95 protein-coding genes, 1 tRNA gene and 1 pseudogene (1 of these 97 only partly in view) are annotated in these 90,116 nt (G+C 63.2%); 41 read left to right on the top strand and 56 right to left on the bottom strand.

All coding sequences use genetic code 11. The features are described 5' to 3' along the window. The first annotated feature begins 380 nt into the window (after positions 1 to 380). Positions 381 to 2,495, top strand: coding sequence for a TonB-dependent siderophore receptor (locus L610_RS17080; RefSeq protein WP_024847096.1), 2,115 nt, complete (start codon positions 381 to 383; stop codon positions 2,493 to 2,495). Between the two features lie 51 nt (positions 2,496 to 2,546). Here L610_RS17080 and L610_RS17075 read toward each other — a convergent pair whose 3' ends face one another. Continuing rightward, positions 2,547 to 3,533, bottom strand: coding sequence for an amidohydrolase family protein (locus tag L610_RS17075; RefSeq protein WP_024847097.1), 987 nt, complete (start codon positions 3,531 to 3,533; stop codon positions 2,547 to 2,549). A gap of 331 nt (positions 3,534 to 3,864) precedes the next feature. On the opposite strand from L610_RS17075, the gene leuD reads away from it, so the two are divergent. The 3 genes from leuD to leuB all read left to right on the top strand — a co-directional run bounded on the left by leuD (position 3,865) and on the right by leuB (position 6,611). Then, positions 3,865 to 4,470, top strand: coding sequence for a 3-isopropylmalate dehydratase small subunit (leuD, locus tag L610_RS17070; protein WP_024847098.1), 606 nt, complete (start codon positions 3,865 to 3,867; stop codon positions 4,468 to 4,470). A gap of 131 nt (positions 4,471 to 4,601) precedes the next feature. Then, complete coding sequence (locus L610_RS17065; RefSeq protein WP_024847099.1) at positions 4,602 to 5,417, top strand: hypothetical protein; 816 nt, start codon at positions 4,602 to 4,604, stop codon at positions 5,415 to 5,417. Positions 5,418 to 5,504: 87 nt separating this feature from the next. Continuing rightward, positions 5,505 to 6,611 (top strand): 3-isopropylmalate dehydrogenase, encoded by a 1,107-nt coding sequence (leuB, locus tag L610_RS17060; RefSeq protein ID WP_024847100.1) that lies wholly within the window; start codon positions 5,505 to 5,507, stop codon positions 6,609 to 6,611. 72 nt (positions 6,612 to 6,683) lie between these two features. Here leuB and znuA read toward each other — a convergent pair whose 3' ends face one another. Continuing rightward, entirely contained in the window at positions 6,684 to 7,673 is a 990-nt protein-coding gene (znuA, locus tag L610_RS17055; RefSeq protein WP_144706515.1) for a zinc ABC transporter substrate-binding protein ZnuA, read from the bottom strand. Positions 7,674 to 7,768: 95 nt separating this feature from the next. Here znuA and L610_RS17050 point away from each other — a divergent pair, with 95 nt between their 5' ends. The 4 genes from L610_RS17050 (at position 7,769) to L610_RS17035 (ending at position 10,387) form a co-directional block, all read left to right on the top strand. Beyond that, positions 7,769 to 8,665 (top strand): metal ABC transporter ATP-binding protein, encoded by an 897-nt coding sequence (locus L610_RS17050; RefSeq protein WP_144706513.1) that lies wholly within the window; start codon positions 7,769 to 7,771, stop codon positions 8,663 to 8,665. Continuing rightward, complete coding sequence (znuB, locus tag L610_RS17045; RefSeq protein WP_144706533.1) at positions 8,655 to 9,467, top strand: zinc ABC transporter permease subunit ZnuB; 813 nt, start codon at positions 8,655 to 8,657, stop codon at positions 9,465 to 9,467. The genes L610_RS17050 and znuB overlap by 11 nt, the downstream gene beginning before the upstream one ends. Next, entirely contained in the window at positions 9,464 to 9,877 is a 414-nt protein-coding gene (locus L610_RS17040) for a Fur family transcriptional regulator (protein WP_144706511.1), read from the top strand. Before znuB ends, L610_RS17040 begins: the two co-directional genes overlap by 4 nt. Positions 9,878 to 9,964: 87 nt before the next feature. Next, positions 9,965 to 10,387: a metallopeptidase family protein gene (locus L610_RS17035; RefSeq protein WP_144706509.1), complete on the top strand. Its 423-nt coding sequence runs from the start codon at positions 9,965 to 9,967 to the stop codon at positions 10,385 to 10,387. Positions 10,388 to 10,420: 33 nt separating this feature from the next. Here L610_RS17035 and L610_RS17030 read toward each other — a convergent pair whose 3' ends face one another. Beyond that, positions 10,421 to 10,627, bottom strand: coding sequence for a DUF1737 domain-containing protein (locus L610_RS17030; RefSeq protein ID WP_024847106.1), 207 nt, complete (start codon positions 10,625 to 10,627; stop codon positions 10,421 to 10,423). A gap of 12 nt (positions 10,628 to 10,639) precedes the next feature. After that, a complete protein-coding gene (locus L610_RS17025; protein WP_144706507.1) occupies positions 10,640 to 11,512 on the bottom strand; it encodes a CoA ester lyase in 873 nt (290 codons plus the stop codon). A gap of 123 nt (positions 11,513 to 11,635) precedes the next feature. On the opposite strand from L610_RS17025, the gene L610_RS17020 reads away from it, so the two are divergent. Next, positions 11,636 to 12,805, top strand: a complete 1,170-nt coding sequence (locus L610_RS17020) for an FAD-binding oxidoreductase (protein WP_144706505.1) — start codon at positions 11,636 to 11,638, stop codon at positions 12,803 to 12,805. A gap of 7 nt (positions 12,806 to 12,812) precedes the next feature. Here L610_RS17020 and L610_RS17015 read toward each other — a convergent pair. From L610_RS17015 to L610_RS17000, 4 genes and pseudogenes are all read right to left on the bottom strand, one after another. Next, positions 12,813 to 12,889 (bottom strand) — tRNA-Thr (locus L610_RS17015). 5 nt (positions 12,890 to 12,894) lie between these two features. Beyond that, on the bottom strand, positions 12,895 to 13,398 hold the full coding sequence (locus L610_RS17010) for an HPr kinase/phosphorylase (RefSeq protein ID WP_144706503.1): 504 nt from the start codon (positions 13,396 to 13,398) through the stop codon (positions 12,895 to 12,897). Next, positions 13,398 to 15,150: pseudogene (locus tag L610_RS17005) on the bottom strand (stimulus-sensing domain-containing protein). Before L610_RS17005 ends, L610_RS17010 begins: the two are co-directional and overlap by 1 nt. Before the next feature lie 16 nt (positions 15,151 to 15,166). After that, positions 15,167 to 15,868, bottom strand: a complete 702-nt coding sequence (locus L610_RS17000; protein WP_144706501.1) for a response regulator transcription factor — start codon at positions 15,866 to 15,868, stop codon at positions 15,167 to 15,169. Positions 15,869 to 16,220: 352 nt separating this feature from the next. Here L610_RS17000 and L610_RS16995 point away from each other — a divergent pair, with 352 nt between their 5' ends. The 5 genes from L610_RS16995 to L610_RS16975 all read left to right on the top strand — a co-directional run bounded on the left by L610_RS16995 (position 16,221) and on the right by L610_RS16975 (position 22,065). Further along, positions 16,221 to 17,831 carry a phosphoenolpyruvate carboxykinase gene (locus L610_RS16995; protein WP_144706499.1) on the top strand — a complete coding sequence of 537 codons (1,611 nt, stop codon included), beginning with the start codon at positions 16,221 to 16,223 and terminating at the stop codon, positions 17,829 to 17,831. Positions 17,832 to 18,093: 262 nt separating this feature from the next. After that, entirely contained in the window at positions 18,094 to 20,337 is a 2,244-nt protein-coding gene (locus tag L610_RS20790; protein ID WP_305765057.1) for a methyl-accepting chemotaxis protein, read from the top strand. Positions 20,338 to 20,419: 82 nt separating this feature from the next. Continuing rightward, the gene (gene arfB / locus L610_RS16985; protein WP_024847114.1) at positions 20,420 to 20,851 is read left to right on the top strand and encodes an alternative ribosome rescue aminoacyl-tRNA hydrolase ArfB; all 432 of its coding nucleotides are present in this window, start codon (positions 20,420 to 20,422) and stop codon (positions 20,849 to 20,851) included. 82 nt (positions 20,852 to 20,933) lie between these two features. Then, positions 20,934 to 21,392 carry a peptidoglycan-binding protein LysM gene (gene lysM, locus L610_RS16980; RefSeq protein WP_024847115.1) on the top strand — a complete coding sequence of 153 codons (459 nt, stop codon included), beginning with the start codon at positions 20,934 to 20,936 and terminating at the stop codon, positions 21,390 to 21,392. 58 nt (positions 21,393 to 21,450) lie between these two features. Then, positions 21,451 to 22,065 (top strand): alpha-ketoglutarate-dependent dioxygenase AlkB, encoded by a 615-nt coding sequence (locus L610_RS16975; protein WP_144706529.1) that lies wholly within the window; start codon positions 21,451 to 21,453, stop codon positions 22,063 to 22,065. On the opposite strand, the gene L610_RS16970 is transcribed toward L610_RS16975, so the two are convergent. The 8 genes from L610_RS16970 to hisB form a co-directional block, all read right to left on the bottom strand. Further along, positions 22,031 to 23,005, bottom strand: coding sequence for a phosphatase PAP2 family protein (locus L610_RS16970; protein ID WP_144706497.1), 975 nt, complete (start codon positions 23,003 to 23,005; stop codon positions 22,031 to 22,033). The genes L610_RS16975 and L610_RS16970 overlap by 35 nt on opposite strands. A 62-nt stretch (positions 23,006 to 23,067) precedes the next feature. Continuing rightward, on the bottom strand, positions 23,068 to 24,039 hold the full coding sequence (gene coaA, locus L610_RS16965) for a type I pantothenate kinase (protein ID WP_186441567.1): 972 nt from the start codon (positions 24,037 to 24,039) through the stop codon (positions 23,068 to 23,070). Between the two features lie 13 nt (positions 24,040 to 24,052). After that, positions 24,053 to 24,376, bottom strand: coding sequence for a phosphoribosyl-ATP diphosphatase (locus tag L610_RS16960; protein ID WP_144706495.1), 324 nt, complete (start codon positions 24,374 to 24,376; stop codon positions 24,053 to 24,055). A 12-nt stretch (positions 24,377 to 24,388) separates the two neighbouring features. Next, entirely contained in the window at positions 24,389 to 25,174 is a 786-nt protein-coding gene (gene hisF / locus L610_RS16955) for an imidazole glycerol phosphate synthase subunit HisF (protein WP_144706493.1), read from the bottom strand. Continuing rightward, entirely contained in the window at positions 25,171 to 25,905 is a 735-nt protein-coding gene (gene hisA / locus L610_RS16950; protein ID WP_024847121.1) for a 1-(5-phosphoribosyl)-5-[(5-phosphoribosylamino)methylideneamino]imidazole-4-carboxamide isomerase, read from the bottom strand. The genes hisF and hisA overlap by 4 nt, the downstream gene beginning before the upstream one ends. Then, positions 25,902 to 26,552: an imidazole glycerol phosphate synthase subunit HisH gene (hisH, locus tag L610_RS16945; protein WP_144706525.1), complete on the bottom strand. Its 651-nt coding sequence runs from the start codon at positions 26,550 to 26,552 to the stop codon at positions 25,902 to 25,904. The genes hisA and hisH overlap by 4 nt, the downstream gene beginning before the upstream one ends. A 2-nt stretch (positions 26,553 to 26,554) precedes the next feature. After that, positions 26,555 to 27,025 carry a DUF2628 domain-containing protein gene (locus L610_RS16940; protein WP_144706491.1) on the bottom strand — a complete coding sequence of 157 codons (471 nt, stop codon included), beginning with the start codon at positions 27,023 to 27,025 and terminating at the stop codon, positions 26,555 to 26,557. 8 nt (positions 27,026 to 27,033) lie between these two features. Beyond that, positions 27,034 to 27,633 (bottom strand): imidazoleglycerol-phosphate dehydratase HisB, encoded by a 600-nt coding sequence (hisB, locus tag L610_RS16935; RefSeq protein WP_024847124.1) that lies wholly within the window; start codon positions 27,631 to 27,633, stop codon positions 27,034 to 27,036. A 149-nt stretch (positions 27,634 to 27,782) separates the two neighbouring features. Here hisB and hslV point away from each other — a divergent pair, with 149 nt between their 5' ends. The 5 genes from hslV (at position 27,783) to L610_RS16910 (ending at position 31,938) form a co-directional block, all read left to right on the top strand. Further along, positions 27,783 to 28,331, top strand: a complete 549-nt coding sequence (gene hslV / locus L610_RS16930) for an ATP-dependent protease subunit HslV (RefSeq protein ID WP_144706489.1) — start codon at positions 27,783 to 27,785, stop codon at positions 28,329 to 28,331. Next, a complete protein-coding gene (locus tag L610_RS16925) occupies positions 28,321 to 28,851 on the top strand; it encodes a GNAT family N-acetyltransferase (RefSeq protein ID WP_144706487.1) in 531 nt (176 codons plus the stop codon). Before hslV ends, L610_RS16925 begins: the two co-directional genes overlap by 11 nt. Positions 28,852 to 28,908: 57 nt before the next feature. Next, on the top strand, positions 28,909 to 29,499 hold the full coding sequence (locus tag L610_RS16920) for a DUF2585 domain-containing protein (protein WP_144706485.1): 591 nt from the start codon (positions 28,909 to 28,911) through the stop codon (positions 29,497 to 29,499). A 2-nt stretch (positions 29,500 to 29,501) separates the two neighbouring features. Further along, positions 29,502 to 30,812, top strand: coding sequence for an ATP-dependent protease ATPase subunit HslU (gene hslU / locus L610_RS16915; RefSeq protein ID WP_144706483.1), 1,311 nt, complete (start codon positions 29,502 to 29,504; stop codon positions 30,810 to 30,812). 166 nt (positions 30,813 to 30,978) lie between these two features. Then, complete coding sequence (locus L610_RS16910; RefSeq protein WP_024847129.1) at positions 30,979 to 31,938, top strand: DUF1402 family protein; 960 nt, start codon at positions 30,979 to 30,981, stop codon at positions 31,936 to 31,938. Between the two features lie 3 nt (positions 31,939 to 31,941). Here L610_RS16910 and L610_RS16905 read toward each other — a convergent pair whose 3' ends face one another. From L610_RS16905 to L610_RS16890, 4 genes are read right to left on the bottom strand one after another with little or no spacing between them, the layout of a single operon-like run. Beyond that, on the bottom strand, positions 31,942 to 32,304 hold the full coding sequence (locus L610_RS16905; RefSeq protein ID WP_024847130.1) for a helix-turn-helix domain-containing protein: 363 nt from the start codon (positions 32,302 to 32,304) through the stop codon (positions 31,942 to 31,944). Beyond that, on the bottom strand, positions 32,301 to 32,858 hold the full coding sequence (locus tag L610_RS16900) for a Smr/MutS family protein (RefSeq protein WP_144706481.1): 558 nt from the start codon (positions 32,856 to 32,858) through the stop codon (positions 32,301 to 32,303). Before L610_RS16900 ends, L610_RS16905 begins: the two co-directional genes overlap by 4 nt. Beyond that, positions 32,855 to 33,952: a murein transglycosylase A gene (locus tag L610_RS16895; protein WP_144706479.1), complete on the bottom strand. Its 1,098-nt coding sequence runs from the start codon at positions 33,950 to 33,952 to the stop codon at positions 32,855 to 32,857. The genes L610_RS16900 and L610_RS16895 overlap by 4 nt, the downstream gene beginning before the upstream one ends. Positions 33,953 to 33,975: 23 nt before the next feature. Beyond that, positions 33,976 to 34,680, bottom strand: a complete 705-nt coding sequence (locus L610_RS16890; protein WP_144706478.1) for a Tim44/TimA family putative adaptor protein — start codon at positions 34,678 to 34,680, stop codon at positions 33,976 to 33,978. Between the two features lie 154 nt (positions 34,681 to 34,834). Between L610_RS16890 and L610_RS16885 the strand changes: the two genes are divergently transcribed. Next, positions 34,835 to 35,332, top strand: a complete 498-nt coding sequence (locus L610_RS16885) for an FxsA family protein (protein ID WP_024847134.1) — start codon at positions 34,835 to 34,837, stop codon at positions 35,330 to 35,332. A gap of 97 nt (positions 35,333 to 35,429) precedes the next feature. Further along, the gene (secB, locus tag L610_RS16880) at positions 35,430 to 35,939 is read left to right on the top strand and encodes a protein-export chaperone SecB (protein ID WP_024847135.1); all 510 of its coding nucleotides are present in this window, start codon (positions 35,430 to 35,432) and stop codon (positions 35,937 to 35,939) included. 83 nt (positions 35,940 to 36,022) lie between these two features. Here the strand turns inward: secB and dnaQ are convergent, their stop codons facing one another. Genes dnaQ through L610_RS16855 form a run of 5 tightly spaced genes read right to left on the bottom strand, consistent with a single transcriptional unit; the run spans position 36,023 to position 39,674 of the window. Beyond that, positions 36,023 to 36,748, bottom strand: coding sequence for a DNA polymerase III subunit epsilon (gene dnaQ, locus L610_RS16875; protein WP_024847136.1), 726 nt, complete (start codon positions 36,746 to 36,748; stop codon positions 36,023 to 36,025). 53 nt (positions 36,749 to 36,801) lie between these two features. Next, a complete protein-coding gene (gene coaE, locus L610_RS16870) occupies positions 36,802 to 37,392 on the bottom strand; it encodes a dephospho-CoA kinase (RefSeq protein ID WP_144706476.1) in 591 nt (196 codons plus the stop codon). Then, positions 37,392 to 38,234, bottom strand: coding sequence for a shikimate dehydrogenase (locus tag L610_RS16865; RefSeq protein ID WP_024847138.1), 843 nt, complete (start codon positions 38,232 to 38,234; stop codon positions 37,392 to 37,394). Before L610_RS16865 ends, coaE begins: the two co-directional genes overlap by 1 nt. Next, positions 38,227 to 38,826, bottom strand: a complete 600-nt coding sequence (locus tag L610_RS16860) for a Maf-like protein (RefSeq protein WP_024847139.1) — start codon at positions 38,824 to 38,826, stop codon at positions 38,227 to 38,229. Before L610_RS16860 ends, L610_RS16865 begins: the two co-directional genes overlap by 8 nt. A 26-nt stretch (positions 38,827 to 38,852) precedes the next feature. Further along, positions 38,853 to 39,674, bottom strand: coding sequence for a pyruvate, water dikinase regulatory protein (locus L610_RS16855; RefSeq protein ID WP_024847140.1), 822 nt, complete (start codon positions 39,672 to 39,674; stop codon positions 38,853 to 38,855). Between the two features lie 406 nt (positions 39,675 to 40,080). On the opposite strand from L610_RS16855, the gene hemE reads away from it, so the two are divergent. From hemE to rho, 3 genes are all read left to right on the top strand, one after another. Continuing rightward, on the top strand, positions 40,081 to 41,106 hold the full coding sequence (hemE, locus tag L610_RS16850) for a uroporphyrinogen decarboxylase (RefSeq protein ID WP_024847141.1): 1,026 nt from the start codon (positions 40,081 to 40,083) through the stop codon (positions 41,104 to 41,106). Positions 41,107 to 41,109: 3 nt separating this feature from the next. Continuing rightward, positions 41,110 to 41,631 carry a protoporphyrinogen oxidase HemJ gene (gene hemJ, locus L610_RS16845; RefSeq protein WP_024847142.1) on the top strand — a complete coding sequence of 174 codons (522 nt, stop codon included), beginning with the start codon at positions 41,110 to 41,112 and terminating at the stop codon, positions 41,629 to 41,631. A 222-nt stretch (positions 41,632 to 41,853) separates the two neighbouring features. Then, on the top strand, positions 41,854 to 43,119 hold the full coding sequence (gene rho, locus L610_RS16840) for a transcription termination factor Rho (RefSeq protein WP_024847143.1): 1,266 nt from the start codon (positions 41,854 to 41,856) through the stop codon (positions 43,117 to 43,119). 63 nt (positions 43,120 to 43,182) lie between these two features. On the opposite strand, the gene L610_RS20620 is transcribed toward rho, so the two are convergent. Continuing rightward, a complete protein-coding gene (locus L610_RS20620; RefSeq protein WP_144708602.1) occupies positions 43,183 to 43,803 on the bottom strand; it encodes a thioredoxin domain-containing protein in 621 nt (206 codons plus the stop codon). Between the two features lie 19 nt (positions 43,804 to 43,822). After that, positions 43,823 to 45,172: a thioredoxin domain-containing protein gene (locus L610_RS16835; protein ID WP_246659043.1), complete on the bottom strand. Its 1,350-nt coding sequence runs from the start codon at positions 45,170 to 45,172 to the stop codon at positions 43,823 to 43,825. 38 nt (positions 45,173 to 45,210) lie between these two features. Between L610_RS16835 and mnmE the strand changes: the two genes are divergently transcribed. The 5 genes from mnmE (at position 45,211) to L610_RS16810 (ending at position 50,944) form a co-directional block, all read left to right on the top strand. Beyond that, positions 45,211 to 46,536 (top strand): tRNA uridine-5-carboxymethylaminomethyl(34) synthesis GTPase MnmE, encoded by a 1,326-nt coding sequence (gene mnmE, locus L610_RS16830; RefSeq protein ID WP_024847145.1) that lies wholly within the window; start codon positions 45,211 to 45,213, stop codon positions 46,534 to 46,536. Between the two features lie 162 nt (positions 46,537 to 46,698). After that, positions 46,699 to 48,570 carry a tRNA uridine-5-carboxymethylaminomethyl(34) synthesis enzyme MnmG gene (gene mnmG / locus L610_RS16825; protein ID WP_024847146.1) on the top strand — a complete coding sequence of 624 codons (1,872 nt, stop codon included), beginning with the start codon at positions 46,699 to 46,701 and terminating at the stop codon, positions 48,568 to 48,570. Beyond that, the gene (gene rsmG, locus L610_RS16820; RefSeq protein WP_024847147.1) at positions 48,570 to 49,214 is read left to right on the top strand and encodes a 16S rRNA (guanine(527)-N(7))-methyltransferase RsmG; all 645 of its coding nucleotides are present in this window, start codon (positions 48,570 to 48,572) and stop codon (positions 49,212 to 49,214) included. Before mnmG ends, rsmG begins: the two co-directional genes overlap by 1 nt. Before the next feature lie 22 nt (positions 49,215 to 49,236). Then, positions 49,237 to 50,034: a ParA family protein gene (locus L610_RS16815; RefSeq protein WP_024847148.1), complete on the top strand. Its 798-nt coding sequence runs from the start codon at positions 49,237 to 49,239 to the stop codon at positions 50,032 to 50,034. A 40-nt stretch (positions 50,035 to 50,074) separates the two neighbouring features. Continuing rightward, entirely contained in the window at positions 50,075 to 50,944 is an 870-nt protein-coding gene (locus L610_RS16810) for a ParB/RepB/Spo0J family partition protein (protein ID WP_144706474.1), read from the top strand. Between the two features lie 15 nt (positions 50,945 to 50,959). Here L610_RS16810 and holA read toward each other — a convergent pair whose 3' ends face one another. Then, positions 50,960 to 52,000 carry a DNA polymerase III subunit delta gene (gene holA, locus L610_RS16805; protein ID WP_144706472.1) on the bottom strand — a complete coding sequence of 347 codons (1,041 nt, stop codon included), beginning with the start codon at positions 51,998 to 52,000 and terminating at the stop codon, positions 50,960 to 50,962. 130 nt (positions 52,001 to 52,130) lie between these two features. Between holA and L610_RS16800 the strand changes: the two genes are divergently transcribed. Beyond that, on the top strand, positions 52,131 to 52,517 hold the full coding sequence (locus L610_RS16800) for a hypothetical protein (protein ID WP_144706470.1): 387 nt from the start codon (positions 52,131 to 52,133) through the stop codon (positions 52,515 to 52,517). A 3-nt stretch (positions 52,518 to 52,520) separates the two neighbouring features. On the opposite strand, the gene lpdA is transcribed toward L610_RS16800, so the two are convergent. The 15 genes from lpdA to rimM all read right to left on the bottom strand — a co-directional run bounded on the left by lpdA (position 52,521) and on the right by rimM (position 69,748). Continuing rightward, a complete protein-coding gene (lpdA, locus tag L610_RS16795) occupies positions 52,521 to 53,927 on the bottom strand; it encodes a dihydrolipoyl dehydrogenase (protein WP_144706467.1) in 1,407 nt (468 codons plus the stop codon). Between the two features lie 295 nt (positions 53,928 to 54,222). Continuing rightward, positions 54,223 to 55,392, bottom strand: coding sequence for a 2-oxoglutarate dehydrogenase complex dihydrolipoyllysine-residue succinyltransferase (gene odhB / locus L610_RS16790; protein WP_144706465.1), 1,170 nt, complete (start codon positions 55,390 to 55,392; stop codon positions 54,223 to 54,225). Between the two features lie 42 nt (positions 55,393 to 55,434). Then, entirely contained in the window at positions 55,435 to 58,422 is a 2,988-nt protein-coding gene (locus tag L610_RS16785) for a 2-oxoglutarate dehydrogenase E1 component (protein WP_144706463.1), read from the bottom strand. A 147-nt stretch (positions 58,423 to 58,569) separates the two neighbouring features. After that, on the bottom strand, positions 58,570 to 59,472 hold the full coding sequence (gene sucD, locus L610_RS16780) for a succinate--CoA ligase subunit alpha (RefSeq protein ID WP_144706462.1): 903 nt from the start codon (positions 59,470 to 59,472) through the stop codon (positions 58,570 to 58,572). Between the two features lie 6 nt (positions 59,473 to 59,478). Further along, the gene (gene sucC, locus L610_RS16775) at positions 59,479 to 60,675 is read right to left on the bottom strand and encodes an ADP-forming succinate--CoA ligase subunit beta (RefSeq protein WP_024847156.1); all 1,197 of its coding nucleotides are present in this window, start codon (positions 60,673 to 60,675) and stop codon (positions 59,479 to 59,481) included. 9 nt (positions 60,676 to 60,684) lie between these two features. Continuing rightward, positions 60,685 to 61,653, bottom strand: coding sequence for a malate dehydrogenase (gene mdh / locus L610_RS16770; RefSeq protein ID WP_024847157.1), 969 nt, complete (start codon positions 61,651 to 61,653; stop codon positions 60,685 to 60,687). Positions 61,654 to 61,860: 207 nt separating this feature from the next. Further along, complete coding sequence (gene zapE / locus L610_RS16765; protein WP_144706460.1) at positions 61,861 to 63,054, bottom strand: cell division protein ZapE; 1,194 nt, start codon at positions 63,052 to 63,054, stop codon at positions 61,861 to 61,863. Positions 63,055 to 63,148: 94 nt separating this feature from the next. Next, positions 63,149 to 63,700: a protease inhibitor Inh/omp19 family protein gene (locus L610_RS16760; RefSeq protein ID WP_144706458.1), complete on the bottom strand. Its 552-nt coding sequence runs from the start codon at positions 63,698 to 63,700 to the stop codon at positions 63,149 to 63,151. A gap of 157 nt (positions 63,701 to 63,857) precedes the next feature. Continuing rightward, positions 63,858 to 65,054 carry a GGDEF domain-containing protein gene (locus L610_RS16755; RefSeq protein WP_144706456.1) on the bottom strand — a complete coding sequence of 399 codons (1,197 nt, stop codon included), beginning with the start codon at positions 65,052 to 65,054 and terminating at the stop codon, positions 63,858 to 63,860. A gap of 148 nt (positions 65,055 to 65,202) precedes the next feature. Beyond that, complete coding sequence (gene leuC / locus L610_RS16750) at positions 65,203 to 66,612, bottom strand: 3-isopropylmalate dehydratase large subunit (RefSeq protein ID WP_024847161.1); 1,410 nt, start codon at positions 66,610 to 66,612, stop codon at positions 65,203 to 65,205. 225 nt (positions 66,613 to 66,837) lie between these two features. Beyond that, positions 66,838 to 67,359, bottom strand: coding sequence for an MgtC/SapB family protein (locus tag L610_RS16740; protein ID WP_024847162.1), 522 nt, complete (start codon positions 67,357 to 67,359; stop codon positions 66,838 to 66,840). Positions 67,360 to 67,496: 137 nt separating this feature from the next. After that, a complete protein-coding gene (gene rplS, locus L610_RS16735) occupies positions 67,497 to 67,988 on the bottom strand; it encodes a 50S ribosomal protein L19 (protein ID WP_024847163.1) in 492 nt (163 codons plus the stop codon). Between the two features lie 169 nt (positions 67,989 to 68,157). After that, a complete protein-coding gene (locus tag L610_RS16730) occupies positions 68,158 to 68,511 on the bottom strand; it encodes a DUF4260 domain-containing protein (RefSeq protein WP_024847164.1) in 354 nt (117 codons plus the stop codon). Continuing rightward, positions 68,508 to 69,203, bottom strand: coding sequence for a tRNA (guanosine(37)-N1)-methyltransferase TrmD (gene trmD, locus L610_RS16725; protein WP_144706452.1), 696 nt, complete (start codon positions 69,201 to 69,203; stop codon positions 68,508 to 68,510). The genes L610_RS16730 and trmD overlap by 4 nt, the downstream gene beginning before the upstream one ends. Further along, positions 69,200 to 69,748: a ribosome maturation factor RimM gene (gene rimM, locus L610_RS16720; RefSeq protein WP_024847166.1), complete on the bottom strand. Its 549-nt coding sequence runs from the start codon at positions 69,746 to 69,748 to the stop codon at positions 69,200 to 69,202. The genes trmD and rimM overlap by 4 nt, the downstream gene beginning before the upstream one ends. Before the next feature lie 98 nt (positions 69,749 to 69,846). Between rimM and L610_RS16715 the strand changes: the two genes are divergently transcribed. Genes L610_RS16715 through L610_RS16705 form a run of 3 tightly spaced genes read left to right on the top strand, consistent with a single transcriptional unit; the run spans position 69,847 to position 72,558 of the window. Continuing rightward, positions 69,847 to 70,785, top strand: coding sequence for a tyrosine recombinase XerC (locus tag L610_RS16715; protein WP_024847167.1), 939 nt, complete (start codon positions 69,847 to 69,849; stop codon positions 70,783 to 70,785). Positions 70,786 to 70,840: 55 nt separating this feature from the next. Next, entirely contained in the window at positions 70,841 to 71,275 is a 435-nt protein-coding gene (locus tag L610_RS16710) for a DUF1801 domain-containing protein (protein WP_024847168.1), read from the top strand. Continuing rightward, on the top strand, positions 71,272 to 72,558 hold the full coding sequence (locus L610_RS16705; RefSeq protein ID WP_245263655.1) for a TraB/GumN family protein: 1,287 nt from the start codon (positions 71,272 to 71,274) through the stop codon (positions 72,556 to 72,558). The genes L610_RS16710 and L610_RS16705 overlap by 4 nt, the downstream gene beginning before the upstream one ends. A gap of 49 nt (positions 72,559 to 72,607) precedes the next feature. Here the strand turns inward: L610_RS16705 and L610_RS16700 are convergent, their stop codons facing one another. The 6 genes from L610_RS16700 to L610_RS16680 form a co-directional block, all read right to left on the bottom strand. Beyond that, positions 72,608 to 72,859, bottom strand: coding sequence for a GlsB/YeaQ/YmgE family stress response membrane protein (locus L610_RS16700; RefSeq protein WP_024847170.1), 252 nt, complete (start codon positions 72,857 to 72,859; stop codon positions 72,608 to 72,610). A 116-nt stretch (positions 72,860 to 72,975) separates the two neighbouring features. Beyond that, entirely contained in the window at positions 72,976 to 74,010 is a 1,035-nt protein-coding gene (locus L610_RS16695; RefSeq protein WP_024847171.1) for an aspartate-semialdehyde dehydrogenase, read from the bottom strand. Between the two features lie 169 nt (positions 74,011 to 74,179). Further along, entirely contained in the window at positions 74,180 to 74,308 is a 129-nt protein-coding gene (locus L610_RS20765; protein ID WP_256366561.1) for a hypothetical protein, read from the bottom strand. 84 nt (positions 74,309 to 74,392) lie between these two features. Continuing rightward, the gene (locus tag L610_RS16690; protein ID WP_024847172.1) at positions 74,393 to 74,818 is read right to left on the bottom strand and encodes an OsmC family protein; all 426 of its coding nucleotides are present in this window, start codon (positions 74,816 to 74,818) and stop codon (positions 74,393 to 74,395) included. A gap of 69 nt (positions 74,819 to 74,887) precedes the next feature. After that, positions 74,888 to 75,346: a YbaK/EbsC family protein gene (locus L610_RS16685; protein WP_024847173.1), complete on the bottom strand. Its 459-nt coding sequence runs from the start codon at positions 75,344 to 75,346 to the stop codon at positions 74,888 to 74,890. A 40-nt stretch (positions 75,347 to 75,386) separates the two neighbouring features. Continuing rightward, the gene (locus tag L610_RS16680; protein ID WP_024847174.1) at positions 75,387 to 76,631 is read right to left on the bottom strand and encodes a ubiquinone biosynthesis hydroxylase; all 1,245 of its coding nucleotides are present in this window, start codon (positions 76,629 to 76,631) and stop codon (positions 75,387 to 75,389) included. Between the two features lie 116 nt (positions 76,632 to 76,747). Here L610_RS16680 and tesB point away from each other — a divergent pair, with 116 nt between their 5' ends. From tesB to L610_RS16650, 6 genes are all read left to right on the top strand, one after another. After that, positions 76,748 to 77,623 (top strand): acyl-CoA thioesterase II, encoded by an 876-nt coding sequence (tesB, locus tag L610_RS16675; RefSeq protein ID WP_024847175.1) that lies wholly within the window; start codon positions 76,748 to 76,750, stop codon positions 77,621 to 77,623. Positions 77,624 to 77,839: 216 nt separating this feature from the next. Then, complete coding sequence (locus L610_RS16670) at positions 77,840 to 78,178, top strand: P-II family nitrogen regulator (RefSeq protein ID WP_024847176.1); 339 nt, start codon at positions 77,840 to 77,842, stop codon at positions 78,176 to 78,178. Positions 78,179 to 78,209: 31 nt separating this feature from the next. Next, the gene (locus tag L610_RS16665; RefSeq protein WP_144706450.1) at positions 78,210 to 79,556 is read left to right on the top strand and encodes an ammonium transporter; all 1,347 of its coding nucleotides are present in this window, start codon (positions 78,210 to 78,212) and stop codon (positions 79,554 to 79,556) included. Between the two features lie 201 nt (positions 79,557 to 79,757). Beyond that, positions 79,758 to 82,409 (top strand): DNA translocase FtsK, encoded by a 2,652-nt coding sequence (locus L610_RS16660; protein ID WP_144706448.1) that lies wholly within the window; start codon positions 79,758 to 79,760, stop codon positions 82,407 to 82,409. Positions 82,410 to 82,520: 111 nt separating this feature from the next. Then, complete coding sequence (locus tag L610_RS16655; protein WP_051473097.1) at positions 82,521 to 83,171, top strand: outer membrane lipoprotein carrier protein LolA; 651 nt, start codon at positions 82,521 to 82,523, stop codon at positions 83,169 to 83,171. A gap of 121 nt (positions 83,172 to 83,292) precedes the next feature. Continuing rightward, positions 83,293 to 84,096 carry an exodeoxyribonuclease III gene (locus L610_RS16650; protein WP_024847180.1) on the top strand — a complete coding sequence of 268 codons (804 nt, stop codon included), beginning with the start codon at positions 83,293 to 83,295 and terminating at the stop codon, positions 84,094 to 84,096. 15 nt (positions 84,097 to 84,111) lie between these two features. Here the strand turns inward: L610_RS16650 and L610_RS16645 are convergent, their stop codons facing one another. Together L610_RS16645 and L610_RS16640 are read right to left on the bottom strand one after the other, a co-directional pair. Then, a complete protein-coding gene (locus L610_RS16645; RefSeq protein ID WP_144706446.1) occupies positions 84,112 to 84,567 on the bottom strand; it encodes a cyclic nucleotide-binding domain-containing protein in 456 nt (151 codons plus the stop codon). 113 nt (positions 84,568 to 84,680) lie between these two features. Further along, complete coding sequence (locus L610_RS16640) at positions 84,681 to 85,364, bottom strand: response regulator transcription factor (protein WP_024847182.1); 684 nt, start codon at positions 85,362 to 85,364, stop codon at positions 84,681 to 84,683. Between the two features lie 108 nt (positions 85,365 to 85,472). Here L610_RS16640 and L610_RS16635 point away from each other — a divergent pair, with 108 nt between their 5' ends. Next, on the top strand, positions 85,473 to 86,027 hold the full coding sequence (locus L610_RS16635) for a L,D-transpeptidase (protein ID WP_246659042.1): 555 nt from the start codon (positions 85,473 to 85,475) through the stop codon (positions 86,025 to 86,027). Here the strand turns inward: L610_RS16635 and L610_RS16630 are convergent. The 5 genes from L610_RS16630 to tsaD form a co-directional block, all read right to left on the bottom strand. Continuing rightward, the gene (locus L610_RS16630) at positions 86,019 to 86,657 is read right to left on the bottom strand and encodes a methyltransferase (RefSeq protein WP_144706444.1); all 639 of its coding nucleotides are present in this window, start codon (positions 86,655 to 86,657) and stop codon (positions 86,019 to 86,021) included. The two genes, L610_RS16635 and L610_RS16630, sit on opposite strands and share 9 nt — an antisense overlap. A gap of 420 nt (positions 86,658 to 87,077) precedes the next feature. Continuing rightward, the gene (locus L610_RS16625; RefSeq protein WP_024847185.1) at positions 87,078 to 87,503 is read right to left on the bottom strand and encodes an EVE domain-containing protein; all 426 of its coding nucleotides are present in this window, start codon (positions 87,501 to 87,503) and stop codon (positions 87,078 to 87,080) included. A 4-nt stretch (positions 87,504 to 87,507) separates the two neighbouring features. Continuing rightward, on the bottom strand, positions 87,508 to 87,801 hold the full coding sequence (locus tag L610_RS16620; RefSeq protein WP_144706442.1) for a YciI family protein: 294 nt from the start codon (positions 87,799 to 87,801) through the stop codon (positions 87,508 to 87,510). Next, positions 87,798 to 88,805, bottom strand: a complete 1,008-nt coding sequence (locus L610_RS16615; protein ID WP_144706440.1) for an NAD(P)H-dependent glycerol-3-phosphate dehydrogenase — start codon at positions 88,803 to 88,805, stop codon at positions 87,798 to 87,800. The genes L610_RS16620 and L610_RS16615 overlap by 4 nt, the downstream gene beginning before the upstream one ends. After that, positions 88,802 to 89,893: a tRNA (adenosine(37)-N6)-threonylcarbamoyltransferase complex transferase subunit TsaD gene (tsaD, locus tag L610_RS16610; RefSeq protein WP_144706438.1), complete on the bottom strand. Its 1,092-nt coding sequence runs from the start codon at positions 89,891 to 89,893 to the stop codon at positions 88,802 to 88,804. Before tsaD ends, L610_RS16615 begins: the two co-directional genes overlap by 4 nt. A gap of 57 nt (positions 89,894 to 89,950) precedes the next feature. Here tsaD and hemC point away from each other — a divergent pair, with 57 nt between their 5' ends. Further along, a protein-coding gene (gene hemC, locus L610_RS16605) for a hydroxymethylbilane synthase (RefSeq protein ID WP_024847189.1) crosses the window boundary here: on the top strand, positions 89,951 to 90,116 show its start. The gene runs 764 nt beyond the window's last position; 166 of the gene's 930 nt are visible here — the first part of the coding sequence; its start codon is at positions 89,951 to 89,953; its stop codon lies beyond the right edge, outside the window.

Below are 90,116 nucleotides of genomic sequence, written 5' to 3'. Positions count from 1 at the left end.
ACACGATCGTGGATGAAGGAGAAGTCGATCACCGCGTCGATCTTGCGCAGCAGGTGATCTGCTGGAACAAGGCTCTCGAGCGTCACCATCTCGATCGCCGTCTGWWCKGGAGCAGGYTTCTTCARCATGCCYCACTGAATCAAAAMCCTCCGGCCGAAGCCAGAGGTTTGTCAGCAGTCTGAGCCGCGCGAAAGCGCGGCTTTCGTGTTTGTGGGCCTCGCTGCGGCTCATCGCACTCCTGCAGCAACCACCATCGGGTTTTCCGATTCCTGCGACTGCTTCGCAACCTTCGCTGGCAGTGCACGCCATTGACACGCGTGTGTTTCCGAATAAAGTTGAGTTAGTTTCTCATCTTTATTTATTGACGTCGGGGATTTTGAATGTCGAGGGGACGCAATCGAATCGCATCGCTCCTGGTTTCCACTGCCTGCGTGCTCGTAGCCCAGGCGGCGCGGGCTCAGGACGAGGCCGGAACGACGGTGCTGCCGACCATCTCGGTCGAAGGATCCAGCTACGAGACGGAAAGCACCGGCAGCTATGCCAGCGACCTCGTCAGCGTCGGCGAGAAGGACGTGCTGCCACAGCGCGAGATCCCGCAGTCGACCACGATCGTGACCCGCCAGCGCCTCGACGACGGCGGCTTCACCTCGCTCGACACGGCGCTGCGCAAGACGCCGGGCATGATGGTGCTGACCAATGATGATGGCCGCTCGAGCCTCTATTCGCGCGGCTTCGAGTTCGACACGCTCTATTTCAACGGCCTGCCGGCACCGCTGTCGTCGATCTACGGCACGCAGCCCGACATGGCGATCGTCGACCACATCGAGATCCTGCGCGGCCCGGCAGGCCTGTTCGGCGGCGCGGGCGAGCCCGCCGGTGCGATTAACATGCGGCTCAAGCAGGCAAGCGACCAGTTCATGGCCCGCATCACCGGCACGGGCGGTTCCTGGAACAGCTGGCGCGGCGAGGTCGATGTCGGCGGCCCGCTCAACGAGGCCGGCACGATTCGCGGCCGCATCGTCGGCGCGCTCGGCCAGAAGGACAGTTTTGTCGATGTCGTCGATAACCGCGCCGCGGTCGGCTACGGCACGCTGCAATTCGACATAACCGAAAACACCACCGCGACCGTCTCGATCAGCCATCAGAAGCGCGACATCACCCCGTTCAACGGCCTGCCGACGCTGGCGGATGGCACGCTGCTCGACCTCGACCGCTCGACCTTCACCGGCGCGGTCTGGAACGACTTCAACAGCGCCGTTACCGACTACATCGCCGAGCTCGAGCACCGCTTCGATGATGGCGGTCACGTAAAGGCCTCGGCCCGCTATTCAACACGCGATGTCGACTTCCTCTATGCCTATGCCGCCAACGCCGCCTCGCCGGCGCTGACGGTCAACGGCATGCGCTGGCTGTCGCGCGACTACGACGAGAATTCGCTCGCGCTCGACCTTCATGTCAGCAAGCCGTTTGAGATCGGCGAGATGGAGAACAACATCATCCTCGGCGCCGACCATCGCCGGGTTGATTCGACGCTTTACAATGCGACCGGCGTGATCACCGGCACCTGGCACCTGCTCGACTGGAACACTGCGGTTGCGAAGCCCACGGTTACCTATGGCGCGGCGACGGACACGAAGCTCACCCAGACCGGTATTTACGGCCAGTGGCGCATCAAGCCGGTCGACAGGCTGACGCTGATCGGCGGCGCGCGCGTCACCTGGTACGCCACAACGTCGAGCACCAGCGAGGTCTCGGCCGACGGCGAATGGACGCCTTATGCCGGTGTCGTCTATGACCTCACCGACGACGTCTCCGCCTATGCGAGCTACACGGAAATCTTCCAGCCGCAGTCGGCACTCGACGCCGGCGGCAACCTGCTCGATCCGCGCAGCGGCCGCCAGTTCGAGGTCGGCCTCAAGGCAGAGCTGTTCGACGACGTGAATGCGACCGTTGCCTATTTCAACCTGCGCGACAAGAACCGCGCCGTCAGCGACCCGGACAATCCGGGCTCGTCGCTGGCGCTTGGCGAAGCGCGCATGCAAGGCATCGAGCTCGAGGTGAACGGCCAGATCAATCCGAACTGGCAGGTCGCGGCTGGCTACACCTACACAGATACCAAGTTCGTCAACACGCGCTATGCGGCCGGCTCCGAGTTCTACACGCCGGAGCACATGTTCCACCTGTGGACCACTTACAGCTTCGACGAGAACCACGGCGTCCTCGATGGCGCCTTCGTCGGCGCGGGCCTGCGTGCCTACAGCTCGTTCAAGAACATCAGCCGCACAGCGGCCGGCGGCGCGACAACCATCGAGGCGCCGGGCTATGCCGTCGTCGACCTGCAGGCCGGCTACAAGTTCAACGAGCACCTGACTGCAGTGCTGAGCGTCAACAACGTCTTCGACAAGAAGTACTACGAACGCGTCGGCGGCACGTCGGTGTTCAACTTCTACGGCGAGCCGCGCAGCTTCAACTTCAAGCTAACCGGCACGTTCTGATGAACGACGGGGCCGCGTCACCCGCGGCCCTTCTTGCTCTACCAGGAACGCCTAGAGACTAAATAGCCGGACGGCGTTTTCGCCCCGGATCTTTTTCGCCGTTTGCGGGTCGAGGGCGTCGACGCGGGCCAAAATGCCGGTCATGTCGCCGATGTTGTGGGGGTAGTCGGAGCCGTAGAGGACGTTCTGGGGGCCGACGGTTTCAACGCAGAGGTTGAGTGCGCCTTGCGTGAACACTACTGCATCGAGGAAGATGCGGTCGAGATAGGCCGATGGCGGCTTCGGCGCGCCTGAGGCGCAGGCCGGTATGCGCTCGTAGCAGAAGTCGAGACGGCCGATCAGGAACGGCAGCGCGCCACCGCCATGGGCAGCAATGATGCGGATGTTCTTGTAGCGCTCGAAGAAGCCATCATAGAGCATGCGCGAGACAGCCAGCGTCGTGTCGAAGGTGAAGCCGATCGGCGGCGACAGCTGATACTTCTTCATGTCCATCACGTCGCCGCCCGGCGGTACGGACGGGTGGATGAAGACGGGAATGTTCATCTCGTCGATCGCCTGCCAGATCGGGGCAAACTGGTCGGCTGTGAGCGACTCTTCCTCGATGTTGGCAATGACCATGACGCCGACCGCGCCCATCGCGCGGGCGCGCTTCAATTCGGCAATCGCGGCGTCCGCGTGCTGCCACGGCAGCGAGGCAAACCAGCGGATGCGGTCGGGCCAGGTTGCCTGCGCTTCCGCAAAGGCGTTGTTCATCAGCTGCGCGGCCTGCACGGAAATGTCGAGATCGCCGAGATAGGCATTGGGCGAGGTCAGCGACACGACGGCGACGTCTACGCCCGCGGCATCCATCGCGGCGATGCGGGCGGGAAAATTCCACATGTCCGGCAGCAAGGTGAAGAACGGCGTGCCGAACTTGTCGATGCACTCGAAGCCCGACGGCAAGGTGCGGAACGTGTATTTCGGGGCACCCTTTTCACGCAGCAGCGCGAGATACTCCCGCGTCACCATGTGGGTGTGGACATCGACGACAATGCTCATGTGACTTCCGCCTCCCTAGAAATGACCAGTCGGAAGGTTTTGTCGGTGAGCAAGCATGCGGACGGATGCCGCATCGATGCCGCAAGCCAGCGCTACTCCCTCGCCAGCCGGTCAACCGGTCCGAACTCCACCTCCCAGAGAGCCGGACGAGCATTGTTTAAAAGGTTTCCTGATATTGTGTCGACTGCAAGATGCGCTCATCGGCTCAAAGTGGCGATTTCCGCCATTCGGCGGCTAAGTGTACCGGGCGTTACGACACGGCTTTGAAATTCGCAGCTTTATGTGTAAAGCGAGGCGGAAAGATTTCCGAGGCCGAGAGACAGGCAGGACCATGGACAAGTTTACGAAGCTGACGGGCGTTGCCGCGCCGCTGCCCATCGTCAATATCGACACCGACATGATCATCCCGAAGGATTACCTGAAGACGATCAAGCGCACGGGTCTCAGCGTCGGCCTGTTCGCCGAGATGCGCTTCAACGAGGATGGCTCGGAAAACCCGGACTTCGTGCTGAACAAGCCGGCCTACCGCAATGCGCAGATCCTGGTCGCCGGCGACAATTTCGGCTGCGGCTCCTCGCGTGAGCACGCCCCGTGGGCGCTGCTCGACTTCGGCATCCGTTGCGTCATCTCGACGTCGTTCGCCGACATCTTCTACAACAACTGCTTCAAGAACGGCATCCTGCCGATCAAGGTCAGCCAGGAAGAACTCGACAAGCTGATGGACGACGCTTCGCGCGGCGCCAACGCAACGCTGACCGTCGACCTCGAGGAGCAGGAAATCCGCGGCCCGGACGGCGGCGTGATCAAGTTCCAGATCGATGAGTTCCGCCGTCACTGCCTGCTGAACGGCCTCGACGATATCGGCCTGACCATGGAGAAGGCTCCGTCGATCGCCTCCTTCGAGCAGAAGATGGCCGAAAACCGCCCTTGGCTCTAAGCCCCACGGGGCACCACGATTTCAAAAGGACGGGCCGCAAGCCCGTCCTTTTTGCTTTTGACGAGCCGCGCATCCCGGTTCCGGCTTACCGCGAAAGCGGCTAGATTTCGCGAAGCATCCGGGAGGAATTCATGCCGATATCGCTTAGCCGTTCGCTTCTCGCTGCCGTTACCATGCTCGGCGCGCTGCCCGCGCTGGCGCAAGAAAACGAGCGGGCGGAATTTGCTGGCGGCGTGCTGACCATCACCGAAACCGAGGACATGGACCGGGTGCTCGCCTTCGACGGGCAGGAGCTCGCGCGAGACTATTTCGTTCATATCGACCAGATCGCCGATGTGGCCGGAACGGAGGTTGCCTTCGTCAGCGTCGGGCCGGGCGGAAATGCCTGCTCTCCGGGTACGCTGATGCTCTGGAAGGACGCGGACGGTAGGCTCCAGACGCAGAAGGCGGGCGAGGAGTGCGACGCGCCCACCGTCGCGGTCAGCGACTACGGCGTCTTCTTCATCCGCTACCTGCTGCCGGGCGAAAGCGCCGACATGATGTTTTGGTCTCCCGACGAGGGCATGAAGACGTTCGCGGCGACGACCTACACGCCGGAACCCGGCACCGGCTGGGAGACACTCGACCTCGACAAGATCGGCCATCCGATCGACCTTTTCCGCAATGCCGGCATTTACGCCGCCGCCCAGAAACTGCTCGGCGATGAGCTGAGTTCGGTTGTCACCAGCCTGGTTGTCTCCGGTCAGCCCGATCTTTCCGGCAACCTGCTTTCGGCGCGCGGTTGCGTGCCGCATGCCTGCGGCTCGGCCGACGGCTTCATCGTCGTCGACAAGGCGGCGAAAGCGATCTTCATCGCCCAGATGGGAGAGGATGGCGTCACCCGGTTCTGGCCCGATCGCGCCCGGTGGCCCGATGCCGCGGCGGCACTGCTTCCTCAAGGTTTCTGAGCTTCTTTTCCTTGCGCAGCGGCATTCTGGCGGCTAGCAAGGCGTCACTTCGCATTCTTCATGCATCGCTTTTCGAAAGGCACGTCCATGGCTTCGCGTAAACTTCTCCTTCTTCCTGGCGACGGTATCGGCCCTGAGGCCATGACCGAGGTGAAAAAGCTGATCGCAGCAATGAATGCCGACCTCGGCGCCGGCTTCGAGACGGAAGAAGGCCTCGTCGGCGGCAGCGCCTACGACGCGCATGGCAAGGCGATCTCCGAGGAAGACATGGCCAAGGCGATGGCGGCCGACGCCGTGCTGTTCGGCGCCGTCGGCGGCCCGAAGTGGGATGGCGTGCCGTATGACGTGCGCCCTGAGGCTGGTCTGCTGCGCCTGCGCAAGGACCTCGAGCTGTTCGCCAACCTGCGCCCGGCAATCTGCTACCCGGCTCTGGCTGCTTCCTCCTCGCTCAAGCCGGACGTCGTCGAGGGCCTCGACATCCTCATCCTGCGCGAGCTGACCGGCGGCGTCTATTTCGGCGAGCCGAAGGAGATCACGGACCTCGGCAACGGCCAGAAGCGCGCTGTCGACACGCAGGTCTATGACACGTTCGAGATCGAGCGCATCGCCTCGGTCGCCTTCGAGCTGGCGCGCACGCGCGGCAACAAGGTGTGCTCGATGGAAAAGCACAACGTGATGAAGTCGGGCGTGCTGTGGAAGGAGGTCGTGACCGAGACCCACAAGGCCAAGTATCAGGATGTCGAGCTGACCCACATGCTGGCCGACGCCGGCGGCATGCAGCTCGTCCGCTGGCCGAAGCAGTTCGACGTGATCCTTACCGACAACCTGTTCGGCGACATGCTGTCGGACGTTGCCGCGATGCTGACCGGTTCGCTCGGCATGCTGCCGTCGGCTTCGCTTGGCGCTCCGGACCCGGTTTCGGGCAAGCGCAAGGCTCTGTACGAGCCGGTGCACGGCTCGGCTCCGGACATTGCCGGCCAGGGCATCGCCAACCCGATCGCGATGATCGCCTCGTTCGCAATGTGCCTGCGCTACTCGTTCAACATGATCGAGGAAGCCGACCGCCTCGAGAAGGCGATCGCGGAAGTTCTGAACGACGGCCTGCGTACGCCGGACATCATGTCGGAAGGCATGACCAAGATCGGTACCGCGCAGATGGGCGACGCGATCATCGCCAAGTTCCGCGCGCTCTAAGCGCTGCGAATAAGGAAGCGTGCCGGCTTGCACGCTTCCGAATTTCAGACGGCTCCTATTCGGGAGCCGTTTTCATTTGGACAGGCAGTCTTTGAACGACTTCGCCATGTTGCGGATGAGCTCGATGTAGAGCTGCGGCCCGTCGGCGAGTTCGGCACCAAGCGGATCGAGCACGCCGGTGCGCGCGCCGGTTTCTTCAGCCACGACCGTTACCAGTTTCGGCTCGAACTGCGGCTCCGCGAAGATGCAGGTCGCACCAGAGCTTCTTACCCGCTCGGTGATCTCGCTGAGGCGCTGCGCACCCGGCATGACTTCCGGGCTGACTGTGATCGAGCCGGCGACGTTCACATCGAAACGGTGTTCGAAATACTGGTAGGCGTCGTGAAAGACGATCGACGGCTTTTCGCTGACACCTTGCAGCTCCTTGCCGACTTCCGCCACCAGCTGGTCGAGCCGCTCGCCATAGCGACGCGCGTTCTCGGCATAGGCGGCGCGGTTTTCCGGATCGGCCTCGCTGAGGACAGTCTCTATTTTCTGGACCAGAACCTTCGCGTTCAGCGGATCGAGCCAGAAGTGGAGGTCATGGTGTCCCTCCTCGTGCGCATGACCGGTGTCATGGTGATGGTCGCTATGCGAGTGATCGTGCCCTTCCTCGTGTTCGTGCCCGTCTTTGTGACCGTCATGATCGTGTTCATGCGCCTCGAACGGCCCGCCTTCGCGCACCGGCAGCTTTTCGAGGCCGTCGGTGTCAGCCAGCGCAACAACCTTCGCATCGGACGACAGGGTGCCGAGTGGCGAAACCAGATAGGTCTCCATCCCCTCGCCAATCCAGAAGACGACGTCGGCGTTTTGAAGGGCCTGGGCATCAGACGGGCGCAGCGAGTGGACGTGTTCCGAGCCGCTGTCGGATACGATCAGTGCCGGCTCGCCGACGCCTTCCATCACCGCCGTCACCAGCGAATGCACCGGCTTGATCGACGCAACCACGTCGAGCGCGAAGGCGGGCGAAGCCGTGACAAGCGCAGCCGAAGCGATGAGCAGGGAGCGAAGGTGGTTTGCCATGCAGGGTTTCCTCTCAAGTCATGTAATGGTATTACATTGCGAAACGGTATAACGTGTGCGATACGCCTTTGGCAACCCGGGGATCGGAAACGCGAATGCAGCTACGCGATCATCATTCGCCGCATGGGCCGCTCGTGCGGCTTGAGGGAGTGGGCGTCGAGCGCGACGGCCGCTGGCTGGTGCGCGGCGTCGATCTGTCGATCTCGCGCGGCGAGATCGTCACCCTGATCGGGCCGAACGGTTCGGGAAAAAGCACCACTGCGCGCACCGCGATCGGCGTGCTAAAACCCTCGGAAGGCACCGTCTTCCGCCATCCCGGCCTGAAAGTGGGCTACGTGCCGCAGAAGCTCGCAATCGACTGGACGCTGCCGCTCACCGTGCGCCGGCTGATGACGCTGACGCAGCCGCATTCGCAGGCCGCGATCGATGCAGCCCTCGATGCGGTCGGCGCCGCGCATCTTGCCAACGCGCAGGTGCAGGCACTTTCCGGGGGCGAGTTCCAGCGCACGCTGCTCGCCCGAGCCATGCTCGGCAAGCCGGACCTTTTGGTGCTGGRCGAGCCGGTGCAGGGCGTCGACTTTTCCGGCGAGATTGCCCTCTACGAATTGATTGGGCGCATTCGCGACGAGACCGGCTGCGGTATCCTCCTCATCTCCCACGATTTGCATGTCGTGATGGCGGCGACCGACACGGTGGTCTGCCTCAACGGCCATGTCTGCTGCCGCGGCACGCCGCACTCGGTCGTCACCAGCCCGGAATATATGCGGCTCTTCGGGGCGCGGGCGGAAGGAGCGCTCGCGCTCTACCGGCACAACCATGACCACACCCACCTGCCGGATGGGCGGGTGCTGCATCAGGACGGGTCGATCACCGACCATTGCCATCCCGATGACGGGCACCATCACCACCATGGCGACGGGCACGATCATCATCACCATCATCACGATCACGACCACGTGCATCCGGAGGGCAGCGGCAGCCATGCTCGATGATTTCTTTACCCGCGCGCTCGTCGCCGGCATCGGGCTTGCCCTCACCGCTGGCCCGCTCGGCTGCTTCATCGTTTGGCGGCGGATGGCCTATTTCGGCGACACGATGGCCCATTCGGCGCTGCTCGGCATCGCACTCGCCTTCCTGCTCGAGATCGACCTCACCGTTGGCGTCTTCATCATTGCCGCACTCGTGTCGCTGGCGCTGATCGGGCTGCAGAAGCGTGGCGGGCTATCGGCTGACGCACTGCTCGGCATCCTCTCGCATTCGGCGCTCGCGCTCGGCCTCGTCATCATCGCCTTCATGAGCTGGGTGCGTGTCGACCTGATGAGCTTCCTGTTCGGCGACATCCTTGCAGTGTCGAAGACCGACATTGCCTTCATCTGGGCGGGCGGCGCGGCCGTGCTTGGCATCCTCGCCTGGCTGTGGCGGCCGATGCTGGCAGCAACGGTCAGCGACGAGATCGCCCTTGCCGAAGACATGGCGCCCGAGCGCACGCGGCTGATCTTCATGCTGCTGATGGCGCTGGTGATTGCGATCGCCATGAAGCTGGTCGGCGTGCTGCTCATCACATCGCTGATGATCATTCCCGCAGCCACCGCGCGCCGCCTTGCGGTCACGCCGGAGCAGATGGCGGTGCTCGCCTCGATCATCGGCGCGCTGGCGGTTACCGGCGGGCTGTTCGGATCGCTGAAATTCGACACGCCGTCCGGGCCTTCGATCGTGGTCGCGGCACTTGGCCTGTTCCTCCTGACGATGATTTTCTATGCTAGGCGCGGCGAGACGGGGCGATCGGCATCATGACCAGCGAACACCATCACCACCATCACGAACTTACCCGCAACCAGTCGCTCGTGCTCGACACGCTGGAGAAGGCCGACGGTCCGCTTTCCGCCTACACGATCCTCGACCGGCTGCGGGACAATGGTTTTCGCGCGCCGCTGCAGGTTTACCGCGCGCTCGAAAAGCTGCTCGGAGCCGGCCTCGTCCACCGGCTTGAATCGCTCAATGCGTTCGTTGCCTGCGCGCACCCCAACTGCCACAAGCAGGGTATGATCGCCTTCGCGATCTGCAGCGAATGCGGCAAGGTTGATGAGTTCGCTGACGATGTCGTCGAGAACCGCCTTGGCTCCTGGGCGCGCGACAACAGCTTCAAGGCCGAGAAGACGATTATCGAGCTGCGCGGCACCTGCGCGGCCTGCCTGCAGAGCTGACCCCCAACCATCTTCTTGAGTCATGATTCCGTGTCAGGGGTCGAAAGTCCCCCCTGAACGGTCTATATGGCGGCCAAAGGAACAAGCATGGCCCGCATTTTCAAGACCCGAGACTGGAGCGATCAGCTCTCGCCTTCGCTGGAAGAGTTCGAACTTCTGGCGATGGACATCTACGCGCATCTTCCCCAGGACTTCAGGAAGCTGACCGGCGAGATCATCATTCAGGTTGCCGAGTTTCCGAGCGAAGAGATCATGGACGATCTGGCGCTGGAAACGCCGTTCGACCTGCTGGGACTGTTCGAGGGCCGCGGGATCGCGGAACGCTGGAACCCATCAACGGGCGAAGGCCCGAACCGGATCACCCTCTACCGGCGCGCGATCCTCGACTACTGGGCTGAAAACGAGGAAACGCTGGGCGACATCGTCGCCCATGTGCTGATCCACGAGATCGGCCACCATTTCGGACTTTCCGACGACGACATGGCGCGGATCGAGGAAAGCCAGAGCTGAGGGCGCGCTGGCGCCCTCTGAGAAGAGCGAGCCCTACTGCTCGCCGAGCTTCATTTCAGGATCGTAATCCTTGCCGTGAACTTCCTTCACCACGGCCTGGCCGCAGCGCATCGTCTTAGTTTCCGGATCGAAGGCGTAGGTGGGTGAGCCGTGCAGGTGCCAGCCCTTGCTGAGCGCCAGCGACACCTTGTGGCAGAAGCTGGAGTCGTCCGGTCCGGTGAGGAAGCGGTAGAGTTTCATGAAATCTCCTGTCTAAAGGCCGGCCTTGGCCAGCAGGCGCTCTGCCTGCTGGAGGTGGAGACGCTCCACCATCTTGCCGTTGATCGAGATGACGCCTTTCGCCTGGTTTTCCGGCAGGGCGAATGCCTCGCGGATGGCCAGCGCCTCCGCGACCCCGTCTTCGGCCGGCGAGAAGGCCTGGTTGGCCGGCGCGATTTGCGCCGGATGGATCAGCGTCTTGCCGTCGAAGCCCATGTCGCGTCCCTGCGCGCACTCGGCCGCGAAGGCTTCGAGGTTGGAAAAGTCATTGCTGACGCCGTCGAGGATGTCGACGCCGCCCGCACGCGCGGCCAGCACCATCTGCATCAGCCACGGCACCAGCCAGCGCCGGTCGGGCGTAGCACGAATGCCGGTGTCCTTGACGAGATCGTTGGTGCCGGCGACAAGGCAGGAAAGGCGCGCGCCCTTGTCACGGCCAAGTGAAGCGATCGCGGCGATCTCGACCACAGCGCGCGGCGTCTCGACCATTGCCCATAGCTGCAGCTCGGGATCGGCACCCGCCTGATCGAGCAGATCGTTGACCTCAAGAACGTCGCGTGCGGTTTCGACCTTCGGGATCAGGATCGCGTCAGGGTTGCAGGCAAGCGCGGCTGCAAGGTCGTCCCTGCCCCACTCGGTCGACAGCGCATTGATGCGCACGACGATCTCCTTGCCGTCATCCTCGTGCGCGGCGAGAAACGCTTTCAGCGCCTGCCGCGCCTCATCCTTGCGCGCGGGCGCGACCGAGTCCTCAAGGTCGATGACGACGGCGTCGCAAGCAAGGCCGGGAAGCTTGGCCAGCGCCCGCTCGTTGAGGGCAGGCACGTAGAGAACCGAGCGGCGGCGGCGAAAGGGCTGTGCGGTCATGTAAGCTTTCTGGCGCAACAGATTCTCCGGCGCAAGCACCAGCTTTGCCTCAGCTTGCCTCTTGCGGCTGCCAAACGAAGCTGATTCCTTGCAGCTGCAAGTATCACATTCGAAAGGTGCGACATGGCGGGCTACGATATCGTCATTATTGGCGGCGCTATCATGGGGGCATCCGCGGCTTATTTTCTGCGCGAGGAAGGTTTTACCGGCTCGATTGCGGTGATCGAACGCGACCCGCAGTTCACCGGCTCCTCGACCACCCTCTCAGCTGCCTCCATCCGCCAGCAGTTCTCGATCCCCGAAAACATCCGCCTGTCGCGCTTCACGCTCGACCTGTTCCGCAACCTCAAGCAGCGCTTTGGCGATGATGCGGACATCGGCTTTCGCGAGAAGGGATATCTGATCCTTGCCGGTGACGAGGGTTTGCCGATCCTCGAGGCGAACTACGCCGTGCAGATCCACGAGGGCGCCGACGTGGTGCTGGAGAAACCGGACGAGCTGCGCCAGCGCTTCTCCTGGCTTTCTACCGAAGGCATCACCGCCGGCACCTATGGCCGCTCAGGCGAAGGCTGGTTTGACGCGCACGCCCTGCTCGGCCTCATCCGCAAGGCGCTGCGCAGCAAGAATGTCGACCTGATCAAGGACGAAGTCATCGCCATCGAGCGCAAGGGCGACCGCATCGTCTCCGTCACGCTGGCCGAGGGCGGCCGCATCGAAACCAGGCGCGTCATCAACGCGGCCGGGCCGAATGCCGGCAAGGTGTCGGCGCTCGCCGACATCAATCTGCCGGTCGAACCGCGCAAGCGCACGATCTTCGTCTTCGAGGCACGGGACATCTATGACGACATGCCGCTGATGGTCGATCCGGGCGGCGTCTGGGTGCGCCCGGAGGGCTCGGTCTATATCGCCGGCGGGGCCGAACACGAGCACGACGAGCTTGCGGCCGATCCCAACGATTTCGAGCCGGCCTGGGACCTGTTCGAGGAGGTCGTGTGGCCCGCGCTCGCCAACCGCGTTCCGTCTTTCGAGGCAATCAAGCTCACCCGCGCCTGGGCCGGGCACTACGACTACAACACGCTCGACCAGAACGCGGTGATCGGCCCGCATCCGGAGTTGTCGAACTTCATCTTCGCCAATGGCTTCTCCGGCCACGGTCTGCAGCAGGCGCCGGCGGTAGGCAAGGCGCTCGCGGAGCTCATCATCCACGGCAGCTACAAGACGATCGACTGCAGCACCTTCGGCTACCAGCGCATCGTGGAGGAGCGGCCATTCCGCGAGCTGAACGTCATCTGACGAAGAGTGGAGGACCAGGGAAGGAGTTGAACCTTCCGCGCTGACGATTACAACTCGCCTGCTCTGCCGCTGAGCTACCGGTCCACGCGCTAATGACTACCACTGGAAATACTAACAGATGGTAGAAATGGCTGTTTAACTAAACTGCTAGTTGTGGAAAACCGCGCTCCGCGCAGCAGCGAAAGCAGGACGTGGGTCGCCTGCGGAAGGTTGCGCCCCGCAACCTCGAACCTCGGCAGGGTCACGCGTTCGATGGTATCGGCTGCCGGCTCCTGGTAACGGGGCGGTTCGGGGACGAGGTCGGCAATCAGGTCGATGACCGCCGCAGGCTCATGGCTGATGCCAACAGGGCCGAGCCCGCGGATTTCGACCAGACCCGCGATCGCCTCCGGGGCGCGGGCGACGAGACGCCCGGCGTGCTCACTCAAAAAGACCTGGTCATCGGCAACGAGAATGGCGAACATTCCCTCCGCCTTCGCCTGTTGCAGAAGCGCCAGCGCCAGTTCCGACTTGCCGGCACCGGACGGGCCCCGGAGCAAAACACCCTTCGACCCCACCACCACGACCGTCGCATGATGGTTCTTCGCCGGCATCAGGCTTCAGCCGGCAGGGTGACGATGAAGCGTGCGCCGGCAATCTCGCCGGGCTTGGAACCAGCACGATTTTCCGCTGTCAGGCGGCCGCCATGCGCCTCGATGATCTGACGGCTGATCGACAGGCCGAGACCCGAATTCTGGCCGAACGCCTCGTTGGACGGCCGGTCGGTGTAGAAGCGCTCAAAAATGCGGTCGATGTTCTCGGCGCGGATGCCGGGACCGTTATCGTCGACGGTGACGACGACGTGACGGCCATGGCGCGCAAGCGTCACCGTAATGCGGCCGGTATCATCCGGCACGAAGGAGCGGGCGTTCTCGATCAGGTTGGTGAAGACCTGGCCAAGGCGAAGGTCGTGGCCGGAAACATAGAAGTCACGGCCGTTCTGGCCCTTCTTCTGCGTCTTGACCTGAATGTCGACCGCCTTGCGGTTGCGGCCTGCCTCGCGCGAGGCGCTGGCGATGTCGTTGATCAGCTTGAGGAGCTCGACTCGGGAAGCGTCCTCGCGGGCAAGCTCGGCATCAAGGCGCGAGGCGTCGGAAATGTCGGTAATCAGCCGGTCGAGGCGGCGCACGTCGTGCTGGATGACTTCCATCAGCCGTGCGCGCGATTGCTCGTTCTTGGCAAGCGGCAGGGTCTCGACCGCGCTGCGCAGGGACGTCAGCGGGTTCTTGAGCTCATGCGAAACGTCGGCAGCAAAGCTCTCGATCGCCTCGATGCGCGCGTAGAGGGCATTGGTCATGTCGCGCAGCGCGACGGAAAGGTTGCCGATCTCGTCCTGGCGGTCGGAGAAGTCTGGTATTTCCTCGCGGTTCTTGACGCCGCGCCGCACGCGAACGGCTCGGATTGGCGATGGTCGATGCGAGCAGCATCGAGAGGATGGTCACGACCAGCGCCGCAACGCCGAACACCCGCAGGATCGCGCTGCGCTCGGCCGCAACGATCTTGTCGATGTCGCCGCCCTGGGTCGACAGCATCAGCGCGCCAAGGACGGCACGGAAGCGCTGGATAGGGACCGCGACCGAGACGATCTGCTCGCCCTGTTCGCTGACGCGCACCATGGTCGCGGCACTGCCCTGCAGCGCGCTCATCACTTCCGGATAGGCGGTGCCGCTCCCGCCCGGCTGCTCGTGATAGACGGGCAGGTTGGAGCGCTGGAACAGGCCGATGATGAACTTCTCGATGCGCTTGAGGACGCCAACTTCCTCGTCCGCCACCGGCGGCAGGCTGTAGCGCAGGATCTGGCCGCGCGAATAAAGGTGGCGGGAGTCGAGGAGGAGCGAGGCGTCACGGTCGAAGATGCGCGCACGCGTCAGCGTCGGCGAAATCAGCCGGCGCAGGACCGGCGCGACACGCTCGGGATTGATCGGAAACTGCAGGTCCAGATTGTTGGTGCCCGGCGGCAGGCTTTCGCCCGCCTGCAGCTCAAGCAGCTTTTCCGGGTCGATGGTGATCGCGTCGGTCTCCACCGTCGCCGACGCGGCAATCGCGCCGGCGATGATTTCGCCCTGCGTCATTAGGCTGTCGATGCGTGCCTGCACCAGGCCGTCGCGGAACTGGTTGATGTAGAGAATGCCCACAACCATCACGCAGAGCGCGGCAAGATTGAGGAACAGAATGCGGCGCGTCAGGCTGGAAAAGACATAATGGCCCAGCACGCGGCGGAAGGGCAGCAGCCGGCCCCATCTCCTGAAACCGCCCGTCGTTCCGGCGCGCGCCGACGCCGGTCCTGTTCTGCTGGTATCCGTCATGCTTTCCTTCGGGCTTTCACGCCTCGCGGAAGCGGTAGCCTACCCCGTAAAGCGTTTCGATCATGTCGAAGGTTTCGTCAACCGCCTTGAACTTCTTGCGCAGGCGCTTGATGTGGCTGTCGATCGTGCGGTCGTCGACATAGACCTGCTCGTCATAGGCCGCGTCCATCAGCGCGTCGCGGCTCTTCACCACGCCCGGGCGCTGCGCCAGCGCATGCAGGATAAGGAACTCGGTCACCGTCAGCGTGACGGGCTCGCCCTTCCAGGTGCAGGTGTGGCGCTCCTGGTCCATGACAAGCTGGCCGCGCTCGAGCGAACGCGACGGCTGGCCGGGCGCCTTGGCGTTGACGTCCCGGGCGCTTGCCCGGCGCAGCACGGCACGCACGCGCTCAACCAGCAGGCGCTGCGAGAACGGCTTACGGATGAAGTCGTCCGCGCCCATCTTCAGACCGAACAGTTCGTCGATCTCATCGTCTTTCGAAGTCAGGAAGATGACGGGGATGTCACTCTTCTGGCGCAGGCGGCGCAGCAGCTCCATGCCATCCATGCGCGGCATCTTGATATCGAAGATCGCAAGGTTCGGCGGGCGGGCCATCAAACCCTCCAGAGCGGAGGCACCATCCGTATAGGTCTCGACGCGATATCCCTCGGACTCAAGCGCGATGGAGACGGAGGTGAGGATGTTCCGGTCGTCGTCGACGAGCGCGATCGTTGCCATATCAAGCGTCTCCCTCATAAGCGGGTGTCCTTCCTGCTGCTGCAAGTTGCGGCACTTGGCGGACAAATTAGGTACAAATTGTGGCACGGCCACCCCCGCGCGTCCAGTTGCGTCAGCAAGCCGCCCTCCTCCCAAATAGGGATGCTGCGCCTTCCTTTTCCACATTCGGTCACGCCCTCGCCGCGGATTCACGCCGATACAACCGATTTAAAAATCTTTGAATTTTTTTAAATCGATTAATGATTTGATATTGCTGATTTTTTCTGTTTTGAGGCCAGCAAGGCTTCTGGTCGGGGACGCAACGTCATCACCAGGCGTCGCTTTTGTGTTGCTCCGTTCTTTGGTGGTGAGGATGACGGAAACTGGCCTTCGCAATCCTAACAATGGGATTGAGACCTGCGGTCTGACGACTTCGGGCAACGTCTACTACAATCTCGGCCCAGCCGAGCTTGTCGAACATGCACTGCGCCGCGGCGAGGCAAAGCTGACCGCGCATGGCGCGCTCGTTGCCTATACCGGCCAGCACACCGGTCGTTCGCCCAAGGACAAGTTCGTGGTGCGCGACGCATCCACCGAGCCGCATGTCTGGTGGGACAACAACAAGCCGCTCAGCCCCGACCACTTCCAGGTGCTCTACGAGGACTTCCTTAAGCACGCACAGGGCATGGACCTTTACGTCCAGGACCTCGTTGGCGGCGCTGACGAGTCCAACAGCCTGCCGACCCGCGTCATCACCGAGTACGCATGGCACTCGATGTTCATCCGCAACCTGCTGATCCGCCCCGCCCGCGAGGCGCTGGCGTCCTATCAGCAGAAGATGACCATCATAGACCTGCCGTCGTTCAAGGCCGATCCGGCCCGCCACGGCACCCGCACCGAAACGGTCATCGCCATCGACTTCTCTCGCATGCTCGTCCTGATCGGCGGCACCTCCTATGCCGGCGAGATGAAGAAGTCGGTCTTCACCGCGCTAAACTACCTGCTGCCGGCGAAGGGCGTGATGCCGATGCACTGCTCGGCCAATGTCGGCCCGGCTGGCGACGCGGCCGTGTTCTTCGGCCTGTCGGGCACCGGCAAGACGACGCTTTCCGCCGATCCGAAGCGCACGCTCATCGGCGACGACGAGCACGGCTGGGGCGAGAACGGCATCTTCAACTTCGAGGGCGGCTGCTACGCCAAGACGATCAAGCTGTCGGCCGAGGCAGAGCCGGAGATCTTCGCCACCACCCGCCGCTTCGGCACGGTGCTCGAGAATGTCGTTCTCGACGAGAACCGCGTCCCGGACTTCGATGACGGCTCGCTGACCGAAAACACCCGCTGCGCCTACCCGCTCGACTTCATTCCGAACGCGAGCGAGACGGGCCAAGCAGGTCATCCGAAGAACATCATCATGCTGACCGCCGACGCCTTCGGCGTGATGCCGCCGATCGCGCGCCTCACCCCGGCACAGGCGATGTACCACTTCCTGTCCGGCTACACCGCCAAGGTCGCCGGCACCGAGAAGGGCGTCACCGAGCCGGAAGCGACATTCTCGACCTGCTTCGGCGCGCCGTTCATGCCGCGCCATCCGTCGGAATACGGCAACCTGCTCAAGGAGCTGATCGCCAAGCACGGCGTGACCTGCTGGCTGGTCAACACTGGCTGGACCGGCGGCGCCTACGGCGTTGGCAAGCGCATGCCGATCAAAGCGACCCGCGCGCTGCTAACCGCGGCCCTCGACGGCTCGCTCAACAACGCCGAGTTCCGCATCGACCCGAACTTCGGCTTCGAGGTTCCGGTCGAGGTCCCGGGCGTCGACAGCTCGATCCTCGACCCGCGTTCGACCTGGGCCGACAAGGCCGGCTATGACGCGCAGGCCCGTAAGCTCGTCGGCATGTTCATCGACAACTTCGCCAAGTTCGAGGCCCATGTCGATGCGACCACGCTCGAGGCTGCGCCACGCATCGTCGAGGCTGCCGAATAGGCAACGGCACACAATTTGATCAGGAGAGGCCCGTGTTTACGCACGGGCCTCTTTTGTTTCTGCGCAGACCATCCGGCAAAATGTATACGCAGGCGATGACGTTAAGTCAGCCTTAACAGTTCTCACGCTCCTGTTGCGCCGGGGGCCTTGCTTCGGCGAGGGACATGACGTCTTCCCTCAGCCGGTCCGGCATTTCCATCAGGTTCATTCAGAGCGCATTTGCCCATTTTGGCCGGGCAGGATGTGCGTCGTGGGTTCTCGCATGAAGTTGCCGTCACTTCGTATTTCCCATCGCATCGGGCTTATCGCGGCTGCGGGCGTACTTGGCATGCTCGCCGTCACAGGGATGTTCGTGTACGAGCGCTACGCCCTGAATGCGCTCGAGCAGACCGAAGCGGAAGCGCGCGCCATGGAGGCTCTCGCCGACCAGCTGCAGAGGAACTTCATCCATCTACAGGGTCTCGAAAAGGATTTCTTCCTGAACAAGAAGGAAGAGGTGCTGAAGGAGCACAAGCGCAAAGTCGACGAGCTCAGGGGCGAGATCAAGGAGATCGAGGCGGTCATCGCCACGCATGAGGGGCGCAACTTCCCGCAGCCTGGCCGCCTGATGGATGTCTTCAAGGACTATGAGGCTGCCTTCGCGCTTGCCGCCAATACCTACAAGCGGCTTGGCCTCAGCCCGGACCAGGGCCTGCAGCGCGGCCTGCGCACCGCCGGCGGCTACCTCGCCGAGAAGCTCCAGCGCGTGCCGCTAACCCAGCTGAAGCTCGATGCGACGGAAATCTTCCTGAACGAGCGCAACTTCATCCTGAACCCAACCAGCGAAAACGAGAAGTTGCTCAACAAGGCGATGGAGCAGCTGCGCAAGCGGCCCGCAAGCCTGTTCGGCTCACCCGAGGCGCACGCCGCCGCGATGTCGACGCTCGATACCTACGAAAAGATCTTCCAGAACTTCGCTCGCGAAGCAGCGCTCAGCGTCGTGCTGCAGAGGGACGTTGCGAGCTCCTTCACGCAGGTCCAGCCGATCTTTGCCCGCATCCACACCGAGGTCGAGAAGATCCGCGAGGAAGTTGCCCAGCAGCAGGCGGCGACCTCGGAGACCATCCGGCAGCTGTTGATCGTGGTCATCGGCACCCTGCTGGTCCTGATCGCGGCCGCCGGCTTCCTGTCGTGGCGCTCGGTTGCACGGCCGATCACCCTGACCGCGCGCTCGATGCGTGAGCTTGCCGATGGCGCGCTCGACATCCAGGTCCCGGGCCTCGGCCGCCGCGACGAGATCGGCGAAATCGCCACCGCCTTCGAACGGTTCCGCGAAAACACCATCCGCCGCGTCCGCGAGGAGCGCGAGGCCGAGGAAGCACGCCAGCGCGCCGCCCTCGAGCGCGAGGCGCGGGAGAATGCGGAGAAGGTTCAGCAGGCACAGATGCTGCAGGATGCCGTCCATCGCCTGGCAGAGGGCCTCAGCAGGCTCGCCGACGGCGACGTGACCCAGAGCATCGACGAACCGTTCACGGAGTCGATGGAGCAGCTGCGCCACGACTTCAACAACTCGGTCGCAAAGCTGCGCGCTGCCCTTGCCGCGGTTGGCGAAAACGCCACGGCCATCCACGCCGGCTCCGAGGAAATCCGCCAGGCCGCCGATGATCTGTCGACGCGTACCGAGCAGCAGGCTGCTTCGGTTGAACAAACGGCTGCTGCACTCGAGCAGATGGTCGCAACCGTTCAGGACTCCAGCCGCCGCGCCGAAGAGGCAGGCATGCTCGTCTCCCATACCCGGGAAGGCGCGGAACGATCGGGCGTGATCGTGCAGGATGCCATCGCCGCCATGGACCGCATCGCCGCGTCCTCCGACGAGATCAGCAACATCATCGGGGTCATCGACGAGATCGCCTTCCAGATCAGCCTGCTTGCCCTCAACGCCGGCATCGAGGCCGCACGTGCGGGCGACGCCGGCCGCGGCTTCGCGGTCGTTGCTCAGGAAGTGCGCGAGCTTGCGCAGCGCTCGGCCAATGCCGCAAAGGAGATCAACGCGCTGATCAGCCAGTCGGGCGAACACGTCCGCTCGGGCGTCTCGCTCGTCGGCGAGGCAGGCAAGGCGCTGGCGACGATCGTTGCCGAAGTGCAAGAAATCAGCACGAACGTCACCGCGATCGTCGAGGCAGCACGCGAGCAGGCAACCGGCCTTTCGGAGATCAACATCGCCGTCAACCGCATCGACCAGGGCACGCAGCAGAACGCGGCCATGGTGGAGGAGACGACTGCCGCCAGCCACAAGCTCGCGGCAGAGGCATCGGCGCTTCAGGACCTCCTCGCCCAGTTCAAGCTCGGCAACGATCGGGACTACGTCCAGCCGGTTGCTACGCGCGGCCGTGCGCCGGCGCGGCCTTCTTCCCACGCTGCATCGGCTGAGCCGCGGGCAGAGCCTGCACGGATGGTCGCCGGCGGTGGTYCATCGGCTGCCGCGCTCCTCGCCGCCAGCGAGGAGGACGACTGGGAAGAGTTCTAAGCAACTCCTTCCCTGCGGGTTTCGTCCGGCACCGGGCTACTCTATCTAGGAGAGGTTCGCCCGGTGCATGGAACGGCCCGAAATGGATAAGACGATCAGAATCGGCCCCGGGGCCGTCATCAGCGAGGACGAGCTGGAGGAAAACTTCATCCGCTCGTCCGGTCCCGGCGGCCAGAACGTCAACAAGGTGGCCACCGCAGTTCAGCTGCGCTTCGATGCCGCCTCCTCTCCCGGCCTTTCAGAGCGCGTCCGCGAGCGCGCAATCAAGTTCGCCGGCTATCGTGCCACCAAGGATGGCGTCATCGTCATCGAGGCCTCGCGCTTCCGCACCCAGGAACAGAACCGCGCCGACGCGCGCGCCCGGCTGATCGAAATTCTCGCCAAAGCCGCCGAGCCGCCACCGAAGCCGCGCAAGAAGACCAAGCCGTCGAAGGGCGCGGTCGAAAGACGTCTCAAGGAAAAGGCCGGGCGCTCCAGCATCAAGAAGATGCGCGGCAAGGTTGCTGCCGACTGATTGATGCTTCCCATTTGCAATTTCCGATGCGACAACTCGCATGGGGGCGTAAGCATCAACTACCAGCGCAAGGAGAGGCGGTATGGGTCTGTTCAGTTTCGCAAAGTCCATCGGCAAGAAGCTCGGTTTCGGTGACGATGAGGAAGAGCCGAAGGTCGACGCGATCGAGCAGGAGCTCGCTTCGCACAAGCTCGGCACCGAGGACGTCAAGATCGAGATCGTCGGCAACAAGGCGGTGCTGAAGGGCAAGGTCGCGGATCAGGCTACGCTGGAAAAGGCGATCGTCGCTGTCGGCAACACGATCGGCATCGCCGAGGTGGAAACCAAGGTCGAGGTGGAGGAAGCTCCGGACAAGGCCGAGAAGGAGCCGGTCTTCTACACCGTCAAGAAGGGCGACAACCTTTGGAAGATCGCCGAGGCGCACTACGGCAAGGGCAAGGGCGCCAAGCACACGCTGATCTTCGAGGCAAACACGCCGATGCTGACGCATCCGGACAAGATCTATCCGGGCCAGGTGCTGCGCATCCCGCCGCTCGACTAATTTTCTTGGTGCGCCCGGCGCAAAGCGCTGCCGGGCGCCATCCCGAGGCGCGATGATGGTGCAGGTTCTGCCGCGCGGCGTGCGCCACATTCCCGGCTATCTCGACCGGCCGCAGCAGGAAAAGCTGCTCGAGGAGATCCGCGCCGTCGTCAAGGCCGCGCCGCTCTACGTGCCGACCATGCCGCGCACCGGCAAGCCGATGAGCGTACGGATGACCAATTGCGGCGCGCTCGGTTGGGTCACCGACAAGGAAGGCGGCTACCGCTACCAGCCGCATCACCCCGTCACCGGCGCTCCTTGGCCGCCGATCCCCGCCATGCTGCTCGATATCTGGCGCGAGATCGCGCAATACCCACACGAGCCGGAGGCCTGCCTCGTCAACTTCTACGAGCCCAACGCGCGCATGGGCCTGCATCAGGACCGCGACGAGCAGGATCTAGCGGCACCCGTTCTGTCGGTTTCACTTGGCGATGACTGCCTGTTTCGCGTCGGCGAAACCACCCGCTCCGGCCGCACGGTCTCCTTCCGCCTTCGAAGCGGCGACATCGTCGTCCTCGGCGGCGAAGGCCGCCTCGCCTTCCACGGCGTCGACCGCATCTATCCCGCCACCTCGACGCTGCTGAAGAACGGCGGTCGGATCAATTTGACGTTGAGGCGGGTGAGGAAGGTGTGACCAATACGTCGAAAGGCGACCAGGCGCGCGCGGCGATGCGCCTATAGAAGATCGCCGTCGCGATACTGATCGACAGACCGGCGATCCCGATGCCGGCTATCACATCCACGAGGTAGTGGTTTGCGTGGGAAATCGCCGAGACAGCCATTGCCACATTCAGCAGCAGTGCCGGGACGCGCAGCCAGCGAAGGTCCCAGCACGCCCACGCGCACAAGGCAGCCACGGCAGCATGTACCGAAGGGAAAGTTACGATGCCCGCAGCCTCGTGAAATTTGATCACGAAAGGGCCGGGCTGCCTGACGGCGTGAAACTGCTCCAGGAACACGAACCCGAACTTTGCATTGATGGCCTGCAATTGTTCCTGGCTGACGCCATAGACGACGTAAGTGCCCAGAGCCGGATACCAGATAAAGACGATGCTGGAGATCAGGCAAAGGAGGCAATAGGCCACAACCATGGTGCACGCCCGTTGAGGGCGACCAAATAGAGCCAGCACCGCTGGAACGAGGAGAAGCTGCAGGAAAAAGGAGGAGTATGCTTCCGCCAGAAGGTTCGCCAACGCGGGCCAGCCGTCCACGAACTCGATGAACCTGCGCCAGTCGAAGCCCAGGGCCTCATCCATTGCCACCAGCTGAGCATCGGCAAGGGGCATGTTCAGCCGCATCGCCGCATAGGTCCACACGATGACGGGGACGCAAAGGGCGAGGATGGCAGTGAAGCAGGTCAGCGCTTCGGGAATGAAAACCATTCTCCGCCAACATGCATAGGCGATGAATGGCAAACCCATGCTGAGAACAAGAGCGAAATCGCGTATTGACGCGAAGTCGATCGACATATTGGCTGCATGAAGAATGGGGATCATCGAGAGGTATGACAGCGCGACGGTTAATATAACGCCGCCGATCGCAAACTCGCGTCTTACCGCAACCAGCTTTGACATGGAGCCCCTCCTATTGCTCCATGTAGTTCATACGGGGATAAAGTTTTTCTTAATCAGCCGGCCTACAACTTCCGCAGTGCCACTTCCTCGACCAGATGATCTGCGCCTTTGCGCAGAACGAGGTCAGCGCGCGGGCGGGTGGGCAGGATGTTCTCGCGCAGGTTCTTGAGGTTGATGTTGGTCCAGAGGCTCTCGGCAATTGCCAGCGCGGCGTCTTCCGACAGCTGCGAATAGCGATGGAAGAAGGATTCCGGGTTGCGAAATGCCGTCTCGCGCAGTCGCATGAAACGGTCGATGTACCACTCGTGGACCAGCTCCTCCGGCGCATCGATGTAGATCGAGAAGTCGAAGAAGTCGGAGATGAACGGCACGAACTTGCCGTCCTTCGGGAGTTCGCGCGTCTGCAGGACGTTGATGCCTTCGAAGATCAGGATGTCGGGCCGGTCGATGGTGACGTAGGCACCGGGAAGCACGTCATAGGTCAGGTGCGAGTAGAGCGGCGCCTTGACGTCGCGCTCGCCCGACTTGATGGCCGAAAGGAAGCGCAGAAGGGCGCCGACGTCGTAGCTCTCCGGGAAGCCCTTGCGCTCCATCAGATTTTCGCGGCGCAGAACATCGTTGGGCAGCAGGAAGCCGTCGGTGGTGACGAGGTCAACCTTCGGGCTCGTCGGCCAGCGCTGCAGGAGCTCCTTGAGCACGCGCGCGGTGGTCGACTTGCCGACCGCCACGGACCCGGCGATGCCGATAATGAAGGGCGTCTTCACCGAGCCATTGGCGCCAAAGAACAGCTGCCGCTGGCGATAGAGAAGCTGCGTTGCCTCGACATGCGCGTAAAGCAGGCGCGACATCGACAGATAGATGCGCCGCACCTCGTCGAGATCGATCGGGTCGTTCAGCGAACGCAGCCGGCGGACTTCATCCTCGGTCAGCGTGAGGGGCGTGTCGGCGCGAAATTCTGCCCAGCGCTCGGCAGTGAACAAGCGATAGGGCGAGTATTTTTCGGTCGCGACGAGGTGGTCCAGAGCGATCGACATGGTGCCTCGGCGGCTAGTCAGCGGGACGTGCCGCTTTTTCGGCAATACCGGACTGGCCGGTGCGGCGCTGCAGCTCAGCCATCACCTCATCGAGAGGGACGCCGGCGAGCGCGAGCGTAACCATGAGGTGATAAAGAAGGTCCGCGCTTTCGCTGACAACGCCGGCGCGGTCGCCACGCACTGCGGCGATGACGGTCTCAACCGCCTCCTCGCCCAGCTTCTGCGCCGCCTTGTCGATTCCCTTCGAGAACAGCTTCGCCGTCCAGGAGTTGGTGTCGCCCGAACGGCCGCGCTCTGCAACGATGCGTTCAAGCTCCGAGAGCGTAAAACCGGACATGGCTCCTCCTCCTCAGGCCACGGGATCGAGCCGCATGGCAAGACCCGCTTTTGCCATGTGCTCCTTGGCCTGCGCAATGGTGTAGGTGCCGAAATGGAAAATCGATGCGGCCAGCACCGCAGTCGCATGCCCGTCGCGGATGCCCTCGACCAGATGGTCGAGATTACCGACACCGCCGGAGGCAATCACCGGCACGGTGACCGCATCGGCAATCGCGCGGGTCAGCGGGATGTCGTAGCCGGCCTTGGTGCCGTCGCGGTCCATCGAGGTCAGCAGGATTTCGCCCGCGCCACGCTTCACCATGTTGACTGCGAACTCGACGGCGTCGATGCCGGTCGCGTTGCGGCCGCCGTGGGTGAAGATTTCCCAGCGGTCCGCTTCGCCCGGCCCTGACACCTTCTTGGCGTCGATCGCGACGACGATGCACTGGTTGCCGAACTTGTCGGCAGCTTCAGAAACGAAGTCCGGATTGTTGACCGCTGCGGTGTTGATCGAGACCTTGTCGGCGCCGGCAAGCAGCAGCTTGCGGATGTCGGCGACCTGGCGCACGCCGCCGCCGACGGTGAGCGGCATGAAGCACTGCTCGGCGGTACGCGCGACGATATCGAAGATCGTCTCGCGATTGTCGGACGAAGCGGTAATGTCGAGGAAGCAAAGCTCGTCAGCACCGGCAGCGTCATAGGCACGGGCAGCTTCCACCGGGTCGCCCGCGTCGATCAGGTCGACGAAGTTAACGCCCTTGACGACGCGGCCGTCCTTGACGTCGAGACAGGGAATGATGCGGGACTTGAGCGTCATGCGCGGGCTCCCTTGAGCACGGCGAGCGCCTTCGCCGGATCGATGCGGCCGTCATAAAGCGCACGGCCGGAAATCGCGCCTTCGAGGATCGCGGCATCCGGCTGGGTCATGCGCTCGATGTCGGCCATGGAAGCGAGGCCGCCGGAAGCGATCACCGGGATCGAAACCTCCCTCGCCATCTCGATGGTGGCGTCCCAGTTGATGCCGGCAAGCACGCCGTCGCGGTCAATGTCGGTGTAGATGATGGCGGCAACGCCAGCGCCCTCGAACTTCTTGGCGAGTTCAATCGCGCCGAGTTCGGACGCTTCCGCCCAGCCCTCGACCGCGACCTTGCCGCCGCGCGCGTCAATGCCCACCGCAATCTTGCCCGGAAATGCCTTGCAGGCCTCGATGACGAGCTGCGGGTTCCGTACCGCGACGGTGCCAAGGATGACACGGGCGAGACCCTTCGAGAGCCAGGCCTCGATGTGGTTCATGTTGCGGATGCCGCCGCCGAGCTGCACCGGGTTCTTCGTCGACTTCAGGATCGACTCGACGGCATCGCCGTTGCGGCTCTCGCCAGCGAAGGCGCCGTCGAGGTCGACCACATGCAGCCATTCGAAGCCCTGCGCCTCGAACTGGGCGGCCTGCGCGCCCGGATCCTCGTTGTAGACCGTCGCGCTCGACATCTCGCCCAGCTTCAGGCGGACGCAGCGACCTTCCTTGAGATCAATGGCGGGGAAAAGGATCACGGCTTCCACCTCAGGAAATTGGCAATCAGGGCAAGGCCCAGCTTCTGGCTCTTTTCGGGATGGAACTGGGTTCCAGCCATGTTGTCTCGCGCGACCGCAGCCGTGACAACGCCGCCATAATTGGTGGTGGCGATCACGTCCTGCTGGTGCTTCGCATCGAGAAAATAAGAATGGACGAAATAAGCGTGCAGGCCGTTGTCGCCGGTCGGGATGCCGGCGAACAGCGGATGGTCCTGTTTCACGTGAATCGTGTTCCAGCCGATCTGCGGAATCTTCAGTTCCGGGTCGTCCGGCTGCATGAGACGGACGTCACCCTCGATCCAGTCGAGCCCCTCGGTCACGGTCTTCTCGAGGCCGCGCGAGGACATCAGCTGCATGCCGACGCAAATGCCGAAGAACGGATGGGCCTTGTGCTCGACCACCTCGCGCAGCGCCTCGACCATGCCGGGAACGGCATCAAGGCCGGCGCGGCAGTCGGCATAGGCGCCGACGCCCGGCAGGACGACCCGGTCAGCGGTGCGGACGCGCTCCGCGTCGGCCGTCAGTTCGATCTCGGCGGCAATGCCAGATTCGCGGGAGGCACGTTCAAATGCCTTGGTGGCGGAGCGGAGGTTACCCGATCCGTAATCTATGATCGCAACGCGCATCGTCATCCTCTTCCGGGATAACCCAGCATGCCGAGAGCCGGCACCGCCGTGGCAGCGGCCCGTGCGGGCCTGTTGGTTTGAAGGGCAGGCACGGTGTCGTCCTGCCCGTTAAAGTCCTTCGCCTCGAGATAGCGCACTTCAGCGTCCCCGGAATTGTCCGCCTCGACGACGCCCCACTCGCGCCAGCCGCGACGCAGCAGTGCGGCGACCTTCAGCGCCGGGCCTTCCAGCCCGATGAAGATGGCGACAGCCAGCCCGGCAACCAGCGCCAGCCAGTCGTAGCCGAGATAGGAAGCCACGGCACCGATGGCGAGGCCGACGGCGAAGACGGCAAGCGCCTCCAGCCACAGACGGTGGAACAGCAGCCAGAACACCGGAAAGACGAAGGCGAGAAAGTGGAAGCCGTCCCGCACGAGGACGGCGCGCTCGGCGCCATCGCGTACAGGCGGCTCCATCACCACATAGCTGGCCATCGCCGCTCCTATCCGTTCAGCGTTCCCTTGGTCGAGGGAATGGCGCCTTCCTGGCGCGGATCGAACTCGATCGCGGCGCGCAGGGCCCGTGCCACCGCCTTGAAGCAGGTCTCGGCGATATGATGGTTGTTGGCGCCGTACTGGTTGCGCACGTGCAGGGTAATGCCGGCGTTCTGCGCCAGCGCCTGGAAGAACTCGCGCACCAGCTCGGTGTCGAAGGTGCCGATCTTCGGGGCCGAGAAATCGACGTGCCAGACAAGGAACGGTCGGCCGGAGACATCGATGGCTGCGCTCGTCAGCGTCTCGTCCATGGCAAGGTCGATCGAGGCATAACGGCAGATGCCGCGACGCTCGCCCAGCGCCTTCGAGATCGCCTGGCCGATCGCAATGCCGGTGTCCTCGACGGTGTGGTGATCATCGATGTGCAGGTCGCCCTTCGCCTCGATCTTCATATCGATCAGCGAATGGCGCGACAGCTGATCCAGCATATGGTCAAAGAAGCCCACGCCCGTGGAAATCTCGGAGCGGCCCTTGCCGTCGAGATCCACGGAAACCGAGATCTGGGTCTCCTTAGTGCTGCGGGAAACGCTGGCTGTGCGCCCGGACATGATCATCACCTTCCAGTAAAGAAGAAAAGCGCCTGCGTCTTACCAGCATGGCCGTTTAATGGAAAGCACTGCTGCGAAGCATGATTGCATTCGCGTATGGCGCGCATACATAAGCGACAAGCGCTTCGGCGCAGGAGATCGGAGCAATTATGTCGAACGAACTGACGATGCACGCGACAACGATCGTGACCGTGCGAAAGGCCGGCAAGGTCGTCATCGCAGGCGACGGCCAGGTAAGCCTTGGCCAGACAATCATGAAGGGTAATGCGCGCAAGGTGCGCCGCATCGGCAAGGGCAACGTGATCGCGGGTTTCGCGGGTGCGACCGCCGACGCCTTCACCCTGCTCGAACGGCTCGAGGCAAAGCTCGAGCAATATCCGGACCAGCTGACCCGCGCGGCGGTAGAGCTCGCCAAGGACTGGCGCACCGACAGGTACCTGCGCCGGCTGGAAGCGATGATGCTGGTTGCCGATAAGTCGGTGACGCTGGCGCTGACCGGCACGGGCGACGTGCTCGAACCCGAGCATGGCGTGATGGCGATCGGCTCTGGCGGCAACTACGCGCTTGCGGCCGCCCGCGCGCTGATGGACACCGACAAGACGGCCGAAGAAATCGCCCGCAAGGCGATGGAGATCGCGTCGGAGATCTGCGTCTACACCAACAACAACTTCGTCATCGAAACGCTGGATGCCGAATAGCGACCGCGCCATCGACTTCATTTCGGTGCAGCGGGAACATTACCCGCTGCTCGCGGCGTGGCTCGGTGAACCGCATATGCGGGAATGGTGGGGCGATCCGGACGAAGAGCTGGAGCACATCAGGAACATGGTCGAGGGGACGGACACGACCCGTCCCTTCCTGATCCGGCTTGATGGTGAGCTGGTCGGCTACATCCAGTACTGGTTCGTCGGCCACCACCAGAACCGGGAGTGGATCGAGGAGCATCCGTGGCTCGCCGAACTTCCCGCTGATACCGTCGGCGTGGACCTTTCCATCGGGGTGGCAGAACAGCTTTCGCAAGGCATCGGCTCTGCCGCCCTCGCAGCCTTCGTCGCGAAGCTGAGGAGCGAAGGGCACCAGACCATCATCATCGATCCGGATCCGGCTAATCTTCGCGCCGTGCGTGCCTATGAAAAGGCTGGCTTCCGGCCGATCCCCTCGCTTGTCGGGCGAACCGGAAGCGATGTACTGCTCATGCAGCACGTGGCTGGGGAGTGACTCTGAGGTGATCGTTTCTCGTGCCGCATATCATCACCCTGGCGACGAAAGCTGCGCATGACATTAGAACCCGACCGGTCTTCAACCAGCCGCTGGCAGACGATCGGTCTGCTTCTTGTTCTCGCATTCATCGCCGCGCAGGCGGTGACGCTCTACCGGATGGGCCGGGTGCCGATCTGCGAGTGCGGCTACGTCAAGCTGTGGCATGGCGTGGTGATCAGCTCGGAGAACTCGCAGCACCTTTCCGACTGGTACACGCCCTCGCACATCATCCACGGCTTCCTGTTCTACGCGCTGACCTGGATCCTGTTTCCGCGCGCGCCGATCCTGATGCGGCTCGCCATCGCGACCGGCATCGAGGTCGCGTGGGAGATCGTCGAGAACAGCGACTTCATCATCAACCGCTACCGCGAGGCGACTATCTCGCTCGACTATTTCGGCGATTCCATCGTCAACTCGGTGGCGGACACGCTCGCCATGATCGTGGGCTTTGCGCTCGCCTGGCGGCTACCTATATCTGTGACCGTAGCCATCGCGCTCATTTTCGAGATCGGCACCGGCTACGTCATCCGGGATAATCTGACGCTCAACGTGATTATGCTGCTGCATCCGTTCGAGTTCATTAAGCAGTGGCAAAGTGGGTTATAGTGATGAGCACTTTTTCTCCTCGCGAGATCGTTTCCGAACTCGACCGCTACATCATCGGCCAGAAGGAGGCGAAGCGCGCCGTGGCAATCGCCCTGCGCAACCGCTGGCGGCGGCAGCAGCTGTCCAGCCCGATGCGCGAAGAGGTGATGCCGAAGAACATCCTGATGATCGGGCCGACCGGCGTCGGCAAGACGGAGATTTCGCGCCGTCTCGCCAAGCTCGCAGGGGCTCCGTTCATCAAGGTCGAAGCCACCAAGTTCACCGAGGTCGGCTATGTCGGCCGGGACGTCGAGCAGATCATCCGCGATCTCGTCGAGGTTGCGATTGGCCTGACCCGCGAGAAGATGCGCGAGGACGTGAAGGCGCGGGCCCATCTTGCCGCCGAGGAGCGCGTGCTCGAGGCGCTGGTCGGCAAGACCGCGAGCCCGGCTACCCGCGACTCCTTCCGCAAGAAGCTGCGCGACGGCGAACTCGACGACAAGGAAATCGAGATCGAGGTTGCCGACAACAGCGGTGGCGGCATGCCGACCTTCGATATTCCGGGCATGCCCGGCGCCGGCATCGGCGTCCTCAACATCAGCGACATGCTGCAGAAGGCGATGGGCGGCCAGCGCACCAAGCTGCGCAAGACCACCGTTAAGGATTCCTACGAGCTGCTGATCAACGACGAGTCGGACAAGCTGCTCGACCAGGAAGAAGTCGTGCGCCGCGCGATTGCCTCGACCGAGAACGACGGCATCGTCTTCCTCGACGAGATCGACAAGGTGGCGGCCCGCTCCGACATTGCCGGCGGTCCTTCGCGCGAAGGCGTGCAGCGTGACCTGCTGCCGCTGGTTGAAGGCACCACCGTTGCAACCAAGTACGGCCCGGTGAAGACGGACCATATCCTCTTCATCGCCTCCGGTGCGTTCCACGTCGCCAAGCCGTCGGACCTGCTGCCTGAGCTGCAGGGCCGCCTGCCGATCCGCGTCGAGCTGCGTGCGCTGGAGAAGGAAGACTTCCGCCGCATCCTGACCGAGACCGAGGCGAGCCTGATCAAGCAGTACATCGCGCTGATGGAGACCGAAGGCGTCAATCTCACCTTCACCGACGACGCCATCGACCGCCTGGCCGGCATAGCCGTCGACCTCAACGCCACCGTCGAGAACATCGGCGCGCGGCGCCTGCAGACGGTGATGGAGCGGGTGCTCGATGACATCTCGTTCAACGCGCCCGACCGCTCGGGCTCGGAGATCGTGATCGACGCTGAATATGTCGAGAAGTTCGTCGGCGACCTTGCCCGCAACACCGACCTGTCGAAGTTCATTCTTTGATAACCATCAAGAGCAGCGCGCCGAGGTAACCGCGCGCTGTTCTTCGAAATGCGAGGTGCGACCTTTCGCAGGTCTTGACGAATGTTTGAACGTCAGGCACTCGACGCTGACCCGGCCGGGCGGTAGCTTGCCGCGCGGTCGTTCCTGACCCAGTCTCGGGCCCTTTATGAACTCTGCGATCCGGTTTCTCGCCTGTCTGTGCTTGCTCGTACTTCCAGCGATTGCCAGCGCTGCCACTGTCGTGCCGCCTGGAAACCGGTCGAAGGAGCAGCCGCCGATCCCGAATGCGTCGGCTAATCGTACCCGCGCGGCGAATTCCACCTACGAGGCAAAGTACCGCAAGGTCTATGCGCTGCTCGAAAACGACGCTGCCCTGCGCAATAAAATCAAGACGGTCTCTGCCCAGTATGGCCTCGATCCGATGCACATGGTGGGCGCCATCGTCGGCGAGCACACCTACAATGTCGACGCCTACGACCGGCTTCAGACCTATTATGTGAAGGCTGTCTCGTATTTTCAGACCAGCTTCAAGTTCGCCTATGACGGCGAGTCGATCTCCGACTTCATCAAGCGGCCGGAATTTGCCCGCTGCGAGAATTTGAAGGGAAGCTACGAGCAGTGGACCTGCCGCGAGACGGTCTGGGACCGTTCGTTCCGCGGAAAGAAGGTCGACGGCAAGTCCTATCCCCGCGACCGTTTCAGCGCCGTGTTCTTCCAGCCCTTTTACGCTGGCCAGACCTTTGGCATCGGCCAGCTCAATCCGCTCACCGCCCTGCAGATGAGCGACATCGTCGCGCAGGTGTCGAAGCTGCCGAAGCTCGACCACAACAACGCGCAGCAGGTCTACAAGACCATCATGGATCCCGACCTGACGCTGGCCTATGTGGCGGCGACGCTAAAGAAGTCGATCGAGGCTTATCGTGACATCGCGGGTTTCGACATCTCGAAGAACCCCGGCATCACCGCGACGCTCTACAATCTCGGCAACCCCGATCAGCGTGCGCGTGCGCTGCGCGCGGAGAACCTGAAGCGCCAGGCCGAGGGGCTGTCGCCGCGATATCCGCAGGAAAACTATTACGGATGGCTGGTCAACGAACGGCTGAACGAGCTGAAGAAGCTGTTCTGACGGCTATTTTCGACCGCGTTCGTCGAGCGTGCGCATCAGCGCATCGAGCGCGGTGTCGTCCAGCTGCCCGATCTCCTCGGCCAGGCGGTTGGCAAAGGCAGTTGCCTTGGGCGAGAGACCGGTGGTGTCCACCACCACGCGCGGATGCGAGGAAGCGGCAAGATGCTGAAGCTCCTCCGCCTCATCCCAGATCACGTTGAAGTAGCCGACGATCTTTTGCACCAGCGCCCAGTTGGGCACGCCGCGCTTGCCGTGCTCCAGCGCCGAAAGATACGCCGCGCTGACGCCGAGCGCATCGGCCATCTCCTTTTGCGAGACGCCCTTGGCGGCGCGGAGCTCGCGCATCTTCAGCCCAAACGGCGTCATGGCGCCTCCCGCTTGCGCAGGCGGATGTAGAGCGCGCCCTCGCCGCCGTGGTGGCGCGCCGCCTCCTGATGACCGCTGACGAGAGCCCGAAACGGCGGCGTCGACAGCCAGCCGGGCACGGCCTGACGCAGCACTCCCGTGCCGCGCGAGGGCGAGCCCTTGCCGGTAACGACGAGGACATGGCGGCGGCCGTCCGCATAGGCACGCTGCAGGAACGACAACAGCAGGGAATGGGCTTCGCTTTGCGTCATGCCATGCAGATCGACCTTGCCTTCGATCGGCAGGCGGCCGCGGGCTATCTTCTGGTGCGTTGGCCGGTCGATGACGTTGGGCGCTGGCGGCTGGCGCTTCTGCTGCGGCTTCTCTTCAACCAGATCCCCTGCCGAACGAGCATTGCGCGGCTTCGGCTTCGGCGCAGGCGGTTCGAGAAGGGCCGCGAAATCTTCCATCTCCCGCTCGATATCCTCGACCGACTTGCCGGGCATCGGCCGCGTCGAACGCGCGACGCGCCCCCAGAGAATGCGGTCCTCGGCGGTAAGATACTTCGTCTTCATGCCGCCGATCCATATGGGCGCGGCACGAGAATGTAAAAGTCCGCCGGATGGCGGACCACGCCCGCGATCTCGCCCGCGGCATCGCCCGAGCCGGCAAAAAGGTCCCCGCGTGCGGGACCGACGATCGCCGAGCCGGTGTCCTGCGCGATCATCAGCCGCCGGAACGGTTGTTCGTCGAAGGCAAGCAGCGTCGGCGCGTCGATGAAAAACGGCGTGCCGAAAGTGTGGATCCGCCGGTCGACCGCGAGCGAGCGGCCCGCCGTCAGCGGCACTTTGGCCGCAGCAACGGGGCCAAGCAAAGGATCGGAAACGTCGGCCTCGCGGAAAAAGATGTAGGAGCGGTTGCGCCAGAGGATTTCGTTGATGCGGTCGGGATGGTCGGCGAACCATGCACGGATCGACTGCATGGTCACATCGGCCTCGGCAATCTCGCCGAGTTTGATTAGCACCCGGCCGGGACCGGTGAAACGCTGGCCGGATTTCGCGGCATAGGTGATGCGGCGGACGGAGCCGTCCGGCATTTTCAGGCGTGCCGCACCCTGCACGTGAATGAAGAAGGCATCGACCGGATCGGCGACCCAAGCGATGGCTCTTGCCTTATCGCCCAGCGCGCCCTGCTCGATCGCGGCGCGGTCAAAATACTCGACGATGCCGTCCGGCGTCCTGCGACCGAAGGCAAGATAAGGGTCCATGCCTTCCGGCCGGTTGCTGTCATCGACCTTGACCAGATCATCGGGAGCGCTGAGCAGCGGGACCGTGAAATGCTCGCTCCGTGCGGGCGAAGCCTCAACTTCCGGCTCGTAGAAGCCGGTAACGAAGCCGGTCGCTGTATTATTGGGACGGATGAGACGCGGTGCGAAATGGCGCTCGAAGAAGGAACGGGCCTCGGCGTCGGAAAGATCGGCTTCAATGCTGGCAGCTTCCTGCCAGGCAGGCGCAAGGTGCTCGGGGCCGATGCCCAGCGCGCCGGTCTTGTAGCCATTCTCGAGGCCGTAAATCGCCGAGCGGCGGAAGGCGGCGAAGGCCGCGGCATGCGCATCCTCTGCCCAGCCGGCGAGATCGGCAAAACCGGCGGGGATCAGCGCAGCAGACATGGAAGCATTTGAAGGGCTCGGGCTCAGTCGTCAGCCTCGGTGGCCACGAGCTTCCAGTTCGGGTCCTTCGAGCGGGTGTCGCGGGCGAAGGTCCACACGTCCTTGACCTCGGCCACCGTCTCCGGATCGCCATCGATCACCTCGCCGGCGGCGTTGCGCGTGGCAGAGATGAGCTCGCTGACGATGCGCAGGGTGATGTGCGCCTCAGAGCCCTTCATCTCCGCATTGACGATCTCGGCGCGGTTGATGCCGACGAAGGAGGACTGGATCTTTTCGTTGCGGCTCTCGCGGTCGGCGATGGCTGCGACAAAGCCATCGTAGACCTCGCGCGACAGGAGGTTCTTGAGCGCACGGCGGTCGCCATCCGCATAGGCCATGACGATCATCTCGTAGGCGAGCTTGGCACCTTCAACGAAGCTGTTCGGCTCAAAGTTGGGATCGGCGTCGCGAATAGCTCGCAGGCCGCGGTTGAGGTCGGTGCCGGGCGCCGCCACCGCATCAATGGCGGCATAGCTGGTTGCAGATTCCGGCGCTCCCTTGCGGCGCGGCAGCGAGACGACATTTTCCCCGGCAGTCGCTTCAGCGCCCGCATCCTTGCGCGCGCTGGAATAGGGATCAAAAGGCGGCCGCTCATGCCCCGTCCGGCGGCCAAGCACACTGCGCAGCTGGAAAAAGATCACGATCGCCGCGATCATGAAGAAAATCGTACCGAAATCGAAAAATTCCATGACGTCCGCCAATATCCTGGATCGGGCGAGGTGCCGCTATCGCCAGCTCGTTTTTTGCATATAGAACGCATCATACCATCATTCAAACCAAAGCGGCGTCTCCCTATCTGTATTGGGAATGCCCTTTCGGGCGCGAACACGGAAAGATGAACACTTGAGGCTTCCCTTCCTGCCGTTGATTTTCCTCGTCCTTCCGCTCGCGGAGATCGCGGGCTTCGTCATCGTCGGCAGCGAGATCGGCGTGCTGGCGACGATCGGGCTGATCCTGGCGACGACAGTGCTGGGCGCGATCCTGCTGCGCATCCAGGGCCTCGGCGCGATGTCGCGCATGCGCGAGGCGATGCAGACGGGCGTATCGCCCGGCCGCGACATGGTGCATGCCGTGATGATCATGCTGGCGGGCATCCTGCTCATCCTGCCCGGCTTCATCACCGACGCTCTCGGCATCCTCTTGTTCATCCCGCCGGTACGCGAGGTCGTGTGGCGCTTCATCTCCAGCCGCATCGTCGTGGTCGAGACGGCCAGCGGCTTTGCCAGCGCATACACGCGCCGCTCCTCGCGGACGATCGATCTCGATGAGGACGAATACACCCGCTACGATACCGACGATCCGGAGGAGCGGCCCCGCCCGCAGCTCAGAACCGACCATTAGGCAAGTCCAGCTTGTCATGCAGGGGTTGACCATGTTAGCCAACCTCGCATTCTCTTCACGGCCGGGAACGGCTGAAGACAAAAAAGGATTCCGGCTGATGGCCAATCAAGACGACGACACCAAGCCTGCCGCCGCTCCGAGCGCAGGCAACGGCGCTGCACCCTCGCTCAACGTCCTCGTGCAGTATGTGAAGGACCTGTCGTTCGAGAGCCCCGGCGCTCCGAACACGCTCCGCGCCCGCGACAAGGCCCCGGGCATCAACATCAACGTGAACGTAACCGCCAACCCGGTCGGCGAGACCGAGTTTGATGTGCAGCTGACGCTGAATGCGAAGGCTTCGGAAGGCGACAAGGTGCTGTTCAACGTCGAGCTGGTCTATGGCGGTGTCTTCCGCGTGGCCGGTTTCCCGCAGGAGCACGTGCTGCCCATCCTGTTCATCGAGTGCCCGCGCCTGCTGTTCCCGTTCGCGCGCCAGATCGTGGCCGACTGCACGCGCAATGGCGGCTTCCCGCCGCTGATGATCGACCCGATCGACTTCGCGCAGATGTTCCAGCAGCGCCTTGCCCAGGAGCAGGCGAAGGCCCAGGCTCCGACCGGCACCGCATAAGGCTGCCGCGCAAGCAGACCAGTATTGAAAAGGCCCGGTCTTCCCGGGCCTTTTTCATGACTGCCTGACTTTGCGATCACCCGCTATTCCGCGGCGATCTGCTCGCGATAGTCGGGCTCGACTTCCTTCCAAATCGCGGAAGAGCCGAGGGTGTCAACCAGCTTGCGGTGGGCAGCGATGTCGGCATCCGTCAGGCGCGGAGCAAGTGGCCGCTCGCGCTGGCGCACGACCGTGACGGTCTCGATCTCGGTCGTGGTGACGGTGACCTCGACCTTTGTGTCCAGGCTGAAGGTCGCCTGCTTGCCGCCCATCAGCTCGATGTAGACTTCTGCGAGGAGTTCGGAGTCGAGCAGCGCGCCGTGCTTGGTGCGGTGGCTGTTGTCGATGCCATAACGGCGGCAGAGGGCGTCGAGCGAATTCGGCCCCATCGGGTGCTTGCGCTTGGCAAGCGCCAGCGTGTCGATGACGCGCGACGGATCGATAGGAGGCACGCCCAGCCGCGCGAACTCGGCGTTAAGGAAGCCGATATCGAAGTTCGCGTTGTGCGCGATCAGCACCGCGCCGTCGAGGAAGTCGAGCAGCTGTGATGCGATTTCCTTGAAGGTGGGCTTGTCGGCGAGCTGTTCGTCGCTGATGCCGTGAACCGCGAGTGCATCGGGATGGACCGGGCGGCCCTCGGGATTGATGTACTGGTGGAAGGTGCGGCCGGTCGGGAACTTGTTGACCATCTCGATGCCGCCGAACTCGATGATCCTGTCTTCACGGGAATCAAGCCCGGTGGTTTCGGTGTCGAAAATGATCTCACGCATTGGGGATGCTCCTTGCGGCGCAGAATCGCCAACATGCCGGGCAAAGGCAAGGATCAGGCAGCGGCCGCGGCAAGTTGCCCAATGATATCTCTGACCTGCGCCCTGGCAGCATCCATCCCCTTGCCGGTGTCGACGACGAAGTCGGCGCGGGCGCGCTTTTCGGCGTCCGGCACCTGGCGCTTCAGGATCGCCTCGAATTTCTCGACCGTCATACCGGGACGGGCAAGCACCCGCTCGCGCTGCACTTCGGCCGGAGCCGAGACGACGACGATGCGATCTACGCGGCCCTCGCCATGGGTTTCGAACAAAAGCGGAATATCGAGCACGACGATCTCCGTGCCGTCCTCGCGGTGCTTCCGAAGAAAGGCTTCTGTTTCGGCGCGAACCAGCGGATGGACGATTTTTTCGAGTTCGCGCAGGGCATCCGGCTTGCCGAGCACTTCAGCTGCAAGCTTTTCACGATCAACCGCTCCGTCGACGACAGCCGCCGGAAAGCGTGCGCGGATGGGTTCGACGGCTGCGCCGCGATAGAGCGCGTGGACGGTAGCGTCGGAATCGTGGACCGGAACGCCCTCTTCCTCGAACATGCGGGCGGTCGTCGACTTGCCCATGCCGATAGAACCGGTCAGGCCAAGGACGATCATCAATGCCCGCCCTGCAGATCGGCGACGATAACGGCGCGAAGGTCTTCCGTTACTTGCGGGCGCACGCCGAACCATTTTTCGAAGCCGGGGATCGCCTGGTGCAGCAGCATGCCGAGCCCGTCGATGGTGCGGATGCCGTGGCGCGCCGCAGCGGCAAGGAACGGCGTCTCAAGCGGCGTATAGACGATATCGACGGCAATTGCCGAGGACGGCAGCAGCGACGCGTCCAGGGGCAACTCGCCTTGTCCGCCCATGCCGAGCGCTGTGGTGTTGACGACGAGCTGCGCATCTTTGGCCAGCTCATTCACCGCTTCGAAGCTGTGCGCCGAGACGCGCTCGCCAAAGCGGTCGGCGAGTTCCTGCGCGCGGGCGACCGTGCGGTTGACAACGCGGATGTCGCGGATGCCCGCTTCTTCGAGCGCAAACAGGATCGCACGCGAGGCCCCGCCTGCGCCTAAAATGAGCGCCGTGCCTGCATTGCGCCAGCCATCGGCGCGCTGGTCGAGATCCGACATGAAGCCGAAAGCATCAGTATTGCTGGCGTACAGCCTGCCGTCCTCGAGCCACAGCGTATTGGCCGCGCCGATCAGCTCCGCCGCCTCATCGACCACGTCGGCAGCGCCGAAGGCTGCTTCCTTGTGCGGGATGGTCACATTGCCGCCGGCATAGCCGCTGGCGGGAAGCGAGCTCAGGAATGCCTCAACCTGCATCGGATGAACTTCGATGCGCTCATAGCTGCCGGGGAGGCCGTACTGCTTCAGCCAGTAACCGTGGATCATCGGTGAGCGCGAATGCGCCACTGGGTGACCGATGACGAATGCCTTTTTACCCTGATCAGCCATCAATGGCTCCGAGATGCCTGAGTTGGTCGAGAAGCGGAAGAAGCGGAAGACCGACGATTGTGAAGTGATCGCCCTTGATGCTCTCGAAGAGCTGGATTCCCTCACCTTCGATCTGGTAGGCGCCGACGCTGGAAAGCGCCTTGTCGCCGACACGGGAAAGATGACGGCCGATGAAGCCGGGGTCGAGCTGGCGCATCGTCAGCCGCGCAATGCCGACATGGCGCCACAGCACCTCGCCGTCTCGGACGAGCACGATGGCGCTGTTGAGCTGGTGCGTCTTGCCCGAGAGGGCAAGAAGACGACGGCGCGCCTCTTCCATGTCCTTCGGCTTGTGCAGCACCTCGTCGCCCAGCGAGAGCGTCTGGTCGGTGCCGATGACAATCTTGCCCGGTTGGCGCTGCGAGACATCGAGCGCCTTGGCTTCCGCGAGAATGGAGGCGAGATCTTCCGGTGTCAGACCCGAGCCCTCGACTGCCTTTTCGACAGCACGTTCGTCGATCTGCGGCCGGTCCTGGATGAAGTCGAGGCCGGCGTCGGCCAGCATCTTTTTCCTGAACGGGCTGCCCGAAGCCAGTACGATTGCGTCAGACATGTCGGCCTCTCCTTGTTGACGCGCCGTTAGCGTGACTTGCCGCGCAATGCAACGATCGCGGCAGCCGTTTCCTCGATCGAGCGGCGGCTGACATCGATTACCGGCCAGCCATGGCGGGCGCAGATCTGGCGCATATAGGCGAGCTCCTGCGCGATCACAGTGCGGTCGACATAGCTCTGCACGTCAAATCCAGGGGAGCTGCCGAGAATGCGGTTCTGGCGAACCTGGGAAATTCGCTCAGCGGTGGCGATCAGCCCGACGATCAGCGGCTTCTCCGCGTGGACGACGCTTTCCGGCACCGGCACGCCGGGCACGATTGGAATGTTGGCCGTCTTGATGCCGCGATTGGCGAGATAGATGCTGGTCGGCGTCTTCGAGGTGCGGGAAATTCCGATGAGCACGACGTCGGCGTCGCCGACCTCATGCACCAGCTGGCCGTCATCATGCTCCATGGTGAAGTTGAGCGCCTCGATGCGGCGGAAATAATCGGCGTCGAGAACGTGCTGGGCACCGACGCGCCTTCCGGCCGGAGCGCCGAGATAGGACTGAAACACCGACAGCACGGGTTCGAGCACCGATACGCAGGGCAGGCCCATTTCCGAGCAGCGCCGGTCGATGATCGAGGCAAGCTGCTGGTCGACCACCGTGTAGAGAACGATTCCCGGAGTCTCGTCGATCTCCTCAAGCACCTTCAAGAGCTGCTTTTCAGTGCGCACCAGTGGGTAGATGTGCTCGATCGCGCGCGCGTTCTTGTACTGCGCCGCGGCTGCCCGTCCGGCGGCCATCAGCGTCTCGCCGGTCGCATCCGAAATCAGATGCAGATGAAAGAAGCTCTGCGGCTTGTTCACAGGCTTGCCCGCGCTCCTGTTGGCAAATGTGGAAAACCTGAGGGTTTCCGCATCGCTGGGGAAAGCGACTGTATCAAAGGTCGAGTTGTCCACAAACTTGCCCAGTGTGCCGAGCGTTCCGGCCATGTGGACGAATGTGGGGAAAGCTGAAGCCTTTGCACAGCGGCTCCAAAGACACCATATTTCGCTCAGGCACAAGCTGCTGTTTTAAAAGATGGAATCCGGGTTATCCCCGAAATTCTGCAATCCCTGTCACGCGGCCTTGCGGCGCTTTGCGTGTTGCGGTTTTTGCCCCAAACGTGGAACAAGCCGTAATTGCGGATTCCAACAGAGTCTAAGAATCAAAAGATTCCTCTTTTCAAAGAATCTATTTGTTTGGTTGGCAGATAGCCGGTGAGGACAGAGCATGGCGCCCAAGCGGATTGTCGTTGACGTTTTGAAGGGAGAGCCAGTCTTCCCGCCACCGATCTGGATGATGCGCCAGGCAGGCCGTTATCTGCCCGAGTACCGGGAAACGCGCGCAAAGGCCGGAAGTTTCCTCGACCTCTGCTACAACCCCGATTTCGCGGTTGAGGTCACCCTTCAGCCGATCCGCCGCTTCGGCTTTGACGCCTCGATCCTGTTCTCCGACATCCTCGTCGTCCCGCATGCGCTCGGGCGTGATCTTCACTTCGAGGAAGGACGCGGTCCGCTGATGACGCCGATCAAGGCAGAGGAAATCGCCGAGATCGACACGTCAGCGTTTCACGTGAATCTTGAACCGGTTTACGAGACGGTCAGGCGGCTACGCCGCGAACTGCCGGAAGAAACGGCGCTGCTTGGTTTCTGCGGCGCGCCCTGGACCGTTGCGACCTACATGATTGCCGGGCACGGAACGCCCGACCAAGCGCCGGCCCGCCTCTTCACCTATGCCAACCCGGAGGCGATGCGTGCGCTGCTGCAGCTGCTCGCCGAGAAGTCGGCCGAATATCTCATCCGCCAGATCGATGCCGGCGCCGACGCCGTGCAGATCTTCGACTCGTGGTCCGGCGTGCTGGACGAAGCCACTTTCAAGATGTGCTGCGTCGAGCCGGTCGCCGAGATCGTCCGGCGTGTGCGTGAGGTTCATCCCGACACTCCGATCATCGGCTTTCCGAAGGGTGCCGGGGCGCTCTACCAGGACTATCGCCAGAAGACCGGCGTCACGGCGCTTGGCCTCGACTGGTCGGTTCCCTGGAGCCAGGCAAGGGCGCTGCAGCGCGAGGGCGCCGTGCAGGGCAATCTCGACCCGATGCGACTTGTTGCCGGCGGCAAGGCTCTCGACGAGGGCGTGACAGCCATCCTGCGCGAGCTCGGCCAGGGACCATTGGTCTTCAACCTCGGCCATGGTATCACGCCGCAAACCCCGATTGTGCATGTCGAGCGCATGATCGAACTCGTCAGGAAAGGCTGAACCTTGGCACAGGCATCCGGCAACCCGGCTACCCGCGCAGTCGTTGCGATCGCCGTTCTGGTGATCCTGACGGCTCTGCTGTTCTGGCTGAACCCTGTCGGGGCCTATCCCTGGATCAAGGCGTTCCACGTGATTGCCGTGATTTCCTGGATGGCCGGCATGCTCTATCTGCCGCGCCTGTTCGTCTACCACGCCGAATCCGAAGTAGGCTCGGCAAAGTCCGAGACCTTCAAGGTGATGGAGCGCCGTTTGCTGCGCGCCATCATCAATCCGGCGATGATGGTGTCGTGGGTGCTGGGCCTCTGGATGGCGTGGAGCATTTATGGCTTCAAGGGCGGCTGGCTGCACGGCAAGATTGCGCTGGTAATCGCCCTTTCCGGCGTGCACGGCTACCTCGCCGCGTCCGTCCGCCGCTTCGCGGAGGACCGCAACACGAAGCCGTCGCGCCACTGGCGGATCGTCAATGAAGTACCGACGGTCCTGATGATCCTGATCGTCATTCTCGTGATCGTGAAGCCGTTTTAGGCCTTTCGGGAACCGCGCATTTCGGCCCTGCGTCGCCCCGCCACAGCGCCTCATGACTTGGTGGCACTAACTCCACTGAAATCGCTTGTTGCGCTTTGACGTTAGGAACGGTATGAGTCGGTTCCCTCTCTCCCCGCATGGCGTAGTGCTTTCTGTCCCAACAGACGCTTCTACAGCGCACAGACGCCCCGCATCTTCATACTCGCCATCAGAGTCCGCATCATGCAGGAAATGAAACTTCAAGAGCTCAAGAGCAAGAGTCCGACCGACCTCATCGCGTTTGCCGAATCGCTTGAGGTCGAGAACGCCAGCGTCCTGCGCAAGCAGGAACTGATGTTCGCGATTCTGAAAAAGCTCGCAGCGCAGGATGTCGAGATCATTGGCGAAGGCGTTGTCGAGATTCTGCAGGACGGCTTCGGCTTCCTGCGTTCGGCCAATGCGAACTATCTGCCGGGTCCGGACGACATCTACATCTCCCCGTCGCAGATCCGCCGCTTCTCGCTGAAGACTGGCGATACGGTCGAAGGTCCGATCCGCAGCCCGAAGGAAGGCGAGCGCTACTTCGCGCTGCTGAAGGTCAATACGATCAACTTCGAGGATCCTGAGAAGATCCGCCACAAGATCCATTTCGACAACCTGACGCCGCTCTACCCGAATGAGCGCCTGCGGATGGAGACCGACAATCCGACGGGCAAGGACCTGTCGGCCCGCGTGATCGACCTGGTGGCTCCGCTCGGCAAGGGCCAGCGCGGGCTGATCGTGGCGCCGCCGCGTACCGGTAAGACGGTTCTGCTGCAGAACATCGCCCACTCGATCTCGACCAATCACCCGGAAGCCTATCTCATCGTTCTCCTGATCGATGAGCGTCCGGAAGAAGTGACCGACATGCAGCGCTCGGTGAAGGGCGAGGTCGTTTCCTCGACCTTCGACGAGCCGGCCGCCCGCCACGTCCAGGTCGCCGAGATGGTGATCGAGAAGGCGAAGCGTTTGGTCGAGCATGGCCGCGACGTTGTCATTCTGCTCGACTCGATCACGCGCCTCGGCCGCGCCTACAACACCGTTGTGCCGTCCTCGGGCAAGGTGCTTACCGGCGGTGTCGACGCAAACGCACTGCAGCGTCCGAAGCGCTTCTTCGGTGCGGCACGCAACATCGAGGAAGGCGGCTCGCTGACCATTATCGCAACCGCGCTGATCGATACCGGCAGCCGCATGGACGAAGTCATCTTCGAAGAGTTCAAGGGCACCGGTAACTCGGAAATCGTCCTCGACCGCAAAGTGGCCGACAAGCGCATCTTCCCGGCGATGGACATTCTCAAGTCCGGTACCCGCAAGGAGGACCTGCTGGTCAAGCGCCAGGACCTGCAGAAGATCTTCGTCCTGCGCCGCATCCTCGCGCCGATGGGCACCACCGATGCGATCGAGTTCCTCATCGACAAGCTGAAGCAGACGAAGAACAACGCCGAGTTCTTCGACTCGATGAACACGTAACCGAGCAGGCAGACGAATTTGATAAGCGCGCCCTTGTGGCGCGCTTTTTTGTTGTACCGAGTATCAGCCCTGGCTGCGCAACAGCTCCGCTAGGCTTTCCGCGTCGCGCACGGGTGGACGGCAGGACTGGCCGATGCAGAGGTACGCGCCGGGCTCTGACGCATTGATGAACGAGCCGTCCGGCAGGGTGACCTGGCCTTCAGCGCTCCGCGGGATGATGACGTCGGTGCGCGAGAGATCGAAATTTCGATTCGCCTCCGAAACGAGACGCCCGTTTTGTTCGTCGACGAGCATCAGCTTGCGTGGCTCCCGCACTAATTCCGCGGCGGCGATGATTCCGGCGCGGCCGTAGCGCTGCTGCTCGGTTCGACCGAGCGCATGTTCGGCGAGGTCGACTGCACGGTCGTAGAGTTCGCTGTCCGAAGTAACGAGCGACAGCCTCAACACCGCTTTGATGATTTGTGCCGTGGCCGATGGAATCGCCTCATCGACATCACCGCGAATTCTGAGCGGCACGTCATCCGCATCCGACGCGGTGAGGAAATAGCCGAAACCGTCTTCATCGATATACCAGCGATCAAGCGTCGACAAAAACGCTGATGCGTCGCTGATATATCGCGATGAACCCGATGCTTGATAAAGCGAAATCGCCGCATTGATCATCGCAGCGTAGTCGCTCGCCATGGCAGGGAACAACCGCACATCACCGGCCGTCGCGCGCGGAAGCAACGATCGAGTCATAGGCGCTGGTGGCCAGCTCCAGCCAGTCGGAACGATCGAACACGCGCGAGGCATTGGCGAGCGCAGAAATCATCAGACCGTTCCAGTCGGTGAGCACCTTGTCGTCGCGGCCAGGGCGCACCCTCCGTGCACGCGCTTGAAGGAGCCGAGACTTCAATCCGGCTAGTTCGTCGCGGGCGAGCTCGCGGGGTTCATCGCGCAGATAGAGAATGGGTTCCCCCTCCCATCCGTCAGGTCGCGCGAGAGCGTAGTGCACCAAGAATCGGTCGGCATCATCATCCAGGGCCGTTTCGATCTCCTCGCGCGTCCAGAGATAGAAGCGTCCTTCCTCGCCTTCACTGTCGGCATCGAGGCTGGATGCAAAACCGCCTCCTTCGGCCATCATCTCGCGCTGCAGCCAGGCGATGGTTTCCTCAATCGCGCGCTTGAATGCCGGTCCCCCAGTTCGCGCGTAGACGGCGCTGCCAAGAGCAATGAGCTGCGCGTTGTCGTAGAGCATCTTTTCAAAGTGCGGCACCATCCACTCGGCATCAGTGGAGTAGCGGCACAAGCCCCCGCCAACATGATCGTAAATGCCGCCGGACAGCATGCACTGCAGGCTGAAGGCGACGGCCGCAGCATGATCGTCATGGCCGTTGCGCACGCCGTTCATCCAGAGCGCTTCCATGAACGGAGCATTCGGAAACTTTGGTCCCCCGCGAAGCCCGCCTCTTTCCATATCGAGCGACGAATAAATCGCGTCGGCAAATGCCGGCAGAAGCCGCGCGTCGAGATTTGAATGGATGTTGGTGCCGGCGAGACGCTGGCTGATGTGATCTGAAAGAGCTTCTGACCCGGCTTCAAGATCGGCACGTTTTTCCAGCCAGGTTTGCCCGATCGCCTCCATGATCTGGATGAAGCCCGGACGGCCATAGCGCGGTTCCTTGGGAAAGTAGGTACCGCCCCAAAAAGGTTTCGCGTCCGGGGTCAGGAACATGGTGAGTGGCCAGCCACCCTGTTCGCCCATGGCCGTCAATGCGGCCATGTAGATCTGGTCGACATCCGGCCGTTCCTCACGATCGACCTTGATGTTGACGAACAGACGGTTCATGACGGCCGCAACTTGCTCGTCTTCAAAACTCTCATGGGCCATGACATGACACCAGTGACATGCCGCATAGCCGACGGAGAGGAGGATGGGCCGTTGGGTGGCCTTTGCTTCGGCAAGCGCCTCGGCGGACCACGGTCGCCAGTGAACCGGATTGTGTGCATGCTGGCGCAGATAGGGGCTGCTTTCGCTGGCCAGCAGGTTCTTTGCGGGAAGGATCGTCATGTCTCACCAGAATTTTTGCGGAAGGTAGGGCGGCGGCCATGAATGGGCAAACACTATTCCGGGAAACGATCTTCGCGCTGTCCTCCGGCGCGCTTCCTTCGGGCGTGGCGGTGATCCGCATTTCGGGGCCGGCGGTGAAGAGCATTCTGGAAAAGATCTCCGGGGTGCCTGCTCCTCGCAAGGCACACCTTCGCGAGCTGCGTGCACAGGATGGCCGGCTGCTCGACCATGCCCTCGTTCTCTTCTTTTCTTCTCCCGGGAGCTTTACGGGGGAGGATGTGGCGGAACTCCATGTTCATGGTGGCCGCGCGACGGTGGCAGCAATCCTGGAAGAACTTGCAACCTATCCCGATACGCGGCAGGCCGAGGCCGGCGAGTTCAGTCGCCGCGCCTTCCTCAACGGTAAGATGGATCTGACCGCAGCCGAAGCCCTCTCCGATCTCATCTCCGCCGAGACTGAACAACAGCGCCGCATGGCGGTCGCAAACGCGGATGGCCGTCAACGCGAGCTCTACGAAGGTTGGCGCAAGGCTCTTCTTCGCGCCCGTGCACTGATCGAGGCCGAGCTCGACTTCGCTGACGAGGCGGACGTTCCGGGATCAGTTTCTGATCAGGTATGGGCGAGTGTGGAGCAACTGCGGCAAGACATTCTTAACCATGCCGCTGGCTTTCATGCGGGTGAAATTGTGCGCGAAGGCTTTCGCGTCGTGCTGGTTGGCCGGCCGAACGTCGGCAAGTCCAGTCTTCTAAATGCACTCGCAAAACGCGACGTGGCGATCGTCACGGACATTCCCGGCACTACCCGGGACCTTGTCGAAGTCTCTCTTGATCTCGGCGGACTGAAAGTCATCGTGACGGACACGGCTGGCATTCGTGAGACAGAAGACGTGGTCGAGCGCATTGGCGTTGAGCGGGCAAGGCAAGCCACTGAGCGCGCGGATCTGATCCTGGAGCTCGACGATGGATCAGGAGATGTTCCCGAGATCAAGCTGCCGGGCGTTCCGGTTCTGAAGGTCGCGACGAAGGCAGATGTCAGGGCGCTTGCTCCCACCGACGGACATGATGTGGCAATCGCCGCGCCATCAGGACGAGGCATGTTGGAGCTCGAGGCTCGCGTTCGCGCTATGGCAGAAGCAGCATCTTCTGCCGCCGCCGGTGTGGTCCCCACGCGCGCGCGCCAGGTTGAGCTCCTGAACCGGGCGGCGCAGCATCTCGATAATGCGGTGCAAGCCACACAACTCGACCTCGAGTTGCGGGCTGAAGAGTTGCGGCTGGCCGAATACGCGCTTGGAAAGATCGTGGGTTCCGTCGACGCGGAAGAGCTGCTTGGAGTTATCTTCTCCGAGTTCTGTATCGGCAAGTGATTCACGTGAAACACCTAGCTCATGCCGCGTTCGTGTGATTCACGTGAAACACGGTCCGAAACACCCCATTGAAGCAGGCGCATTGTTTCACGTGAAACGACTCTAAAAAGCTTGACTCACAACCTCGGCGCACCCATTGCCTTCGGTAGAAGAGGTAATGCCATGTCCATGCATTATGATGTGATCGTCATCGGCGGCGGCCACGCCGGATGTGAAGCTGCAGCCGCGGCTGCACGTGCTGGCGCGAAAACCGCGCTGCTGACGATGAAGCGCGATACGATCGGCGTGATGTCCTGCAATCCTGCCATTGGCGGATTGGGCAAAGGACATCTCGTCCGCGAGATCGATGCCCTCGACGGCCTGATGGGACGTGTCGCAGATGCGGCCGGCATCCAATTCCGAATGCTCAACCGCCGCAAGGGACCGGCTGTACGCGGGCCGCGCACCCAAGCCGATCGCAAGCTCTACACGCTGGCGATGCAGGCGGCGATCGCTGAGCAACCGAATCTCGAAGTCATAGAGGGGGAGGCCGAAGACCTTTTGCTACAAGACCGCCGTGTTTGCGGGGTCGTTCTGCTTGATGGCAGGGAGCTTGCCACGACTTCGGTGGTCCTGACCACAGGGACCTTCCTGCGCGGTTTGATCCATATTGGTGACGAGCGTTTCCCCGCCGGGCGTATCGGCGAAAAGGCATCAACCGGTCTGTCGGCCACCATGAACCGAGCCGGCTTCAAACTCGCACGCCTCAAGACCGGCACCCCTGCCCGCCTCGACGGCCGCACCATCGACTGGGCTTCGTTGGAGATGCAGGCTGCGGACGATGAGCTCGTGCCCTTCTCGCTGATGACGGAGAAGATCACGACGCCTCAGATCGAGTGCGGCATTACCCGCACGACGCAACGCACACACGAGATCATTCGCGAGAATCTGCATCGTTCGGCGATGTACTCGGGGAACATTGAAGGTATCGGCCCGCGCTACTGCCCGTCGATCGAGGACAAGATCGTCAAGTTCGGTGACCGGGACGGCCATCAGATCTTCCTGGAGCCGGAAGGCTTGGATGATCACACCGTCTACCCCAACGGCATTTCGACCTCCCTGCCCCGCGACGCGCAGGATGCCCTGATTGCCTCCATTCCCGGACTGGAGCGAGCGACGATCCTGCAGCACGGCTACGCGATCGAGTATGACCACGTCGATCCGCGCGAACTGGAGATGTCACTGGAGACCCGGCGCGTGCCCGGGCTGTTTCTAGCCGGACAGATCAACGGTACGACCGGTTACGAAGAAGCGGCGGCGCAAGGCATCATCGCGGGTCTGAACGCGGCGCGTAAGGCGGCGGGGGAAGATCCCGTCATCCTCGGCCGTGGCGATGCGTACATCGGGGTAATGATCGATGACCTGGTGAGCCGTGGCGTTTCCGAGCCTTATCGCATGTTCACATCGCGCGCCGAGTTCCGCCTATCGCTGCGCGCGGACAATGCCGACGAAAGGTTGACGCCGCTTGGGGTAGAGCTGGGGATCGTCGGGCGAGCACGTCAGGCGAAATTCGAGGCGCTGGAACAGGAGCTGGCGGACGCCCGCGAGCTCGCCAAGTCGCTGAATCTCACCCCGAACGAGGCAAGCAAATATGGCCTTGCGCTCAACCGGGATGGGCAGCGTCGCTCGGCTTACGAGCTGATGTCATACCCCGACATCGACTTCCAGCGTCTACTCAGCGTGTGGCCGCAGCTTGGCGCGATCAGTCCAAAGACAGCTGAGCGTCTGGAGACCGAGGCTCGTTATGCAGTTTATCTCGAGCGCCAGAATGCCGACGTTGCAGTTCTCCGCCGGGAGCAGGAACGTGAGGTTCCGGCCGACATGGACTACACGCTGCTGCCTGGTCTGTCTAAGGAGCTGCAGCAAAAGCTTTCAACACGGCGCCCTCGATCGCTGGCGGAGGCACAGCGGATAGACGGAATGACGCCTGCGGCTCTTGCGATCATCATATCAGTGCTGCAGCAGCACGCGCGTGCGGAGCGGGGCGCTGCCTAATGGACAAGTACGAGCTTCTACGTGACGTCGCGGGAGACGTTTCACGTGAAACTTTTGAGCGGCTTGAACACTTCGAGGCTGAATTCAAGCGGTGGAACAGCCGTATCAATCTGGCTGCGCCGTCGACACTGAACCAACTTTGGGAGCGGCACATCCTCGACAGCGCACAGATCGCTCCCCTCGCCCCAACCGCCTTACGTTGGCTGGACCTTGGCTCGGGCGGCGGCTTTCCCGGCGCGATCATGGCGATCATCCTGCGCGAACGCCCGGGTGCACACATCGAGCTCGTCGAGAGCAACAACAAGAAGGCAGCCTTCCTGAAATCCGTCCTGGGTTCTCTTGGCGCCCCTGCGACGGTTCATGTATCGCGAATCGAGCAAGCGGTAGGAAAGGTAGAGCAGCCGGAAATCGTCACCGCCCGGGCTCTCGCTCCCCTGCCCCTGCTGTTGAAACTTGCCTCGCCGTGGCTGCTCGACGGTGCTAGCGCGCTGTTTCACAAAGGACGGGATTACGCTATGGAGGTTCATGAAAGCCGTACCAGCTACGGATTCGATCTGGTACAACATGTGAGCAGGATCGATTCCGAGAGTCGGATCCTCGAAATTTGGCAGTTGAAGGACGCGAAAGTTTCGTCTGACACCTGATCGACACATGGCTGATAAAGACATGACCCCGTTCCCGCGCATTATCACCGTCGCCAATCAGAAGGGCGGCGTGGGCAAGACGACGACGACGATCAATCTGGCGACTGCTCTCGCGGCGATTGGCGAAAAAGTCCTGATCGTCGATCTCGATCCGCAGGGTAACGCCTCGACCGGCCTTGGCATCGACCGTCAGGATCGCGAGGTTTCGTCGTACGACCTGCTAACCGGCCAGGCGACCGTCATCGAAGCTGCGATCCCGACTGCTGTGCCTGGCTTGTCGATCATTGCGTCGACGCTTGATCTGCTCGGCATCGAAATGGAAATCGCCGCGGCGCCGGACCGTGTGCTTCGTCTGCGCAATGCGCTGCGTCGCTCGGCCACCGAGGGCGCCGGTTATTCTTATGTCCTGATTGACTGCCCGCCTTCGCTCAACCTGCTGACGCTAAACTCCATGGCCGCGGCGGATTCGGTTCTAGTCCCGCTGCAGTGCGAGTTCTTTGCGCTCGAGGGTCTGAGCCAGCTCTTGCAGACTGTCGAGCAGATCCGCAGCACGATCAATCCTTCGCTGAATATCCAGGGTATTGTCCTGACAATGTTTGATGGTCGTAACAATCTGGCCAATCAGGTTGTTGAGGATGTTCGCGCGCATATGGGCGAGAAGGTTTACGATACGGTGATCCCGCGCAACGTGCGAGTGTCGGAGGCGCCGTCGCACGGCAAACCGGCGATCCTCTACGACCTCAAGTGCACCGGCAGCCAGGCGTACCTGCAGCTGGCTTCCGAAGTCATCCGCCGTGAACGGCAGCTTCGCGCTGCCTGAAGCAAAGTCGATTCGGTAACGAAATGAAGCGGGAGCGGCTATGAGCGAAGATCCATCAAGGCGCAGACTGGGACGCGGCCTCGCGGCGCTTATCGGCGAGATGGACAAGCCTGTTGAGCAAGTGACTGCACCGCGGATCGGCGCCGACAACAAGGTGCCGATCGAGTTCGTGCACCCTAACCCGCGCAACCCGCGCCGCAGTTTTGCCGAGGAAGAGCTTTCCGACCTTGCTCAGTCGATCCGCGAGCATGGAGTCGTGCAGCCGGTCGTGGTGCGCACGGCAACGGGCGGGCGTTATGAGATTATCGCCGGTGAGCGCCGCTGGCGTGCCGCACAGCTAGCAGGCCTGGCCGAAATTCCGGTGATCATCCGCGAAGTCGACGACCGCGTCGCGCTCGAGCTTGCGATCATCGAGAACGTGCAGCGTTCCGATCTAAATCCGGTCGAAGAAGCGCTTGGATATCAACAGCTTATCGACGAGCACAACTATACTCAGGCCGATCTTGGTCAAGTCATCGGCAAGAGCCGCAGCCATGTCGCGAACACGCTGCGGCTGCTGAAGCTGCCGAACGAGGTGCGGCAGATGCTGGTCGACGGTGTGCTGTCGGCCGGCCATGCGCGTACGCTGGTGACGGCTGAGGACCCGGTCGCGCTGGCAAAGCTGATCGTCGAGGAAGGCCTTTCGGTTCGTCAGGCCGAGGCGCTAGCGCAGATGCCGGCAGATCAGGCGGCGAAGCCGAAGGCAGCTCCTGCCGAAAAGGACGCCGATACGATCGCGCTCGAAAAGACACTGTCCGACATCATCGGCCTGAAGGTCGCGATTAACCACGGCAAGCGCGGGGGCGAACTCCGGATTGCCTACAAGACGCTCGAGCAGCTCGACGAGATCTGCCACCGCTTGCGCAGCTAGATCTTGGGCAGGCGCTCAGCGCCTGCTTCTTGCTGCTTCCACTACAAGCGCCATCAGCGCCTGCCTCGCGGTCGCAACCGTGAGGTCGGGCCGTTGGCGTGTCAGCAGCACGGCAGCCTGCAGCCGCTCAAGTGCCCGGGCGATTGCCGCGCTCGTCCATTTCTGCAGCGCCGTTTCCACCAGCTTGCGCCTGGCAAAGAACACCGGCGGCCGGGCGGATGCGACCACGGCCCCGGCAGGCTTGTTGCTTGCTTCCATTTCCGCCCGCATTAGTTGCAGCGACTGGAACTGGCGCATGGCGCCAGAAAGCACCAGAAAAGCCGGAGAGCCTGAGCCGACCAGGCGGGTGAAGCTGGTGTCGAAAGTCTGCGCATTGCCAATGAGAACTGCGTCCACGGCGTCGTCGGCGCTGATGCCGGCGACATTGCCGCTGATAGCTTCGATGTCCGCGACGGTGACTTCACGTTGCCCGTGGCAATAAAGTGCGATTTTCTCAATCTCGCCACGCGAGGCGAGGCGGTCGCCGCCGAGGCCGACCTTCAGTGCCTGTCGTGCTTCCATAGAGATGGTGAGACCCTCGCGGGAAAGGACTTCGTCAATGACCGCATCGAGCGATCGACCCTCGTCCGCGTAGCAGGGCAGCGCCATGCAGCGGTCGGCGCCCTCAATAGTGCCGCGCAGTCCCGCGCCCTTCTTCTGGTCGCCGGCCTCGATGAGAATGATTGCGTCCTGCGGCGGCGCGGAGGCGAGACCCTTCACCTCATCGGCGAGCTGCTTCTGCGCCCCAGCGCCCTTGATCCAGATGAGACGGCGGTCGGAGAACATCGGCACTGTGCCGGCCTCGTCGGTGAGGCGCCCGGGTGAGGTTTCGACTTCCGATGCGTCAAGGCGAACGGACGAGAACGGATCCTCGGGATCAAGCCCGAGCGTCTTGACGAACGCCGTCGCACGTTCGGAGACAAGGCCGCGGTCGGGCCCGTAGATCAGGACGATACGTACGTCAGGATCTGGCCGCTTCAGCCAGGAATCGACTTCGTGAGCTTTCTTCTGTGCCATGAGCTTCTGGCTACCACAGAACGAGGTTTGGGAAAGCCCCTCAATCGGCAGTCGCAACCTGAATGGGAACCGCCTTCGAAGTCAGCGCGTTAGGGTGGCGAGATGGGGGCAACGAACGACGGAGAGTATGATGACTGATCCGAGAAACACCGACCCCCGCCTGGACCCAAACGTTCCGCGCCCCGGCGCGCCTTACAGCGATCCCGCTGCTGATCCGCTGATCAATGATCGGCCGATCCCTGCTGATCGCGGACGTGGCGGCCTTATCGCCGCCGGCGTTATAGCAGTCCTGCTGGTGATTGCGCTGATTGCATTCAACACCGGCCCTTCCACTGACCCGGGCACGACTGCGGTAATCCCGGAGCAGAGTGAGCAGGCACCGGCCAATGATGCGCCGAGCGTGGCTCCGACCACACCGGATGCAACGGCCCCTGCCCCGGCAACGCCGGCACCGGCACCAGAGGCAGCTCCGGCTCCTTCGGAACCTGCCGCCCCGGCACCCGCACCGGCGCAGTAATTATTACATGTGGATCGGCTTGAAGAAGGTCGCGAGAGCGGCCTCCTTCACCGCCTCGGACATCGTCGGGTGGGCATGGCAGGTACGGGCCAAGTCCTCCGAAGAACCGCCGAACTCCATCAGGACCGCGGCTTCATGGATCATCTCGCCGGCGCCGAAGCCGACGACGTGAACGCCGAGGATGCGATCCGTAGCCTTGTCAGCCAGCACCTTCACAAAACCTTCCGTCTGCAGCATCGCGCGAGCACGTCCGTTCGCCGAGAACGGGAACTTGCCGACATTGTAGGGAACGCCTGCAGCCTTGAGCTCTTCCTCGGTCTTGCCGACAGAGGCAACCTCGGGGCTGGTGTAGACCACGCCCGGGATGACCTCGTAGTTGACGTGGCCAGCCTGGCCAGCAAGGCGCTCGGCGAGGGCAACACCCTCTTCCTCTGCCTTGTGCGCCAGCATGGGGCCGGCAATGACGTCGCCGATCGCAAAGATGCCCGCCACGTTGGTCTGGAGATGCGCGTCGACGACGACGCGGCCGCGCGGGTCGAGCTCCACGCCCACCTTGTCGAGGCCAAGGCCGTCCGTGTACGGCTTGCGGCCGGTCGCGACGAGCACTGCATCGGCCGTGAGCGTAACGGCGTCACCGCCCTTTACAGGCTCGAAGGCGACCGATGCGCCCTCTCCTTCCTTCTTCACGGCAGTGACCTTGGCGCCAAGCTTGAAGTCCATGCCCTGCTTGGCGAGCATGCGCTGGCACTGCTTGGAGACTTCGCCATCCATGCCGCCGAGGATAGTGTCGAGATACTCGACGATCGTGACCTTGGCGCCGAGACGTGCCCAGACCGAGCCGAGCTCGAGGCCGATTACGCCGCCGCCGACGACCACCAAGTGACCCGGAACCTTCTCGAACTGCAGCGCGCCCGTCGAAGTGACGATGACCTTCTCGTCGAACTCGACCGGCACGCCGGGAATGCCGGCAACGTCGGAGCCGGTGGCTATGACGATGTTCTTCGCCTCGATTTCCTGCGTCTTGCCTGCGGCGTCAGTGACGACGACCTTGCCGGCGGCCGCGATCGAACCCGTTCCATGGAACGTGTCGATCTTGTTCTTCTTCATCAGGAAGACGAGACCCTTGGTGTTGGACTCGACGGTGCTGACGCGGTGCGCCATCAGCTTCTCGAGGTTCACCTTCGGCTCGGAGATCTCGATGCCGAGGGAATCGAAAGAGTGGCGTGCCTCAAGCAGCATTTCGGTGGCGTGCAGCAGCGCCTTGGAGGGAATGCAGCCGACATTCACGCAGGTGCCGCCATAGGTGTCGCGCTTCTCGACAATGGCGGTCTTCAGGCCAAGCTGGGCTGCCTTGATGGCGCACACATAGCCGCCAGGACCTGCACCGATGACAACGACATCATAGCTCATGACAAATTCCTTCCTTCACGCGAGCCTCGCGCTCGCTGCTACATTCCCCTGAGGTGCCTGCCTTACAGATCGAGGCAAACCGCACCAAGATCAAGCATTGCGTGGCGGCAGCGCCAATGCCCGTTCATCCGAACGGCGGGGCAAGCCCCGCCGTGAACTCAACTCATCATTCCGACCCAGCCGGAACGTATGAGAAAGGCGGCGTGAAGGGCAGGTCCTCGCCAATCAACCGGCTTTCGCCGACTCTCAGCTGGGGCTTGCCCGGCATCGCCGCCTTTCAAGCTTTCGCTCGGCCTTAGAGGTCGAGAACGAGACGCTCCGGATCCTCCAGCGTCTCCTTGACGCGAACGAGGAAGGTCACGGCTTCCTTGCCGTCGACGATGCGGTGATCGTAGCTGAGCGCCAGGTACATCATCGGACGGATGACGATCTGGCCGCCGACGACAACCGGACGCTCCTGGATCTTGTGCATGCCGAGGATGCCGGACTGCGGCGCATTCAGGATCGGCGTGGACATCAGCGAGCCGTAGACACCGCCATTCGAGATGGTGAAGGTGCCGCCCTGCATGTCGGCGACCGAGAGCTTGCCGTCACGCGCGGCAGCGCCGAGGCGGCCGATTTCCTTCTCGATCTCGGAGATCGACATCTGGTCGGCATCGCGGACGACCGGGACGACGAGACCCTTGTCCGTGCCGACGGCAACGCCGATGTGGCAGAAGTTCTTGTAGATGATGTCGGTGCCATCGATCTCGGCGTTGACCGCGGGGATCTCCTTCAGCGCGTGCGTCACGGCCTTGGTGAAGAAGCCCATGAAGCCGAGCTTCACGCCGTGCTTCTTCTCGAACAGGTCCTTGTACTTGGCGCGCAGGTCCATCACCGGCTTCATGTCCACCTCGTTGAAGGTGGTGAGCATGGCGGCGGTGTTCTGGGCGTCCTTCAGGCGGCGCGCGATGGTCTGGCGCAGCTTGGTCATGCGGACGCGCTCTTCGCGCACAGCGTCGGCCTCGTTCGTCGGGGCACGAGCCGCGACCGGAGCAGCAGCAGGAGCTGCAGGAGCGGTGACACCCTTGGCGATGGCGTCGAGGACGTCGCCCTTGAGCACCTGGCCGCGCTTGCCGGAGCCGGCGATCTGGTCGGTCGAGATGCCAGCCTCGGCGGCAGCCTTGGCAGCCTCGGCCTTCGGTGCTTCAGCCTGCGGCGCAGCAGCCGGGGCGGACGCGGCAGCGCCGGCACTACCGATCATGCCGAGCAGAGCGCCCGGCTCGACGGAGTCGCCTTCGTTTGCGGTGATTTCCGAGAGGGTGCCGGCGGCAGGTGCCGGGACCTCGATCGTCACCTTGTCGGTTTCCAGTTCCACCAGCGGCTCGTCGGCAGCGATGGTATCGCCGACCTTCTTGAACCACTTGCCAATGGTCGCCTCGGAGACCGATTCACCGAGAGTGGGCACGCGAATTTCGGTAGCCATTGTTCTGTTCCGTTGCCTTCTTCGCTTCAGTGGTTCCGTTGGTTAGTTGCCCAGAGCATCTTCGAGGAAAGCCTCGAGCTGCGCCAGGTGCTTGGACATAAGGCCGGTCGCCGGCGAGGCGGCGGCAGGACGTCCAGTGTAGCGAGCACGCTTGTGCTTGGCGTCGATGTGACCGAGCACCCATTCCAGATAGGGCTCGATGAACGACCATGCACCCATATTCTTGGGCTCTTCCTGGCACCAGACCATCTCCGCGTTCTTGAAACGCGACAGCTCGTTGATGAGCGCCTTGGCCGGGAACGGATAGAGCTGCTCGACGCGCAGCAGGTAGATGTCGTCGATGCCGCGCTTCTCGCGCTCCTCGTAGAGGTCGTAGTAGACCTTGCCGCAGCAGAGCACGACCCGGCGGATCTTCGAATCCTTCACCAGCTTGATCGGCTGGTCCTTGAGATACTCCGCATCGTCCCACAGCAAGCGGTGGAAGGTCGACTCACCAGCCATCTCCGCGAGCGTCGAGACTGCACGCTTGTGGCGCAGCAGCGACTTCGGCGTCATCAGGATCAGCGGCTTGCGGAAGTCACGCTTCAGCTGACGGCGCAGGATGTGGAAGTAGTTCGCCGGCGTCGTGACGTTGGCGACCTGCATGTTGTCTTCCGCGCAGAGCTGCAGATAGCGCTCGAGGCGGGCGGAGGAGTGCTCCGGACCCTGGCCCTCGTAGCCATGCGGCAGCAGGCAGACGAGACCCGACATGCGCAGCCACTTGCGCTCGCCCGACGAGATGAACTGGTCGAACACGACCTGTGCACCGTTGGCGAAGTCGCCGAACTGGGCTTCCCACAGAGTCAGAGCGCGCGGCTCTGCGAGCGAGTAGCCGTATTCGAAGCCGAGCACTGCCTCTTCCGAAAGCATCGAGTTGATGACTTCGTAGTTCGCCTGCTGCGGCCCGAGGTGGTTCAGCGGGATGTAGCGGCGCTCGTCGCGCTGGTCGTAGAGAACCGAATGGCGCTGTGAGAAGGTGCCGCGCTCCGAGTCCTGACCGGACAGGCGGATCGGATGACCTTCCATCAGGATCGAGGCGAATGCGAGCGACTCGGCGGTTGCCCAGTCGATGCCCTCGCCCGTCTCGATCGCCTTGCGACGGTTCTCGAGGAAGCGCGCAATCGTGCGGTGCACCTCGAAGTCGCCCGGGACATCGGTCAGCTTCTTGCCGAGTTCCTTGAGCGTCTTGAGCGGTACGGCGGTCTTGCCGCGGCGCTGCTCGTCCTGGTTGTCGGCAGCACGCAGCCCCGTCCAGGCGCCGTCCAGCCAGTCGGCCTTGTTCGGCTTATAAGCCTGACCGGCCTCGAACTCGGCCTCAAGATGCGCGCGCCAGTCGGCCTTCATCTTGTCGATTTCGGCCTGGGTGACCAGACCCTCGGCGATCAGCTTGTCGCCGTAGAGCTGGACGGTCGTGCGGTGCGCGCGGATCGCGCGGTACATCATCGGCTGGGTGAATGCCGGCTCGTCGCCTTCGTTGTGGCCGAAGCGACGGTAGCAGAACATGTCGATGACGACCGGCTTCTGGAACTTCATCCGAAATTCGGTCGCGATCTTCGCAGCGTAGACGACTGCTTCCGGATCGTCTCCATTCACATGGAAGATCGGCGCCTCGATCATCTTCGCGACGTCGGACGGGTAGGGCGACGAGCGCGAGAAGCGCGGATTGGTGGTGAAACCGATCTGGTTGTTGATGATGAAGTGGATCGTGCCGGCAACGCGATGACCGCGCAGGCCCGACAGACCAAGGCACTCGGCTACGACGCCCTGCCCCGCGAACGCGGCGTCGCCGTGGATCAGCAGCGGCAGGACCTTGGCGCGCTCCTCGATCGGAATGACTTCCTCGCGGGTGCGGCCGAAGATCTGGTCCTGCTTGGCGCGGGCCTTGCCCATCACCACCGGGTTGACGATCTCAAGGTGCGACGGATTCGCCGTCAGCGACAGGTGCACCTTGTTGTTGTCGAACTCGCGGTCGGACGAAGCACCGAGGTGGTACTTCACGTCGCCCGAGCCTTCCACGTCGTCCGGAGCGAACGAGCCGCCCTTGAACTCGTGGAACACGGCGCGGTGCGGCTTGCCCATGACGTTCGTCAGAACGTTGAGGCGGCCGCGGTGAGCCATGCCGAGCACAATTTCCTTCATGCCGAGATGGCCGCCGCGCTTGATGATCTGCTCGAGCGCCGGGATCAGCGACTCGCCGCCGTCAAGGCCGAAGCGCTTGGTGCCCTTGTACTTGACGTCGATGAACTGCTCGAAGCCCTCAGCCTCGATCAGCTTGGAGAGGATCGCCTTCTTGCCTTCCGGGGTGAAGGTCACGCCCTTGTCCGGGCCCTCGATGCGCTCCTGGATCCATGCTTTCTCTTCCGGGTTGGAGATGTGCATGAATTCGACGCCGAGGGTCGAGCAGTAGGTGCGCTTAAGGATGTCGAGCATCTGCCGGACGGTGGCGTATTCCAGGCCCAGCACATGGTCGATGAAGATCGGCCGGTCGTAGTCGGCTTCGGTGAAGCCGTAGGTCTCCGGCGAAAGCTCGTTATAGTCTTCCTTCGCTTCGGCGAGGCCGAGCGGGTCGAGGTTCGCGTGCAGGTGACCGCGCATGCGGTAGGCGCGGATCATCATGATGGCGCGGACGGAATCGCGGGTCGCGCGCAGCAGGTCGGAATCAGAAAGGGTGGCGCCGTTGGCGGCTGCCTTCCCCTTCACCTTCTTCTCGAAGTGCTTCTCGACCTGGCCCCAATCGCCGTCGAGCGCCGAGACGAGTTCGTTGCGGGCCTCGACCGGCCAGTTCTTCCTGGTCCAGGAGGCACCTTCCGCGCTCTTGATGACGTCGTTGGCATCATCCTTCAACGCGGCAAAGAAATCACGCCATTCGGGGTCAACCGACGAAGGGTCCTTCTGCCACGCCGCGTAGAGCGTCTCGATGTAGTCGGCGTTGCCGCCGTACAGGAACGATGTAAGCGAAAATTGATCGTTCGCTTGGTCTTGCCGCGCCATTGTCAATCCTTTGGGAGCTCGCGCTCCTTCTCCGTATCCGACGGCCTGAATGGTGCCCAGGTCCGCGTAGCCAATTCCCCTCGGGCCGCTGTTGCCCCATCTGTCACATGTAATGCGCCGGGCTGATGGCAGCCCGGCGCAGAATGATTAGCCCTTGATCGCTTCGACGAGCGTCTTGCCGAGGCGAGCCGGCGACGGGGAAACGCGGATGCCCGCAGCTTCCATCGCCGCGATCTTGTCCTCGGCGCCGCCCTTGCCGCCCGAGATAACCGCGCCGGCGTGGCCCATGGTGCGGCCGGCCGGAGCCGTACGGCCAGCGATGAAGCCGGCCATCGGCTTCTTACGGCCGCGCTTGGCCTCGTCGATCAGGAACTGGGCAGCGTCTTCCTCAGCCGAGCCGCCGATCTCGCCGATCATGATGATGGACTCGGTTGCCGGGTCGGCCAGGAACATCTCGAGGACGTCGATAAACTCGGTGCCCTTGACCGGGTCGCCGCCGATACCGACAGCGGTGGTCTGGCCGAGGCCCTCGTTCGAGGTCTGGAACACTGCCTCATAGGTCAGTGTGCCGGAACGCGAGACGACGCCGACCGAACCCTTGCGGAAGATGTTGCCCGGCATGATGCCGATCTTGCACTCTTCCGGGGTGACGATGCCGGGGCAGTTCGGGCCGATCAGGCGCGACTTCGACTTCTCGAGCTTGGCCTTGACCTTAACCATATCCGCAACCGGAATGCCTTCGGTGATGCAGACGATCAGCTCCATCTCGGCCTCGATGGCCTCGATGATCGCGTCGGCAGCGCCTGCCGGCGGAACGTAGACGACCGAAGCGGTCGCGCCGGTGCGGTCACGGCCCTCGGCGACCGAGGCGAAGATCGGCAGGGTTTCGCCCTTCGAGCCGGTCCAGTTCTCGCCGCCCTTCTTCGGGTGGATGCCGCCGACCATCTTGGTCCCGAAGTAGGCGAGAGCCTGTTCGGTGTGGAAGGTGCCGGTCTTGCCGGTAAGGCCCTGAACCAGAACCTTGGTGTCCTTGTTGATCAGAATAGACATCGCGGATCAGTTTCCCTTCACGGCCTTGACGATCTTCTGGGCGGCATCGTCGAGATCGTCGGCCGAAATCACGTTCAGGCCGCTCTCGTTGATGATCTTCTTGCCCAGCTCCACATTGGTGCCCTCGAGGCGGACGACCAGCGGAACCTTCAGACCGACTTCCTTGACGGCTGCAACCACGCCTTCGGCGATGACGTCACACTTCATGATGCCGCCGAAGATGTTGACGAGGATGCCCTCGACGCGCGGATCGGCGGTGATGATCTTGAACGCAGCTGCGACCTTCTCCTTGCCAGCGCCGCCGCCGACGTCGCAGAAGTTGGCCGGCTCAGCGCCGTAGAGCTTGATGATGTCCATGGTTGCCATGGCAAGGCCTGCGCCGTTGACCATGCAGCCGATGTTGCCGTCGAGCGCGACATAGGCGAGGTCCCACTTGGAAGCCTCGATTTCCTTGACGTCCTCTTCGGTCTCGTCGCGCAGCGCCTTGATGTCCTCGTGGCGGAACAGCGCGTTCCCGTCGAACGACACCTTCGCGTCGAGGACGCGCAGGCGGCCATTTTCCATGACGATCAGCGGGTTGATCTCGAGGAGGCTCATGTCCTTCTCGACGAAGGCCTTGTAGAGGAGCGGGAAGAGCTTCTTGCCGTCCTCGGCAGCCTCGCCGGTCAGCTGAAGCGCGCTGTTGAGCTTCTCGAGGTCAGCGTCGGTAACACCCGTCTCCGGGTCGATCGCGACGGTGAGGATTTTCTCCGGGGTTTCCTCGGCGACTGCTTCGATGTCCATGCCGCCTTCGGTCGAGACGACGAAGGCAACGCGGCCGACGGTGCGGTCAACCAGCAGCGAGCAGTAGAGCTCGCGGGAAATGTCGGCGCCGTCCTCGATGTAGAGGCGGTTCACCTGCTTGCCGGCCGGGCCGGTCTGCTTGGTGACCAGCGTGTTGCCCAGCATTTCCTTCGCGTTGGCAACAACGTCCTCGATCGACTTGGCGAGGCGGACACCGCCCTTTGCGTCAGCCGGGAGTTCCTTGAACTTGCCCTTGCCGCGGCCGCCAGCATGGATCTGGCTCTTCACCACATAGAGCGGTCCTGGAAGCTGCTTTGCCGCAGCTTCCGCCTCGTCCGCGCTGAAGATCACGACGCCGTTGGCAACCGGCGCGCCGTATCCCTTCAGCAGCTGCTTGGCCTGGTATTCATGAATGTTCATGCGTAAGCCTCACTTCTCGCCAAGGTTCGGCGCGATACCGATGCAGGCTTCGCAGAGGCCGCGCACCGAATTCACCGAGTTTTCGAACATCTTCTGCTCTTCCTTGTTCAGGTCGATCTCGATGACGCGCTCGACACCGCCGGCACCGATCACGGTCGGAACGCCGACATAGATGTCGTCGAGGCCATACTGACCCGACAGGTGGGCAGCGCAAGGAAGAACGCGCTTCTTGTCCTTGAGGTAAGCTTCGGCCATGGCGATAGCCGAGGAAGCCGGAGCGTAGTAGGCCGAACCGGTCTTGAGCAGGCTGACGATCTCGGCGCCGCCGTCACGGGTGCGCTGAATGATCTGGTCGAGCTTTTCCTGCGAGGTCCAGCCCATCTTGACGAGGTCCGGCAGCGGAATGCCGGCGACGGTCGAATAGCGAGCCAGCGGAACCATGGTGTCGCCGTGGCCGCCGAGAACGAAGGCGGTGACGTCCTCGACCGAGACGTTAAACTCCTGCGCCAGGAACAGGCGGAAGCGGGCGGAGTCGAGAACTCCGGCCATGCCGACCACGTGGGTCTTCGGCAGGCCCGAGAACTTCTGCAGCGCCCAGACCATCGCGTCGAGCGGATTGGTGATGCAGATGACGAAGGCGTTCGGTGCGTACTTCTTGATGCCGGCGCCGACCTGCTCCATGACCTTCAGGTTGATGCCGAGAAGGTCGTCGCGGCTCATGCCCGGCTTGCGCGGAACACCGGCGGTGACGATGCAGACGTCCGCGCCTTCGATTGCCGAGTAGTCGTTCGCGCCGACGTAGCTGGCGTCAAAGCCGTCAACCGGGGAAGACTGTGCGATGTCGAGGCCTTTGCCCTGCGGGATACCTTCCGCGATGTCGAACAGGACGACGTCGCCGAGTTCCTTGAGGCCGATCAGGTGGGCGAGAGTTCCGCCGATCATGCCAGAGCCGATGAGGGCAATCTTATTGCGAGCCATGTGATGGTTTCCCCTGTGTGCCGCCGGCAGCGCCGGCTGAAACGGAAATGCCGAAACTGATCCTCGGACACGGGAGGCCGTCCGAAATCCGGTTTCCGCATACAGCTATAAGCGGAAAAACTCAACCGGATCTTACGACACCAGTTTTTTCAATCGTTTAGAACCAAAATAACTTACGTAAAAGTAAGAATTTTTGGTCTCATTCCGTCAAACTTCCTCAGCCTCGTCCAAGATGGCGGCAGCATTGCGGCTGCGCACGGCGTCCAGCCACTCCCGGCTCTGCATCTCGGTGAGGCGGGAGGCTGTGCGGGCGAACTCGAAGCTCTCTGTGCCGATCGTCCCGGTATAAAGCTTCTCCGGGACGGTCTCGGCGCTGGCGACGAGACGCATGTGCTGGTCGTAGAGCGTGTCGACGAGGAGGATGAAGCGCTTTGCCTCATTGCGCTGGGCCTGCGACATCACCGGAATATGGTCGACGAACAGGGTGTCGTAGCGGGCGGCAATGGCGAGGTAGTCGCGCGCACCGAGTGGCTTGGCGCAAAGATCGCTGAAAGAAAAGCGCGCGGCGGTGCCGGCTGCGCGCGGCACATGGATCTCGCGGCCCTTGAGTTCGATCGTTGCCGGTTCGACCTTGCGGCCAGCGGTCACGGTTTCCCAGGCCTCGTCCATCCGCCGGTCGGTCTGGGGTCCAAGCGGGGTCAGGTAGACCTGCATGCGGTCGAGCTTGCGGCGACGATAGTCAGTGTCGCCGTCGAGGCTCATGATGCGGGCGTTCTGCTCGAGAATGCCGATGAACGGCACGAAGAGCGCGCGATTGAGGCCGTCGCGGTAGAGATCGCGCGGGGCGACGTTCGAGGTGGCGACGAGAACGACGCCTTCCTCGAACAGGCTCGAGAACAGGCGCGACAGCACCATGGCGTCGGCAATGTCGGTGACGGTGAACTCGTCGAAGCAAAGCACCCAGGCCTCCTCGGCAAGTTGCCTTGCGACGGGCGGGATCGGGTCCTTTTCCTTGGTCTCGCCGCGCTTGAGCTTCTCGCGGTGCTTCTGGATCCGGTCGTGGACGTCGGCCATGAAGTCGTTGAAGTGGGCGCGTCGCTTGCGTCGCACGGGCACCAGTTCATAGAACAGGTCCATCAGCATCGTCTTGCCGCGGCCGACCTCGCCGTAGACGTAGAGGCCTTTTACCGGTTCCTTCGCCGGACGGCGCTTGCCGAACAGCCAGCCGAGAGCGCTGGACTTCTTTGCCAGCCGCTTGGTCGCGATTTCCTCGATGAGCTTGTCGAGCGCCTCGATGACGGCGATCTGCCTTGGATCGCTTTTCAACACACCGGTGCTTTCGCGGTGATCGTATTCTTCACGCACGGTGCGAAAGTCCGACAGACCGTCGAACGAGGACATGCGGTTACCCTTATCCGATTTGCAAATCACCGCGCAGCGGGTGCGCGGTGACGAGGAAATTCATCGATACAGGTTGTTGGGGCAAGTGCCCGGCCTAGCGCGACAGGGAGACGGGCTGGCCGCTCGTGGTCTGGCCGTCGAAGCGGCTGCCGCCCGAGGAGTAGAGGCGGGCAAGAACGCTGCCATTGGCGTCGTAGAGCGCGAGCTGCTTGCCTTCGACGTTCCACGACTTCACGCCGTCGAGCGGGGCAGGGCAGCGCAGCGGGCCGGCGCGGTAACCCTGGCCGAAGCGGGTCTGCGGGGTGGCGATACGGCAGCTCTGGCCGGCGACGCTGGCGTTCCAGACGCCTGCGACGGAACCGGATGAGATCTCGGCTGCGCCCTGCTCGAGAGCAGCGACTTGGGTGTTTTGACCCGACGGCATGTTCTCTGCGCCCGGAGCGGCGGGGAACTGCGAGGGATCGGTCATGCCCGGCTGTGCCGGCGGCGGAAGCTCACCTGAGGTCACCTGTCCGGCAGGGGCCGCTGCAAGAGGAGCCGGACCCGCGGGACGGGCGCTGTACGGCGAAAAACGTTCACTCTGGCAGCCCGCCAGCGAAAGTGCGAGAAGGGAGGTGAAGACTACGCCGCTCGTCCTGAAATCCATGAATTCCTCCGTCGGGGCCACTGTCGCCCGGCAGGCATCTAAATTCTTTGAATCGCCAAGATAATGGCGATGACCGCTACAATCCAACAATTGTGGTTAAAGAAGGGTTCGTGAGGCGTTTTTGCAACAGATGCGGACGCCGGAATTAGCCGCGCGCCTACGCCGCTGTTTCCTTCATAGGATAGAGCCCGACATTGTCGCCGTCGGGGGCAACGCGGACGCAATCGCGTCCGGCCTTCTTCGCTTCATAGAGCGCGGCATCCGCGCGCGAGACCAGGTTCTGCAGGCTCTCGCTGCCGGTCCACTCGGCAACGCCAAAGCTTGCCGTAAGCCGGTGCTCCGGCGGCAGGCACGGCAGCTTGAGCACGCCCAGTGTCGTGCGGGTGCTTTCCGCGAACAGTCGTCCCACGGCGCTGGTGGCACCCTGGAGCAGCACCGCAAATTCCTCGCCGCCAAGACGGGCGACGAGGTTGTGGGGCCCGACGCAGTCGCGCAGGCAAGTGGCAAAGGCAGCAATCACCGCGTCGCCGGTGGCGTGCCCGAAGGTGTCGTTGATCGCCTTGAAGTGGTCGATGTCGCAAACGACGACCGCGAGCGGCGACTTGCGGCGGGTGGCGTTGCGCAACATCTCTGTTGCACGTTCCTCAAGCCCGCGGCGGTTGAGCAGGCCGGAAAGCGGGTCGGTCTGCGACTCCTGGCGCAGTTCATCCATCAGGTCGAGCGCGATCGCGGTGATCAGCAGCAGCGAAAAGAGCAGCAGGAACATCGACGACGAGACGGACATCGTCGTCCAGTAGATTGAGTTATGGAACCCTTCGTAGCTCGTGTAGGGTCCCTCGATGTACACCGCGACGACCGGCCTGACGAAGTAGGACAGACCGAAGAAGGTCGTCAGCGCAACGAGCAGTTTGTCGACGAAGCGGAAGGTGCGCGACGAGCTCCTTATTTCGACGGCGATGACCAGCGAAATGGCTCCCACTGCGAAGTTGATCGCGTAGACGCGTCCGGTGATGTCCGGATCGACGACCAGGTACCAGAGGAAGGCGATGAAGCCCGCTGCGCCGAAGATCCCGGTCCTTGCAACCGGGGTCCGGCAACCGAAGCGCGCCAGAGAGCCCGTGGCAAGCCCGGTACCACCCGCCAGCAACAGCAGGTTGGACAAAAGCTTCGTCAGGGTGAGATTGAAGAGGGTGAAGTATTGAAGCAGGAAGCCGAAAGACAGGGCCAGGAAGGACGCGGCCATCACGGCAATAAAATGCCGGTCACGCTGGTTCCACCACAGCATGAAGAATGCTGCGGCGAAGACAAGCGACATGCCCGGATTGATCAGTGCTGTGAAAGCGCCTGTATCCACCCCCGAGGCGACTCCCCCTTAGTTCCAGTCAGGTTCACCGGTTAGCAGAGAAGCGCCAATAACCGGTTAAGCCGGGTGGATAGATGCGATGGAAATCTCGAGAAGTCGCGCGGGCGAAGCCGGGTGACCCCGCCCGCGCGAAAAAAGCTTACTGCCACTCGCGAATGTCGACGAAGTGGCCGGCAATCGCTGCCGCTGCTGCCATGGCCGGCGACACCAGATGGGTGCGGCCCTTGAAGCCCTGACGGCCCTCGAAGTTGCGGTTCGAGGTCGACGCGCAACGCTCGTACGGCTTCAGGCGGTCATCGTTCATGGCAAGGCACATCGAGCAGCCCGGCTCGCGCCAGTCAAAGCCAGCCTCGATGAAGATCTTGTCGAGACCCTCGGCCTCGGCCTGTGCCTTCACTAAACCCGAGCCCGGAACGATCATTGCGTTGACGGTCGGGGCGACCTTCTTGCCCTCGACGACCTTGGCAACGGCGCGCAGGTCCTCGATGCGGCCGTTGGTGCACGAGCCAATGAAGACGCGGTCGATGGCGATGTCCGTCATCTTGGTTCCGGGCGTCAGGCCCATGTACTCGAGCGCGCGCTTCTTGGAGTTGCGCTTGTTCTCGTCCTCGATGTCGTCCGGGTTCGGCACGACGCCGGTGACGGAGACGACATCCTCGGGCGAGGAGCCCCAGGTGACGATCGGCGGCAGCTTGGCGGCATCCAGCACCACGACCTTGTCGAAGTGCGCGCCTTCGTCGGACTTCAGCGTCTTCCAGTATTCGAGCGCCATGTCCCAGGCCTTGCCGTGCGGCGCGCGCGGCTTGTCCTTGATGTAGGCGAAGGTGGTCTCGTCCGGCGCGATCAGGCCTGCGCGGGCACCGCCCTCGATCGACATGTTGCAGATCGTCATGCGGCCTTCCATCGACAGCGAGCGGATGGCCTCGCCCGCGTACTCGATAACGTAGCCGGTGCCGCCTGCGGTGCCGATCTCGCCGATGATGGCGAGCACGATGTCCTTAGCGGTGACGCCTTCCGGCAGCTGGCCGTCAACGCGGACCAGCATGTTCTTCGCCTTCTTCTGGATCAGCGTCTGGGTCGCGAGAACGTGCTCGACCTCGGAGGTGCCGATGCCGTGTGCCAGCGCGCCGAACGCGCCGTGCGTCGAGGTGTGCGAGTCACCGCAGACGATGGTCATGCCGGGGAGGGTGAAACCCTGCTCGGGGCCGACGATGTGAACGATGCCCTGACGGATGTCGTTCTCGGAGTAGTACTCGATGCCGAAGTCGTGGGCGTTCTGCGCAAGCGCCTCGACCTGAATGCGGCTTTCCTCGTTCTTGATACCGTTCTTGCGGTCCGGCGAGGTCGGAACGTTGTGGTCAACGACCGCAAGCGTCTTCTCCGGCTGGCGCACCTTGCGGCCCGTCAGGCGGAGGCCTTCGAAGGCCTGCGGGCTGGTCACCTCGTGGACGAGGTGGCGGTCGATGTAGAGCAGGCAGGTGCCGTCGTCCTGACGATCGACAACGTGATCGTCGAAAATCTTGTCATAGAGGGTGCGCGGTGCGGTCATTTTGCGTCAATCCGTCGATATGGAAGCTGGAAGAGGCCGGGTGTGGCCGGAAAAAAAGCAAATACGCTCAGGCTAGGGCGCCAAGTAGCGCGGCGGAAATGCGGGCATAGAAACGCGCCGGCAGGCGCTTCACGTCCTGCAGCACAAAATGCTTGTAGCCCGGATGTCCGAAAAGTTCTTCCATGGGGAGCCTAATACCAGCGTTTGGCATCCCCGACAATGAGTTCAATTGGCGCGATCGGCCCGATCGCTCTGATGTGACGAAGAGGGACGTTCCGGAGAGATCATCTTCTCGAACGGATGCAGCAATCCCAGCACGATCACGGCCAGAACCGTGACGAATGACGCGACCTGCCAGAAACCGAGGCCGGCTGCCAGCCCCACTGATCCCGCGAGCCAGAGGCCGGCGCCGGTGGTGAGGCCTTTCACCTGGCCGCGCGCGACAATGATCGTTCCGGCAGCTAGGAACGCAACACCTGCTGTGACCGCCTCGATGAGCCGCAGCGGGTCCTGACGCGCGCCGTCGTCTTCGAACTGCGGCGAGTGGACGATCTCAATGCCGATGATGGTGAAGGAAGCCGCCGCGAGCGCGACGAGGATGTGGGTGCGGAGACCGGCCGGGTGGTTGCGCCACTCGCGCTCGAAGCCGATGACGGCGCCCAGCAGGGTTGCAATGGCAAGCCTCGCGGCGATGACGGTGAAGGGCAGCCAGGTCGCGTGACCGATATCGTCCAGAATGTCCTGCATATGCTCCCCTCAGCAGCAAGAGCGGCGGGGAGGAAACGCGGTGGCTGTTGGGCGGTTCCGCAGGAAGAAGATGAAGGCCTTGCCACAAACCAAAATGGCGGCCGAAGCCGCCATTTCTGACCCTTGCGGGGAAATTCTTATTCGCCGGCAGCCTCAGCAGCGGCCTTCTCGGCAGCCAGAGCCTCGGCAGCAGCGATCTTCTCAGCCTCGATGCGGGCGCGCTCGGCCTGCAGCGCCTCACGCTCAGCCTCGTTCAGCTTGCGAGCACGGGTGCCGGTGTTCTCGACGATACGAGCCGACTTACCGCGACGGTCGCGCAGGTAGTAGAGCTTGGCGCGGCGGACCTTACCGCGGCGGACGACTTCTACGCCCTCGACCAGCGGCGAGTAGACCGGGAACACGCGCTCGACGCCTTCGCCGTATGAGATCTTGCGGACGGTGAAGTTCTCCTGGAAGCCCGAACCCGAACGCGCGATGCAAACGCCTTCGTAGGCCTGGACGCGGGTACGCGAACCTTCGGTCACGCGAACCAGAACGCGGACGGTGTCGCCCGGCTGGAATTCCGGAAGCTTACGCTTGGCTTCGATCTTGGCGGCCTGTTCGGCCTCGAGCTGACGAATGATGTCCATCGTCCTGATCCTTCATTCTTCTCAAACAGCCAGAGCGCTCGACACTTGCCACATCAGTCTTTGCCGTGTGGCTATGCCCTAGGGCAGGAGCGGTGCACCATTCTTTGGTTGGCGGAAGTCCGGCACTTACCCGGAACTGCGGCGGCGATACACAATTTCGGTGGAAAGATCAACTGCCGCCGATGCGGCCAAGATGCGTATCCTTGAAACCAGTTTCGTATTTGAGGCCGTAGCCCTGCGCGCGGTCGAACGCGATGTGCGCCGCCCAGATGATCGCGACCGAATAGCCGAGCTGCCAGTCGATGAGCCAGCTTGCGCCGGCGAGCAGCACCACGCCGATCCAGCTATGCATTGCGTTGTAGACGACGGCGCCGATGCGCGCGCCGGCGAGATAGGCGGCAAAGCTCAGGTCAGGCGCGAAGAAGAGGATGGCGAAAAGCCACCAGCTCGCACCCGACTGCGCGTAGAGCGCGACGAACAGCACCAGCAGCGCCAGCTGCTCCAGGCGAAGCACAATTTTCACTTGATGTCCTTGTCGGCAAGAAGATCGGGACGGCGCTCGCGCGTGAGCTTCAGCGCCTGTTCGCGCCGCCATGCGGCGATCCTGGCGTGGTTGCCCGAGGTAAGCACTTCCGGGATCGGCATGTCCTCGAAGACCTGCGGGCGGGTGTAGTGCGGGTGCTCCAGCATTCCGCTCTCAAAGCTCTCTTCGTCGCCCGAGGCTTCGTTGCCCATGACGCCGGGCAGGAGGCGGACGATCGCATCAAGAACAATGTGCGCAGCCGGCTCGCCGCCTGAAAGGATGTAGTCGCCGATCGAGACTTCCTCGAGCTGGCGAGCGTCGATGACGCGCTGATCGACGCCCTCGAAGCGGCCACAGACGATGACGACGCCAGGTCCCGCCGCCAGTTCGCGCACGCGCGCCTGGTTGAGCGGCTTGCCACGTGGGCTCATCAGCAGCCTTGGGCGCGGATCATCGGCAGGGGCGGCCGCGTCAATGGCGCGGGCCATGACATCGGCACGCATCACCATGCCGGCGCCGCCGCCGGCCGGCGTGTCATCGACCGAGCGGTGCTTGTCGATGGCGAAGTCACGGATCTGCACCGTCTGCAGCGACCAGGTGCCGGCTTCGAGCGCGCGGCCCGCAAGCGACATGCCAAGCGCGCCGGGGAACATTTCTGGATAAAGGGTGAGGACCGTTGCCGCGAAGGTCATTCCGCCTCGCCTTCCTCTTCATCCTCGTCATCGACGAGGCCCGCAGCAACGCTGTCGATGCGGATGTAGCCGCCGGACACGGACACTTCCGGGATCGCGGCGAGCGTGAAGGGGATCATCACCGAACGGCGGCCGGACAAGTTCGCCTCGAGGATGTCGCCGCCGCCAAAGTTCTGGATCGCGATGACCTTGCCGATCTTCGCCCCGGTCTCGTCGCGGATTTCGAGGCCTATCAGGTCGGCGTGGAAGAATTCTTCCTCGTCGAGCTCCTCGTCTGGCAGCACGGAGCGGTCGACATAGAGGGCAACGCCGTTAACCGCCTCGGCCTGTTCGCGGGTCGTCACTTCCTTGAAGCGGACGACGACGATGTTTTTCGCCGGGCGGATCGCTGCGACGGTAAATGTGCGGCCGTCTTCGGAGGTGAGGGGGCCATAGTCCCCCAGCGCCAGCGGATCGGCAGTAAAGGTTTTCACCCGCAGTTCGCCCTTCACGCCGTGGGGGGCGCCGATGACGGCCATCTGGACCGGTTTGTCGAGTTTCTTCATCAGGCGTCTCTACCTTTGCGCTCGGCCGGTTTCAACGCCGGCCGGTGTTTCGCGTGCTCTTCATTTCCCGCTAACCATGCGTGCTGCAAGATCAGGCCATGGAGAATTTTCTGATTCCTGCAAAGCCGGACCTGCAGCAGGCACGCCTGGAGTGGCTGAACGCGCTTGCCTCCGAGCGGCGGTTGTCTCCGCTCACCGTCGAAGCCTATGAGCGCGACACGCGCCAGTTCCTGCAGTTCCTGACCGGATATCATGGCGATGCGCCGGGGATCAGCGACATTGCTGCGCTCAAGCCCGCGGACCTGCGCGCCTTCCTGGCTCAACGGCGCAATGACGGGGCAGGGGCCCGCTCGCTCGGAAGGGGCCTCGCCGGCATCCGCTCGTTCCTGCGCTTTCTCGAACGCAAGGGACTGGCCAATGCGGCTGGCGCAAACGCGATGCGCGCGCCGAAGCAGCCGAAGTCGCTGCCAAAGCCGCTCACGGCAGCCGATGCGAAGAAGGTGGTCAACGCCGGCGAACAGCTTGCCGAGGAGCCGTGGATCGCGGCGCGCAACGCTGCGGTGCTGACGCTGCTCTACGGCTGCGGCTTGCGCATTTCCGAGGCGCTGGGGCTTGCGGGAGACGAACTGAAGGACGAGACGCAGTCGGTGCTGCGCATCACCGGCAAAGGCGGCAAGACGCGGCTGGTGCCGGTGCTGCCTGCCGCGATCCGCGCCGTCAGCGAATATCGAAAACTCTGTCCCTACGATCTTGACGGCGACGCACCGCTGTTTCGCGGGGCGAGGGGAGGGCCGCTGCAGCCGGCGATCATCCAGCGCGAGATGCAGAAGCTGCGCTCGGCGCTCAACCTGCGGGACACGGCGACCCCGCATGCGCTGCGCCATTCCTTCGCGACGCATCTGCTGGCCAAGGGCGGCGACCTGCGCACGATCCAGGAACTGCTCGGCCACGCGAGCCTGTCGACCACGCAGGTCTATACCGGCGTCGATACCGCGCGCCTGCTCGACATCTACGACGCCGCGCACCCGCGCGCCTGAACTCGCCGTATTGTCGCCGCGCTTGCCTGTTGCCCTTGCGGCAGGAGGACAGCGCATGAACGACGAGAAATGGCAAAAGCCGGCCGGACCGCCGGTGCTGCTTTCCGGTGGCAACCCGCAGATCCCGAAAGGCCACGGCAGCGAACCGGTCCAGGCCTATATCGAGGCGATGCCTGGCTGGAAGCAGGCTGTCGGGCGCAGGCTCGACGAGATCATCGCCTGCACTGTGCCCGATGTCGTCAAGGCGGTGAAATGGAACTCGCCCTTCTACGGGATGGAGAAGGATATCTGGTTCCTCAATTTTCATTGCCTCAACAAGTACATCAAGGTCGCGTTCTTCCGCGGCACTTCGCTCGATCCGGTCCCTCCCGTGGGCTCGAAGCATCCTGAAGTGCGCTACCTGCACATCATCGAGGACCAGCAAATCGACGAGAAGCAGTTCGCCGACTGGGTGGCGCAGGCCGCGAAGCTTCCCGGCGAGAAGATGTGAGCCAGCGCTTAACGGTTTTTCACCTTTCGCGACCCTATCTTCGGGCGATGACACGCGCGCGCACCATTGCCGACAGGATAGCCGACCGGCTTCTGCTGCTGATCGGCTCACTTCACCTCTTCTTTCTTGCTCTCTTCTACTTCGCGCTGCTGTTTGCAGCGGCGCAGGCGCAGGCCGAGGAGGCCGACAGCTGCCGCGGCGAGAACATGCTTGCCGCGATGGAGCGGGACAACCCGGCGCAGCTGAAGGAAATCCGGAAGGAGGCAGCCGCGGTCGAGAATGGCGGCGCGCTGCTCTGGCGCATCGGGAAAGAAGGCGTCGAGCCCTCTTATCTCTTCGGCACCATGCATCTTTCCGACCCGCGAGTAACGCAGTTGCCGCCGGCGGCGGAAGCTGCCTATGAGGCGGCAAAAATCGTCGTGATCGAGACGACCGACGTCCTCGACCAGTCGAAAATGACGGCGGCGATGGCGCAGAAGCCGGAGTTGATGATGTTCACCGACGGCACGACGCTGTTCTCGCTGCTTTCGGACGAGGAGCGCACCGCGGTCGAGGAAGCGTTGAAGGCGCGCAAGATCCCGCCGGCGAGCGTTGCGAAGATGAAGCCGTGGATGCTCGCGACGATGGTGGCGACGCCCGCTTGCGAGCTTGCCCGCAAAAGGGCCGGCGCCCCGGTGCTGGATGCCAAGCTCGCGCAGGACGCGATAGCCGCCGGCAAGGAAGTGGGTGGACTGGAATCGGCGATCGACCAACTCGAGGCGATGGCGTCGCTGCCGATGGACTTTCACATGCGCGGCCTTGTCGAGACGCTGGAGCTCGGCGACCGCATCAATGATGTCCTCGAGACGATGGTGCAGCTCTATCTCAACGGCGAAACCTCCGCCTTCTGGCCGTTCTTTCGCGTGGCGCTCCCCGAGCAGAGCGGGCCCGAGGGCGGCTTTGCCGATTTCGAGGAGCGGCTGATCCGCGCGCGCAACCACACCATGGCCGAGAATGCCAGGAACTTCATCGACCGCGGAGCGGCGTTCATTGCGGTGGGCGCGATGCACCTGCCGGGCGAGGACGGCGTCGTCGCACTGCTGCGCGAGGCGGGCTATGCGGTCGAGAAGGTGGAACCAGCGCCGCTCGTCGGCGGCGACAGCGACGAGCATGGCTGCAAGGGATCGGCCGGCTATGCCTGGTGCGCGAAGACCGGCCAGTGCGAGCGGCCGTGGGAACTTGCCCAGTCGCAGGGGTTCGAGAACTCAGCCGAAGGTTTTCGCGCTTTCTGCGAAGGCGAATAAAAAAGGCCGGAGAAGCGTCCGGCCTTTGATTGTCAAAACAGGGTCGTCGTCACCTTCGTACCGCTCGCGCCAGCGCAATGAGTATGCAGGCGCCAATGAAGCCGGCGATCAGGTAGCCGAGCCAGCCGCCAAAGCTGACGCCGAGCAGTCCGAAGAGGAAGCTCGCGACAGCTGCGCCGATAATGCCGAGAACGATGTTCATGAAGATGCCGGTGTCGGACTTCATGAAACTCGAGGCGATCCATCCTGCGAGGCCGCCAATGATGATGGCTGCAATCCAGCCAATTCCTGCGTCGTCCATGATCCTCTCCTTCACTCCCTCACAATTTGAAGGCTCGCGTGCAATGCACGAGTAAGTAGAAGGTTCCGCGCAGGACGATGCGCGGGGCGTATCACCCCGCGCATACGATGAGAAAATTAGGCCGCCTGCTTCTTCGGCGTGATCAGGCCGCGTGCGATCAGCAGCTCGGCGATCTGGACAGCGTTGAGGGCAGCGCCCTTGCGCAGGTTGTCCGAGACGACCCACATGTTGAGGCCGTTCTCGATCGTCGAGTCCTCGCGAATGCGCGAGATGTAGGTGGCGTCGTCACCGGCCGCCTCGACCGGGGTGATGTAGCCGCCATCCTCGCGCTTGTCGATGACCAGGCAGCCCGGCGCCTCACGCAGGATCTCGCGGGCCTCGTCAGCCGTGATCGGGTTCTCGAACTCGATGTTGACGGCTTCTGAGTGACCGATGAAGACCGGCACGCGCACGGCGGTGCAGGTGACCTTGATCTTCGGGTCAAGCATCTTCTTGGTCTCGGCCGTCACCTTCCACTCTTCCTTGGTCGAGCCGTCTTCCATGAAGACGTCGATGTGCGGAATAACGTTGAAAGCGATGCGCTTGGTGAACTTCTTGCGCTCGACCGGATCGGCGACGAAGACCGCGCGGGTCTGCGTGAACAGCTCGTCCATGCCTTCCTTGCCAGCGCCCGAAACCGACTGGTAGGTCGAAACGACAACGCGCTTGATGTTGGCTTTCTCGTGCAGCGGCTTGAGCGCGACGACGAGCTGCGCGGTGGAGCAGTTCGGGTTGGCGATGATATTCTTCTTGGTAAAGCCGTCGACAGCGTCCGGGTTCACTTCAGGCACAATCAGCGGAACATCCTGGTCATAGCGCCAGGCCGACGAGTTATCGATGACAACGCAGCCCTGCGCGCCGATCTTCGGGGCGTATTCCTTGGAGACGTTGCCGCCAGCCGACATCAGGCAGATGTCGGTGTCGGAGAAGTCGTAGGTTGCGAGATCCTTGACCTTCAGGGTCTTGTCGCCATACGACACCTCGGTGCCGACCGAGCGGCGCGAAGCCAGCGCGATGACTTCATCTGCCGGAAAACCGCGCTCTTCGAGGATGTTGAGCATTTCGCGCCCGACATTGCCCGTGGCGCCGGCGACTGCAATCTTGAAACCCATTCCCGTGCTCCTTTTCAGAGCATGAAGCCCGATGCCCAAGGTGCGGCTTGCATGCCCAATCTCTCCGCTTGCTGCGTCTGGAGAGGAATCCCGGCCATCGGATCCCGCCTCCCGACTCTTCACCCCCTTGGCCGGACCCGGGGAGAGAACGAGCGGGCCAAAAGGAGAGTCAGACCGTTTTTGCGGTCGTTTTGGCCGTAGTTTTGGTGGAACGCGCACGAACCGGAGCTTCGCCGGAAACGGAAGAAATCCCGCCGGGGAAGTAAAGCGCCAGATATGCCGAAAGAATGCCGCGCATCGCGTTGGTTCCAGTTCCGCGGGTGCCTATGGCGCATTTTGGCTCCATAGTCAACGTGATGCGCGGGTGCCTCATATCCGAAGGTCAGGCGAGACGTGCGTTCAGCGTGACTTCGATCGCCCCCAAAGCCTTGGAAACCGGGCAACCTTCCTTGGCCTTGTTGGCGAGCTCGGTGAACTTCCCCTGGTCGATCCCCGGCACGGTGCCGACAAGATCGATGGCGCTGCGGGTGATGCCGGTGCCGGGGATGAGCGTGACGGTTGCTTTCGCCTCAAGCTTCTCGGCCGGCGTGCCGTTCTCGGCGAGGAAGTGCGACAGCTGCATGGCAAAGCAGCCGGCATGTGCCGCCGCGATCAGCTCTTCCGGGTTGGTGCCGGTCTCGCCCCGCTCGTCCTCGAAGCGGGCCTTGAACGAATACGGCTTCTGCGACAGGGCTCCGCTCTGGGTGTCGATCGTGCCGGAGCCTTCCTTGAGATTGCCCTGCCAGACGGCCGTTGCGTGTCTGTCCATTCCATACCTCCCATCAGGTTGCGGGGCACAGCGCCCGTGGCAACAAGATAGGGGATGGCGGCGCGGCGTCTACTGGCAGACGTCAACCCATTGCGCGCCGGTGAGCTCCACGATGCGCTCGGGCGCGATGCGCACGGCCGAGTTGGTGGCGCCGGCGGCAGGGACGACGATGTCGAACTGCTTCAGCGAGACGTCGCAATAGACGGGCAGCGGCTGTGGCAGGCCAAACGGGCACACGCCGCCGATCGGATGGCTGGTGAGCTCAACCACCTCTTCCCCGGCCAGCATGCGAGGCTTGGCGGAAAAGGCGTCCTTGAACTTGCGGTTGTCGAGGCGGGCGGTGCCCTTGGCGACCACCAGCATCACTTGCTCGCCCGCGCGCAGACAGATCGTCTTGGCGATCTGGTCGGGCTCTACGCCATGCGCCTCGGCGGCAAGTTCCACGGTGGCGGAGCTTTTTTCGGTGACGATGACTTCGACGTCCGGGGCCTTCTCGGCAAAAAACGCGCGTACGGAATCAAGGCTCATGTGTTGCACCTGAGATCGAAATGAAAAGTGGAAGGAAGGTCTAGATCTGCTCTCCGCGAAGCAGGCGCGGAGCCTGTTCAGACAGGCCGGAGGCCTGCCTGATGAAGAAGTTCTTCAGCTTGGGCAAGCGATCTACGATACCGAGGCCGAAATCGCGCGCGGCGCGGAGCGGCCCGAAATCGTTAGAGAACAGGCGGTTCAGGATGTCGGTGGTCGCGCCCATCTGGAAGGTATCGAAGCGGCGCCAGAGCTGGTAGCGCTCCAGCACGTCGATCGCGCCGATGTCCTGGCCGAGACGATCCGCCTCGACGATCACTTCGGCAAGGGCTGCTGCATCGCGGAAGCCGAGATTGAGGCCCTGGCCGGCAATCGGATGGATGCCGTGTGCGGCATCGCCGGCGAGCGCAAAGCGCGGCTTGACGAAGTCGCGGGCGAGCGTCAGCCCGAACGGGAAGGAACGCGGCTTATCGAGGATGCGGATCTCGCCGAGCTTGTAGCCAAAGCGGGTTTCTAGCTCGGCCTCGAAAACAATCTCGTCTTCCTCAACAAGGCGCTGGGCAGCTTCCGTCCGTTCGTTCCAGACGATCGACGAGCGGTGGCGGCCCTGCTCGTCGTCCGCGAGCGGCAGGATCGCGAATGGACCTGCCGGGAGAAAATGCTCCTCGGCGCGGCCGCCATGCGGGCGCTCGTGCGCGACGGTGCAGACAATGCCGGACTGGCCGTATTCCCAGTGCACGGTGCGGATGCCAGCCATCTCACGCAGGCGCGAGCGCACGCCGTCGGCGGCGACCAGAAGCCTGGTCGAGACAGTGCGGCCGTCGCTGAGATTGACCAGCGTCTCGGCAGGCTTCGTCTCAAAACCTTCGACGCCGACGCCGTCGATCATGGTGATGCCGAGCTCATCCGCGCGCCGGCGCAGCGATGCGGCGAGATCACGGTTGAAGATCATGTAGGCAAAGGGTTCGCCCGGCTCGACCTCGCCGTCGAAGGTAAGGAAGACCGGACGGACCGGATCGGCGGCGCGCGAGTCGGTGATGATCATCTCCGTCATCGCGTGCGCCTTCGGCTCGATCTCCTGCCAGCAGCCAATCGCGTCGAGCATGCGCACGGCAGCAGCGGCGACGGCGACCGAGCGGCCATCCTTCTGCCAGACCCCGGCGGGGGCGGCATCGACGACGGCAATCGCCATGCTCGGGCGGGCCTGCGCGACGGCTGTCGCTATTGCGAGGCCCACATAGCCCGCACCTGCGACGATCATGTCGAAACGGTCCGCGTGTTCTGCCATCGCCCGATTTCCTTCTCCTTGCCTGCAGCCTGGCCCTGCTGCCGACCCTGCGAACTTGACTTGCCCCTCCCATCTAGCAGAAACCCGAGAGGTTTCGCACAGCGGGAATGGCCGTAATGACGCAGTCCTTTGACGAACTCCTGGACATACTCAACCTCGAGCAGCTGGAACACAACCTCTATCGTGGTCGCAGTCCGCAGGTGGGCTGGCAGCGCGTCTTCGGCGGTCAGGTGATCAGCCAGTCGCTGGTCGCGGCGCAGCGCACGGTGGCAGAGGACCGTTTTGTCCACTCGCTGCACTGCTATTTCATGCGCGCGGGTGACCCGTCCTTGCCGATCGTCTACCAGGTCGACCGGCTGCGCGACGGCGGCTCCTTCTCGACCCGCCGGGTAACGGCGATCCAGCACGGCCATGCGATCTTCTCGCTCGAGTGCTCGTTCCACCTCGAGGAGAAGGGCTTTGAGCACCAGATGCCGATGCCGCTCGACGTGCCGCAGCCGGAGGATCTGCGCTCCTATTTTGAGCTGCTTGAGGAAAGCGGCCATGCCATCCCAGAGGCTGTGCGCAAATTTTGGGCACGTGAGCGACCGCTCGAAATCCGGCCGGTCAATGTTGAGCACTACACCAGCAACAAGAAGCTCGAACCGCGCCAGAACGTATGGATGCGGGTCACGGGCGAAGTGCCGGACAACCGCCAGCTGCAATCGGCAATTCTCGCCTATTTGTCGGACATGACGCTGATCGACACGGCAACCTATCCGCACGGCCGCACCGGTTTTGACCCCGCAATCCAGATGGCGAGCCTCGACCATGCTATGTGGTTCCACCGGCCGCACAAGCTGGATGACTGGGTGCTCTATACGCAGGATAGCCCCAATGCGATCGGCTCGCGCGGCCTTGCCCGCGGCTTTCTCTACAGTCGTGATGGGCGCCTGATCGCTTCGACGGCACAGGAAGGGCTGATCCGCGTCCGCGATATGCACAAAAAATAGGCAAAACCGGCTTTTTGCATATTTTGGCGTCTGTGAACGTGGCGGGAAAGTGGCGGCTTTCGGGCCGCCATTTGTTTTTTGCCCACAAATTCAGCGTGTTACCGGTATCATCCGAATTGGCACGCGTCTTGATTCACCCTTTGCACCTCCCGGTTGCCGCCGCAGCCGGAGAAGTACGGCAACGCGGGGACCCGCATTCAGCAAAGGGTGAACTTGATGAAAATCGTGATGGCCATCATCAAGCCGTTCAAGCTCGACGAGGTGCGCGAAGCGCTCACCGCTGTCGGGATCCAGGGCCTGACTGTGACCGAAGTGAAGGGTTACGGTCGACAGAAGGGACACACAGAAATCTATCGCGGTGCCGAGTACGCCGTGTCGTTCCTCCCGAAGATCAAGATCGAAGTCGCCGTCGCCAGCGAGCTGGTCGACAAGGCCGTCGAGGCGATCTCTGGCGCGGCGAAGACCGGCCAGATCGGCGACGGCAAGATCTTTGTCTACGGCATCGACCAGGCAGTCCGCATCCGCACCGGCGAAACCGACACCGACGCGCTCTGAGCGGCACGTTCATCCCATGGAGATTGCAAATATGAAGATTGCAAACCTTTTCTCGCTCGGCCGCGCGGCCCTCGGCGCTTCCGCGCTGAGCGCTGTTTCGGCCCTGCCTGCCTGGGCCCAGGAGGCCGCGGCGGAAGCTGCTGAAGTAGCACCGGCATCGGCGATCGACTCGGGCGACACCGCCTGGATGCTCGTCTCGACCCTTCTGGTCCTGTTCATGATCCTGCCGGGCGTCGCGCTGTTCTACGGCGGCCTCGTCCGTGCCAAGAACATGCTGTCGGTCCTGATGCAGACCACCATGATCACCGCCGCAGTGATCGTCGTCTACGTCCTATGGGGCTACTCCTTCGCCTTCGGCGGCAGCGAGAGCGCCTATTTCGGCGGCTTCGGCAAGCTGTTCCTCGCCGGCATCACGCCGGACACTGAATCCGGCACCATTCCGGAGCTGGTGTTCGTCTGCTTCCAGATGACCTTCGCCTGCATCACCTCCGCGCTCATCATCGGCGGCTTTGCCGAGCGCGTGAAGTTTGGTGCGGTGATCCTGTTCGTCGTGCTCTGGGTCTCGATCGTCTACTTCCCGATCGCCCACATGGCCTGGGACGCCAACGGCCTGTTCTTTGGCTGGGACACCATGGACTTCGCCGGCGGCACGGTCGTTCACATCAACGCCGGTATCGCTGCCCTCGTTGGCGCAATCCTGATCGGCAAGCGTGACGGCTACGGCCGTGACAACATGGCTCCGCACAACCTGCCGCTGACCCTTACCGGTGCCGCGGTCCTGTGGGTGGGCTGGTTCGGCTTCAACGCGGGTTCGGCTCTATCGGCTGGCGGTGGCGCAGGTCTCGCCATGATCAACACCTTCACCGCGACCGCCGGCGCCGTCATTGCCTGGTCGCTGGTTGAGAAGCTCGCTCGCGGCAAGTCCTCGCTGCTGGGTGGCGCTTCGGGTGTGGTCGCCGGTCTCGTCGCCGTCACCCCGGCCGCTGGCTTCGTTGGCCCGGTCGGCGCGATCGTCCTCGGTGCTCTTGGCAGCGTGGTCGCCTACTACTTCGTCGCCGTCGTGAAGCACAAGCTCGGCTACGACGACTCGCTCGACGTCTTCGGCATCCACGGCGTTGCTGGTATCGTTGGCGCCATCGGCACCGCTGTCTTCGCCTCGCCGAGCCTCGGGGGCGTCGGCTACGCCGACGGCATGTCGATGGGAAGCCAGATCTGGACCCAGATCGTTGCCGTCGTGATTACGATCGTCTGGTGCGGTGTCGTCTCCGCGATCCTCTACAAGGTCGTCGACGCGATCATCGGCCTGCGCCCGACCCGCGAAGAAGAGACCCTCGGTCTCGACCTCGCGTCGCACGGCGAAGTCGCCTACCACTCGTAAGATAAAGACTGGCCCCAAAAGAGGGCCGGCAAGAGGGGAACACGAAGGGAGCCCGGAGCAATCCGGGCTCCTTTTTCATTGGGTGTCGCTTCCGTCCGGCTCTGTCCGTCATGGTTAAAGCCGTCTTAACCATCGCCTTCGTAAGTTTGGCGCGAATCCGTGCGCCCTTCGGCGCCAGACCAGACGATACGGGGATCTCACATGCGTTCGAGTGCGGCCGCGCAAATGGCGATCGACGACGGGTACGGCCTCAGAGGCTTTCTCCGCCGGATGGTGACGCGCGCTTCGGGGCTCGGGGCGTTCGTGATGGTCGCCTTCTGCCTGGCGGCGCTGGGGACCTGGAACGTGGCGGACCCGAGCTTCAGCCACGCCACCGACAATCCGATCCAGAACGCGATGGGCTATCCCGGCGCGGTGATCTCGGACATCCTGATGCAGTTCTTCGGGCTTGCGAGCGTCGCGGCGCTGTTGCCGGGTGTCGCCTGGGGCATCTGGCTTGCCTCCGCGCGCCAGGTGCGGCGCATTCCTGTGCGGCTTGCCGCCTGGCTCGCCGGTGCCGCGCTTGCCGCCGGCATGATCGGCTGCGTCGAGGCCCCGCCCACCTGGCCGCTGCCGTCCGGCCTCGGCGGCGTGATCGGCGACCTCGTGCTCGCAATCCCATCCCGCCTCGCCGGTGGTTATCCCAGCGGTGCTGCCGCGATCGTTACTGCATCCGTTCTCTCGCTGCCGACGCTGTGGCTGTTCGCCTTCGCCTGCGCGATCCTTGGCCGCCGCGTTGAGGAGGAGGCTCCTGCTTCTGCCAAGGCTGCACCTCGCAAGGTCGTGGTGCGCCGCGAGGAAGAGGAGATGGAGGTTTATGACGACGAGGAGGACGAAGGCGGCCGCATCCTTGCAGCCTTTGGCGCCGTCACCCACTGGTGGCTGTCGTCCAAGGCGTTCGTCCGCCGCAAGCTGCATCTCGGCGCGCTGCCGCTGCCGCTGCCGCGCCGCGCGCATGACGACGACGATGATGATTTCGACCTGCCGCGCGTTCCGGCCGCCCGCCGTGGCGCCCGCGTAGAACCGGGTTTCGAGACACCGCGCCCGCGAGACTTTGATGAGCCGCCGTTCGACCTCGACGATGATCGCGGCAGCCGCTCCCAGGTTGATTTTGACGACGAGGATGATGATGACTTTGATGACGACGTCATCATCCGGCCGACTCCGGCCGGTGCGCCGGCGCAGGTCCGCCACTACCGATCCGATGCCGCGACCCGCGTCGACATGCCGGCGCCGCGTCCGCAGCCAAGCCCGCGTGCCCAGCGCGAAGCAAGGGTTGGCCCGGGCGGCTCGCATTCCTTCGAGCTGCCGTCGCTGAATTTCCTGTCGGAGGCGCGCAATGTCGCGCGCGATCCGTCACTCTCGCATGACGCATTGGAGCAGAATGCCCGCGTGCTCGAGGGCGTCCTCGAAGACTTCGGCGTCAAGGGCGAGATCATTCACGTGCGCCCCGGTCCGGTCGTAACCCTCTACGAGCTCGAGCCCGCGCCCGGCATCAAGTCCTCACGCGTGATTGGCCTTGCCGACGACATTGCCCGTTCGATGAGCGCCATTGCCTGCCGCGTCGCTGTGGTGCCCGGCCGCAACGCGATCGGCATCGAGCTGCCGAATGCCCGCCGCGAGACGGTCTATCTGCGCGAGCTGCTCGCCAGCCGCGAATTCGAGCAGGCAAAGGCCAAGCTCGCGCTGGCGCTCGGCAAGACCATTGGCGGCGAGGCGGTGATCGCCGACATCACCAAGATGCCGCACCTGCTGGTCGCCGGTACCACCGGCTCGGGCAAGTCGGTAGCGATCAACACCATGATCCTGTCGCTCGTCTACCGGATGCGGCCGGAAGAGTGCCGCCTGATCATGATCGACCCCAAGATGCTGGAGCTCTCGGTCTACGACGGTATTCCGCACCTGCTGACCCCGGTCGTCACCGATCCGAAGAAGGCTGTCGTTGCGCTGAAGTGGACCGTGCGCGAGATGGAAGAGCGCTACCGCAAGATGTCGAAGGTGGGCGTGCGCAACATCGACAGCTTCAACCAGCGCGTCAGCCAGGCACAGCAAAGCGGCGAGCAGATCACTCGCACGGTTCAGACCGGCTTCGACCGGCAAACCGGCGAGGCGATCTACGAGACCGAGCACCTAGACCTCGAGCCGATGCCGTACATCGTCGTCATCATCGACGAGATGGCCGACCTGATGATGGTCGCGGGCAAGGACATCGAGGGCGCGGTGCAGCGCCTCGCCCAGATGGCACGCGCGGCCGGCATCCACGTCATCATGGCGACGCAGCGCCCGTCGGTGGACGTCATCACCGGTACCATCAAGGCAAACTTCCCGACCCGCATCTCTTTCCAGGTCACGTCGAAGATCGACAGCCGCACCATTCTTGGCGAGATGGGCGCCGAGCAGCTTCTCGGCATGGGCGACATGCTCTACATGGCCGGCGGCGGCCGCATCCAGCGCGTCCACGGCCCGTTCGTCTCGGACGAAGAGGTCGAGAAGGTGGTGGCCCACCTCAAGCGCCAGGGTGTGCCGCAATATCTCGACGCCATCACAGAGGACGATGACGACGACGGTGATACCGGCGGCAAGGGCGGCGGTGGCGGCAGCTTCGAGGATTCGGACGACCCGTACGACCAGGCGGTTGCGATTGTGCTGCGTGACGGCAAAGCCTCGACTTCCTATATCCAGCGCAGGCTCGGCATCGGCTACAACCGCGCGGCCTCGATCATCGAGCGGATGGAGCAGGAAGGCATCGTTGGCCCCGCCAACCACGCCGGCAAGCGCGAGATCCTGGTGCCGACGGAAGAAGACAAGTTCTGAGGCCGGAAACCTTTGCCGCGGCCTGCCGTTGAAGAAGCGGCAAGCCGCATTTCGGCCCAACTGGCGGCCTAGTCGAAATTCAGAACGAGAAGACGGAAGGCAACGATCCACATGGCGAACAAGCTGATCTCTCGACGCGCTTTCATCGGTAATGCTGCGCTGGGCATCGGCCTGCTCGCAGCCGGTCAGTTCACTGGCCCGCTGCTTTCCGAGGCACACGCCCAAGGTGCGCAAACCGCGCAGCGGATCGCCGATCACTTCTCCTCCGTGAAGACGATGATGGGCGAGTTCGTCCAGTTCGGCCCCAAAGGCGAACAGACCGGCGGCAAGTTCTACATCGAGCGTCCGGGCAAGGTCCGCTTCGACTATGAGGCGCCGGCAACCTTCCGTGTCACGGCAGACGGCCGCAACGTGCTCCTGCAGAACACCAAGCTGAAGACGATGGACGCGTATCCGCTGTCGCAGACGCCGCTGAAGCTGCTGCTCGACAACAAGATCGATCTGTCAGGCGGCCGCGTGCGGGCGGTGAAGGAAGAGGCGGACCTGACGACGATCCAGCTCGCCGACCGCAACGCCTTCGGCAACGCGACGATCACGATGATGTTCGACCCGTCGAGCTACGAGTTGCGCCAGTGGACCATCACCGACGCGCAGGGCAAGGAAACGACGGTGATGATTTTCAACGTCGAGCAGGGCATGCAGTTCGACCCGTCGGTGTTCCGCATCGACTACGCCGCGATCGACGCCTCTCACGCACGGTAATCGCGCTTTTTCCGGGCTTTCCTGTTGTCAGGGCACGCATGCGCCTGCGTGCCGGGGTTGTTTTCGCGCGCCGCGGCTGGCAGTTTCCGCCCGTCCTGCCGCCTGAACTCCGGATCATCCGATGTCTTTCTCCATTGCCACCTGGAACATCAACTCCGTCCGCCTGCGCATGCCGCTGGTCGAGAAGTTCCTGGCGGAGTACCAGCCTGACGTGCTGTGCCTGCAGGAGACCAAGTGCCCGGACGACCTGTTCCCGTCGAAGGCGTTCCGCAAGGCAGGCTACGAGCACATCGCGATCAGCGGCCAGAAGGGCTACCACGGCGTCGCCACTGTCGCGCGGCGGCCTGTCGAGGTGGTTGACCGCCGCCGCTTCTGCGACATCGACGACTGCCGCCACCTGTCGATTCACGTCGAGGCCGGCGATCGAAAGATCCTGCTGCACAACTTCTACGTTCCGGCCGGCGGCGACGAGCCTGATCCGGAGATCAATCCGAAATTCCGCCACAAGCTCGACTTCGTCGCCGAGATGCACGACGTGACGGCGGTTTCGGGCGAGAATTATTCCTCCGTGCTGGTCGGCGACCTCAACATCGCGCCGCTGGAGCACGACGTGTGGTCGCATAAGCAGCTCCTCAACGTCGTCAGCCATACGCCGATCGAGACCACCAGCTTCGAGGCGATGCGCGAAGCAGGCGGCTGGGTTGACCTGATGCGCCAGGTCGTACCGCCAACCGAGAAGCTCTACACCTGGTGGAGCTACCGCTCGCGCGACTGGGTTGCTTCCAACCGCGGCCGCCGTCTCGACCACATCTGGTCGTCGGCCGACCTGTCGCCGCGCCTTGCCGGCATCGACATCATCACCGAGGCGCGCGGATGGGATCGCCCGTCCGACCACGTGCCGGTGATCGCGCGCTTCGACCTCTAGTCGGGGCGGCCTGCTTCAGTCGGAAAATTTCGGCGCCAGCTTCTCGATCTTCTTCAGGAAGGCCTGCAGGTCCTCGAGCATGCGCCGGTGCAGCTCGACGGCGGTCTCGGGATATTCCTCGAGGATGCGGCGAAACAGGGTGCGGTTGAGACGGATGAGCTCTGCATCGGTTTCTGCGGCGGCATAGGTCATCCGGCGCGTCTGGGTGATCAGTGCAAGTTCGCCGAGAAGGGCGCTTGGACCGACCCGGGCAACCGCGACCGCCTCGCCCTTGTGTTCGCGGTAGAGCACAATCTTGCCCGTAACGACGACATAGGCGCAGTCTGCCGGCGCGTTCTCGCGATAGAGTTCCTGGCCTGCGGACAGGCGCACCTGCTCGGCTCCGAAAGCGAGCAGCCGGAGCTGTTCCGGGCTCAGGTCGCTAAACAGACCCACTCCGGACAGGGTGCGGATGTCGTCGTCAAGGGCCAAATCGAAGTCCCCAGTTGTCCCCCGAATACGCTCGTAACAGGTCCCGACGGGCCAAACACGCCGTCACCGATGCAGGAACTGCTTCAAGTTCTTCGACTGCGTGGGGAAATCAGTCAAGGCACGAGCTTGTAGCCGCCGCTCTCCGTCACAAGAATCTCGGCGTTTGAAGGATCGCGCTCGATCTTTTGGCGTAGGCGGTAGACGTGCGTTTCGAGCGTGTGCGTCGTCACGCCCGAATTGTAGCCCCACACCTCTTCCAGCAGCACGTCGCGCGTCACGACCTTCTGGTCGGCGCGGTAAAGATACTTGATGATCGACGCTTCTTTCTCCGTCAGGCGGATCTTGTTGCCCTTCGGGTCGGTCATCAGCTTCTGGCTGGGCTTGAAGACGTAGGGGCCGACGGTGAAGGTCGCATCCTCGCTCTGCTCGTGCTGACGCAGCTGGGCGCGGATGCGTGCGAGGAGTACCGCGAAGCGGAACGGTTTCGTCACGTAGTCGTTTGCGCCCGCTTCCAGTCCGAGGATGGTGTCGGAGTCGGTGTCGTGGCCGGTCAGCATGATGATCGGCGGCTTGAAGCCGCCCTTGCGAAGAAGCTTCACCGCCTCGCGGCCGTCCATGTCTGGCAGGCCCACGTCCATAATCAGGAGGTCAATGACACCGGAGCGGGCGGTCTGAATGCCCTTGGCCGCCGACTCTTCCTGCAGAACGGAAAATTCTTCGTACAGGGACAGCTGCTCGACGAGCGTGTCGCGCAGGTCCGCATCATCGTCGACGATAAGGATGGTACGTGACGTCATGTCGTGTCCTTGACCAGATTTTATGGCCGAACGACGGCCTTATTGACCATCATGCGGTTTAAGAGGAACTTCCCGCCCTAGAAAGCGTATCACGACGATTTGTTCCCCGTGCAAGCCCCTGCAAAAAAACAGCTTCGCCCCGCCACTGCCATTCTTGCCGTCCGCGCGCGTCCGGGCAGGCCGACGCAGGGGCTACTCAACTGGAATGGCCGGGTTTTTCCGTGCGCGCTCGGCCGCAGCGGCATTCGCGCCATCAAACGGGAAGGGGACGGCGCGACGCCCCTCGGCGAGATGCGCATGCTTTCCGGATACTTCCGCAAGGGCCGCCTGCTGTCGACCAAATCAAAGCTTCCGCGGAAATTGATTCGCCAAAACCACGGCTGGTGCGACGACCCCCTCGACCGCAACTACAACCGGCCCGTGAAGCTGCCCTATCCGAAGAGCGCCGAATGCATGAAGCGGCCCGACCGGCTCTATGATTGTTGCGTCGTGCTCGACTACAACATTCGCCCGCGCCGGCGCGGCATGGGCAGCGCCATCTTCTTTCACATTGCGCGCGACGGCTTCATGCCCACCGAAGGTTGTGTGGCGGTCTATTSGGGSGTGATGAAGCRGCTGCTGCCGCACCTGTCGCGGCAGACGGTCATCAGGGTGTTACGCTAGGCGCCAGACGGTCGTCTGCTTGACCTCGGAATCTTCCAGCACGCGCGTGACCGGCACCTGATAGGTGGCGACCGCCTCGAGCCCCTGTTTGGGCAGGTAGGATCGTCCGGGATCGCCGACGAGGACGGTCGCGCCGCGCTCCTTCAGCTGCGTGAACCAGGGCACGAGCCGGTCTGCGAACTGCTTGTCGTAGAAAACGTCGCCGGCAAGGACGACGTCCCAGTCGCCGTCGGTGCCAATCAGGTCGTCGCCGGTGAAGACCAACGAAACGCCGTTGGCGCTCGCGTTGAGCGAGACCGCGTGGGCCGCGATCGGGTCGATGTCGGCGGCGACCACCTTGCGCGCGCCGGATTTGGCTGCGGCGATGGCGACAAGGCCGGAGCCGGAGGCAAAGTCCAGTACCCGCAGCCCGCGCACCACCTGCGGATTGTCGAGCACGTAGCGGGCAAGTCCCTGCCCGCCTGCCCATGCAAACGCCCAGAACGGCGGCGGCAGCCCGATCTCGCCAAGTTCTTCCTCGGTCCTGTGCCACAGGTCATGCGCCTCATCGGCAAGATGAAGGGCAATCTCCGGCACATGCGGCGGCGCGATGACCGCCGTGTTCTCAAGAATGAAGCTTTGATCGACCATCAGGCATTGTCGTCGGCGAATGTGGGCGGAAGTAAGCCCGGTGGAAGTGCCGCGTCTGCGCGTTGCAGCGGCTTCCTTTCGTTTGAGGGGCCTACCGGGGTGAGATGTGAGTTACCCCCACCCTTACCCTCCCCACAAGGGGGAGGGAGGCGTTGATGCCGGGGCCCTCTTCAGTGATGGGTGATGTCCGTCGCGGAATACTTGCTCAGATTGCGTGCGAAGTTCAGCCTCAGTAGCGCCCAAAGGATTGGACTTCCCCTCTCCGGACCCGGAGCAGATCCCGCTTCCCCAAAATCCCCCTCCCCCTTGTGGGGAGGGGTTAGGGGTGGGGGTAGTTTGATTCACACGGTTCCCGTGAGGCTGTTTCCTCGCGCCGAGATCAAGCCGCCCCATCACCGCCGGTTGCTCGACACACACGCCTCACGGCGCCGGATCGAGCCCCGCCATGCGGCAGACCTCGGCCCATTCCTCCGGCGTCACCGGCTGGACCGACAAGCGCATCGAAGTCACCAGCGACATGTTGGCGAGCTTCGGGTTGGCCTTCACTTCCTTGAGCGAGACCGGCCGCGGCAGGTCGCGCACCGCGCGGATGTCGACGCACTCCCAGCGCGGATCGTCGGTGGTCGAGTCGGGATGCGCCTCGGCGCAGACCTCGACGATGCCGACGGCCTCAAGGCCGATGTTGGAGTGGTAGAAGAAGCCGAGGTCGCCGATCTTCATGGCGCGCATGTTGTTGCGCGCCTGGTAGTTGCGCACACCGTCCCACTGTTCGCCCTTCTCGCCCTTGGCCTTCAGCATCTCGAAGGAAAAGACGTCGGGTTCCGACTTGAACAGCCAGTACGCCATCTGGTCAGGCCTCCGGATTGTTGAAGAGCCAGTTCCAGGCGTGCAGTTCGGTCGACTCGAACAGCCCGGCCTTTGCGTATGGGTCGGCGGCGAGGATCGATTCCGCTTCCTCGCGGCTGGCGACTTCCAGAGCGACCAGGCTGCCGGCCGGCTTGCCGTCGTCGCCAAGCAGCGGGCCGGCGAACTTCAGCTTGCCCGAGGCATTCAGCTTGTTGAGGTATTCCACGTGGGCCGGACGGTTCGACAGGCGGGTGTCGAGGTGTCCGGGCTTGTCCCTGCCGATGAAGGTAAAGATCATTTCGCTCGTCCTGTGTCGTTATCGGTTTCGCTCTTCAGCGGCCGCGCCATCAGCGCCGCGACCGCCTCGCCGATCGTGCTCCTGCCGGAAAGGATGGCGTCGACCGCTGAGATGATCGGCGCCTCGACGTGCTTTTCACGCGCAAGCCGCGCGGCGATCCCGGCGGTCGCCACGCCCTCGGCCAGCTTAAGGCCGTCGCGATTGTCGCCCCGGCCGAGCGCGACGCCATAGGCAAAATTGCGCGACTGCTCGGAGCCGCAGGTCAGGATCAGGTCGCCGAGGCCGGACAGGCCCATCAGCGTTTCTGGCTCGGCGCCGAACGCCGCGCCGACGCGGCGCAGTTCGACGAAGCCGCGCGTGACCATGGCTGCCTGGGCGCTGGCACCAAGGCCAGCGCCGGCAACGGCGCCCGCCGCGATGGCGAGCACATTTTTGAGCGCGCCGCCAACCTCGACGCCGGTGAGGTCCGTGCTCGAATAGCAGCGGAAGGAGCGCGAGGAAAACAGCGCCGCCAGCCCCGAGGCGAGGGCCGCATCAGTGGAGGCAACGGTGACGGCCGTCGGCAGGCCGCGGGCGACGTCGGTGGCGAAGCTCGGGCCGGAAAGGGCCGCGATCGGCGTTTCCGGCAGGATCTCGGCTGCGATCTCCGACAGGAGCTTTCCGGTGCCGCGCTCGATTCCCTTGGCGCAAAGGACGAGCGGCACGCCCTTCGGCAGCGACGAGATCTCGATCAGCACACTGCGCATGGTCTGCGCCGGGACGACGGCAAGGACGCAATCGGCGGCGGAAAGCGCGGCGGCAAGGTCTGCCGTTGCCTTGAGCCTGTCGTCGAGGCCAATGCCGGGAAGGTAGCGCGGGTTCTCTCGGCGCTCGTTGATCGAGGCGACACTTTCGCGGTCGCGCGCCCACAGCGTCGTGTCATGGCCGGCGCGGAGCGAGGTGAGGGCAAGTGCCGTACCCCATGCGCCACCGCCCAGAACCGTGATCCGCGACTTGTGTGTCATGCCTTGGCTCCCCGCTTGCCCGAACCGATCATCGGGCTCGCGCTCTCATCGAGCGGCCAGCGCGAGCGCGGGGCGAACAACATGCCCTCCTCGCCGCTTGCAAGACCTGCGCGCATCCGCTCGAGCCCGGCCCAGGCAATCATAGCCGCATTGTCGGTGCAAAGCGCGATCGGCGGTGCGACGAGGCGCATGTCATGCGCCGCGCAGAGGCGGTCGAGCGTGGCGCGGATCGCCTTGTTGGCGGCAACGCCACCGGCGACGACCAAGGCGGGCGTCGCGGCATTGGGGTACACCTCGCGGAAGCGGGCTAGGCTCTTGCCGACGCGTTCTTCCAGCGTCTCGGTGATGGCGCGCTGGAACGAGGCGCAGATGTCGGCGACGTCCTGATCGGACAAAGGCGCGATGGCGGTGGCGACCTGCCGCACGGCAGTCTTCAGGCCGGAGAAGGAGAAGTCGAGTCGCGCCTCGCCGCGCAGCGGGCGCGGGAAGCTGAAGCGGGCAGCGTCACCCGACTGCGCCGCCTTTTCGACATTCGGGCCGCCGGGGTAGGGCAGGCCAACGAGCTTTGCCGTCTTGTCGAAGGCTTCGCCCAGCGCATCGTCGATCGTGGTCGCCCACCGTTCATAGTCGCCGACGCCACGCACGAGGATGACCTGCGTGTGGCCGCCGGAGACCAGCAGCAGCAGGTAGGGAAACTCGACCCCGTCGGTGAGGCGCGCGGTCAGCGCATGACCTTCCAGATGATTCACGGGAAACAGCGGCTTGCCGGACGCCGCGGCAATTGCCTTGGCCGTCATCAGGCCGACGATCAGCCCGCCGATGAGGCCAGGGCCCGCGGTGGCGGCAATGCCGTCAAGCTCGCCGAGGTCGACGCCGGCTTCGCTAAGAGCAGCTTCCACGATGCCGTCGAGCGCCTCGACATGAGCGCGGGCGGCGATTTCGGGTACCACGCCGCCAAAAGCCGCATGGTCCTCGATCTGGCTGAGGACTACATTCGACAGGATTCTGGGCGTGCCGGCGTCATCAAGCGCGACCACCGAGGCAGCCGTCTCGTCGCAACTGGTCTCGATGCCGAGCATGCGTAACATTGCTGTGCCGGTTATTCCCCGTTAGGACTGGCACGCACGTATCATGGACGAGCCAGCATGCAAACTTATGAGTTGAGGATCGGGACACGAGGCAGCGCGCTCGCGCTGGCGCAGGCGCACGAGACGCGCGCCCGGCTGATGGCGGCGCACAACCTGCCCGAGGAAGCGTTCGAGATCGTGGTGATCTCGACCAGCGGCGACCGGATCCTCGACCGTCCGCTCG

This window comes from Aminobacter sp. J44 (assembly GCF_007829415.1).
Taxonomy (GTDB): Bacteria; Pseudomonadota; Alphaproteobacteria; order Rhizobiales; family Rhizobiaceae; genus Aerobium.
Note: the sequence above shows the minus strand (reverse complement) of the source record. Positions and strands in the feature narration are given on the sequence as shown.

Excerpts from the sequence above, each read along its gene's own strand:
- L610_RS17080 (WP_024847096.1), top strand. The coding sequence starts at position 381 with ATGTCGAGGGGACGCAATCGAATCGCATCGCTCCTGGTTTCCACTGCC.
- L610_RS17075 (WP_024847097.1), bottom strand. The coding sequence starts at position 3,533 with ATGAGCATTGTCGTCGATGTCCACACCCACATGGTGACGCGGGAGTAT.
- leuD (WP_024847098.1), top strand. The coding sequence starts at position 3,865 with ATGGACAAGTTTACGAAGCTGACGGGCGTTGCCGCGCCGCTGCCCATC.
- L610_RS17065 (WP_024847099.1), top strand. The coding sequence starts at position 4,602 with ATGCCGATATCGCTTAGCCGTTCGCTTCTCGCTGCCGTTACCATGCTC.
- leuB (WP_024847100.1), top strand. The coding sequence starts at position 5,505 with ATGGCTTCGCGTAAACTTCTCCTTCTTCCTGGCGACGGTATCGGCCCT.
- znuA (WP_144706515.1), bottom strand. The coding sequence starts at position 7,673 with ATGGCAAACCACCTTCGCTCCCTGCTCATCGCTTCGGCTGCGCTTGTC.
- znuB (WP_144706533.1), top strand. The coding sequence starts at position 8,655 with ATGCTCGATGATTTCTTTACCCGCGCGCTCGTCGCCGGCATCGGGCTT.
- L610_RS17040 (WP_144706511.1), top strand. The coding sequence starts at position 9,464 with ATGACCAGCGAACACCATCACCACCATCACGAACTTACCCGCAACCAG.
- L610_RS17035 (WP_144706509.1), top strand. The coding sequence starts at position 9,965 with ATGGCCCGCATTTTCAAGACCCGAGACTGGAGCGATCAGCTCTCGCCT.
- L610_RS17030 (WP_024847106.1), bottom strand. The coding sequence starts at position 10,627 with ATGAAACTCTACCGCTTCCTCACCGGACCGGACGACTCCAGCTTCTGC.
- L610_RS17025 (WP_144706507.1), bottom strand. The coding sequence starts at position 11,512 with ATGACCGCACAGCCCTTTCGCCGCCGCCGCTCGGTTCTCTACGTGCCT.
- L610_RS17020 (WP_144706505.1), top strand. The coding sequence starts at position 11,636 with ATGGCGGGCTACGATATCGTCATTATTGGCGGCGCTATCATGGGGGCA.
- L610_RS17010 (WP_144706503.1), bottom strand. The coding sequence starts at position 13,398 with ATGCCGGCGAAGAACCATCATGCGACGGTCGTGGTGGTGGGGTCGAAG.
- L610_RS17000 (WP_144706501.1), bottom strand. The coding sequence starts at position 15,868 with ATGGCAACGATCGCGCTCGTCGACGACGACCGGAACATCCTCACCTCC.
- L610_RS16995 (WP_144706499.1), top strand. The coding sequence starts at position 16,221 with ATGACGGAAACTGGCCTTCGCAATCCTAACAATGGGATTGAGACCTGC.
- arfB (WP_024847114.1), top strand. The coding sequence starts at position 20,420 with ATGGATAAGACGATCAGAATCGGCCCCGGGGCCGTCATCAGCGAGGAC.
- lysM (WP_024847115.1), top strand. The coding sequence starts at position 20,934 with ATGGGTCTGTTCAGTTTCGCAAAGTCCATCGGCAAGAAGCTCGGTTTC.
- L610_RS16970 (WP_144706497.1), bottom strand. The coding sequence starts at position 23,005 with ATGTCAAAGCTGGTTGCGGTAAGACGCGAGTTTGCGATCGGCGGCGTT.
- coaA (WP_186441567.1), bottom strand. The coding sequence starts at position 24,039 with ATGTCGATCGCTCTGGACCACCTCGTCGCGACCGAAAAATACTCGCCC.
- L610_RS16960 (WP_144706495.1), bottom strand. The coding sequence starts at position 24,376 with ATGTCCGGTTTTACGCTCTCGGAGCTTGAACGCATCGTTGCAGAGCGC.
- hisF (WP_144706493.1), bottom strand. The coding sequence starts at position 25,174 with ATGACGCTCAAGTCCCGCATCATTCCCTGTCTCGACGTCAAGGACGGC.
- hisH (WP_144706525.1), bottom strand. The coding sequence starts at position 26,552 with ATGCGCGTTGCGATCATAGATTACGGATCGGGTAACCTCCGCTCCGCC.
- L610_RS16940 (WP_144706491.1), bottom strand. The coding sequence starts at position 27,025 with ATGGCCAGCTATGTGGTGATGGAGCCGCCTGTACGCGATGGCGCCGAG.
- hisB (WP_024847124.1), bottom strand. The coding sequence starts at position 27,633 with ATGTCCGGGCGCACAGCCAGCGTTTCCCGCAGCACTAAGGAGACCCAG.
- hslV (WP_144706489.1), top strand. The coding sequence starts at position 27,783 with ATGTCGAACGAACTGACGATGCACGCGACAACGATCGTGACCGTGCGA.
- L610_RS16925 (WP_144706487.1), top strand. The coding sequence starts at position 28,321 with ATGCCGAATAGCGACCGCGCCATCGACTTCATTTCGGTGCAGCGGGAA.
- L610_RS16920 (WP_144706485.1), top strand. The coding sequence starts at position 28,909 with ATGACATTAGAACCCGACCGGTCTTCAACCAGCCGCTGGCAGACGATC.
- hslU (WP_144706483.1), top strand. The coding sequence starts at position 29,502 with ATGAGCACTTTTTCTCCTCGCGAGATCGTTTCCGAACTCGACCGCTAC.
- L610_RS16910 (WP_024847129.1), top strand. The coding sequence starts at position 30,979 with ATGAACTCTGCGATCCGGTTTCTCGCCTGTCTGTGCTTGCTCGTACTT.
- L610_RS16905 (WP_024847130.1), bottom strand. The coding sequence starts at position 32,304 with ATGACGCCGTTTGGGCTGAAGATGCGCGAGCTCCGCGCCGCCAAGGGC.
- L610_RS16900 (WP_144706481.1), bottom strand. The coding sequence starts at position 32,858 with ATGAAGACGAAGTATCTTACCGCCGAGGACCGCATTCTCTGGGGGCGC.
- L610_RS16895 (WP_144706479.1), bottom strand. The coding sequence starts at position 33,952 with ATGTCTGCTGCGCTGATCCCCGCCGGTTTTGCCGATCTCGCCGGCTGG.
- L610_RS16890 (WP_144706478.1), bottom strand. The coding sequence starts at position 34,680 with ATGGAATTTTTCGATTTCGGTACGATTTTCTTCATGATCGCGGCGATC.
- secB (WP_024847135.1), top strand. The coding sequence starts at position 35,430 with ATGGCCAATCAAGACGACGACACCAAGCCTGCCGCCGCTCCGAGCGCA.
- dnaQ (WP_024847136.1), bottom strand. The coding sequence starts at position 36,748 with ATGCGTGAGATCATTTTCGACACCGAAACCACCGGGCTTGATTCCCGT.
- coaE (WP_144706476.1), bottom strand. The coding sequence starts at position 37,392 with ATGATCGTCCTTGGCCTGACCGGTTCTATCGGCATGGGCAAGTCGACG.
- L610_RS16865 (WP_024847138.1), bottom strand. The coding sequence starts at position 38,234 with ATGGCTGATCAGGGTAAAAAGGCATTCGTCATCGGTCACCCAGTGGCG.
- L610_RS16860 (WP_024847139.1), bottom strand. The coding sequence starts at position 38,826 with ATGTCTGACGCAATCGTACTGGCTTCGGGCAGCCCGTTCAGGAAAAAG.
- hemE (WP_024847141.1), top strand. The coding sequence starts at position 40,081 with ATGGCGCCCAAGCGGATTGTCGTTGACGTTTTGAAGGGAGAGCCAGTC.
- rho (WP_024847143.1), top strand. The coding sequence starts at position 41,854 with ATGCAGGAAATGAAACTTCAAGAGCTCAAGAGCAAGAGTCCGACCGAC.
- L610_RS20620 (WP_144708602.1), bottom strand. The coding sequence starts at position 43,803 with ATGGCGAGCGACTACGCTGCGATGATCAATGCGGCGATTTCGCTTTAT.
- L610_RS16835 (WP_246659043.1), bottom strand. The coding sequence starts at position 45,172 with ATGACGATCCTTCCCGCAAAGAACCTGCTGGCCAGCGAAAGCAGCCCC.
- mnmE (WP_024847145.1), top strand. The coding sequence starts at position 45,211 with ATGAATGGGCAAACACTATTCCGGGAAACGATCTTCGCGCTGTCCTCC.
- mnmG (WP_024847146.1), top strand. The coding sequence starts at position 46,699 with ATGTCCATGCATTATGATGTGATCGTCATCGGCGGCGGCCACGCCGGA.
- rsmG (WP_024847147.1), top strand. The coding sequence starts at position 48,570 with ATGGACAAGTACGAGCTTCTACGTGACGTCGCGGGAGACGTTTCACGT.
- L610_RS16815 (WP_024847148.1), top strand. The coding sequence starts at position 49,237 with ATGACCCCGTTCCCGCGCATTATCACCGTCGCCAATCAGAAGGGCGGC.
- L610_RS16810 (WP_144706474.1), top strand. The coding sequence starts at position 50,075 with ATGAGCGAAGATCCATCAAGGCGCAGACTGGGACGCGGCCTCGCGGCG.
- holA (WP_144706472.1), bottom strand. The coding sequence starts at position 52,000 with ATGGCACAGAAGAAAGCTCACGAAGTCGATTCCTGGCTGAAGCGGCCA.
- L610_RS16800 (WP_144706470.1), top strand. The coding sequence starts at position 52,131 with ATGACTGATCCGAGAAACACCGACCCCCGCCTGGACCCAAACGTTCCG.
- lpdA (WP_144706467.1), bottom strand. The coding sequence starts at position 53,927 with ATGAGCTATGATGTCGTTGTCATCGGTGCAGGTCCTGGCGGCTATGTG.
- odhB (WP_144706465.1), bottom strand. The coding sequence starts at position 55,392 with ATGGCTACCGAAATTCGCGTGCCCACTCTCGGTGAATCGGTCTCCGAG.
- L610_RS16785 (WP_144706463.1), bottom strand. The coding sequence starts at position 58,422 with ATGGCGCGGCAAGACCAAGCGAACGATCAATTTTCGCTTACATCGTTC.
- sucD (WP_144706462.1), bottom strand. The coding sequence starts at position 59,472 with ATGTCTATTCTGATCAACAAGGACACCAAGGTTCTGGTTCAGGGCCTT.
- sucC (WP_024847156.1), bottom strand. The coding sequence starts at position 60,675 with ATGAACATTCATGAATACCAGGCCAAGCAGCTGCTGAAGGGATACGGC.
- mdh (WP_024847157.1), bottom strand. The coding sequence starts at position 61,653 with ATGGCTCGCAATAAGATTGCCCTCATCGGCTCTGGCATGATCGGCGGA.
- zapE (WP_144706460.1), bottom strand. The coding sequence starts at position 63,054 with ATGTCCTCGTTCGACGGTCTGTCGGACTTTCGCACCGTGCGTGAAGAA.
- L610_RS16760 (WP_144706458.1), bottom strand. The coding sequence starts at position 63,700 with ATGGATTTCAGGACGAGCGGCGTAGTCTTCACCTCCCTTCTCGCACTT.
- leuC (WP_024847161.1), bottom strand. The coding sequence starts at position 66,612 with ATGACCGCACCGCGCACCCTCTATGACAAGATTTTCGACGATCACGTT.
- L610_RS16740 (WP_024847162.1), bottom strand. The coding sequence starts at position 67,359 with ATGCAGGACATTCTGGACGATATCGGTCACGCGACCTGGCTGCCCTTC.
- rplS (WP_024847163.1), bottom strand. The coding sequence starts at position 67,988 with ATGGACATCATTCGTCAGCTCGAGGCCGAACAGGCCGCCAAGATCGAA.
- trmD (WP_144706452.1), bottom strand. The coding sequence starts at position 69,203 with ATGACCTTCGCGGCAACGGTCCTCACCCTTTATCCAGAAATGTTCCCC.
- rimM (WP_024847166.1), bottom strand. The coding sequence starts at position 69,748 with ATGAAGAAACTCGACAAACCGGTCCAGATGGCCGTCATCGGCGCCCCC.
- L610_RS16715 (WP_024847167.1), top strand. The coding sequence starts at position 69,847 with ATGGAGAATTTTCTGATTCCTGCAAAGCCGGACCTGCAGCAGGCACGC.
- L610_RS16710 (WP_024847168.1), top strand. The coding sequence starts at position 70,841 with ATGAACGACGAGAAATGGCAAAAGCCGGCCGGACCGCCGGTGCTGCTT.
- L610_RS16700 (WP_024847170.1), bottom strand. The coding sequence starts at position 72,859 with ATGGACGACGCAGGAATTGGCTGGATTGCAGCCATCATCATTGGCGGC.
- L610_RS16695 (WP_024847171.1), bottom strand. The coding sequence starts at position 74,010 with ATGGGTTTCAAGATTGCAGTCGCCGGCGCCACGGGCAATGTCGGGCGC.
- L610_RS20765 (WP_256366561.1), bottom strand. The coding sequence starts at position 74,308 with ATGCGCGGCATTCTTTCGGCATATCTGGCGCTTTACTTCCCCGGCGGG.
- L610_RS16690 (WP_024847172.1), bottom strand. The coding sequence starts at position 74,818 with ATGGACAGACACGCAACGGCCGTCTGGCAGGGCAATCTCAAGGAAGGC.
- L610_RS16685 (WP_024847173.1), bottom strand. The coding sequence starts at position 75,346 with ATGAGCCTTGATTCCGTACGCGCGTTTTTTGCCGAGAAGGCCCCGGAC.
- L610_RS16680 (WP_024847174.1), bottom strand. The coding sequence starts at position 76,631 with ATGGCAGAACACGCGGACCGTTTCGACATGATCGTCGCAGGTGCGGGC.
- tesB (WP_024847175.1), top strand. The coding sequence starts at position 76,748 with ATGACGCAGTCCTTTGACGAACTCCTGGACATACTCAACCTCGAGCAG.
- L610_RS16670 (WP_024847176.1), top strand. The coding sequence starts at position 77,840 with ATGAAAATCGTGATGGCCATCATCAAGCCGTTCAAGCTCGACGAGGTG.
- L610_RS16665 (WP_144706450.1), top strand. The coding sequence starts at position 78,210 with ATGAAGATTGCAAACCTTTTCTCGCTCGGCCGCGCGGCCCTCGGCGCT.
- L610_RS16660 (WP_144706448.1), top strand. The coding sequence starts at position 79,758 with ATGCGTTCGAGTGCGGCCGCGCAAATGGCGATCGACGACGGGTACGGC.
- L610_RS16655 (WP_051473097.1), top strand. The coding sequence starts at position 82,521 with ATGGCGAACAAGCTGATCTCTCGACGCGCTTTCATCGGTAATGCTGCG.
- L610_RS16650 (WP_024847180.1), top strand. The coding sequence starts at position 83,293 with ATGTCTTTCTCCATTGCCACCTGGAACATCAACTCCGTCCGCCTGCGC.
- L610_RS16640 (WP_024847182.1), bottom strand. The coding sequence starts at position 85,364 with ATGACGTCACGTACCATCCTTATCGTCGACGATGATGCGGACCTGCGC.
- L610_RS16630 (WP_144706444.1), bottom strand. The coding sequence starts at position 86,657 with ATGGTCGATCAAAGCTTCATTCTTGAGAACACGGCGGTCATCGCGCCG.
- L610_RS16625 (WP_024847185.1), bottom strand. The coding sequence starts at position 87,503 with ATGGCGTACTGGCTGTTCAAGTCGGAACCCGACGTCTTTTCCTTCGAG.
- L610_RS16620 (WP_144706442.1), bottom strand. The coding sequence starts at position 87,801 with ATGATCTTTACCTTCATCGGCAGGGACAAGCCCGGACACCTCGACACC.
- L610_RS16615 (WP_144706440.1), bottom strand. The coding sequence starts at position 88,805 with ATGACACACAAGTCGCGGATCACGGTTCTGGGCGGTGGCGCATGGGGT.
- tsaD (WP_144706438.1), bottom strand. The coding sequence starts at position 89,893 with ATGTTACGCATGCTCGGCATCGAGACCAGTTGCGACGAGACGGCTGCC.